This is a genomic window from Bacillus infantis (assembly GCF_050107595.1).
In the GTDB taxonomy this organism is placed as follows: Bacteria; Bacillota; Bacilli; order Bacillales; family Cytobacillaceae; genus Bacillus_AB; species Bacillus_AB infantis_C.
On record NZ_JBNILH010000006.1, the window covers coordinates 57,672 to 168,937 of the forward strand.

The following is a 111,266-nucleotide window of genomic DNA, read 5'->3' on the forward strand; positions in this document are numbered from 1 at the left end:
AGATTAGATGCTTGATTTTCACGGTTGTGAGATTTAGGAATAACAATCACACCGCGCTGAATCTGGTATTTTAACAAGACTTGTGCACCCGATTTATTATAGGCTTTACCTATTTCGTCCAAAACTTCTTTTTGATGGGCTTCGGCTTTCATTGGGCCCCAAGCAACAGGGGTAATGCCTTCGTCTTTTAATACGGCAAGCAGGTCTTTGTTAGGTTCTTTTAAGTTAATTTGTATTTGATTAACAGTCGGCTTCACTTTAGCGAATTCTTTCAATTCATCCAGATGATTTTTTCCGAAGTTTGAAACACCGATTGCTTTTAGTTTGCCTGCTTCGTAATATTCTTCAAAGACTTCCCAAGTGTTTTTCAGCTGTTCTTTGTCTTCAATAGGAAAGTGAATAAGAAACAGGTCGAGATAATCTGTTTGGAAGTTTTTCAGACTATTATCAATAGCTGCCCGGGTCGCATCCTTTGAAGAAATATATTCTTCACTGGCTGGAATTTTTGTCGTAATGAATAACTCTTCTCGAGGCACTGTGCTTTCTGCTAAAACTCTTCCGACAAGTTCCTCGTTTCGATACATGATGGCCGCGTCTATTGAACGGTACCCCAGCTCAACCGCTGATAAGAGTTCAGGAATTTCATTTGTTATCGTCCCGTTATAATCGTTATTTTCTTTTCCATAAGTATTTGTACCTGTACCTACAATAGGCATTTTTAAGCCATTATTAAGTGTTATGTATTCCATTTTTTAAAGCACTCCCTCTGCACTCTTACTTTATTTACATCATAACAAATTATAGAATTTTCAAAAAGAAATATGTAAGAAGGCATTATTTCTATTTAAATCAAAGTTTCCTCTAGCTGTCCTTTTGCCTTACTGCGAAGGTAATCACTAATTAAAATCCACCAGAAAGCCATAGACGGTTCAGAATTGAAAATCCCCATCCTTCAGTAGCAAAACTTCAGTTCCACCTTCTTTAATGCCCACTACTTTCATATCCTCGGAACCAAAGGTCACATTGACTGATAAAAGTGAAGTATTCAGACCCGCTGCCTTCAGCTCTTCCTCAGAACGGTTCATGCCATTTTGCAAATTGGAGGGAGAGGCATTTCCGATTCCAATATGACATGCCGTATTTTCATCAAACAAGGTATTGTAAAAAAGAGTATCCGCCTGAGCAAGAGGAGATTTATTAGAGACCAGGGCAATTTCCCCCAGATAATGTGAACCTTCATCTGTTTCGATGAGATTTTGTAACACTTCTTTTCCCTTTGCGGCATAATAGTCAGTGATCCGTCCATCTTTAAAAATCAGATAAAATTCATTGATGACACTTCCCCCATAGATAAGAGGTTTCGTACCGGCCAATTTGCCACTCACCTTATTTTTATGGGGCGCAGTAAATATTTCTTCCGTAGGAATGTTTGGAAAGAAAGGTATTCCATTTTTATCTGTGACGCCCCCACCAATATAAAGATGATTTTCAGGCAGACCAATTAATAAATCAGTTCCACGGCTATTTGTAAAATGCAGGGCTTCAAACTGGCTCTCATTTAGAAGCTTTTTGCGAGACTCGAACGCTCTATTATGGCTCTCCCAATCTTTTATTGGATTGTCCCCATCTGCCCGGGATCCTTTTAAAATTAATTCCCATAATGAATGTACAGCTTCTTCTTTACTTAGGCTGGGAAATACTGTGGTTGCCCATGCAGCGTACGGGACAGCCAGCAGACACCAGCGCACCTCGTGGGATCTAATTTTCGCATGATAATCCTTCAATTTGGTGCGAGTAGCTTTTTGGAAACGGCTGATCCTTTCTGGAGAAACCTCTTTAAAGACATCCAGGTTTTCAGAAATGATATGGATGTAGGCAGCACCCGCATCGTCCCACTCCTTAAAACGGGCAGCCTGCCAATCAGAAAAGTGATCAATGGCACTATCTGCTGCATGTAAGTAAAATTCTTTGGCAGACTGTTCATCTTTCCAATCTATATATACATTCGAAGCTCCTGCCTCATAGGCTGCCGTTTGGATCAGACGTGCAAACGCAGCATTTTGTATATCACTATGAATAATCAATAATTGATCTTTTTGCAGATTCACACCAGCCCGTACAGCCAGTTCTGCATACTTTTTTAACTGTGCTTCACTTATCAATTCATATATTCCTTTAGTCATTTAATATCTCCTCTGATGATTTTATGTATTTTTACTATAGTAAGCCGTGAGCCTGATCTGATTTCTAAACCCAGTCTTGGCCCATTAACTAATCATTTTTAAAATCTCCATAATCACCATTATAGGGATTAAAAAAATACCTCTCTTCTGTTCGTTCAGAATAAAAAATATAGACTTTCTCATTATTATACTTTCGGAAATGTGTATACACTAATGACTCTTGCTGCCTATCTTCTAAAGAACTTAGAGCTTCCCCTACTGTAAAATCGGGCTTAAATATAAATATCGATATTGGTATGATCAGTAAGATTACACAAGATATTGTTTCAGTCAAATTCTCAATTCTTTGTTCGGACCTTATAAAAAGGATGATATTAAAGATTATGATAAAGATTAAGCAGCCTGATACTTTACCAATCCACATAATATCTCCATATTTATCAACCATAAGTAAAATCCATATATATTCAAGTACACTAAAGAATAGAATACTAGAGAATATCAGTTTCCTTATCACTATTCAACACTCCATCTCGTGGAATTTGTTTGCTAAAATTAAGGAATTAGAAGTTACCTCCTACTTATTCCCTAAAATTTATAGGTATTACCCACCACATTCATTACCCATCCCTTCTAAATTGAATAACCCCATTTATGAGTTCTATTTTAGGGCTAAACTCTCCTGCCCTGTGTTTGTTATGTAATAAAAGCTGCCTCTTTTGGCAGCTGATTTTAAACAAGGAGGCCCCCGGGACAGACCCCATGGCCCAAAGCCTCAAAATGAGCCAAGGGACCTGACCCCTTGGCTCATTCCAATAGCTCTTTTCTCTTAAAGATTTGTATGGAGGAGATGAGAATGACGATGATAATAGCAATAGTTGTTATTAAGGCTGGAATGAAACTGGAATTCAGTTCTCCTGACAGCAAGACCTGTCCTGTGTGCTCAGTCATTGCGGCCGGATTCCATTTCATATACTTCCCCAGAAAGCTTGTAGCCGTCGAATTGGCAAAAACCACAATAATGGTAACAAAAGCGATACTGGCATTTCCTCTCATGACCGTACTAAAAAAAAGCGTTAATGTAACAACAAAAATTAACCATACGCTGTAGATTGCTGCACTTTGAACAACCTGCCCAAAAGCGACTGTTTCAATAAGTAAACTCGTATAATACCAGGAAGCTGCATATCCGATAAACAATGAAAAGAGTGTAATTGTAAATAACCCGGCCCATTTCGATAATATGTAAGAGGAATAAGGAACTGGTTTAATCATGATCATACCTGCTGCCCCGCTCTGTCTTTCTGCGGAAACAACACCCATGGCACTCAAAACAAGGATAAGGACGCCAAGCATTCCATAATTGGAGAGAACCGCCATTAATACTTCTGCCCCGGTTGGAACAGGCATTTCAAGGATTGTGCCTTCTGGAAGGCCGCCAAAAGTGTCTAAAATTTCCGGCATATAGTACGAGCTGACCGGCTGCATCACTCCCAGTAAAATAAAGACAATGGGAATCCACAAAAGTTTATAATTACGTGCCATTTCCATCATTTCTTTTCGATAAAGAACAGTCCAGTGAGTCATAGCTTCACCACCTTCATAAATAAATCCTCTAATGTTGTTTGAGAAACCTCGAACCTGCGGATTGGAAGTTTTCTGTCCACGATATCTTTCAATAATGTTTGCTTTCCATTTACCATATCGTTTAATACGATGCTGGCTTTATTGCCCTGGATGTTCACTTCAGATACAAAGCCATAATTTGCAATGCTCTTTAGCCAATCGGCAGCCTGTGATTCGAATTCAATTTGTAAAATAGGCTGCCGATACTCTGCCATTACACTTCCCAGGCTGCCTGATACCGCAATTTCCCCATCATGCATAATAAGAATGTCGTCACTTATTTCTTCTGCATCGTGAAGGACATGAGTTGAGAAGAGAATCGTGGTTTCCTCTTTAATCTCCCTCATCATGTCCAATACCTCCCGCCTCCCGAGTGGATCGAGTGCTGAAACAGGCTCATCTAAAATAAGTAATTTCGGCCGATGAATCATTGCCTGCGCCAATCCGAGGCGCTGCTTCATTCCGCCGGAATAACCCCTTATTTTTCTTTTCTTCGCATTTGTCAGACCCACTCGTTCGAGTAATTCTTCACTTCTTTTTTCTGCTTCTTTCCAATTCAGCTTTGCTAATTGCCCTGCGAAAACAAGAAATTCCTTTCCGCTCATCCAATTAAAGAAAGCAGGATATTGAGGTAAATAGCCAATAAACTGCCTTAAATCCTTTGCTTTTTCACCTTTAAAATCAATACTGCCTGAAGTCGGCTCCAGTAATCCCGATAGCATTTTTAATGTCGTTGTTTTTCCTGCTCCATTGGGTCCAAGTAATGAAACGCACCTGCCTTCTTCAATATGAAAATTGATTCCTTTAACAGCATTCGTGTTTCCGTATCTCTTCACTAAATCGTTTGCCTTTAATAAATCCATCAATCATTTCTCCTTCCCACAACAAAATAAAGCACTGGTCCTATTAAGTTGATCAAAAGAATAATAAGAATCCACAGCCACTTGGGTCCATTCGTTTTTTCTTCCCTAATACAAGAAACTAATGCGGCAATCATCAGAATTAGCTGTAAGACAAGAATTGGCGCAATCGCTCCCCATGGTATTGCATTTAACAGTTCATTCATTTTCTCTCCACCCAATTGTTTATTTACTTTTAAGACGATCATGTTCCTCTAATCGTTCACTCCCGAAAAAAAAAGAAATCCCAGGAATTTAATCCTGAGATGCTCCGTGTATCGAAACAAAATGATTTATTACATCCATCACTTTTAATTAGACTGAAACACCATAACCGGTCCATTCCAAAGATTGCTTTCCAATATTTCCTCTTGATATGAAGAGCCTTTTGTAAACTCAGAAATCACCTTTTTCCAAAAAGCATATGCAGGTTTATTTTCATAAGTTTGTTTCACTTCCCAAGCACCTTTAAACTGTTCGAATATAGAAAAAGCAACTTGCCTGCCAATGCCTCTACCTCTAAACTTTCGCAGGATGAAAAAGTCGCTTATTACGTTTGTTTCCTCGTTGCTTAGTTTTGTGAATTCTCCTGGTACATCAAGGATGACTAATACGAAACCTGCTATTTCTCCATCAACTTTAACTATAAACGGACGTCGGTAATCTTCCGTCCATTGATGATCCAAGTATTTATATGAATAAAGGCCATGCTGACTTAACACGCGGCCATCAAACTCACTGCTGTCATAACGATATAACTGAATCAAATTAGAAAGTACCGTTTTATCTTCATGAGGACAGAGCGATAAGGTTACGTTCATTTGGTGTCCTCCCCCAGAAAACCTGTTAAGCCACGGGGACAGGTCCCTTGGCCCAGTCTAAAAAAAGCCGAGGGACCTGTCCCCATGGTTTTACTTTGGTAAGGCCATTGTCAAAATCTATGTATTTGATATTTATAAGGCTAACACTTTCTACTTACTGCTACGATTGATAATCATCATAGGTTATTTCGTAGCTATATGAATTTCAATTTGTCCATTTGGGTAATACTTTTCAAAGTCATATGAATAGGCTCTTTTCAATTCTCCTTCACGGTCCCATATCTCTCTCCAGGCATTAAGTATCCCAATTTCATCTAATGTGTCCACTTCAAAAATTTCATATTTAGTTGTGTTTGGAATTTTAACACCTGGATTGTTATCACTGCTTTCTATGGCTGCACTTAATGTATAATCGCCTTTATAATCACTTTCGTAATCATAGTACAGGCCATACTTGACCTCTTCATGGTTCCTCAAAATACTTGATGCCTCTTTCCACATTTCTGATATCTTTTGCATAATAGCCTCATCTTTGAAATTATTCGTTCTGACACTCTTAATTATTGTTAAGTTCATTATATTTCCCCCTCTCATTCTACTTATTAACTTCTACAAAAATCCAATATTTACCTTCCCATAAAAAAACTGACACTTTTGAGAAATACAAAAAAGCCGCCTGGTTTGGCAGCGGTTTGGAACATAAATATACTGACTGTTATCCGAAGAATTCATCTTTAAGAATACTCATCCTAAGACGGTCAACAAATTTTCCATTTCTCAATCTATCCTGCCTCAGGATACCTTCTTCTTTATATCCTGCTCTACTATATGACTTAATCGCCTTGTCATTATCCACTTCTACCCTAAGCCAAATCTTATTTAGACCTAAATCATTAAAGCCCGCCTTCAGCATTTCCTGCATAGCTGCTAAACCGAAACCCTTATGCCAGTAATCTTTATCACCGATAGCTATCCCCAGCTCAGCGTGTTTATTCAATTGATCTATATTCTTTAAATCTACCCAGCCAATATGCTTTCCTTCTTCCGTCATAATCGCTCTTTGTTCATAGCCATTCGCTCGGTTCATACACATTTCAATCCACTTCTCTGTCTCTTCCCTGCTAAACGGCGGATATTTGCTTGGCATATTTAGATATTTTGTAACCTCTCTATCCAGACACCATTTATAACGGTCCTCAACATCATCAAGAGATAATTCCCTAAGTATTACTCTGGGTAACTGACGCCTTTCCAAACTCTCCAACTCCCATTAAAGACTTTATGTATATTTCTATTCTTTTAAAAGCTTTTCCTAATCTAAAATCTGACCCTTTTGTTAGCCACCTAAATTGGCAGCTGTAGTTAAGCAACATTCTACCGGTTCCAAATTCTATTAACTTCTTTCAGATCCCTTTTATTAAAAGTTAATTTGTAGACATCCGGCATATTAAGGTTTTTCCAAAAACTAAAGCCATATTTTTTATCAAAGTAATTCATAATCAGTACCATTATATTGCCATGTGTTCCTACTGCAATATTTTTACCCTCATATGTTTCTAATACCTTTAGTGTCGCCTTAACACCCCGTTTCTGGGCATTAATATTAGATTCTCCCCCTTCCCAAGAAAAAGAAGGTTCCTCCCAAACCCTCGCAATAGCTAAATTAAAATCCTCAACAGGGTTGGCAGATAAGTTTCGTTCCCTAAATCCATCCTCAATTATTACCTCCTGCCCTATAATCTTTGCGACTCCCTCAACCGTTTGAACCGCCCTCTTGTATGGACTGGAGATGACAATATCTATGTCTTCTTTTTCAAGAATGCCAGTGATTCTTTCTGCATCAGCAAAGCCTCTAATTGATAAAGGCCTTGCTAATTCGTCAGGTGTATAAGTGGAATGTGCGTGACGTACAAAGTACAAATTTGTTAGCAAGCTTGTCCATCCTCTCCTATATTAAGCCACAGGGACCTGTTCCTGTGGTTCTTCATTTACAAAGTTCAAACGTCCTAAACACTGCTTCTCCCAGTTCTTCATTAGAAGCACTTAGCAAAAGCTCTTCTGATACCCAGCCATTTCCGCTATAACAGTTGTATTGTTCGTCCCGAATTTTAGGTTCAAATTCGAAGCCTTTGTGCTGAACCAAAAAAACAATTTGATATAGATGCTTTTCAGTAAATTTCTTTTCACTCTTATCGCCAGTAATCCGTTTTATATCCACATTTTTCATATCTTCGATAGTATATTCATTGTTTATGATGATATCGAAACACTCTTTCAAACTGGCACCAACAATCATGGAACCTTCTGACTTATTGACCCTTTTATATTTCTTCAGCCCTCGTGATACACCGCTTTCGTCAACTCCAAATGGAACTAAAATCATATTATCATCAACTTTGTTTTTAAATATGCCAACACTATTATCCATTTGTTCACTTCCCCCAATTGACCATTATTCCTGATGTTGATACGCCAAGGGGATATGCCAAGGGGACAGGTCCCTCGGCTCAGCCTAAAAAGAGCCAAGGGACAAGCCCCTTGATTCATAAACGCAATGTCATTTTTCTGCTGATGATTTCCATTCCAAAATTCTCATAGAAAGAAATGGCCGTTTTGTTAAACTCCCAGACGTTCAGTTCTAAGGAAGGAGCATCTTTGTTTTTAGACCATTCCACACACGCTTCAAATAAGGTTTTCCCTACTCCTTTTCTTTGGCAGCTCCTCTTTATGCCAAAATCATTCATATAAGCAAATTTCCTTGGTACCATTGAGTCAAAAGGTGGAGATTCATTTAATTCCATAACCGCAAACCCCACTATTTCTTCAGAGATTTTTGCAATTAGTATTTCACAATTTGAATCTTCCAGCAATTCACGGTAGTAGCTTTCAGGCATAACCTGGTCAACCTTATTAAATATGTAAGGCAGTGCTTCTGAATGTTCATCCTGCCCCTCTTTAACTATTAAATTAATAGCGCAGTGGTCATCAATCTTTGCTGTATCGATTGAAATATTCATATATTGATCCTCCTTTTCAATAAAACATAATCTTTTAGGAGATATGGTAAGCCGCCTTGGCAACGATAATGCGCTTAACTACATTTGTACAAACCAAGTCCAAACAGGAAATAAACAATAGCCGCTAATGCTTTTCTTTTAGTTCTTCTATTTTCAATAACTAAGGCAGCACAAAGTATAGTGAAGAGAGCAAAGCCAACAAGTCTTAATTGCCCAGCAAGCGGCCCTGTTTTATGCAGGATCAATACAATAATTGCAATAATTGTCAAAGGTATATATACCTTGTTGTATGGTGACTTCATCTGTTTTCTCCTATTCAAATAATACCTTTGAAGTTTAATCTTCTAAGGCAAATTCCTCGCCTTCAAACCTGACCATTTTAACTTTTTCAAACTTTTCTTTGTCTATCTTGAATACAAAAGTCTTTGGAATTCCAATGTCGTTACAGGTAGTCTCTTTTTGCGCAGTTTCAATTATTAAATATTCTTTTGCGCTGTCCAACTCTAGTCTTTCAATTTCCTTAGGACAAGAGTTTTCCATTGTTTGTGCGATTAAAATAGACGATTTTTCAAAATCAACACTGGGAGGGTCTTTATCAAAGTTAAAGAACTTCCATAACTCAGCAAATTCTTTTTCACTGAATCCTACCTCAACAGCCATACTCAATTGTTCTGCAGATTGTGTTTGCTCATCGTGAATCAGGCTGCCATCTTCAAAGTCTGTTTTGCTGCATGACGCCATTAATAAAACAAGGATTAACATTATGACTGATACTATTTTTTTCAAATGGCAACTTCCTTTTTGATACTATTTCTCTAACTCTTATATCCCTTTTAAAAACAAGAGGCTGCATGGCTTTTAAAATAATCATGAACCTATGCATCACCTCCTTATTGTTTCTATCAATAGATTCTATTTTTATTCTCCATGTCCTTCTTTCGATATACTGTCCCTTTTTGGGTATAAGAAAAGCCGCCTGGTTTGGCAGCTAAACTCTAATTAAATTTTTTAAAATGATCTTTTTCTTCCCAGTCCCTAATAATTTTCAATCCATCTTCAGGTGAAACGGTTAATTGTCCATTGTTTTTAATGATTTCTGCATTAGCCCCTTCACCAAGCTGGATTTCTACAGTATAAGTATAATCAGCTGTCCCATCTTCATTTTTCTCCTGCTCTTTAATCTGAACATCGTTCACCTTAATAGATTTGTTTGTGCTAGACGCAATATCCGGTGCAATGCTGAAGACACGATTTGCATTCAGTTTCTCTAGTGCTTCTGTGCTCAACTATGGCTTTACTCGTTGAACTATTTTATCATTTGCGGGCGGATCAGAGGGCTCCTCAATTGTATATTGTTCCTTCTTATATACTTTCAGCAATTCTAAAACATCATCATCATTTATGGGATTTTTCGAGCAGCCAAACAGACCTAAAATAAAAACAAGCACAAAAAATTGAACTGCTTTCCTAATAAAAATCACCCTCCTCTTGGAGCCAGGGGGACAGGTCCCCTGGCCCAGTTTCAAAAAGAGCCAAGGTACCTGTCCCCCTGGCTCACCCTAATCCCCAAAAATCTGTCTGGTATAGTAAAAAAAACAATATAAGTATAAATATTAACTCACTGAGTGTTACTTTATAGGCATTGGGATTCTTTGCATACTTCTTTTCCATGACTGCTGTGACTGCTTGAGAAATGACGATAAAAACAGGAAGGAAAAACCACGGCTGTAAAAACCAATACCAGTCTGATGGGTCTCTTGTGATGTTTATCGCATATCCCACCAAAATGCTGGCCATTGACGTAAGCCTGATTGCCCAATCAATCTTCATATGTTTATCATTCACATGGTTATAAGAAAAGAATTTCTTACTCTCCACTTTAAACCATTTTCTCGCTAATATATTAAAGCTAAACAACAATGTTAGATTGATCGCTAAAAATAACGCTAGTCTCGCCCCAATGTCAGGTTCAACATCGTATACATACATAACAAAAACCGCCTATACTTTTGTATTTACACTTTAAATACTCAATGTATTTTTAATATTCTATACAATATACGGATAACTCGGTAAAATAGTTTCAAATTTTTCCCTTTTAAGCCAGGGGGACAGGTCCCCTGGCCCAGTTTCAAAAAGAGCCAAGGGACCTGTCCCCTTGGCTCTATATTTCGATTCTTTCACTTTTTTTAAGTACAGCCACAAACAAAACGGCCAGTGTCAGACAGCCAATTGAATATTGCAGAGGAGAGAGCGGATTTGATCCGACCATGATGGGATAGAAGTACCCGGGAAAGTTCTCAATGATTTTTGAAAGAAACCCGTTATGGGTCATTCCTTGGATACTGGCCAGGGCATTGGGGAAAAACAGCAGTGTGGCTGTTAAAATTCCATATACCGCACCACTGCGAAAATTATATAAGAATAACAGATAGCCTAATAAGAAATAGGTCATTACCAGGAGAAAGACATTCACAGAGAAGCCAGCCAGGAAAGAGAGCTCTAAATCACCGGATATTCCCAGCATTTTTGCCGCTTGAAACAGCACAATTCCTATCATTGCATAAAGGAAGCTTACCGAAAGTGCGATAATACCATTAGCGAAAACATAGTTTCTTCTGTTCTTCACTGAGTTATTAATCAAAGAGATCGTTTTGGCCGAGTAGTCTCTGTTGATAAAGTAAAGCGGCATTAAGACTGCCGCGAGCATGCCCAGCATACAGTAAAAATTAGAAACATGCTTGATGTTGAACGGAGTGCCCCCCTTAAGAATCACGAAAGCCATAATCATTGCAGGTACACACGCCCCCAGCAAACCAGCAGCCAGATAGCCATTTTTAAGCAGCTCTTTCAGGTTATAAACCACATATCTGTTAATACTGATGGTCATGATTTTCACCTCTGAATTTGTTCATATAGACACTGCGCAGGGTTTTCTTCTCCGCAGTAAAATCGGTCAGCCGGATGCCCAGGCGATTTATCATTTGAAAAATTTCAGCGTTTTCCGCAGCTGTTTCAAACTGAATATCTTTGTCGCCCGAATGGATTACCCTTCCGAAATGCTGCTCCGAAGTGAATTCGGCTAAATCATCCGGATTATCAAAGACTAGCCTGATCATACGCTGCTCTCCTTTTAAAAAGTTCTGTTCAGCAGCAATTGCGCCATCCTCTATGAATAAAACCCGTTCACAGACCGCTTCAACATCCTCAAGCTTATGGCTGGAAATCAGGATACCGACCTTTCGCTCATCAGCCATTTTTCTCAGCTGCTGCAAAACCTCAAAAGACGTTTCCACATCCATGCCATTAGTAGGTTCATCTAATACGATATAGCTTGGATTATTCAGCAGGCTTATGGCAATTCCCAGCTTCTGCCGCATTCCAAGTGAATATTCCTTTACCTTTTTATTCAAGACATCGAATAACTGCAGGTTCCGTAAAAGCTCCTCGTAATCGGTTAGCTCAAAAGTGTTTCCGTAAATTCCTGAAAAATAGGTTAAGTGGAAAATTCCTGTTTTATTGCTGAATAGTTTGGGTTCCTCTATTAAGTATCCTACCTGATGGTTGTCAGCAACTGATCCCTCATAGGTTCGAATAGTTTGCGCTATAATCCTCATCAGAGTGCTTTTTCCAGCGCCATTTCTGCCAACCAGACCGACGATTTCTCCAGGATTGAGCTCTAAAGAGAGATCGTGTAAGACTATTGAATTTCCATATTGCTTAGTTAGATTACTTATCAACATTGTCTAACCCTCCATCCTAAGCTGTCCTTCTCTCTTCGGCCTTTCCTTACGTGAAATCCTTTTTATATTGGAATGCCAAATAAATGCCGCAAGCCAGAACTGCCAAAGCATATTTAAATAGGAAAAATATATTCCACATATAGTCCTTCGGAAAGATCGTGTCACATATAATAATGGCCATCAGCATAAAGTAACTGCTTTTTAAAAAGATCTTATTGGTCCGTTCGTCGTCCTGCCCAATCTTCTTATAAAAAACATAAGCAAAAATGGCACTGCCTATGAGCAGTAAAAAACCGATGCCCACAAGGATATTCCAATTCCCGGAGGATTGTTCGGCCCATGTCTTCAAAGGATAAAAAATGGCGTTGGGGATATCTGATATAGACTTAATTTCCATTAGAATCATTTCCTTTCTCATAAGTGAAAATATCGTTTACATCAACCTTAAAAAATTCAGCAATACGAAAAGCCAGCAGCAGCGTGGGAACATAATTCCCTTTTTCCATTACGAAGATGGTTTGTTTAGAGACCCCGACTTGCTCAGCCAATTCTTGCTGAGACATCCTGGCAAGTACCCGGTATTCATAAACCTTGTTTGATATGGAGTCACCAAAATCTTTCTTCATGACCATCACCTCTTGAATAAAATATAAACCATTTTTATATAAAAGTAAAGTAAACTTATACTTTGTTTAATTATTTTTTAACTTAAGTTCGAGTTACTTTAACAATGCCAAGGGGACAGGTCCCCTGGCCCAGTCACAAAAAAGAGCCAAGGGACCTGTCCCCTTGGCTCAAATAACAAATTCAAATCCTGTTGGTTTGTGAAGCGGGAATTTGCATTCTTTAAAGTTGAACTTAATATTTGATAGGTTATCAGGTAAAGGAGGCGATACGGTGAATGGGTAAGAGTAATGTGTTCCTGATCCTCCTCCAAAGTTGTTCCGGCAGTCATATTCAACTGCATCACCTTCTATAGAAAGTTCAAAAAAGGGATAATCTTCATATCTTCTTGGATCTTCATCCATGCTTTCTTTATCAATAGTAAAATGAACGACACTTGCATTATTATATTGCCGTACAAATGCTACTGTATAAAATACGCCATCTTTTTCAAATGATTTTAAAACGGGTATGTTTTTAAGAAATTCTTCTGGTTCAACAACAGGTTTAAACACCTCTTCATTTAGAAAAGTGGAAAAAACACTATTTAGAAAATCCTCATAAAAGCCATATTTGCTGGACCACTCTGCAATCAGATCTTTAGTTGGAAAACCAGGGTCATTATTGGAGAGTTCCTGCCGTTGTCTTATCAAATGGCAAATCTGCTCATCAATACCTTCTAATTCTGGGCTGTAGTGCTGTGTTGGCGGTTCAAATGGCATACGCTTCAAGCTATCGCCTCCTGAGATAATAATCAATATAATTTTAACATAAAATGGTAAAATCAATCATCTATCCGCGTAACTCAAAACGATGTGGCTCCACCCCTCCCAAAAAGAAAAGCCGCCCAAATTCGGCAGCTAACCTAAATACCCGTTCGTATAGAAAATTCTATTTCGCTGAAAGCTCATCGCCTGTGACCCACTGGTGATTTTCCACTTTTTCTCCACCTGTTGCCGGCGTGAAATCAACCATATAAACAGTCGTACTTTCTGCTGAATCAATTACAGCTTTAGCACCCTTCATTCCTTCCATATGCTCCACGTCCAAAGTGACTTCTTCTCCCACTTTATAGGGAGAATCTCCAGCATCTTTTATATCCTCTTGGATAATCCACTTATGATTTTCCACCTTTTTTCCACCAGTTGTTGGTGCATAAGAAACGGCATAAACTGTAGTATCATAGGCACCGGAAATTTCTGCTTCAGCACCTTCCATTCCTTCCATATGGCCGGCTTCTAAAATAACTTTGCTTCCGACTGGATATTTGGGATCATTTGCTTCTTTTAACCCTTTAGGCACTTCTCCGGAATTAGAATGGTTCATTTCCGAATGCTCTGAATGGTCACTCTGTCCCTCTTCAGCTTTGTTATTATGATTCTCTGTGCTTGAATCATTGCCACAGCCGCTTAAGCCAATAACTGCAGCTAGGCTAAGAACACCAATTAGTTTTTTCTTCATTCCCATTCACTCCCCAATATTGTTAGATGTTTTTATTATACCCCCATATGGTATGAACAAATATAAGAATTAAGAATTATTTTTAAACAGAATTGTCCTGTCATTCATATAAAAAAAGCCGCCTGATTTGGCAGCTTAATACAAAAGAACTCATTCACAATTCATTTCAAACCCTTAAACCCATACTTTTCAAAAGTCTTCAAAGAAGTTTCATTTTGCAGATAATCGTAAAATATATGCGCTTCTTCAGGATGGTTACTATCCTTGATCACACCCATAGGATAAATAATGGGGGCATGGGCATCCTCTTCCGCAGTTGCTGCAATCTTTACCTTTTGCGAAACCATGGCATCTGTTTTGTAGACGATGCCTGCGTCAACATTGTTTGTTTCTACATATGTAAGGACCTGCCTGACATCCTTTGCATAAACAACTTGGCTTTTGATAGATTCCCATACATTTAAATATTCCAGAGTATCTTTGGCATATTGTCCTGCGGGCACAGCCTCCGGGGTGCCGATTGAGATTTTATCGGCCTTAGCCAGGTCTTCAAACGATTGAATCCTTTTTTTAGAATTCTTGGGCACGATCAGCACAAGGTCATTTCCGACCAGATCCAATCCATCGGCACTATCAATTACCCCATCCTCTACGAGATTATCGAATTTGTCTTCTGCTGCTGAGAAAAAGAGATCAACCGGTGCTCCTTGGGATATTTGCTGCTGGAGTGCCCCTGAACCCCCAAAGTTAAAATTGACTGTCACACTAGGCTGTTCTTTTTCAAAAGAAGCTTTTATATCATTTAAAGCATCTTGAAGGCTTGCCGCAGCAGAAACTGTCAATTCCTCTTTCTTCTCACCACCGCCCTCTTGTCCATCCTTAACTTCATTACCCGAACACCCTGCCATCACTGCAAGCAGCAGGACATAAAACAAAATAATAAATTGCTTTTTCATATATTTCTTCCTTTCCAACTAAACAAAACTATATATACATAAATATAACTATTTATGGCTGCAAAGGCCAAGGGGACAGGTCCCTCGGCCCAAAAAAGCCACGGGACCTGTTCCCTTGGTTCTTCCTTGGCAAAATTTGTGCTGAATTGAGAAATGAATAAGTATAATTATGATACAGTAAATTTAGTAACAAAGGATCCTAACAGCAGAAGAGGTGGTCTTTTGGTAAACGCTATAATAAGTATAACGTCTCTCATATTAATCAGTATTGGTATATTACACGTTTTTTGGGCATTTGGGGGTAAGTGGGGAGTAAATATGGTCCTTCCAACTAAGGATGATAGTCAGTTGCCAGTTTTAAAGCCAAGAATGGCAGGCACACTTTTTATCGGATTGCTTTGCTTTTTTGCATCTGTACTTTTATTGGTTCAAGCAGATTTAATCACCATCATCAAAATCTCCCCTCTTTCAAAATGGCTTTGTATAGCTGGTGGAACTGTATTCCTGCTGCGCGCTATTGGAGATGGCAGATATGTAGGCTTTTTCAAGAAAATCAAACATACTAGATTTGCAAAACAAGATACCGCCCTCTACTCACCAATTTGCGTATGGATCAGCCTTAGTTTTTTTCTGGCATCATTTGTTTAAAAAGGCCAGGGGGACAGGTCCCTCGGCCCAAAAGAGCCAAGGGACCTGTCCCCCTTGGCTCATTTTGCACAAATTATAAAACTATCAAGTGACATTTCATTATCACTGCTTTGATTCATCAGTTCATAATAGCTGTTGACTAAGGTCTGGACCATTTCAGGTGCTTTTAAGAATTCAGGCCGGATGCTGTTCGCAAAATCTTTTTCCCATTTGGCATCCTGCAGATAGAACGCATCAACAGTCAAATGATCCTCAACTGTAAATCCTGCCTCCTTCAGCAGCTCCTGGATACGGGATTTATGGAACAAATTCTGGATATTCCCCTCGTTGTCTATAAAACTGGAATATAAAGCGAGAATGGATGCAGCACAGAAATGGGCACGCTGGTCCATTTTTGTAAAATCCAGGTCCCACTCTGCAAAACATACCCTTTTTGCCAGCTGGCGCAGTCTGGTGAAAGTCCGGAGTAAATCCCCCGGATGCTTAAAGTACCAGGAGCAATGAGACAGAACTGCCACATCAAAAGGAGCCACCCCTGTAAAGCTATCAAGATCGGTTTCAAAGTGAAAAGAAATCCGGCCTCCTAAGGAGGATTTTTTAATTCTTTCTGCAGCTTGTTCCAAAGTGAACGGAGCTCCATAATCCGGACTGGCAACATCCATCGCCACAACAAATCCGTCATTCCCTACTGCATCTGCAAGAGCCGCCGTTGTGTCTCCTTGTCCGCAGCCTGCCTCGAGCACACGCATGCCTTCCTTGATCTGAAAGGCCGCAGCCAGATCAAGCCGGTGCTGCAGCTGGATCTGCTGTACAGTATCTTCTTCAAAGAGTTTATATTTCCTGATAAAGGATTGAGTCATTTCATTAGTCTCAAATTTTGTCATTCAGCTGCCTCCTAGAGGCCATGGGGACAGACCCCCCGGCCCAATTTCAAAAAAAAGCCACGGGGTCTGTCCCCTTGGTTCTACCCTTGGTTTTATAAAACGAGCCAAGGGGCCTGTCCCCTTGGCTCCCTTGGTTTTTTTAATAAATAGTTGGCACCATTCCTCCATCCATACGGATGGGGGAGCCTTTAAATGCATTTGCATAGGGACTGCATACAAATGCAGCTAGTCGACCTATTTCTATCGGTCTGATAAATCGCTGTAATTCAGATTGGGGCAGGTTTAAATTCATGAATTTTTTCTCTTTATCCGAGAAACTCATATCCTCATTTGGGTAGATCCCCTCAATTATTTGATGCACATTTTCAGAGAGTGTTGGCCCTGGCATGATGGTATTGACTGTGACTTCCGTACCTTTTGTTAATTTAGATAAGCTTTTAGATAATGATAATACCATTGATTTTGTCATACAATACTGCGGCATCTGTCCAGAAGGCATAACTGCTTCCTCGCTTGCAATAAAGATAACACGGCCAAAGCCATTGTTCAGCATTTTCGGTAAATAAAATTTAGATAATCCATTTGCGGCAAGAACATTAGTCCGAAAGTACTTTTCCCAAATCTCATCGTCGACATCTTCATATTCCATGATTTCGTATATACCCATATTGTTAACCAAAATATCAATATGGGGGTACTTTCTAAACAAGGCTTCTCTTTGATTGCGATCCACTATGTCGGCTGCTGCATTCCCGGGAGAGGTATCCGGAAAATCCAACTTCATTTCATTCACAACTCGTTCTACCTCTTCACCGCTTCTTCCATTGATCAGTACATTAACCCCTTCTTTGGCAAGTTCAATAGCAATTGCTTTTCCAATGCCTCTGGTGGAGCCTGTAACTAAAGCCGTTTTATTTTTTAGACCCATGTCCATTAATTTTCCCCCTGCTTGTAAATCGTGTTAAATAGAAAAGGTTAATGTATTGAGTTTGCCCCCATATGCTCATTACGCCAATTTGAAGGAGTATCTCCTTCCCAAAGGCGAAAGGCACGGTAGAACGCATTTTGATCTTCGTAGCCAACCAGGAATGCCACTTCTTTAATATCTAAAGAAGGGTTTGATAGGTATTTCCGCGCCTGATTGTGCCGAACTTCTGCCAGCAGATGATTGAACCTTGTACCTTCTTCCGTTAGCCGGCGCTGTAGGGTACGATCACTCATTCCCAGTTCGCTCGCGACAGTATGAATGTCGGGACGCCCATCTGCTAAGCTGCGTTCGATGATCCACTTAACCACTTCGGTGTTTGAGCGGCTGCGCTGCTCTTCGTTCAATGATTGATCCAATACAGGCGTCAAAGCTTCCAGCAATTCTAAGTTATACGAGATAAAAGGGAGGTCCAGATCTTTTCGATGCAGGGTTAAACGGTTCCTATCTGCTCCGATCCGGATACTGCAGCCGAAATAAGCTTCAAGCTCGTTTACGTTGCCCATTGGGTGCGAAAATTCAACGAATCCCGCAGTCAAAGGTTTACCTGTGCCTCTTCTCCCTAACTCTAGAAGAAATGATAATGTAATGCCTGCCAGCATCGGAGGACCAGTTTCCCCGGTATGCTGCCATTCCAAATCGATATGGCAATACTCGCCTTCCTCAGTGACTCGTAAGCTTTCGGGAGGACACAGCTGCTTATACCGGACCATTCGTTTTAGTGCCTCGCGGTAATCACGAGCATGGTAGGTCGCTAAAATCGCCGGTGGATAATGAGACGTTTCAAAGACTGTTGTAAGTTTGATGATTCCTTTCGCAATATCGTCAACCATGTCTGAATATGCCTGCCAGATTGCAAAATACTGAGCAGCAGTAACAACTGGTTCATTCAAAATAGTGAGCGGCACTCGTGCTTTTCGAACCACATCTTGTGCGGAAATCCCTAATTGCTGTAATCCAGCCCAAAACCCTGCCGGCATTTTTATTCGGGTAAGAGATGTCATAATCGTCCCTCCTTTAGCCATCTGCACATTTGCAAAATTCAAATACCGTTTCAGCTTGTTTAACAGAACAGATATTATATTACCATCCTTAACCTGTCCTGTGACTAGCCAATAGCGACATTCCACTTGCAAACCGCGTCAAATTTCAAACCTTTGATTAATATTGAATTCAAATTGAAAGTCCACTGGGACAGTGCCCTCGACCGCCTCAAAAAGAACCAAGGGACCTGTCCCCTTGGTTCTCCAAAAAAGGGCCAAGGGGTCTGTCCCCCTGGCCCTCCCCCTGGCCCTCGCTCGCTCCGCCCCGCCACAAAAAAGAGCCAAGGTACCTGTCCCCCTGGCTCAAACCTTAATATTACGCCCCTTCCACTTCACCGAATGGAATATGTTCACACGGATGAAGGAGTAGAGATAGATTCCTGCGAAGAACAGGAATAATATTGGGTAGAAAGGGAAGATTACCCATCTGAAGTTGCCGACCCTGCGGGCAAACCATGCTGTTTGGATACTATAGAGGATATACAATATTCCGCTGAATATCATGGCGGCAGGGTTCCATTCTGTAATGGAAGAGATCAATGCTCCGGCAGCGATGAAACTGCCAGCGATCCAGAAGATGACCATCAGCATGACGGCTGGATGAGTAGATTTGCTGCCGACGGCAAAGCTTTTGCACCAGCCCTCGATAAGGCTGCCCAAGCCTTCCGGGTACATGCGCAAGGAGATAATCCCTTTGCCGCCGAGGCAGCGGACCGGGAGATCATGCTCCAGAAATGCCTCTCCCAGTGCCAGGTCGTCCATGATGGCTCCCTCGATTTTTTTATGCCCTCCGCTCAAAAAGTAATCGTCCCGATTACAAAGAATGCATGGCCCGAATGAGCCGGCGGTTTTAAATTTCGACCCCCAGATTGTAAATAGATTCATCCCCGCCACGACAATGATGTTAAATACAACGGAGAGGTGTTCATACAAGCGCTCAACGGTATGAAAGGGCTGTAATGCCAATATGCCCCGTGCTCCCTTCCCCTGATAGAAATGCAGCAGATTTCTCAGTCCATCCGCACTGGTGAATCTCGTATCTGCGTCTAAAAATAACAACCAGTTTCCTTTAGCGTGTTCAGCACCCTGCCAGCAGGCGGATGATTTACCTGAGCCAGCATTCTGCAGAACCCTGGCACCATAGCTTTCCGCAACAGCCCTGGTATTGTCAGATGAATCGTCATCAATGACCAGAATTTCAAAATATCTGAAGCGCTGCTCCTGCAATGATTGGAGAAGCGGTGGAATCCTGCCTTCTTCATTTCTCGCAGGAATAATGATGGACAAAAACGGGAGACTCTCTTTAAGCCTGGAGGAGAAAACAGGGACCGGCAAAGACCAGAACATCATAATGCCAACGATAAATGCCAGAAATCCAACAGCAAGATTAATTGCTTCTGCAGCTGCCATACCTGCCTCCTTCCTCTGCGTGCCGGCACACAGCTTTTATGATCCCCTGCAAGTCCTTATTTCGCTGAGTAATCATACAGAATGCCTGTATCGTCCTGAATCAGTTCCTGTGCGGTGATCCTGGCGGAGAGCAGCACGATCGGGACACCGGCGCCGGGATGTGTGCTGCTTCCGGTAAAGTATAGATTTTCACAAGTGCTGGCCTTGCTTTGCGGACGATAGTGGTTGCTTTGTTTCAAAATGGGCTGCAAGCCGAACGTGGCACCATTATAGGCATTGAATTTCGACTCGAAATCCTGTGGTGTTGTATACGTTTCAGTGACAATCTCATTTTCGATATTTTCAAAGCCGCGGATTTTTTTCAACTCACTCAAGATGTAGCCTCGATAATATGAAATGGTTTCCTCGTCCCATTCATAGTCTGCTGTAGATTTGTCGGAGACGGGCATCAGGATATACAATCCATCCTTCCCCTCGGGTGCAAGGGAGGGATCCATTTTTGAAGCGATATATACATAAAAGGAGGCATTCTCCAGTTTCTTTCCGGAAAAAATGTCCTCCAGATTCTTATTAAGATTTTCGTTGAAAATAAAATTATGTACATGGTCGATTTCTTCATATTTGCGGTCCATGCCGAGATATAAAAGAAAACATGAACAAGAGTATTTCATGCTGTCGATTTTTTTATCGGTATATTTCCCTTTGGCGGCCGTGTCTTTCACCAGGTGCTTCATCGCATGCGGGAAGTCAGCATTGCAGACAACATAATCTGATGAAACCTTTTGGCCATCCACGATTATTCCGTCTGCCTGGCCATTTTGAATGGATATTTCCTGCACATCCCTGCCATAGTGAATGGTTCCTCCCAGTTCCCCGAAGAGCCTCTCCATGGCCAGGGCCATCGTATACATACCGCCTTTAATAAACCATACTCCATACAAAAATTGAATCATCGGGATCATGGTGTAAAAAGAAGGGCTTTTAAGAGGGGAAATGCCTATGTACAATGTTTGAAAACTGATCAGCTGTTTCAGCCGTTCATTCTTAATATATTTTCCTATGAACGTTTCGGCAGTGTCATATGGTTTCAGTTTCAAGGCTTTCTTCAGCATCGGGAGGTTATAAAAATCAGACCTTTTGCGGAATGGCCTTTGAAGAATATGATGCTTCGCGATGACAAAGCGCTTGTAAATTTCCTGCAGATACTGAAAAAAGCCTGCCGTGTCATCTTCGCTGATCGATTCAATCATCTTTGTCAATTTGGTAAGGTCTGATGAGATATCAAAAGGCTGGTCGGGAATATCACTGAAATAAGCCCGGTAAATCGGGTCCAGCTTTTCCATTGGAATATAATCATCCGGATCGCGGCCGCACAGTTCGAATATTTCCTGATATAAATCCGGCATCATGACGATGCTTGGCCCCAGATCAAATTTATAGCCATCCAGATCAATCCGGTTCATTTTGCCGCCGGGTGTCTGTCCTTTTTCATATATCTCCACCTGGTATCCTGCATGCTGCAGCCTTATGGCAGTGGCAAGCCCGGCTACACCCGCGCCGATGACAATAACTTTCTTACTCATGTAAATCCCTCATTTCCAAACAAAATTCCGCTTCATTTCTTAGCAAGCCTTGAAGCAATGGCAGTCATGCGCCCCCGATTGTAGCGCTGGACAACAATAATGGGAAGGTTGAAACCAAGGGCATACAGAATCATTGCCCAGCCCGCCCCTGCTGGATTCCACAAGAAGAACAGCGGGGCAGGCAGGATGGAAAGCCAATGTGTCAATTCAGCGCGCTTTGTTTCCGCAGCAAAGATTGCCAAGTCCCCCGGCCCAATGCCATGCAGCTCCTTTTTACTGTATCCTTTTTTGAGAAAAATGGTGCCATCTATAAGATAGCCTTTCCATGTTTTTACCCGGAATAAACGCTGCCACAATTCTCCGGATCTTTCCCAGGAGAAAATCTGAAACCAGAAGGTGTCTTTTAAAAACCAGGATAAAGGCAGCTTCAGGCAAATGGCCGAGATGGACAGGTGGAAAAATGTCCATGCAATCATATCCAAGACAATAATCCAATATAAAGGAAGCGAAACAATCATTACAGCAGCCATTTCCTTAACTTTTTCAAAGCTTTCATATTTTGGTCAGAATACGGCGGAAACTTACCTTGAAAGTGAATGTAATGATAGGTTTTGTATTCTGTTTTTTCATAACTGAAAGCCAGAAAGCCCGCTTTGCCGTGATAAGCACCGTATCCGCTTCTTCCAACCCCGCCGAATGCGATATGCGGACTCGCGGCATGGTGGATCACCTGATTGACGCTGATGGTTGGCGACCGCATATGCTCCTTGAACAGCTGAATGTCTTCCTTGTTCTTAGTGAATATATACCCCGTAAGTGCATCACGCTGAATGCTGCCGCTGGATAATAACGTCCTCATGTCTGTATAAGGAATGACAGGAAGGACCGGTCCGAAAATTTCTTCCTCCAGGATCGGGCTTCCAGGTTTTATATCCGTTACAACGGTCGGTGCAATGAACCGGTCGGCGCGATCATAGGACCCGCCATGCCGGACATCACCCTGTCCGATAAAATCAACCACCTTCTCAAAGTGTGAATCTGTACAGATTCGCCCATAATCACCGTTTGCCTGTGGATGCTCTCCGTAAAAAGCGGAGATTGAAGCGGAAATTTCATTCAGCGTTTTTTCAAAAATGGACTCCTGGATAAAAAGAGTGTCCGGTGCAATACAGGTTTGCCCCGCATTAAGGAACTTACCCCAGACAATTTCCCTGATGGCCTCTTTTGAAAGCCCTGATTCATCAATGATGCACGGATTTTTCCCGCCGAGTTCGAGTATTACCGGAGTGAGCTGTCTGGCTGCCTGCTCTGCCACAGCTTTTCCTGTCTGGCTGCTGCCTGTAAAAAAGATCAGGTCAAAAGGGGCTGCGGTCAGCAGGCTCGCGGTCTGAGCATCTCCAGTCACAACAAGCAGATGCTCGGGAGGAAAGGCATCATTGATGATTTCTTTCAGCAGCTCAGCAGTTGCCGGTGCATGTTCAGATGGTTTGATCACACTGCGGTTTCCTGCGGCGATTGCACCAATGGCAGGCATCAGGGTAAGCTGGAGCGGGTAATTCCACGAACCGATGATGAGGACACTCCCATATGGCTGCCGCTTTCTTTTAACCGCTTCCACATATCCCAACTTAAGATAGCGGGATCGGGATTCCCGGTTCCATTTCGCTATATGCTTGCATACATGATCGATCTCGTTCAATAAAACGGCAATCTCAGATGAAAAGGCTTCGAAAGCCGGTTTTCCCAAATCTGCATGAAGGGCCTTGATCAATGCCTCTTCATTCTCCACAAGCATGCTTTTCAGCTTCAAAAGCTGTTTTTTGCGCGCTTCAAGTGAGGGGCTCCCCTCCGAAAACAAGTCCTCCCTCTGCCTTTCCGGCAATGATTCCAGAGATTGTCTGTCATTGTCAGGCATGGGAAGAATCCCGCTGAACAATTTTCTTGCCTACGAGCTGGCCGCTTAAGGTGACCATAGGCATACCGCCGCCTGGATTCACGGTTCCGCCGACAAAATACAGATTGTTATAGCGTTCACTCTGTTTTGGGTGCTTGAATCCTTTATTTTTCTTGCGGTCTGATACTGTTCCATAGATGGCACCACGGTCAGAGCCATACATCCGCCTGATATCCTCTGGTGTCCATACATCCTTTGTGACGATATTTTCCCGCAGATCGTGCAGGCCCATTCTTTCCAGTTTAATCAGAACCCGCTCAGCGAATTGCTCATAGTCCTGCTGCGTAAAAGGCTTCTGATCCCGGATATATGGAATATGGGGCAGCACCTTAATATTTTCATGTCCGTCAGGTGCCTGCGAAGGATCTGTTTTATTGACGTTGACTAAATAAATGACAGGGTCTTCCGGCAGTTCATGCTTATGAAAGATCGATTGCATTTGCTGCTTCATATTTTCTGCGAAAAAGAAATTATGATGGCGCAGCTGCGGATAGCTCTTTTTCACGCCCAAATGCATGACGAGGCCGGAACTGGCCGGCTCGAATTTTTTCTTTAATTTTTTTACATAAGAACTGTCTTCCTCCAGCAATCGTTCATATACCGGTATGACTTCCATATTGGAAACAAAATAATCGGCGGTCAGTACGGTTCCGTCTTCCATAACGGCTCCTGTAATTTCGCCGTTCTTTTTTTCAAGCTTGACGATCTTCCTGCCGAGGTGGAACTTCACACCCACTTCTTCAGCCAGCTTCACCAGGCCGCCTGCCAGATTGTGCAGTCCGCCGGGTACATACCAGACTCCCTGGTCATGCTGCATATAGATCATCATATTCAAAACCGCCGGTGCATCATAAGGGGACGAACCTACATACTTGATAAAATAGGAAAGCATATCGCGGAACTGTTCATTGCTGATCCGCTTATCAATGGCTCCATGAACAGTAGAAAATAGATCAAAGTTCCTCAATGCAGTGAACAGACCCGTATGCTTCATGATTTCTCTCGTCGTATCAACGCCATGCTGGAAATAGGTTTTATCTGTCAGATCATAAATCCGTTTCGAATAGTTAAGCAGATTTTGATATTCCTGCATGTCCTTTTCACTCAAGGATGCGTTCTTCTCTTGCATTTCCTTCAGATCTTCATACAAGTCTATGACATTTCCATCAGGGAAAAAGGAACGCCACTGATGATCCAGCTTTTCAATCGGGACATAATCCTTCATGGATTTCCCGCTGGCAGCAAACAATTTTTCAAAAATCTGCGGCATCGTCAGGATGGATGGGCCCAGATCAAATCCAAAGCCATCCTGATCGAGCCTGTTCAGCTTTCCGCCAATATGTTCATTTTTCTCATATAAGGAGACATCGTATCCGGCCTGAGCAAGTGAAATGGCAGCCGACAGACCGCCGAGTCCGCCTCCGATGACTAGTACGGTTTTATTTTTCAACTGTTAATGCATCTCCTTCCCGCAAATCAAAAACTCTTTTAACTGCAGCATTGATCTGGGCCATTTTTTCTTTTGTGACATAATTCCGTCTGGTCAGGCATTGATATCCATTGTTCCGTACAGCATCAAGTATGCCCCTGTAAACGTGGGCAGACAGATAGACGGGTATCCGGCTGTCTGCATCCAGCAGTTCTATGCTGAGTAAAAATTCGTTATATAAGGCTTCGGCACGTGTAGCAAGCTTCTCCCATAAGCTGATGAACTGTTCATTGATTAAGCCTTTATGTAAATCATTCTGTGTATATTGAAAATGATTCATTTCTTCTCCGGGCAGATAGATGCGTTTTTTCTCATGGTAATCCTCGCCAACATCACGCAGAATATTGGTTATTTGCATGGCCACGCCAAGACTTATTACAGTTGGATGCAAATTTGCTGCAGGTTTTGAAGCGATTATAGGCAGAAGCATTAAACCGACAGAACCGGCTACATAGTAGCTGTATCTTTCCAGTTCCTTCATTGTGTTCGGGGTGGTAAATGATAAATCCATGGATTGACCGGTCAGCTGGTCATAAAATGGGCTGATATCCATTTCATATGTATTGAATACATGTCTGAGCGCGCGCCATAACGGTTTGTCCAATTCAGCATGATCTTTGAACAAGTCCAGTTCTTTCTTTAATTGTCTCAGCAGCTGTACTTTCTTCTTGGATGAATGTTTTCCATCTGCACATTCATCTGCGGTCCTGCAAAAAGCATAGATGGCATATACGGCATTTGCTTTTTCACGGGGCAGCTGTGAAAAGGCGTAATAAAAGCTTTTGGAATGTTTTTTTATGATTCTTTCACAATAATCAAAATCCGCTTGCCTTTGCTCTTTGTCCATATTCATCTCCTTTGGATCTGTTTTCAAGATCAGTGAAATATGTTAACCGCCGATTTCCCTTTTTCCGCTGATGCGTCTGCACCCTTAAAATTATTTTATACCCTGATATTTCCCTGCAAAAACTTGAATGTGCTGAAGAACACATTAAGGTGAGATGCTTATTTCAATATGATTCAGCCGCCGCTTTGATTTTCCGTGCGATCAGCTCCCAAGCTTCTTCTGCCCTTTCTTTTGGGCCATTATGAGTAAAAGCATGTCTGCAGTCCCGGAACAGCTCCTCTTGAACGTTCACCCCGGCTGCTTTTAACTTCTCAGCATAACATTCGGCTTCCGGCCTGAAAGCATCGTACTCCGCTATGAGAATAAGGGCAGGAGCCAAACGGCCGCTCACCTCAGCACGGACAGGGGAAGCGTGGGGATGCTCTGCTTGTTCTTTGCCAGGTACATAGCACATGTTTAAAAAATGGGCCGCCTGCGGATATCTGGCACGCCATTTATCCGGTTCCGGTTTCTCTGCATGCGGGGTAACAAAATCCAGCATTGGGCAGGACAGCACTTGGAGGATCGGCTGGCTGTCCCCTCTTTCTTCCATGCTGAGACAGAGGGCTGCCGCTAGATTTGCCCCTGAACTTTGTCCTCCAACCATGATCTTGTCCGCATCGATATTTAAATCCCCGGCGTTTTTCTTTATCCATTGCATCACTTCATAGCATTGTTCAATCGGCTTCGGAAAAGGGTATTCCGGTGCTTTTGCATAATCCACATTAATAACAGCACATTTTGCCTGATTGGCCAGGTAGCGGCAATAAGGATCATCCATCTCTTTTTCATTCATGATGAACGCTCCGCCATGGAAGTTGATATAGACAGGAAAGCTTTCCTGCTCTGATTCCAGAGGATAATATATAGAAATGCCGGCAGGCTGAACAGAGGTTTCTACCAGCACATCTTTTTTCATTTTTACCTGCTGCTGGGGAATCATAGGTTTCTTTTTCGCTTGATTAGGAAGAAGCCGCAGCATTTTTGCAACCATAACAGTGAACATAAGGATAACCTCACTTTTTAACATTTTAGCTGGAATGATATGCATTTATACCTGATTGCTCCAGCAGTGGTATTGATTATAAATCCACCGGTTTTTCCGGATCTCTTTTTCATTTTTCTTCATTCCCGTTTTTGCTTCCGGATAATAGTAAGTACTATTTTTCTATAAAACTATTCCACGAAAAGAAGCATAACCCTGCCTTGGAGTTACGCCTGTTATTTGTGTGATTGAAGGAAACCTTTTCATCTAATAAATGATTGCACGAAATAATTTTGAACCAGTAAGAAAATCCCCCATGCTGCGATCCCCATTATAATTGCCAAAGGCAGCTGGATTGCATGTTTGAAGGCAGCATAAATGACAAGCAGCATGATGATTGTGGCAGGGAGGCCAGACAGAACACCCAGAGTGAATCGAGTGACATTCTGTGCAGATTCCCCCTGGACAGACAGCCAGATGATACTCAGCAGACTGACCAGCGGCAAGGCCGCGATCATGCCTCCATAGACCGGGAACCTCCTTGCCAATTCCGTGATGATGCCAATAATTGCTGCAGAGCTTAAAATTTTTATGAACATATACATTTATTTGGATGCCTCACTCAGCAGCTTAAACGCATTGAAAATCTGCTGCCTTTCTTCTGCAGACAGTTTTTCGAATGCTGCCCTCAGTTTTTCCCCGTCCAGTTCTGTATTCTTTTTAAGCATCCTCTTGCCTGATTCTGTGAGGTGCAAATACACCTTTCGCTGGTCCTTTTCGTCCCGCTCTTTATAAAGCCATCCGCCCGCTGTCAGCTTTTTCACATGCTCCGAAGCTGTATTATGTGAAATGGACAGCAGCGAAGCAATATCGCGGATCATGACGGATTGTCTTTTATCTACCATTTGCAGAATGCGTACGCTTTGGTGAGAAATGGGCTCTTGCTGTTCAGGGTGAAGATGGAAATATATATCGGTAAAATATTCATTGATTTGATCAATCATCTTATTCCCCCAATTTAAATCGTTATAGACGATTATATCGTATATAACGATATAATAACACAGAAAAATACCTGACTGCCATGCAATCAGGTTCCCTAAACTATCTTACAGCTGTCCGGGCCGGTTCAAAAAACTCTTCATAAAGCGCTTTGACAGCCCTACTTTCATCATTTTCTTTTACACCGAACATCATGCTCACCTCAGATGAGCCCTGGTTGATCATCTCTATATTTACCTTCGCTGCAGCCAGCGCCTTTGAAGCCCTGGCCATCGTGCCTACATTATGCCTCATCCCTTCGCCGACAACCATAATGAGGGCAAGATCGTGTTCAATGACCACTTCGTCTGCCTCCAGCTCTTCCTTGATCCTTGCCGCTATTTGTTCCTCAGCAGCTTGATCAAATTGGTGCTGCCTTAGAATAATGGAAAGATCATCGATGCCTGAAGGAGTATGTTCATAGGACAAGCCAAAATCCTCGAGGATCTGCAGGATTTTGCGGCCAAAGCCGATTTCCCGGTTCATTAGATATTTGCTTACATAGATACTGCAGAATCCTTTATCACTGGCAATTCCGATGACCGGCCCGTTTGTATTGTCCCTTTCTCCCACAATCCTGGTGCCGGGGGCCTCCGGATTATTGGTATTTTTCACATTAACGGTGATGCCAGCCTTGTAAGCCGGTATCAGCGCTTCATCGTGGAATACAGAAAACCCTGCATAAGACAGCTCCCGCATTTCCCTATATGTAAGCTCCCTGATTTCCTTCGGCGAACTTACCGTGTGGGGATTCACCGAATAGACAGCATCCACATCGGTGAAATTTTCATAAAGCTCCGCTTCAATGCCATTTGCCAATATCGATCCGGTAATATCCGAACCGCTCCTTGAAAAAGTAAGAACATCGCCTTGCTTGCTGTAGCCAAAAAAGCCGGGAAAAATAATGATGCCTTTGCGCTCCCGCAATGACTTTAAATGGAAGTAGGCCTCAGGAAGCGCCCTTGCATTGCCGGGTTCATCCGTCACATAAAGCCCGGCCTCCCCCGGATTGACGTATGCCGCTTCAACTCCCCTATAGGTGAAATATTCGGCTATCAATCTCGCATTCAAATCCTCGCCGCATGCCTTTACTTTTTCAAGGAAGTATTCCGGCCGCTCTTTGCCGGAGGCCATTGTATCCAGGAGCCGGCCTCTGACTTCTTCTTCTGCATCTGCCCCAAGGCCCAGCTCTGCTGCGATCCGGCTGTACCGTTCAACAATCTTTTCCAGCTTCGGAGGCACCCCCTTATTCTCAAGGGCATATATCCCGCAGTCAATCAGCATATCTGTCACTTTCTCATCCTCCGGAAATCGCTTGCCCGGAGCTGATACAACAATGATTTTACGGCTCTCATCGGCTGCTGCAATCTCAAAGACCTTTTCGACTGCACGGCCGGAAGCAAGAGAAGAACCGCCAAACTTAACAACCTTCATTTTTACATCTCCCATAGCTGCAGTTTCCCTGCTAAAATTTAACTCTTATTATCACGCTTTAAAGCAGAAAAATCAATAGTTTTTCCTTTTGGAAAATACAAATGTTTTTTAAGGACGGACAAAAGTATGATTAGCGTTAGGGATTGCGTGAATGCAGGTATGTGCTGCACAGATTCCGATGGCGGGATACATCCCACTCCCTTTTTACCGCTGATTATGTACTCAGAACACTCCCGACATACATGACTTCCTCTTTTCCGCACCACTCATGTACCCCAAAACGCTCCCAGGATACATGACTTCCTCTTCTCCGCAGCACTCATGTACCCCAAAACGCTCCCGGGATACATGACTTCCTCTTTTCCGCACCACTCATGCACTTCAGAACACTCCCAAGATACATGACTTCCTCTTTTCCGCACCACTCATGTACCCCAAAACGCTCCCGGGATACATGACTTCCTCTTTTCCGCACCACTCATGCACTTCAGAACACTCCCGAGATACATGACATCCTCTTTTCCGCACCACTCATGTACTCCAAAACGCTCCCGGGAAACATGACTCCCTCTTCTCCACATCAATCAATTACTCCAGAGCCGATCCCGCCATACATACCTTGCCCTTCCCTCATCCTTTCATATACTTATTGCCGCCCCAGCACACCCCTTACACAAAAAAGGCCCCGGCAAAAAGCCAGAGCCTGATTCCCACTTATTTTACTAACTCTATTTAATCCAGCCCTTCGCTTTTGCCTGATTGACGGCTTCAATCCGGTTGGCGGCCCCAAGCTTGCCAATGATTTCGGACATATAGTTTCGGACTGTTCCGTGCGATAAATACAGCTGTGAGGCAATCTGGGCCATTGTATGCCCTGCGGCAGCCGATTCAAGTATTTCGGTTTCCCTTGGGGTGAGCGGGCTTTTTTCCTCCCACATGGCAAGGGAAAGCTCCGGTGAAATCATTCTGTTGCCGGCATGCACCCGGCGGACTGCCTCTGCCAGGTCCCTGCTCGGGGTATCTTTGAGCAGATAGCCGCCCACTCCAGCTGCAATCGCACGCTGGAAATAGCCTGGCCGCGCAAATGTAGTGAGAATGATCACCCTGCAGGATGAACCGGAATCCTTCAGCGCCTCTGCCACCTCCAGCCCGGTCATCAGCGGCATTTCAATATCTACGATTAATACATCAGGCTGGTGCTTTTCGACGAGCTCCAGGGTTTCCCTGCCATTTTCCCCCTGTGCAGCCACTTCAATATCTTCCTCCAGCTCCAAAAGAGAGGCGAGTGCGCCTAGCAGCAGGCGCTGGTCCTCACCCAGTACAATCCTGATCATTTGCCATCTCCCCCTTTAAAATCCTTCCCTGATGACCAGCGGGATGCTCATCATTACATCCGTTCCTTTTCCTGGTGCCGAACTGATCTTGAGGCTCCCTTCTACAAGCTGGAGCCTTTCCTTCATCCCCGCAAGCCCATTTCCCGATTGCCTGGCGATCTTAGATATATCAAACCCTACTCCATTATCCCGGAGAGAGAGCTGAATTCTTTCCTCTGTTTCAGCTGCGGACAGTACACATCTGGCTGCCCTGCTGTATTTGACCATGTTGGTGATTGATTCGCGCACACACATAGCCAGAATCCTCTCCTGGAGCGGTGTCATTCCAGCCAGTGAAGGATGTGTTTCATAGATGAATTCTATGCCGGCAGCCGCACAAAGCGTCTGCGCATGCCCGATTTCCTCTTCAAGCCGGACAAGATTCATATCAGAAACAAGGTCACGCATCTCCTTCAAAGCTGTTCTCGCCGTCTGCTGGATTTCCATTGCTTCCTTCTCCGTCCTGATTGGGTCCTTGGAGGCCAGCCGGGCTGTGAGCTCGCTTTTCAGTGCGATCAAGGAAAGGGTGTGGCCGAGTGTATCATGAAGCTCCCTCGCAATCCTCTGCCTTTCCTCCTGCTGTGCCAGGCGCTCGATCTGCATATTGGCCACCTGCAGCTGCTCTGACATATCTTTGTATTTTGCAGAAGCTTTTACAACAAAAGGCAGGATGGTTCCCCCGAATAAGGGCGGGCTTATACCGGAGAGCATGAGAGGCTCGAGGTAAAGGCCCGATTGGACCATGACAGCTGCACTGGCTGCACCAAAGCATGCACACATGATATATATCGTTTTCAGCGGCAGCCTGACCAGATGATTGAGCACCAGAAAGATGAGATACAGATACAGAGGATTATAGAAAAAGCTGAATAACAGCGTCATGCCGACCATCAATGCAATGATGAGAGTTTCATAATTTCTGGACCAGTACAGATGCCTGTAAAAAAAGAGGTAGGCCAGCAGCAGGAAAAAGCCCGCTTCCCTCTTAAGCGGGGCTTCCCCAAGCATGAAATATACAGGCAGTGCAAAGTTGGCCAGATAGATATACGGCGGCCAGCCTTCCGAGGCAGGAAATAACTTTTTCCAGTAAGGATTCACTTATACCGCATCCCGTTTCTTTAGAATATAGCTTGATAGTACCATAAATAAAACCGTGCAGGCGCCAAGATAGAAAATATTTTCCAATGAGATGAGATTGCCTGACAGCACTTCCCATGCCCCATTTGCATAATGGTAGGATGGCAGCCATTTGCCGATGCTCTGCAGCCATTCCGGCAGTGCTTCCAATGGCATCCACAGCCCGCCGGCAATCGCGAGCCCCATTAGCAGGACATTTGAAATCGCAATTGCAGCATCCGCGTTCCGCATCGTGCCGACAAGGGCGCCCAGTGCCAGGAACGGGAGGCTTCCGCACAGCAGCCATATTGTACAGGCGGCCCACTGCAGGGGAGTAAGATGAAGGTCATAAACAATAGCTGCCAGCGGGAAAAGCAGCAGGATGATGAGCAGATGGATCAGCATCTGCGAGGCAACTTTGGCGCTGATCCAGGTGAAGTGGGACAAAGGTGTAAGCTGAAGCTGGCGGATCCACCCTTCCTTCCTTTCAAAAGCAAGGCGGATGCCAAACTGGGAAGTCGCCGTCCCTATCAGTGAAAAAGCGGTCATGGACATAAGTGAGTATGCCCCCCATGAAGTGTCCGCTATTTCCTTATCCGCGCCATTCAAGCTGGTGAACAGAAAGTAAAACACAAATGGCATCAAAAGGGAAAACAGCGGGAAAAATGGACTCCTGATGATCCGGAGGCTCTCTGCCTTCCATTGGGAAATAAACATCTGCATATTTTACGCACCTTCCTTATTTTCTGAATGCTGATCCTGTATGTCTGTCAGCTGCCTGAAAGCGGCTTCCAGGCTGCCTGAGGATACCTGGACATCCCTGATTTCCCAGCCTGATGAAATAATGTTCCGCAATAATTCATCCGTTTCCCTTGCATAAAGAGAATAAGCATTTCCGCTTTTCTCCGCCCTCTCGACGCCCGGCAGTCCATTCAGGAGATTCAGGTCCAGCTCCTGGGAAGAGCGGAAGGAAACAGTCCTTGATGACACCCTTGCCTTAAGTGCCTCCGGAGTCCCGGAAGCAATCAGCTTCCCTTCTGCCATCACACAGATCTGGTCAGAAACAGCATCCGCCTCTTCCAGGTAGTGGGTAGTCAGGAAAATCGTTTTCCCGTCATTTGCAAGAGTACTGATCACCTCCCAAAAGCGGAATCTTGACTCCACATCCATCCCGACAGTCGGTTCATCCAGTATAATCAGACTGGGATTGCCTGCGAGTGCCTGCGCGAATGCAAGCCGCCTCCGCTGACCCCCTGAAAGAGCAGTGGCCTTCCTTTTTTCTTCCTTATGCAGCCCTGAAAGATCCAGCAGCCTTTCATACGATAAGGGATTTTTATAATAGCTGCGGAAAAGCTGGAGGATCTCGCCTGTACGCAAGCCGTCTGCAGGCTTTGTTTCCTGGAGCAGGGCCCCCGTCATTTCCCTGAGCTCCTTGCTCTTCGGCTCCCGCCCGAATATTTCAATCTTGCCTGAGGTAGGCTTGAGCATATTCAGCATCAGCCCCACCGCGGTGGTCTTTCCGGCTCCGTTCGGCCCCAGGAGCGCAGTAACCTCCCCCGCATTGACCTTCAAATTCAATCCATCAAGCGCCCTGAAAGAACCATATGCCTTCACCACATTTTCAAAAACAACTGCCTGCTGCATACTCATCAGCTCCGTCTCTATTAATTAATTTCATTGTAAAACTTTCCAGCCGTACTCATTAGTACCTCATGTCATCAAAATCATATGACAAATGTCATTTGGTACCTGGTATGCGAAAAGGACACTTTGGCCCATTCTGTCCACGGATGGTACCTGGTACCCTAAAAAGACACTTTCACCCTATCTGTCCACGAACGGTACCTGGTACGCTAAAAACAAAAGCCTGCTGCAAATTTTTCTATTAATTTCAAAAATTTTCTATATAATAGATGTTGGAAGAAGAGTGCTGCAGGCTTTTGCAGTGCTATAATTTATTCGACTAACTGGAGGCGATTTGGATTGGCTTATGAAGATGATGTTTTATTAGATAAAGGCACTAATAATGCGCCGAAAAAGAAGGAAGAACGGAAAGAAGGGGAACCGACTGCCGCTTTTAAAGGCGCTTCATGGGCGGCTCTGCTTGTCGGAGTGGCAGCCTATCTGATCGGGCTGTTTAATGCTGACACCATGCAGCTGAACGAAAAAGGATATTATTTCGCTGTCCTGATCTTTGGGCTCTACTCAGCAGTCTCTTTGCAAAAGGCGGTTAGAGACAAGGAAGAGGGAATACCGGTTACCGGCATCTATTATGGACTGAGCTGGTTCGCACTTATTGTTGCCGTTTTATTAATTGCTATCGGCTTGTACAATGCAGGAAGCATTATCCTGAGCGAAAAAGGTTTTTATGCCATGTCATTTGTACTCAGCATCTTTGCTGCCATTACAGTCCAGAAGAATATCCGGGATACACAGCAGGCAAAAGACAGGGATTGAAGCAGCAGCAAAAGCACGCAGCTTCTGAACAGACCATGACATTAATCCTGCTGAAAAAACGCAAAAAGACTGGCCAGTAATAATCCTGGCCAGTCTTTTATTTAGTGAAATACAAACTCCCCTATGCACGAACCATCTGCTCATACTGGAGCTTTCTAAGCTCAAACAAAGTAATCGGATCGCGGTAAGCCTCCGGATTTTCCTTCATTTTGCTGAGGGCCACCCCGTTCGCTTCAATGATGTTCAGGGTTTCCTCAACTGTCATATTGAGCACACTGAATGGATTGCGGAAGAAAATTTTAATATCCCTCTCCAGTGCTTTTTCGAACAGTTCAAACTGCTGCATGAACTTGCTGACGATGCTGTCGACGCTTTCGCTGTAATCCTCATTTTCGAGGAATTGCTTATACTTATTGTATAGCATGCCTTTGTTCTGAGGGATTGCGCCAAACAGCTTTCCGGCGCTCTTCAGCAGGAATTGCGAAGGAGTGAAGCGCAATAGGATATTCACCTTCTCCATCCTTACCCCGCTTGTCATCCTGTCGGCATCCCTCCGCCAGTCATCCAGCACTTTGAAATCGCACTCAAGCCTGATTTTCTCTTCTCCATATAATTCATTGAATCCTTCGCCCATTTCATACAGATAAGCCTGGCTGTGATTGAACTCTTCTGTTGTGAGGGCAATCCACTTCTGGATGCTGCCATAGAATTCAGGCAGGACGGAGTTTTCCAGATACTGCTGGACACGCTCGTTCATTGCTTCGTTCAGCTCCAGATGGATTTTCCGGAAGTCGCTTTCCTCTGTGACCAGCTCGGAAGTGCCCCGGAGGATTCCCGGGATTTCTTCTTCAAGCTTCGTCTTCATCCGGTCTTTGATGGACTGGTAGGATTTTGTAATCGTCCTTATCTTTTCTTCTTCAATATCGCTGAGCTGGTTGATGGCGCCATTCAGCTTTGTGACCATCTCTTCGTTCCAGCGGATATCCTCTTGGAGCGAGTTTTCCACCTCCACCCGCTTTTCAAGCAGATAGCTTAAGGCGCGCTGGATGTAGCTGAGCACACTTTGTGTCCGGACCTCATACCAGTCGCGGCTCAAGGTGTCATCGAAAAATCCGGCCAAATCTGCCAGCTGCTCCCGGCTTCCGTAATGGGAGGAAAAAGCGAATACTTTTCCTTCCGGGAAATACGACTGGATTTGTGAGGTTAACTCGTCGACCAGCCTTTCCGCCTCATGCTGATCATGAATCCTGTCCACCTTGTTCAGCAGGAAGTGCACCTGCTTGGAAGGGACGCTTCCGCGGATTTTTTCCAGGAGCAGAAGGTCCTCCTCTACAAGGCCTTCAGCTGCATTGATAACATATAAAATCCTGTCTGCAAGCGGGAGATAGTGAGCCAGTTCTCCACTTGCACGGCCGCTTCCTTTAGCTCCCGGCGTGTCAATGAGCGCAATCCTGTTTTCCTGCAGGAATGGGACAGGGACGCGGCAATCAAAGGCAACCCTTTCTCCTTCAAGGGCAGCGGCCGCCTCATTTTCCTGATATTGCGGGAGATCTTTCATCATGATCAGCCCGCTGTCGGTGACCTCACTGAAGGCTGCGTCTTCCCCTGCCTTGAACATGCTGATGGAAGCTGTGTCCTCTCCCAGAACCGGCTTGCCCAGCACATAATTAATGAAGGCGGACTTTCCGCTTCCAGGCCTGCCGGCAAGAAGGACATGACTGTTATCAAGGTCGAGGAGCTCCTCAACCATCCATTCCAGCCTCTGGCCAAGCGGAATATCATTTTTAATGGCCCACTTCTTAATATCCACAAACAATTTGTAGCTGTCTTCCAGCCCTCCGTTGTAAAGGCTTGAGCGGCCGATTAGATTTTCTGCATCCGCAACAGCACCAGGCTCGATACCGGCAAATAGCTTATTCCAGGCAAGCAATGCGGCGGAAGCGTGCACCGCGTTGGCGGAATCTGTAATCCTGACCCAGTTCACGAGCAGCTCAGGAACGAGCGGAGTCAATTCCTTCACATAATAATTGCTTGTGATAAGCTGCAGGTACGTCTCCCTGTACATAGCGGACAGTTCATGCCATGCATAAGAGCGGTCTGCTTCAAGCTCCAGCATCATCCCATTGAAATCCTTAAGCCATTGGTGGCTGCTGCTTTGATTCTGATAATGCTGCCATAGGGAGACAGACAGCTTTTCAAACCTTGATTCATCTTTATAAAAGACCGTTTTCAGCGCTTCAAGGAAATAAACAGGCTCAAGTTTCCTTGCCGCCCCTTGATCAATATAGCCGTTCAGGACCTCAAACCATTTGAGCGAGCTGGTGCGGACACCTTCATTGACGGCAAGTTCAATGGCATTGCCCCAATCCTGGTGCTTTTCGAAAAACACTCTTGCAAGCTCTGTTACATCCGGATAATCCGGATTGAGGAGGACAGCTTCTTTGATTGTCTGCACAGCCTTGTCAAGCTTGCCCTGATGGACATATAAGGAAAACAGCTGGAGCAGGACCTCTGTCTGGAGTACAAGGGATTCTGTCCCGATGCTTTTATAGATTTCCTCGGCTGTTGCATGCAGCTCCAGCTCCATATAGGCGTCAGCCGTATTTTTTTTGGCCCACTCCCCTAGTTCGTTATGTATGTTTTCCCATTTGAAAATGGCAGATTCATAGTCTTTATGGTGGAAATAGATTTCACCCTGTGCGAACCTGATGACCGAGAGCTCCGGTATTTCTTTTTTCTGTTCAAGGAAATATGCCTCGCCGAGCACCTGTGCAGGCTGCTCGCCGCTCCGGCCTTCCATGAACATCCCGTAATATGATTTATCGATTAATTGTTGTTCTATCGTCATCGTTATCCCCTTATGTAAATAGATTGACCTACTATATGCTAAAGAGATTCCTTTTATTCTGCACTCTCTATCCTTGTATTCTAGCAAAGAATGGAATGCAACAAATTTCATTTTACTTTCATTTTTGATACAGAAATGTTTCCTTCTGTAATAATTCTAACAGCAACCTTCAGATATGGAAAAATTTACGCAGCCTCTTCTTTCTGCACTGCCTGAAACAGCCTGAATCAAGCAAAACCCGCCTTGAAAGAAGGCGGGTTCGCGCTGATGCTGGATGGAAGCCCTTAGCGGGAGCCTCTTCTCAGGTTGTTTTGTTCATCTGTTGTATAGACGGTTTGCTCCCCGGAAAATGATGGGCTGCCTGCCGTGCCTTCCGCTTCCTCTTCGCTCTCGATCCGGCCTGCGCCATACCACTCATCCGCACCGGTCTCCGCGTTGGCAAACGCAGAATCTGCATTTACAGCCAGGAGAATCTTGTCATTATCCATATCTGCTGCATATGACTCTACATTTTCCTCAGCAATTCCGTACTTTGTCAGCCTTTCATGGGATTCGCCAAAGTCGCCGTCCAGCGAGAACGCTTCTTTCAGTTTATCCCAGAACGATTCATCGTCATGCTCTTCCGGAGCTGAGCCGGCCGTCTTTTCTACATCTGCATTTGTGTACGCATCAAGAGTGTAAATATCCTGCCGCTTCGAAATGACAGCCAGGTCCTTTGAATCATAGCCCTTGGCAGTAAGGTCCCTGATCGCCTCGATTGTTTCATCTATTGAACTGTATACACCGATAATATCGCGTTTCATCATTATGCCTCCTATATGAAAATCATATATAGGCTGTTTACCCTTTACTGATGCAGGCAAAACGCAGGCATAATCAAGACAGCTTGCGGATGAATGCGACCTTCAAATAATTCCCTTCCTTGAACTCACTGATTGTCCGGAAATCCTTTGGCAGGGAGAATTCCTCCAGCAGCTTGTACTTTCCGCCGCTTTCCTTAAAGGCTGCTTCTATAAATCCTTTGAACTTGCCCATATCAAATGTGCTGCAGTTGGTGGAAGCGACGATGATGCCGTCCTTTTCCGTGATCGCAATCGCTTCCTTCAGCAGGTTCTTATAATCCTTGCTTGCACTGAAGGTATGCTTCTTGGAGCGGGCAAAGCTCGGCGGATCAAGAATCACCATATCAAACAGAAGCTTTTTCCTTACGGCATATTTAAAATAATGGAAGACATCCTCTACAATGATATCCTGTGCCTCATAGTCGATCCCGTTGATGCTGAACTGTTCAATCGTTTTGCTTTTGCTCCTGTTCGCAAGATCCACACTTGTTGTTTTCACTGCCCCGCCTTTGGCTGCAAAAATGGAGAAGGCTCCTGTATAGGAGAACGTATTGAGGACAGTCCTGCCTTTCGCATATACATCCCTGATCGTCCTCCTGACATCGCGCTGATCAAGGAACACGCCGGTCATCGCCCCATCATTCAGGTAGATGGCAAAGTTTTCGCCGTTTTCTTTGACGATGAGCGGGAACTCTCCACGCTCTCCTTCAACAAAGTCATCATCCTCCATATATGAGCCTTTCACATCAAAGCGTTTCTTTTCATAGATTCCTTTAAAATCGGCCAGGTTTCTTAAAGACTGGAGGATTTCCTCTTTAAACCGGTATATGCCTTCACTGTACCATGTCAGCAGATAATAGCCGGCAAAATAATCAATTGTCAGCCCGCCGATTCCATCGCCCTCTCCATTGAAGACGCGAAATGCGGTCGTATCAGAGCTGTTGAAGAATGCCTCCCGGTGCTTAAAAGCCTTCTGCAGCTTACTCTCAAAAAAATCCTGGTCGATCTCTTCCTGTTCATTGCGCGTCAGGATCCAGCCGCAGCCTTTGTTCTGCAAGCCATAATAGCCTTTGCCAATAAATTTGTTCCTGCTGTCTGCCAGTCGGAAGATTGTCCCCTCCTCCTTCAGATCAGCAAGATTCTCTATTCTATCCTTATAAACAAGGGGAAGCCCTTTTCTATACTCTTCATCAGAACGCGCCTTCAGACGCAGTTTTATTTCCTGTGCCATATTATCACCCTTCTATATCCTGAGATCAGCTGGCCTGTTCGCCAGCTGTATCTTTCGCTTGTTCTATTTTATCATTCCAGCACCTGGAGAAGCCAATTGCTGAGAAGATCTAAAGAAACAAGGCTGTATAACTTCCGCAGCAATTCAGCCCAGCAAAAAAAGACCAGGGAAGCTTCCCCGGCCTTATACGGCTGCTGCCTGTTTCTTTATGCTGTTTTTCCGCCTCCGTCCTTCAGCCATGATCATGGCGATGGCGATCAGCAGGAAGATACTCGAGATCTGGAACAGCCTGCCTGTTTCCACGTACTGTGCTATGACGCCAAATACCAGTCCGCTCAAGCCGATGCCAAGGTCGATGGCTGAAAAGAACATGCCATTGGCAACACCCCGGCGGTTTGGCGGCGTAAGGGATAATGTCCACGACTGAAGCGTCGGAATCAGCGATCCGAAGCCGATCCCGAACAGAACTCCGGCGGCTGCAATCAAAACACTAGAATGGGCAAAGGACAGCACCCACATCCCGGCGAACGTAATGAGTGTACAGAATAGGACGAGCCCTCTCGGCCCATTTCTGTCAAACCACTTTCCAGCCGCCGGGCGCGATGCCGATGCCAGGACGGCATTGAACAGGTAGAAAAGGAAGATCTGCTCTATCCCCCGCTCTTCACCAAAAATGACAATGAAAGTGACAATGGATCCATATCCGAAGGTGACGATGACCGTGATAAGTGCCGGATACCAGCTCGATTTTTCAATCAGCGACCCTAAATAGGAAAAAGCTAAATCCTCTTTTTTCGCTTCCTTCACCGACTGGGGCGTCCTGTAGCTGACAAGCGCCAGGAGTATGATGCTGATGATGCCAAGACCGGCCGATATATAGACCAGATTCTCGAAGGTCGTAACCTGGAATAAATATATGCCCAGGCTTGGTGCAATGATCATCCCGAGAGTTACAGACAATCCATAATAGCCCATCCCCTCGCCGAGGCGGGAGTTCGGAACAACATCGACCGCTGCTGTCCCGTTGACAGTCGTCGACCAGCCCCAGGCAAGCCCGTGCACCAGCCTGAAGAGAAGAAACATAACAACCGCGCTGGAAAGCGGGTAGACCAGCGTGATCAGCAGCAGGGCGGCTGCACCGGCCAGGACGAGGAGCTTTCTTGCCCTGTACTCCAGCATATAGCCAATAAAAGGCCTGCACAGGATTGCGCCCGCAGAGAATAAAGTTGTGACCAGGCCGATTTCCAAGCCGGAGGCGCCTATCGATTTTATGTATGGCGGCATTGTCGGAATCAGCATTTGGAAAGACATAAAAACAAACAAATTCCCTGCCATCAGCATGACGAAAGATTTCGTCCAAAGTTTTTCTTTTTGTTCACTCAAGCGGCCCAGCCTCCTTTTCAAAAAAAAATCTATTTCTAAAACCTTTTGTTGGACTTTCCTTTTTCCGGCATATAGCTCAAAGCAAATACTCTATTTAAAATATATTTCGATTCACTAAATGTTAACACAGTTATTTAATTTATAGCAATGCTGTATTGTACCCTGTTTCCATAAAAAAAAGGAGGCCGGGGCCCCCATTCTTAATGATATTTTTTTATAAAAGCCAAGGTCTCATCAATGATCAGCTGCTGATCATTATCCAGCGTGGCAACATGATAGCTGTTTTCCATTGTAATCAGTTTTTTGTCTTTGCTTGAGATATGGTCAAGGATGAGCCGGGAATTATCAGGCGGGACAACGTGGTCTTCGCTGGAGACAAAAATCAATGCCGGACACTGTATGTCAGCCAGCCCTCCTTTTACCAGCTCCATTAACTGGACAATTTCGCCGATGGATTTGACCGGGGTCTTTTCATAGGCCAGCTCTTTTACATCAGCCTTCTTTATATCTGAGCCGATGGCATCGAGGAAGCGGACGTCCTGCAGGCCTGCTGCCCCTTCCATATCCGAAATCTCTACGGCTGCATTGATTGGGATGATGGCCTTGATTTCGGGATGCTTCTCAGCCATATAAAGCGTCAGTGTCCCTCCCATGGATAATCCCGTGACAAAAATATCATCGCACCGTTCCTTCAGCCATTGGAAGCCTTCTTCAATGCTTGCAATCCAGTCGCTGTACTGTGTTTGCTCCATTTCCTCATAATGGGTGCCATGGCCTTTAAGCCTTGGGCCGCAGACCGTATAGCCCGCTTTTGCATAAGCCTCCCCGAGCGGCCTCATGCTTTGGGTCGAGCCTGTAAAACCATGCGAAACCAGGATGCCTGTCCTGCCGCCTTCAAAATAAAACGGTTCTGCTCCGTTTAGTACTGGATAGTTATCCGCCATTTCTCTCCCTCCTCTTTCTCACTTTACAAAGGTTCGACTTCCTATGCTTTAAACCCTGCCGCTCCCGGAAAAAAGCCCGTTTTTGCCTATACACACAGATTTTATTTCCCGTATAGTACTGCCTGCATAGAATACAATAAGGAGAGCATTTGAGTTGGAGGCGGAGAACAGAAATGGATGACTTTAATTTTACAAAGCTATTTGCCAATGCAGAAAGCTTTTTTCATAAAAAGGGGCAGCGGGAGATCCAATTCCCTAAGGGCAGCCCCATCAACAAGGTGCACCGGTCTTCCCAAATCGTTGGGAACAGCCACAATATGCAGCAGTTCCTGTCCAAATATCTGGGCATAAAAAAATAACCTGCATACGCAAGTTACAAGAGACCTTATGGCTTGTCCATCTAAAAAACAATCAGGCCGGAATCAGCGGACCTTTTCCGGGATCCTAATATGCCGCTTGCCGCCCGTGAATCGGGCGTTTTTTATTTCAGCCCTGTCAAACGCCTGCAGCCGGCTCCCGTTGGACCAGCCTTGCCGATTCATCAGGCTTTGGCAGCGAAAAGTCCTTTCACGATGGAGCTTTTCCTTGATATCGATGCTCCGCGCGGATATTGGATATCCTGCTGGTCTGCTTTTTTATTATAATTGGCAGCATCTTTAAATAACCGATCAAAATCAAAAATGTCTTCCTCGCCACTTGGCTTCTGGACTTTTAACACATGCTTTTTGGCTGACATTTTTAACCACCTCTTTACTATAAGTTTACCTCATTAGGGCTAAAGATTCAATCTTTCCCGAAGCTTTGTAAGCCCCAAGTTCTCCCATGCCCGTTTATGGAGCTCCGAAACAAGGGAAGTAATGCCTGCGACCAGATAGCCGTCATTTTCATTGAATTCAGATCTGTAGCTTGAAACGCAAATAACATAGTCGACGACTTCTGTACCGCTTGTATAAATATTTTCCTCTTCTGAGGTGGTATAAACCAGATAATTTTTATCATGGATAACTTCCGGATTTTCCTTGTTGATCGGAATCCCTGTTTTGTATAAGTCCACAAGCTCGAGCGACCTCTTTACAGCCGAAGGAAATGATGCCTGGTGAAATTCGGCAAGCGTCATCACCTCAAAGGTGAGGTGTTCATCCCATTCACTCAAATAGAATTCCTGCATTTTGGCAAGTGCAAAATCGAGCGCATCGTGGAATCTTGGATGCTCTGAATCAAAGCTCGTTTTCAGTACATTTTTGTTTTCTTCCTTCATTAGATACGTCAGGAATTTAAACTTTCTCATCTGGTCATCAATGATGGATATAACTTCCTTTTGGCTCTGGTCCAGGTCAAACTCCAGATTTCCGAGCTTGAAGCGGATGATCCTCCTTGATGCGGAAGGCACCAAAAGCCAAAGCAGCAGCCATAAAAGCAGGTAGAAAAGATATTCAAAAATGACCTGGAATTTTGGCGACTCAGCAATAGGCTTAATAATCAGGCTCGTGACCGTATCCTGTGCAGCGGTCTGGCCTCCTGCATCCGGCTGGCCCGTGCCATCCGGCAGCTGTGCAGCATGATATAAACTGATAGCCGCAAACAATATGATGATCCCTACTCCCGTCCAATACACAATCGCAGACCATTTCCTAACCTTATCTTCAATGACAGGCAGATCTTTAACCATCATCCTTTCCATTTCCATCCCCCTTTAGCCTGTTCGTCATTCAGCAATGTTGGAGGTTCATGGTGTGATTGAAAGATTCGGAAACGATATTTTGTTTGTGATTAAGAAAAGCGCAAGCGCCTTGCTCACCCCCGACAAGCACAAGATGATTCTCCCGGAAAGGCGTTCTTTGCCTTTATGGGAGAATTGGCTTGTGACCTCGAGGGGGCAGGCGCTGGAGCTAGACAGTGATCAAAGCCGAAAAATATATACTTTCTTCTGCTGTATAAAAACCATATGATCCATTATATTACCTTAACAGTTTATCATACCAGAAGATTTTCTCCCCTAGTTCTTTCGCTTCAATTCAGGCAGCAGCCTGGCTCAAGGCCAATGAAGATGGGTACATAAAGCTATTATATGCAGCAGCAGGCCTGCAGGCAGCTTTGCCCAGAATTTTTTTCCCGCTCAGCCCTTCCTCTTTCCTGATTTTGCTTACCTGCTCCTTGTTTTTATCCTTCTTAATGAGTAGTATTAAGTTCATGGCATATCTTTTCAGATTCCATTAGACTATAAGTGAACGTGCCCAGAGAATTACTCGTTTTTTTAAAATGCTCTTGTAACTGCATGTTGATTTTGGGCTCATTTCAGCTGTGCTGAAACGCGTGTGAAACAGGGTTTCACACACATGAGCCCAAAATCAACACCAATGGACAGCACAACTATTTTAAAAAAGGGCTTTTTTAATAAAAATGTTTGGTCGCCGATTGAGCTTCAGGCAAAAAAATTCTATAATTTCCTAAAGTATATAAAAGAAAGGCTGATACTGGTTTGGAACAAAACTCATCCAATTTTATTCGAACGATCATTAAGGAGGACCTGGAATCCGGAAAAAGGAATGAAGTCGTGACCCGCTTCCCTCCAGAGCCAAATGGATATCTACATATCGGACATGCTAAGTCCATCATCATTAACTTCGGACTAGCCGACGATTTTAACGGCAAAACCAATCTGCGCTTTGATGACACAAATCCGCTGAAAGAAGACCAGGAGTATGTGGATGCCATTAAAGAGGATGTAAAATGGCTGGGATATGAATGGGACGAGCTTCACTTTGCTTCGGATTATTTTGAAGAAATGTATGAGCGTGCAGTCCTTCTGATTAAGAAAGATCTTGCCTATGTTGATGACCTGAATGCAGATGAAATCAGGGAATACCGCGGCACGCTGACAGAACCCGGTAAGGACAGCCCGTACCGCAGCCGTTCTGTCGAAGAAAACCTGGATCTGTTCAAGCGCATGCGTGCAGGAGAATTCCAGAATGGCGAAAAGGTGCTCAGGGCAAAAATCGACATGAGCTCGCCCAATATCAACCTGAGGGACCCGGTCATTTACCGTGTATCACATGCCCATCACCATAACACAGGCGACAAATGGTGCATTTATCCAATGTATGCATTCGCCCATCCGATCGAAGATGCCATTGAAGGGGTCACCCATTCTCTGTGCACAACAGAATTTGAAGATCAAAGACCTCTTTACAACTGGATCATTGAAGCTTGTGAAATGGAAAGCAAGCCGCAGCAGATTGAGTTCGGGCGCCTGAATCTGATCAATACAGTCATGAGTAAAAGAAAGCTGAAGCAGCTCGTTGATGAAGGTTATGTGGATGGCTGGGATGATCCGCGCATGCCGACCGTTTCAGGTCTGAGAAGAAAAGGCTTTACACCTGGCGCTATCCGTGAATTTGTTGAAGCGACAGGTGTCTCAAAAGGGTCCGGAGCCGTTGATACTGCGATGCTTGAGCATTTTGTCCGTGAAGACCTTAAGCTGTCATCCCCCCGTACAATGGGGATTCTGAAGCCGCTGAAGGTTGTAATCACCAATTATCCTGAAGGGCAGACAGAAATGCTTGAAGCGGAAATAAATCCTGAGAATCCAGAAATGGGCAGCCGCCAGATTCCGTTTTCAAGAGAAATTTATATCGAGCAGGATGATTTCATGGAAGATCCGCCAAAGAAATATTTCCGCCTCTTCCCAGGAAATGAAGTGCGCCTGAAGCATGCATACTTCATCAAGTGTGAAGATGTCATCAAGGATGAAAACGGCGAAATCATTGAAATCCACTGCACATACGACCCGGAAACCAAGAGCGGCACCGGCTTTACCGGACGGAAGGTAAAAGGAACCATTCACTGGGTCGAGGCGTCCCAGGCAGTTCCGGCCGAATTCCGCCTGTATGAGCCGCTGATCCTTGACGAAGAATTGAACAGCGAAGAAAATGAAGGCAAGACCTTCCTTGATCATGTAAATGAAAATTCTCTTGAAATTGTCAATGGCTTCATTGAACCTAACATGAAGGATGTCAAGCCTCAGGATAAGTTCCAGTTCTTCCGCCACGGCTACTTCAATGTCGATCCTAAGCATACAGCAGAAGATCACATTGTATTCAACCGGATCGTTTCGCTGAAGAGCTCATTTAAACTATAAAAGCATAGCCGCCCGCCACGGGTTGCTACATTGAGAGAGGAGAGCGGCCGCTGAGCCGTTCTCTTTTTTAACAATATTTTCAAGGGATTGTCTTTTTAGCAAAAAATACGATACAGTTAAAGCAGAGGTGAGTATATTGAACGAGAAAACACCATCTGCATCAAGCATAAGATGGTTCAGCCTGGCCCTGCAGGCCTTGCTTATTATGGCAGACAATGAAGGTCTTTGCCCAAGTGCAAGGCTCGCGGACAAAATCGGTTCAGAATCAGGGTTTCTTCGGAAAATTTTGCGGAATTTGGTCAAGGAAGGCCTTGTCCAGGCAAAGGAAGGCAGAGACGGCGGCTATTTCCTCGCCAAGGCGCCAGAGGATATCAGGCTTTCTGATGTATATGCCGGGATGCGCGCTGAGCCATTTTCAAAAGGTTTCCTGGATGTCAGCAGCAAAGAGTGCTTTGAACCATGCACCCGAAGTGCCTTATCCGGCCTGAAAAATGAAATGGAGCAATGGATCCTGAACGGATTAGAAGAAAAGACCCTTAGAGACCTGATGGGAAAAAAATAAAGGAAACGGGACATCATTATGTTTCGTTTCCTTTTTCTATATGTCCCGCAGCGGCGTTAATGAGATCCGGGTAATATAAATACCATAAGGATGGAGTCGATCAGTATGAACCACAGGAAAATATAGAAAAGTCTCCGCTGCGTAAAATACAAGCGGACCAGCATGAAGTAAGCAAAGCCTGCTGCAAAAACAAAAGACAGAAACTCCTCCAGCTTTTCTCCCTTCAGGACCAGCTTGTCGTCATAATACAGCCGCAGCTCTTCATTTAATGAAATTGGTACAGTATAAATGCTGACCAGCAGGCCAAGCAGCATGAGGCCCCCTGCAATGTTGAGAAGTTTTTGCACAGATATTGTTTTATCAGCTTTCAGCACCTGCTCTGAAGCCGGCTTATAATCAACCTGCAAAGCCATCCCTCCCTTTATAACTTCTACGGGCCGGGAAGCAATTGGTTTCAGCTTTCCGGATCAGGCAGGTGATCCTTATGCTATTCATAAGACTTTTCGCAAATAGAAGGCTCTCCCCTCTTTCCTCCCTTCCAAGCATATTATGTCTAACATTGTAATGAAAAAATAAACTGTGTTTGACAAAAGAACAGTAAAACCATATACTGTTCTTGTAATAACCACAGTTAAAAGGAGCTGGCATATATGAGTAATAATACAATGAGCAAAGAAGAATATTTAAATAAAGTAAAAGATCTTGACCAAACCACTGAAGCGCCAAAGGAGCTGGAAGATACAGATTTCTTCACGGTGGCAAAAGAGCGCCGCTCTGTCCGCCAGTATGATGCTGACTATATTATGGAAGACAGCGAAATTCGTGAAATCCTCGAAGCTGCCATCCTGGCACCGTCTTCTTCCAACCTCCAGCCTTGGAGATTCCTTGTGATTAAGGATCAGGAAGCGAAAAAAGAGCTGCTGCCAATCGCCAACAACCAGCAGCAGATCACAGATGCTTCTGTCGTCGTTGCAGTACTTGCTGATATAGATGCCTATAAGAAGGCAGGAGAAATTTACGGGGGCCTAGTAAAGATGGGCCGCATGACGGAAGAAATCAAAGATTCCTATGTAGCATCCATCATGAAAACCTATGGCGGTTTCTCTGATGAGAGGGCGCTTAAGACTGCCATGATCGACGGCGGACTTGTCTCCATGCAGCTGATGCTGGCAGCAAAAGCAAAAGGCTATGACACAGTTCCTATGGGCGGCTATGACGAAGGGCAATTTACAGAAGCCTTTAATGTGCCGGAAAACTTTAAGCCAGTAATGCTTATTTCCTTAGGGAAAGGCAAAAAGGCTGGCTTTGAGAAAAATCGCCTGCCTCTGGATGATGTTTTAAACTGGAACAAATTCTAATTAACTTGCCCGGGCCTGGATGCCCGGGTATTTTTGCGGCTTGATTCATGAGGATATAACGGGAGTTGTTTATCACTAGTTGATTAGTTTTATTATCTAAAAGGACATCTTATAAACAGACAGCCGGCAAAGCGGCAGAACAGGCAGGACCCTGCTCCTGAATTACCGCTCCATTAATGATTCATTTATCCTGGTTTCAGGTAAAAAAATATAGGGTAAACTCACAATTGTTTCCAAATAAAGAAAGAGGAGTAGATATATGGCAAAAGTGCCTGGTACTTTTTTATTATATCCCCAAAATTTTTTGACAATCTTAATTCAATTTTAGTATGATGGTTTTTGTACTAAAGGAGGCAGAAAAATGACAGCTTTTGATAAACAGAAAATTGTGAATAGTGTGCCGCAGAAAGGATTTTTCGGCCACCCTAAGGGCTTGTTCACGCTCTTCTTCACAGAGTTCTGGGAACGCTTCTCCTACTACGGGATGAAAGCTATCCTGCTATACTATATGTATTATGAAGTTTCAAAGGGCGGACTTGGGATCGATGAGACGACAGCCGCTTCTGTAATGGCCGTGTACGGCTCACTCGTATATATGTCCGGGGTAATCGGAGGATGGATTGCCGACCGTATACTCGGAACTGCCAGAACCGTATTCTACGGCGGTGTTCTGATCATGCTTGGACATATTGCCCTTGCATTCCCTGGAGGCATTACAGCCCTGTTCATTTCCATGGCATTGATTGTCATTGGTACAGGTCTATTAAAGCCTAACGTATCAAGCGTTGTCGGCGACCTTTACAGCAAAGAAGATGTCCGCCGTGATTCCGGTTTCTCCATTTTTTATATGGGAATCAACGCTGGTGCTTTTATTGCACCGTTAATTGTCGGAACAATCGGTGAAAAGTATAACTTCCATTGGGGCTTCGGGATTGCAGCAATCGGTATGCTGGTTGGATTGATCACTTATCTTGCTACAAGAAAGAAAAACCTTGGGCTTGCAGGCAGCTATGTACCAAACCCGCTGCTCCCTGAAGAGCGCAAAAAAGTATTCGGCCGCATTGCCATTGCCGCAGTTATTATTGCTATTATTGCTTTTATCAGTATTTCCACCGGGTTCTTAACGATTAACCGCTTCACGGTACTGATCAGTATCCTCGGGATTGCCATTCCGACCGCATACTTTATTGTGATGTACCGCAGTCCGAAAACAACTTCAGATGAGCGGTCAAGAATTATCGCCTACATCCCGCTGTTTATTGCATCGGTTATGTTCTGGGCGATCCAGGAACAGGGTTCCATCATCCTTGCCCAATATGCGGACAAGCGTACTGACCTGGACTTTGCAGGCATCCACCTGCAGGCATCATGGTTCCAGTCCCTTAATCCATTGTTCATCATCGCACTCGCACCATTGTTTGCGTGGCTTTGGGTTAAGCTGGGAAACAGGCAGCCATCAACGCCTAAGAAGTTCTCACTTGGCTTAATTTTCGCGGGCTTGTCTTTCCTTGTCCTGATTATCCCTGCTTATATGAGCGGCGGGGAATCATTAGTTAATCCATTATGGCTTGTACTGAGCTTCTTCCTTGTCGTTATCGGTGAGCTGTGCCTGTCCCCTGTAGGGCTGTCAGCCACAACAAAGCTTGCGCCGGCGGCTTTCTCGGCTCAGACAATGAGCTTATGGTTCTTGTCCAATGCAGCAGCACAGGCGGTAAATGCTCAGCTTGTTAAGCTGTATGATCCTAATAATGAGATTATGTATTTTGGTACGCTTGGACTTTTGGCTGTCGTTTTAGGCGGCGTCCTGATTTTCATGTCACCTTCTATTCAGAGATTGATGAAGGGTATTAAATAAAAAACAAAGGCAGTGCATTTTTGAATGCACTGCCTTTGTTTTGCTTATAAATGTAGTCTGCTGATTTCCATTCAAGGCACTTCGCTTTCCGCGGGGTGTCGCCTTAGCCTCCTCAAGCTCCGCGCTGTGGGGTCTCAACATTTCCGCTGCAATTCCGCAGGAGTCTCCGTGTCTTGCACTCCAATCAACAGGGTTTGCAGTACCCATTCTAGTTTATGCAGTTCTTTGAATGGAGTCTGCTGATTTCCGTTCCAGGCACTTCGCTTTCCGCGGGGCGACGCTGAGCCTCCTCACCGCTGCGCGTCTGCGGGGTCTCAGCCTTGCCGCTAATTCCCGCAGGAGTCTTCGTGCCTTCCACTCCAATCAGCAGGGTTTAATAATTTGTTTGGCTGACCCCTTTAGTACCCTTGCTCTTAGACAAGGTTTCAGACTCTCCCCTTCAATGCATTCAAATATTCCACATGCTTCCGGTCTGTGTCGAGGACAGTCTCGACCAGTCGGCGGCTTTCTGGGTCGAGGTCGCCTCTTACGTTTTCTTCGGACATTTGAATGGCATAATAGTCTTCGCCGGTAAGGGTTTTATCGACTATTGCACCCTGGCTGTCCGGCAGGAAGAAACTGCTGATATAGCCTTGGATGGAACCGGCAATGCCTTCGTCGTCAGCAGGTACAGCCCCTAGGTTCTGGATTCTTTCCGCTATCAGGGCTGCATTATGTTTATGCTCCTGCTGCATCCTCTGGAATTCCGCTCTAACACCTTCATCTTCAAGCTTTTCAATGAAATGCTCATAGGCATGGATGCCCATGTACATCCCTTTCAGGAACTTGTTCAGCTCCTTGGCAACTGAGTGATTGTCCACCTTGCTTCCTCCATTTTCCGTTTCTGACAAAAATGTCATCTTCAGCCTAATATTGTAAGCTTAAGCTATGGCTGGCATACATCATTTCTCATATAGTTAGCTTAGAAAAAGAAAATTCAGGAGGAATTCCGCCATGCTTCTTCGTGCAAAGGGAATCAGGAAAACATATGGAACTAAGAATAACTTATTTAATGCTCTTGAGCATATTGATCTTGAGGTTGACAGAGGGGAATTTACAGGCATAATGGGGCCTTCCGGTGCCGGGAAATCAACACTGCTTAATATTCTGGCTTCAATCGACAGCCCCTCAGCAGGCAGTATCCATATTAAAAATCAGGATATCCTGCGGATGGAGGAGGAAGAGCTGTCCCGTTTCCGGAGAGAGCAGCTCGGCTTCATTTTCCAGGATTTTAACCTGCTGGATACTTTGAATGTAAGAGAAAATATCGCCCTTCCCCTTGCTTTATCAGGAATGGCATTTAATCAGATTGACGCAAGGATTCAAAAGCTTGCCGAATGGTTTGAGATTGAAAGGATATTAGAGCAGTACCCAAGAGAAATTTCAGGCGGGCAAAAGCAGCGGACCGCTGCTGCACGGGCGCTTATTGCGAACCCTTCCCTTCTTCTGGCCGATGAGCCTACAGGCTCCCTTGACTCCAAGTCCGCATTCGGCCTGCTCCAGGCGCTCCAGAAGCTGAATGCTGAACAGCAGGCAACCATCTTAATGGTCACGCATGATCCGCTTGCAGCCAGCTTTTGCAGCAGAGTGCTTTTTATCAAGGATGGGCATATCTTTACAGAAATCCGCAAAGGTGAGTCTGATAGAAAACAATTCTTCCAGCAGATAATCGATATTCTTGCTGCTTTGGGAGGCGGAGGCCGCCATGACGTTATTTGAGCTTGCCAGACGCAGTTTTAAAGGCAACAGGAGCCAATACCTGCTGTATTTTTACCCTATGGTTTTCAGTATTCTCATTTACTTTACATTTGTATCTCTGCAGTATAATCAGAGCCTGTCGTCATCCGTGACAGCGCTGGGCAAGCTTGAACCCGCCTTTGCTGCGGCTTCCGTTATGCTGCTGGCTTTCGCTGCTGTTTTTATATGGTATTCAAACGCCTACTTTATGAAAAAAAGGAAAAAGGAAATTGCCCTTTACGCCTTATATGGACTTAAAAAGAAACAGATCGGCAGGCTGCTCTTCCTGGAGCAGATGATGATAGGCGTGCTTGCCCTGTCTTCAGGCATTTTATCAGGTATGCTGATGTCTAAATTCTTTGCCATGCTGCTCATCAAAGTAATGGGCCTTTCCACTATCACCGGTTTTGCTTTTTCCGGGGCTGCCATCCTGCAGACCATTGCTGTCTTCTCATTGATCATCTTGCTCACTTCAATTTATAATTACAGGCTTGTGTACAAGCATACATTGCTCGAGCTGTTTCAAGCTGAAAAGAAAGCCGAAAAACAGCCCAAGGGCTCTGCCCTGGGCGCTGCGCTCTCATTGCTGCTGGCTGGTTCAGGCTACTTTCTTCTTTTGCAGCCCTCAAGCTCCGATATTTGGAAAGACTTTGGCTTCTTGGCTATCTTAGTATCTCTGGGAGCAATCGCTCTTGGAACCTACTTATTTTTAAACTGTTTTATTGTTACTCTGCTAAAACGTCTTAAAGCCATTCAGAGGATCTATTATAAAGGCATCAATTTAATCAGCCTTTCCCATTTATTATTCAGAATCAAAGGAAATATTTTGGCGCTGACCATCATTTCCCTGCTCAGCACCTTTACCTTGTTCACAATCGGAACCGCTGGCAGCCTTTATTACAATATGAATGCACTTGCTAATAAGAATTATCCGCTCAGCCTTCTGTACACCGTTCAGAATGAAGAACAGAAAGAGCATGTTTTGGAGATGATCAGAGAAAATCAAGAAAACCCCATCCAATTTGCCGTGGAAATCCCTTACCTTGCTGTTAATGCAGATTTGTCTGCAACAGGCAGGTTTCCCGATGACTATCCGGCTTTGCTCATTCCCGAGGCTGCTTATAAAACACTCGCGGCAGAACTCGGCCATAGTATCCATGGAATACCCGGTGAAAACGGGGCTATTGCCTTCTATGACGGAAACCTGAAGCAGGATGAATATCCTTATACAGGAAAAAATATGGTGCTGCCTGGTGGACAGGACATCCGCTTTTCTTCATACGAAAGTAAATCACTCCTTAACCAGGGCTTGTATTCCTTCCCCGTGGTGATAACCGATAAACTCTATAATGAGCTAAGGGCGGATTACCCTGAAAACATTTTACAGGCGGTCAGCTGGAAAAATGATAAGCATTCCGAAACAATCGCAAACCAGATTCAAGCCTATTATTACAGCGAAATGCCGAATCTTGATACAGCCTTATTTTCGACCTTCTTCCATGAGCATGAAAAGCTGATGCAGATATATGGGATCCTTATATTCATAAGCAGCTTTCTCGGATTGACATTCCTCCTGGCAACCGGCAGCATGCTTCACTACAAACAGCTGTCAGAGGCTGTTTCCGACCAGGAAAGGTATAGTGTCCTAAAGAAAATTGGAATGGGCAGAAAACAGATCAATGCCGCCATTCTCAAGCAGCTGTTCCTTATTTTCGCTCTCCCGCTCCTGGGAGCTGTTCTGCACAGTTCTGTCATTATGCTGGCATTGACGCGGTTTCTGAAAATAGACACACTGATCCCTTTCATTTTTACGGCGGCTTTGTATGCACTGATTTACTTTGTTTATTATTTCACCACAGCAAGAACCTATAGCCGGATCGTTAACTAATACTAAAAAAAGCAGCCAGTAAAAGGGCTGCTTTTATTGCATTTCTATATACCGGTCCTTCAGCTCAGGGAAAAGAATTTCGAACGAGCTGTACTGACCTCTTTCTGAGCGGCAGACAAGCTTATGCCCAAGTTTCCCGGCCAATTCATTGGCAAGATACAGCCCCATTCCTGTAGAAGCAGCCATCTGCCTGCCGTTTTTCCCTGTAAACCCTTTTTCAAAGACACGGGGAATATCCTCCTGGGGTATACCGATCCCGTTATCACAAATCGTAAGTTTCCGCTCGGCAGGCTGGATAGATATACTGATCATGCCCCCGGTTCCGGTATACTTCAGTGCATTGCCGATGATCTGACTGACGATAAACAACAATGCTTTCCTGTCTGTTAAAACAGTAAATGGCTCAAGTGACAGCTCCAGCCTGGTCTTTTTAGATAGAAACAGCTTCATATGCTGCTTGGCGGCATCCTTGATTGTCTGCTGGATATCGATCTCCTGGATCAAGTAATCTTTATTAAATTGGCTCATGCGGGATACATAAAGCGCCTGCTCGGCAAAATGCTCTATCTTGTGCATTTCCTCTGCCAGGCTATCAATATCTCCATCTGTTTCAAAATGCATCCTGCTTACAGATATCGGTGTTTTTATCTCATGGAACCATAGTGCCATATACTCGAGCCAGTCCTTTTGATTCCTTGCCAGGATATCTTCTCTTTCGTGCTGGTTCATATACTGGCTCCGGAAAAGCTGCAAAATCAAGCGTTCTTCCTGAGACATGCCCCGCCATTCACCAGGAAGGCTGTCCTGCTCAACCGCAGGCGCCAAATGATTATAAAACTTCCTCTTGGAAATATAGCCGGCTGCCAGATGTACAGCTATCACAATAAGAGAAATGGCTGCCATATAGAGCAGACTGGAGAGGCGGAGGGCTGAACCGGGTTCAAGCCAGACGATAATCCAATTGAAAGCTAGCATAGTGCAGATGGACGCCAACAGCCTCCTCTGATCCAGCAGATACTTCCCCCAGTTCATAGAAGCATATACCCCAATCCTTTTTTCGTAGAAATCCTGTCCTTCAATCCTGCTGATTCAAGCTTTTTCCGCAATCGCCCTACATTGACGGTCAAAGTATTATCATCTATGAATTGCTCATCCTGCCAAAGCGCCCGCATGATTTCATCACGGGAAATAATCTGTTCAGGCTTTTTCATCAGCGTATATAATATCAGGAACTCATTCTTGGTCAAAGAAACCTCCGTCCCCGCATACATAAATGCCGCAGTTCCCATATTAAGCGATATACCGCCTGCTGTTATAATGTCTGTTTCCTCTCCCTTCCCCCTGCCGGCTCTTCTTAGAACCGCATTGATTTTAGCAACCAGCACTTCCAGCGAAAAAGGCTTCTGGATATAATCATCGCCCCCCATATTCATTGCCATGATAATATCCATATTCTGCGAGCGAGAGGAAATGAAAATAACAGGCACATCGGACATCTCTCTTATTCTCCCGCACCAATAATAGCCATCCCTCTCAGGAAGATTGATATCAAGCAGAATCAGATCAGGGCTGCAGGCGCTGAATTGTTCTTCTATCATGGTGAAATCCTCGACTGGCAGCACTGAAAATCCCCAGTTTTTCAAAAATTGCCCGATAAGCCCTCTCATTTTGCTGTCATCTTCAATAATCATGATTTTCTGCATAAAATAATCCTTTTCTATTTTTATTTCAAACTATTTCTGTCAACGAAGTAAAAATTTTACTTAAACTATATTTACAATCTATATAGTTAAATATTACTATTGAAATGGTATATACTTCAATAAGGATAAAGAACTGAAGGATGTGTGGAATGTGGAAGTTTTCGTGGGCAGACAGCCAATCTTTGATATCCATCAGGAACTGTTTGGTTATGAGCTATTGAATAGAACGGGCAAGGAAAATGTTTATCTGCAAACTGATGGGGATATGGCCACTCTGGAGGTTTTAAAAAACAGCTTCCTTAGTATTGGCATGGATAAGCTCGCGGACGGAAAAAAATGCTTCATTAACTTCACCGAGAAACTAATTCTGAACGATATTCCAACCTATTTTGATAAGGAAGCCATAGCAATAGAAATTCTTGAAGATATCATTCCCAGCAGAGAAATACTGCAGGCATGCGCAAAGCTTAAACAGCTGGGGTACACAATTGTTTTGGATGACTTTGTTCTAAAAGATGAGAATAAAGCACTCCTCGAATATGCTAATATCATAAAAGTTGATATAATTAAATCAAACATCCAGGATATAGGAAAGATACTCAGGGAGCTGCCCCATAAAGACGTTAAGCTTTTGGCGGAAAAGGTAGAAACCAGAGAGGATTTCACTATAGCGAAGTCTCTTGGCTTCACTTTGTTCCAAGGTTATTTCTTTAGCAAGCCGGTAGTAATCAATGCCAAGGATGTTTCCTCAACTTTGATTAATCAGCAGCATCTATATCTTTTAAATAAAATTGACGACCCTGAGCCGGATATCGATGAAATCGCCGAGCTTGTTGAAAATGACTTTTCCCTTACCTACAAAATTCTGCGCATTGTAAACAGCGCAGCTTATCATATGAGAAATAAAATCAATTCAATCAAACAGGCCATTATGGTGCTGGGACTTTACGAGCTTCGCAAGTGGGTGCTTTTGATGGCCATTTCAGATTATAAGTCAGCTAAAGATAATGAAACAATTAAGCTTTCAATGTGCAGAGCCAAATTTGCAGAATCCATTGGAAAGCTGATCCAGCGGAATATTTCGGAGTATTTCCTGCTTGGCTTATTTTCTTTATTAGATACAATTTTAGAGCGGCCAATGGAGGAAATTCTTGTAGAGCTGCCACTGACTCCTGCCATGCAGGAAGCCCTGCTGGGGCATAAAAACGAATTTACTCTGGTCTTAGATTTGTTGTCATCTTTAGAAAGAGGCATTTCTATCACTGAACTGAGCAGCATTCTCAATATTCCTGAAGACGAAATATATAGCCAATACGTGGAAGCCATAGGCTGGGCTGATAGTTTAAACCGCTCTATCAATGCATAAGCAAGTTTTATTTGGGGGAATCACAGATGTCCAGCAGCTATACCATTACTAAAAAAAAGAAACGGGACAAAAATCAATATATCCTTGGTATTTCCTTTATTCTTCTGTTGGGATCATTCTTTATACCGCTGGTAGTGCTGCTCCCTCTTCAGCAGGCCCTTTATCATCCATTCGGATACTGGTTCCTGGAGCCGCCGAGATCAGCCTATTTTATTTTCACCGGCTCTCTCATTTTATTGAGCCTCAGCCTGCTCATGATGATTTCCGGCTTGGCAAAAAATAAATTTGCCAAGGGATTGATTGCTGCGGGCATATTTGTAAGCATCCTGCTGTCAGTCTTAAGTGTAGACCATTATCACTATATGAACGGAAATGGCATTTATATCAATCCCTTTTTCGGCTTTGGCGAAAAGGAATTTCTGTGGGCCGATGTAAAGGAAGCGAAGCAGATTGCAGTCGAAGAAAAAAATGGACTTAAGGATAAAAATCTGACATTTGTTTTTAAAGACGGAGAACAGTACAGCTTCCTCATTACAGAAACCGTACGAAAGGCTTATCCGATTTTTAATGTGAAGCTCCAGGAAAAGGGCATCCAGGTAACCAGGGAGTTCCCGGAATAACTGCAGACAAAAAGGAGCTCCGGCATTGGGGCTCCTTTTTGCTATCAGCCCAGCAGCTGTTCTATGTCCGCTTCCATCTCGAACGGATCTGTCGTAGCCTCAAACCTTTGTATTACATTTCCCTCTGCATCTATCAAAAACTTCGTGAAATTCCACTTAATTGAGTCGCCGAACAAGTATTCAGGATGCTTTTCCTTTAGAAGAGGAATGAGGATTTTTGCAACCGGATGATTCGTATTGAATCCTTCGAAAGGCTTCTGTGCAGTCAGGTAATTGAATAAAGGATGAGCATTTCCGTCGCGTACATCCATTTTTTGAAACATCGGGAACGATACACCATAGCGGAGCTCACAAAACGATTGGACTTCCTCATCGCTCCCCGGCTCCTGGCTGTCAAACTGATTGCATGGGAATCCCAATATTATCAGCCCTTTTTCTTTATAGCGGTCGTATAATTTCTGCAGATCCTGATATTGAAAAGTGAAGCCGCACTGGCTTGCTGTATTGACAATCAGCATTACCTTCCCCCTGTATTCCTCCAGAGAGATTTGTCTCCCGTTCATGGCCGGAGCTGAAAATTGATAAACACTCACTGTAATTCCCCCATCTATCTGTATAGTCATTATGTAATGGTTCTTTGTAACTATAAAGAACATACCCTTGTTTCGAAAGTTTAAACTCTCTGGAGCACTTTTTTTCTATATTTTTAACAAGGCGGGTTACTAAATGCCTGATTTCGGGTAAAAAAAGGCAGTTTCCTAGTAAATACTGTAAAATCTCTAAAGAGGAGGGCAGAGAAATGAAAAGAAAAATACATATCCTTGCAAGCTTACTGGCTCTATGCTTCCTGGTTCTGTCAGCTTGCAGCGGGGAAGAAGAAAAAGCTTCTGGTGAAAAGAAAAATGATGCTCCCCAGGAAGAGGCCAGGGAGCAGGAAACAGCTTCTGATGAAAAGATACCAGAGGCAGCGGAAGATATTGAAGGCATGGTTGTCCAGAAGCCCGGAAAGATACTTGAAGGCAAATTGGAGCCCGAGGTGGAGGTTGCGGATTTATGGGATTCCAAAAAATACACCAGCTTTAATGAGCAGACACTCCAGCCTGCAGCAGAGAAAGAAATGGAAGCATATTTTTCTGAGCACAAGGATTTATCCGGCAAGCAGGTATATGACTATCTCGTCTATCAGCTGGGTTCAGGTTTATATCATTCCTATTATGAGGACCTTGTTTCTTTTGAGCATGGTCATGAGATGCCGGAACTCCCTGATGGGGAAGATGAGATACAGCAGGCAAAAGAACAAAAGTCCAATGTCGTCATCCTGATGGATGCAAGCGGAAGCATGAAAGCTGACGTCAGCGGCGGCAATAAGATGATAGTGGCCAAAGAAGCGATTAAGGAATTTACCAGTTCCCTTGAAGATGATGCCAGCGTTTCCTTAATGGCGTATGGACATATAGGGACAGGGAGCGATGAAGATAAAGCTGAATCCTGCAGCCGCATTGAGGAGGTATTTCCTTTAGGGGCCTATGAGAAGACTGCCTTTAATCAATCTATGGATTCTTTTGAGGCAAGCGGCTGGACCCCTCTTGCAGGAGCGATTGACAAGGCAAGGGAGCTTTTGTCCGCTTATAACAGCACGGATTATAAAAACACCATCTATATTGTCAGCGATGGGGTTGAGACTTGTGACGGAGACCCTGTAGAAGCAGCGCGAAAGCTGCAGGGCAGCAATATTGAGGCAAAGGTCAATATCATCGGCTTTGATGTTGATGACGAAGGGCAAAAACAGCTAAAGGAGGTTGCTGAAGCTGGCGGCGGAACTTATGCAACCGTAAAGAATAAAGACGAGCTGGAGGACCAGGTGCTGAAAAAATGGAAGCCGAGTCTGGGCCAGATATTCTCCCAGCTGGGAATACCATTGCATGAGACGGTAGACCAGAAAGAAAGGCTCCTTGATATATCCAATCCGATCAGATTGGCCTCCGATAGGGAAAAATACAGAATTGAAAATGGCGTTTCCTTCCTGAGGAGTGAAGAGCTGATCACACCGGAGGCGGCAGAAGAAGCAGCGGAACTGGCGGAAACCAGGCATGAAATCCGCGACTCACATTTCAAGGAATTATACGAGCAGAAAGAAGAAGAAGCACAAAAGGCAAGAGATGATATCAACAGCCAAGTAGAAGCCTGGAAAGATAAATGGTATGAGGTATTAAAGAACGAAAACTAATGTGAAAAGGCCCCGGACATTGCCGGGGCCCTTTCGTTTTCCTATTAAAAATCAAAGTTATCCGGGTCTGGCCCAACACGCAGATTTTGGTTCAGTGAACTGATCTGCTCCATTTCATCGCCAGATAGCTCAAAATCAAATATGGCACTATTGGCGGCTATCCTGTTCTCCTTGGTGGATTTAGGGATTGTAATGACACCATTCTGCAGATCCCAGCGCAGGATGACCTGAGCTGCAGATTTTCCATGCTTTTCAGCAATGCTAATAATGATTTCATTGTCCAATAGCTGCCCCTGCATAAGCGGGCTCCACGCCTCAAGCTGGATTCCATTTTCCCGGCAGAATGCTTTTACTTCCTGCTGGGTAAGGCGCGGATGGTATTCTACCTGATTGATCACCGGCTTGACCTCAGCATCCTTCAACAAGTCCTTCAGGTGATGTACCTGGAAGTTGCTCACGCCGATAGCTCTTACTTTTTTTTCTTTATAAAGGGTTTCAAGCGCCCGCCATGCATCTTTATATTTCCCTTCCACCGGCCAATGGATAAGGTACAGATCCAGATATTCAAGACCAAGCTTCTGCAGGCTTGTTTTATACGCCTCGATTGTTGATTCAAAGCCTAAATCGCTGTTCCACACCTTTGAAGTGATAAAAAGGTCCTCACGGGATATGCCTGCTTCTGCAATTCCCTCTCTGATTCCCTGTCCGACACCCTCTTCATTTCCATAGATAGCTGCCGTGTCTATGCTCCGGTAACCAAGCTTGATTGCTGATTTTATGGCGTTAACAAGCTCCGGCCCTTCTTCTACTTTAAATACGCCCAATCCCATCCATGGCATTTCCACACCGTTATTCAGGACTGTTTTATCTTGAATGCTTTTAATCATTATTATTCCTCCTTAATTTTCAGGAACTGCTTTAAGCAGCTCCCCCATTGATCGTTTTTGTTTTCCTGTCCTGGTTTTCCAGCTTCATGCTCCAGCCTGTAAGAATGACAGCGCCAAGCACCATGCTGGCACCAATCCACGGTGTATGGATCAGCCCGATAGAGTCTGTGACGATGCCTCCCAAGTAAGAGCCAATCGCAATTCCGGCGTTGAAGGCGGCAATATTAATAGCAGAAGCAACATCCACCGCTCCAGGGACAAACCGTTCTGCCAGCATGACCACATATACCTGCAGCCCTGGGACGTTCATGAATGCAAACAGCCCCATCAGCAGGATGACAATCAAGCCTGCCGTCTTATAGGGTGCTGCAAATGTGAGCAGCAGCAGCACCACGGCCTGAATGATGAACATATAAAAGAGTGCCCTGATCGGATTTTTGTTCGCCAGCCGGCCGCCGGCCATATTTCCTATCGCAATGGCAATTCCATATAAAAGCAAAATGGCAGCCACTGTACCAGCTTTAAAGCCGGTCACTTCCTGCAGCAGCGGTGACAGATACGTAAATACAACGAATGTGCCGCCGTACCCAAGCGCAGTAATAATAAAAACCAGCAGCAGCCTGCCGTTCGTAATCAGTTTGATTTGATCGGCAAATGCAGCTTTAGACCCTTTTGAAAGATTTTTTGGTACAAGGACGCTGTTGGCAATAAAGGCAATGACGCCAATCACGACAATGGCCACAAAAGCAAATCTCCAGCCAAACTGCTGGCCGAGGAATGTCCCAAACGGAACACCTGTTACTGTGGCAACAGTCAGGCCTGTAAACATGATTGAAATGGCGCTTGCCCTCTTATCCTTCGGCACTAAATCGGCGGCAATGGTAGAGCCGATGGACATGAACACCCCGTGGCTCAAGGCCGAAATAATCCGCGCGGCAAGGAGAATACCTATGCTGCCTGATGATGCAGCAATGATATTCCCTGCAATGAATACCACCATGATCCAAAGCAAAAGTGATTTGCGGGACATTTTAGCTGCGATCGAGGTAAGGACAGGCGCTCCGAACATGACTCCCAGTGCATATATAGAAACAGTCAGTCCTGCTGTGGTGACGGGAATATTCAAATCTTCCGCGATCATCGGCAGCAGCCCGACTGAAATGAATTCAGTTGTTCCGATTGCAAACGCACTGACTGCAAGCGCAAGCAGCGGAAGCAAACTTGTTTTGCCAGTTGGCATATTTTTCTCCTCCTATTCCTATCTATGAAAATTTTATGAGTATAGCAATTTCCTGCCGGCAAATGCTATTATGGGATATAGCATTTCTTTTGAAAAGTACGTACTTTATAGTGCTATAGGAACTGAAAAGTTCTGTAGGCACTTTTTGGTTCCTATGAAACAGGAGTGATCATGATGGAGAAAAAGAAATATAATATATCGGTGGAAGCCACCCTTGAAGTAATCGGCGGCAAATGGAAGACTGTGATTCTCTGCCACCTGACCCACGGGAAGAAAAGGACGAGCGAGCTGAAGAGGCTCATGCCAAATATCACACAGAAAATGCTCACCCAGCAGCTTCGCGAGCTTGAAGAGGACGGTGTCATCAACAGGATTGTATACAATCAGGTTCCTCCCAAAGTCGAATACGAGCTCAGCGACTACGGCAAATCACTGGAAAGCATTCTTGACGCACTATGCGCCTGGGGAGAACGGCATATCACCAAAGTCTATGGCGATAAATTTTCCGTTCTGGAAGAAAGCGTACTGAACGATAAATTGAAGTAGAAATGCGGAAGCGGCTTGCCCAGAGCCGACAAGCATAAGACGCGCTAGAATAAAAGGCGTTCTTTGCCTTTAATTCTAGCGTGGCTTATGACTCGAGGCTCTAGCCGCTGGAGCTGGACAATGAAATGCGGAGGGCGCTTGCACAGCCCCGACAAGCATAAGACGCTTCAGGATAGAAGGCGTTCTTTGCCTTCAATCCTGAAGTGGCTTATGACTCGAGGGGCTAGCGCCCGGAGCTGGACAAATAGAAAAGCGGAGGGCGCTTGCTCATATAAGGAACCCAGGTAAAGACACCTCGTCCCCCTCCTGGCCCGCACCCCCGCGGGCCTTCTTTATTATTGTGCCTCTTTATATATTTTTTTAATTTTATTGTTGACTCTCACGCTGCGTAATACTTTAAAGTAATTGTTGAAGGGAGGCCGGAAACATGGCCATGAAGGTAAAAGAAGCCGCCGAGCTGGCTGGCATCAGTGTGCGCACACTGCATCATTATGATGAAATTGGACTCCTCGTCCCCGATGAGCTCTCAGAGGCAGGCTACCGGCTGTACTCCGATGAAAATCTGCAAACGCTGCAGCAGATCCTCTTTTTCAAAGAGCTCGGCTTCCCTTTGAAGAAAATTAAAGAAATTATCTGCAGCCCTTCGTTTGACCAGCAGAAGGCTTTCGAGCTGCACCGGGAAATGCTGCTTGAAAAGCGCAGCCGCCTGGATAAGATGATTGCATCTCTGGATAAAACGATCAGGCATGCAAAAGGAGAGATACACATGTCTAATAAAGAAAGATTTGAAGGCTTTGACTTCAGTTCCAACCCATATGAGCAGGAAGCCCGTGAACGCTGGGGAAACGAAGCTGTGGATGCTTCCAATAGTAAAATTGCCAAAATGACAAAGGAAGAACAGAAAAAACTGGGAGATTCCATGAACGGGATTTACCGGCGTCTCGCGGAAGTGCGCCATTTGGCCCCTGACTCGGACGAAGCCCAGGAGGCCATTGAAGAATGGTATGTATTCCTGAACAAAATAGGCAGCTATTCTTTGGACGCCTTTAAGGGGCTCGGACAAATGTATGTCGATGATGAACGTTTCACCAGAAATATCGATCAATTCGGTGATGGCCTCGCCAGCTTTATGCGCGACAGCATGATGGTCTACGCAGACAAAAATAAATAAAGAGAAAACCCAAGCCCTTCTGCGGCTTGGGTTTTCCTTATTGTAAACTTTTAATGAACTCCTTAAAGTCTTCCCCTGTTACAGGCCTGCTGAAGTAGTATCCCTGGCCAACCGGGCAATTGTTTTTCAGCAGGAACTCTGCCTGTTCTTTATGTTCAATGCCTTCAGCGACTACACTGAAATTCAAATTTAACCCCATATCGATTATGGCCTTCACAAGCGATCCGTTTTGGGCAGGATCCAGTATATCGTCTACGAACGACTTATCAATCTTAATGGTGTCGATCGGCAGGTGCTTCAAATAGCTCAATGAAGAATAGCCTTTTCCGAAATCATCAATGGAAAGCCTGATGCCAATCTTTTTTAATTCATTCAGGGCTACAGTCGCCTTTTCGATATTCTGCATGATGCTTTCTGTTATCTCCAGCTCCAGGCAGCCGGGCTCAATATCGCAGGAAGACAGTACCGATTTTACAAACATGATGAATTCAGGATCTTCAAGCTGCCGGACTGATATATTGACTGCTATCGGCACCGATCCGGCTCCCTCCTCTTTCCAGCGGTTATGCTGTTCGCATGCTGTCCGCAGGATCCATTTTCCCAACGGCACGATCAGGCCGGTCTCTTCTGCCAGCGGTATGAATTCCCCGGGAGGAACAAGCCCCCCATCCGGACGCTGCCAGCGCACGAGCGCCTCCGTCCCTTTCAGCTTCCCCGTCTTCAAATCTATCTGCGGCTGGTAATGAAGCAGAAGCTCTCCGCGGTCAAGCGCTTTGCGCAATCCATTCTCCAAGGCCATTTTCCGGGAGGCCAGCCCCTCAAGGGAAGATGTGTAAAATTGAAAATTATTCTTTCCTCTTTCCTTAGCCAAATACATGGCTGTATCCGCATGCTTGATCAGCGTTTCCTGATCAGTGCCATGCTCAGGATAAAGACTGATGCCTATGCTGGGAGTAATAAAAAACTCTTCCCCTTCAAGGATGAAAGGCTTGTTAAACTGATCGATGATTGCCCTAGCTGCCCCTTCTATCTGGTGCTTTTCCTTTTCTTCAAAAAGAATGATGAACTCATCACCGCCCTGCCTGGCTACAAGCCCGAGGCTCCCTACAGTGTCTTCCAGGCGGATCCCCGCCTTCTTTAGGAGCAGATCGCCAGTAGAATGGCCTTTTGTATCATTGATAATTTTAAAGCGGTCCAAGTCCAGGAATAAAACCGCCGCTTTCTCTTTTCCGCTGTTCAAAATATCCTGCAGCCGCCTCATGATTTCATTCCGGTTCGGCAGGCCTGTCAATGTGTCATAAAAGGCCATATACTCCATGGTCCTTTCAGACTTTTTCCGTTCAGTAATATCCCGGCCAATGACCTGGACGGCTTCTCTGCCGCCGTACCGGATCGGCATGGAGGAAACTTCCACATCAACAAGGACGCCATCAAGCCTTTTCGCCTGCACCTCAAAACGCCTCTTCCCAGCCATATCGCTGTCTGCTGCCAGCAGTGTATTATAAATTTCAAAGGTCGCCTCTTTATTGACAAAGTTAATAATAGGCTTCCCAAGAAGCTGTTCTTTACTGGAGGCGCCGATCAGCCGGCATCCTGCTTCATTAATATAAACAATGACATTCCCGGAAATAACCCCGATAAAATCAGGAGACAGCTCGACAAGGCCCCTGTACCGGTCTTCACTTTCTTTTCTGTCGGTTATATCAAACAGGACGCTCGAAAATTCAATCAGCCTGCCCTTTTTATCGAGGACGGGAATTCCTCTGTCCTGTATCCACCGGATTCCCCCTTCAGGGCGGATGATCCGGTATATGCTTACAACCGGTTCTCCCTGTTCAACTCTTTGTTCCCGTTCTTTCAGGACTGATACATCATTCGGATGGATGACTTTTCTCCATAAATCATGATCATTATAAAACGATTCCCGCGGAAAGCCATACAGCTTTTCAATTCCGGAGGTGATCATCAGCCTGCCGCTCTTCATATTATGATGCCAGATGGCGACGTCCAGGGTATCAAAGATATTGTTAAGCCTTTGATTGCTTTTTCTCAGCTCGGCTGTCGTTTTCCGGATGCCTTTTTGAATAAAAATGAAGAACAATACAATCAAGAGCCCTACGCTGATCACTGTATGGATCAATTCGAACACCCACAAGTTCCGTGGAGGAAAATAATAGGCAAGGGCTGTTTTAATAGCTTCATCTACTAAAAATATGAAACATAATATAATAATCCATACCAGTATGGAATAATTCCTGGCGAAAAATCTCATTGTGGCAAGCTCCTATGTATAGGCTATCAAAAGGGAAAATCCGTTATTTTTACTATTATCCCATAATTAATGGATAAACAACAAAAAAAATCGGGCTCATTTCCAAATTGAAAAAGAGGGGCCCGATCTCGGAAATATAAATATATTCTTTCTTCTATTCATTCTGTTTTATAACACCGCTTCCCAGTTTTCTGATGTAAGGGCCTGAAAACGCTCTACATCTTTATTATCCAAAGCTTTGTCTATCTCTTCATATCGTTTTGCTTCAAGCCACTCGCCCTGCACTTTTTCAATCACTTCGTTCACTGCATCTGTGTATTCTGTTGTTTCCTGAGACAGAATCTTTCTTGTCTTCCAGCTGTCTTTATCCGCTAAGTCATGGATGGATGATAAATACTGATCCTGGTTGAATTGGTTCGGTTTGTACTCGGAATTCATATCGTTCCTGCCTCCTGTTTTTATAGGATAATATCATTCAATTGTGTTAGTACTTATTTATTACCCGAATTTCCTGAAAAATAACGGGTCAATCGGTCTTATGTCTTTATTTCACTTAAAAAGCCCGTATCATCAACCTGTTTTCAGATTTTATTTCAGCCTTTATTTCGTATATTATAAAGATGATGTACTGTTAAAAGGAGATATTATGATCAGAACGATTGCGGTAACGAAGAATCAGGAAATTAAAAGCAACTGGGATATCCCCAGGCTGCTGGAAGAGGATATTCTCTGGTATTGGGCAGATTTCAGCAACCCTTCCGATGCAGAAATCGAGCTGCTGAGAAAGCCGCTGAACTTCCACCCCCTGGCCATTGAGGACTGCATCCATGTGCTTCAGCGGCCAAAACTGGACTATTATGAAGACTATGCATTTTTTGTTACACACAGCGTCAATCCGGATACGATCGACCGTGAAGAGGTTAATTTCTTCCTCGGGCAAAATTATGTGATTACTTTCCATCACCAGCCTTCCACTGAAATAGAAGAAGTCAGGGAAAGGCTCAGGCTGTCCCATTCGCCTGATAAGTGGGAGCCGCTCTTGGTTCTATACCATATTCTTGATAAAATTGTGGACAACTACTTTCCGCTCGTCTACCAGCTGGAGGACACGCTGAATGATATTGACGAAAATTCAAAGGACAGGCCGATGGAGCTTTTGCTGGAAGATCTCTTTGATGCCAGGCACGATCTTTTGGCCCTGAGGCACACTGTCGCCCCGATGAGGGATCTTATCTACAGGATGCTGAACTCCCAGCGTCTCGCAGGCTTCCAGGAAAAAATCAAATATTTTTCCGACATCCATGACCATCTCCTGAAGCTTGCCGAGATGATTGAAGAGAACCGGGAGCTCACCACCGATATCAGGGACAGCTACATATCATTGAATGCCCACCAGACAAACAGAGTCATGAAAGTGCTGACGGTCATCACGACCATTTTCATGCCACTCACCTTCATCGCCGGGATATATGGAATGAATTTTGAGCATATGCCAGAGCTCAAATGGGATAGCGGCTATTTTGCCACCCTGCTGGTCATGCTCACTATCGGGCTTGCCATGTTTGCCTGGTTCAAGAAAAAAGGCTGGTTCAAGTAGAAAATAAAGATTGGAGGATGATCATCCATGTTCAAAACGATACCACCCGGAGATTTTTTCACCTTTGCAGATGAAAATGACTATGCGGCTAAATTAAGGGAGTGGGGATTGATTACTGCCTCCGCCAAAAACGCTAAGCAGGATTTCTCTTATAAACGCGGGGCAGCCGCTTATACTGTCGCCATAAAAGGATTTTTGCAGACAGGAAACCACGAAACCGCTGTAGTGGCGTTTTCCAATGACGCGCTTCACTGCGTCCATCCTGCCTACTTAAAAGAAATGCAGAGTTCTTCCTTTGGCAAAGCCAGTTCCCTTGAAACGGGAGATTCTCCGCAAGATACCGGGCTTCCAGAGGCAGGAGAGCCGGCGAAGGCTCCGGCACAGGCGGCGGAGGACAAAAAGCCGGCAGAGAAGAAACAGAGAAAAGCTCCCGCCCTTGACCTTCCGTCAGATAAGGTGCCTTTTGAGGCAGCAATTAAGGAATTCACTACAAAATATAATCATTTTAATGAAACGGATGAAGAAATCATCGTCTTTGAGCAGGTGCGGATTACAGGAGAAAACCCGCTCGAAGTTGGCGAAGCCTGGTGCAGCTACAGCAAAACACTGAAAAAAGCAGAGCTGACCGAAGGAAACAAGCTCACCTTCGAAGCTAAAATCGTCGACCGGAAGCTGAATAAGGATGTGCGTTATAAGATCAATAATCCTTCTAAGATTAAGAAGCAGGAGGATTAAGGACGGCAGCTGTTTCAGTTGTAAAATTAGTTTCTCTCTACAGGGTTTCGTTTTGGATGAGGCTGCTAATTTCCGTTCCAGGCACTTCGCTTTCCGCGGGGCGGCGCTGAGCCTCCTCGTCGCTGCCGCTCCTGCGGGGTCTCAGCTTTGCCGCTGCAATCCCGCAGGAGTCTGCGTGCCTTGCACTCCAGTTAGCAGGGTTTTTTAAACTTTTTGGGCAGGTTTGCAGTCAAAAGCAGATTCCTATTATCCACTGTTTATCAAGCAGGCATTTATTTTATTTTCCTAAAATAGGGGAGCACGGGAGACTTCTTCTGTTCTCTCTTTTATTTATTTCAGGAAGGCACTGCTCAAGATGCATGGACGGATCTCCCCACCATATTCGTCCATTTCACCAGCAGAATCCACCTGCTTCTCAGCTTTGCTTCATCGCAATCCAGTTAGTGCATAGTATGGATATAGCCGGATATTATTTTCTTCCTTCAACTCTCCTTTCCTTCACTCGCTGCATTAGCTCACCGTTTCCTCCAGCAAAGATAGGGAAAACATCTAATATCAATTCTAAATAGGAGGATTTTCAATGCATAAAAAAAGACTGTTGCTACCGGTATCACTGGCCTTTGCCATATCTGCAGCAGGCTGTTCCGGTACGGATGATGCCGGTTCTCCTGCTCCGGAAGATTCCCAGCAGGAACAAACTACAGTGCCTGACGATCATAATTCAGAAACCGGTACAGATGAAAATGAAGCCGAAGCCGATGGGACAGCAGAAAACAGCACAGAAGAAGATAACAGCCAGTCTGGCAGCACCCAGACAGCAGAGGATGTCATCGGGAAGGTAAAAGAGCAGCTGAAGATGAAGAATGCTATCCTGCCCGCTTCATTTCCTCTGAAGGAAGGCACCCATCTTTCAGCCTCAATCGAGGAGGATAAGACAGATTCCTATCAGGTCACCTTCTATCAGACGAATGAAATGGTGCCTGTCAACGACCCTTCATTAACACCTGATGGAAGCGCCCCTGTTGTCGCAGTCTTTAAGGCACATAACAAAACGGCAGCTGACATTGACCAGGAGTTGTTTCCGCCAATGTCGGTTGATGAAGAAATACCGGCAGAAATGGCTATTGATCTTGGCCATGGCATTAAGGGCATGGCCGAGGGAGCTGCAGGCCACAAATACTTGAGCTGGAAAGAGGGCAATTGGATCCTCCAGATCAGGTCAGTCTCAGAAGATCAAATGGATGATCAGGCAATTGCCCGCCAGATGGTTGATTATCTTGAATCCCATTACCTCCCTGCACCACATGATGATGGCCGCATCAAGGTTCATTACAGGCAAGGCGGCAATGAGGTCGAAAATGATATTTACTGGGAAGATGGAGAAAGAATCTACGAGCTTCAAACACAGAAAGTGCCGCTTGAAGCTTTGGAAATGGCTGTTAGTACAAAATAAAGCAAACAGGCCGGAATCCATTGTTCCGGCCATTTTTATGGTGCGGCAAGCTCAACCTTTAGCCGGTCCGGGTCCTCGAAAAATACTGCATAATGGCCCTCTCCGCCGGCATAGGGGTATCTGTCCTCGTAAAGAAGACTGACCCCCTTTTTCTTTAGCTGTTGTGCCATCCGGTCGACCTGGATGCGGGAATCGGCGTGAAAGGCAATATGATTGAGGCCCGTTCCCGAGCGGTGATAAGGGATATGAAGATATTTTTCCTCTGTCTGCACAAATACAATATAGGCCTCATCCAGCCTCCAGCTTCGTCCCTTCTCCCATTCCTGAAAAGGTTCATAGCCAAGCTCTTCTAAAAACCAGCCCCAGAATCCAATGGTCTTCTGCAAATCAGATACGTTGATTTCAATATGATGGATATGTCCAGGCATACTCCTACCCCCTTTTTAATCTATACATTTCATTCTACCAAAGGCCCCCTTTGAGTGGACGCTCTTTTATGCAGGCACCACCTTTGAATGCTCCGGCAAAGTGAATTATACTGATGGCAGCAGGGTGTGGAGGCACAGCCTGAATTTTTCATAAAAAGAGAGGAAGATCTTAATGGATAAATGGAATGGATTCATTCAGGGCTGGCTCGGCCACAGGAACGCGCTGATCGAACTGCTCGGCACATTTGAAGAAGGGCAGCAGAATTTCAAAGCATGGGAGCAGGGGATGTCTGTTTCTGAGCTGACTGTACATATAACCGGTTCAATGGAGATGTTCGTGCAGACAGTAAAGAGCGGCGAATTCACACCGCCTCCTGAGTATCCGGCCATTGAAACATTGGAGCAGCTAAAAGCGCTAGTCCAGGAGGAAACTTCTAAAACAAAAGCAGCACTTGAAGAGCTGACACAGGACCAGCTCGGGAAAACAGTCGATTTCTATGGCATGACCATGCCCGGGATCGTTCTCCTTGAAAATGCCAAAGACCATGAAATTCATCATAAAGGACAACTGTTTACATACGCCCGCCTTGCAGGCATCGAGAAGCTGCCTTTCTTTGTGAGCAGATAAATAAGAAAAGCAGACTCTCCACCATGGAAAGCCTGCTTTTCTTATTTATTCACCCAAATCAACGTTATGGTACACTCGCTGGACATCTTCCAGATCCTCAAGGGCATCGACCAGCTTTTCAAACTGGGCAAGATCCTCTTCAGATAAGGAAAGTTCATTCTGGGCAAGCATCGTCTGCTCTGCAACTGTAAATTCCTCTACCCCGGCAGCCTTTAAAGCCTCCTGGACGGCATGGAATTGATCTGGCTCGGCATAAACGATGACGGTATCCTCTTCTTCAAGGATATCACGTGCATCGACATCTGCTTCCATCAGGATTTCCAGCACTTCATCAGCTGATTTGCCTTCCAGTCCGAAAACAGCCGTTGCATCAAACATATATGCTACAGAGCCGCTGACACCCATGTTCCCGCCATTTTTTCCGAATGCCGCGCGGACATTGGACGCGGTTCTGTTCACATTATTGGTGAGTGCATCCACGATGACCATGGAACCGCTCGGCCCAAAGCCTTCATAGCGGAGGTTGTCATAGCTCTCTTCTCCGCCGCCCTTCGCTTTATCAATCGCACGGTCGATGATGACTCTTGGCACATTATAGGTTTTGGCGCGCTCGAGCACAAACTTAAGAGCCTGATTGGATTCCGGATCCGGCTCCCCCTGCTTTGCCGCTACATATATTTCCAGTGCGAATTTAGAGTACACACGGCTTGTATTTGCATCCTTGGATGCCTTTTTTTCTTTGATATTATTCCATTTACGGCCCATCTGTTCCACTCTCTTTCACTTATATCTGATCTATGGCTGCATGGAAAAAACGATTCCATGCCTGCAGAAAATATTAAGTCTCACCCACTATTATACATGAAACAGGGCAGCTATTTCGAGTTAAATGAATATGTGAAAAATCATATGACAGCTTTATATTGATGCCCTTCAAGCCATGCTGAAAAGAGACTTCTAATGGAGGGGCAGCAGGCTGTCCCTTTTTAAGCCAGGCGTTTTTCAGTCAGCATGGGTCCTTAAGTAGTCAGCAGCTTTTCCTGGATCAGTTGTTCTCAGGACCGGCTTTTCAAAGCTAAAAACAATAAAATAGGGGGCCTGCCGGACTTCCAGGTCAGAATATAATCGCTGAACTGTATCCAGATTTCTAAAGTTCACACGCTTGGCGCCAGCTTGATAAACATCCTCAGTAACGCCCAGGTCTGACTGGTCGTTTTCTCTTATAGCCAGGACCGTAAATTCACCTGCTTCTTCAGCCAGCAGTTCCTGGTATTCAGTCTCCTCTTCAACATTCAGGCTTAATGTATATTCTGCCTGTCCCTCTTCTTCCCATTTTGCCTTGATTCTCACCGTTACGGGGCCAGGCTGGTTGGAGAGAGTATACGATCCATCTGTTACCGGCTTTTTTCGGTCATTTCCATAAATCGTGTCTATCACAAAGTAATCAGGCTCATTCCTTGTCCCGAATTTTACCGCAATTTCAGAGCGTGGTTTTACTTCTGTCATAGAAGCTGCATTCGCCCTTTTCACTGCCTGCGTCTCACCATTCCAGGTATATCCGCGGAGATCTGCATCTACCTTCTCCCCGTTAACCATTACCACCGGACTTGGAGGATGCTTCTCATTTGAGATTTTAACAGCATCCATCAGCAGCATAATGGCCAGTGCTGCAAGAATTCCTATCCCTATTACCAGCTTTTTCTTTTTCGGCACGAAACACACCTCTTAATCTATTCTTGTACTAATGAGCAGTTTACCATATTAAGGGGCTTAATATGGGTGACTTTTTTACCGGAAGGTTCCGTGTGAATTATTTTCCCAATGTATAAGGAGCCAGAATATCTCTCACCTTGTTGACAAAGCTTTGCCCTGCTCCCCAATCAAAGCTGATCAGGCTTTCCGCACTTCCCGCAGAAATGCATCTCACTTTGTTGTCTCCTCTAAGGTTTTCCATGATAACCGTCAGTGCCGCTCTTCCTCCCGTCCGGAAGTAGTACTTCTCAAACACAAGGACACAAAGCTCGGCATCTTCCGCAGGCGTATGGTACTCTTCATGAATTTTATCTCTGTTCAATGTACCAGATTCCAGCAGCTTCATTGCGCATTCAAAAGGAGTTATAGAAGTCTTGATTTCTGATAAGTGATTCATAGCGTTCCCTCCTGTCTGCCTGTATTACGAACTGAAGAGGGAAAAGGTTCCAGCCATTGGAAAAGAGGATCCGTTCAGGTCCCCTGGTTTTCCCAACTATAGTAATCCGGATCAGCTTTCAAATTCCTTTATATACCCGATTTCTTCAACTATTTGCTGCCCTTGCTCACCCTGCATCCATTCCAGGAACGGAGTGATGTTTTCCTTGGGATTGGATTTAAGTGTAATGGCGTACAGGGAGGCGGTGAATGGATATTCCCCAGAGGCAATATTTTCCGGGCTCGGATCCACACCATCTATCGCCAATAGTCTGATGTCTGTGCTTCCATTCATTCCTGTGGCGAAGAAGCGAAAGGAAAATCCGATAGAATTATCATAATTCCGGTAATCCGCAACCTGCTCAATAATGCCGCCCATGCCCTCAGGGACCTCTTCCTTCAACGGTTCCATGATTGGTGTATCACCCATGATTTTTTCCAGGAGCGTCTGGCTTCCTGAATTTTTTGGCCGCTGAAACGCAATGATTTTGCCGCTGCTTCCGCCAACCTCCGACCAGTTTTTTATTTTTCCTGAATAAATGTCTTTTACCTGTTCAACAGTAAGGCTTTTAATGCTATTTTCCGGGTTGGCAAAGAATACGAATGCCTCTTTTCCAATTGGGGTCATCACCAGTTCCTTCCCTGCATCTTCTGCCATATTCCGCTGCTCAGCGGAGGGCTCAGCACCGAAGTAAATATCCGCCTCTCCCGACAGGAGGCGCTCATAGGCGTAGATGGTGTTAGTGAAGCTCACCACTTCCTTTTCCAGAGAAGCTTCCCGGACGTTTTTATAAACTGCATTCGCAAAGGCTGAATATACAGGGAATGCCGCTTCTGCTCCATCCAGCACAGGCATGGAATCAGCATCCGAAATGGAAAAATCAGCTCCTCCCTCTAGTTTCGGAAGCCGGTTGTTCGTATTGGTTATATCATAGGGTGTCAAATCTGTGCTTGAGTAGCCGCCAGCATAGTCGAAACCATAAGAAGGGAGGACGGTTCTGCTCCGCTCCCAATGGATGAAAGCTCCGCTGCCTATTGAGAGCGCGAATACTATAGATAGAATGATAGCCTTCTTTCTGGGAATCATCTGAATGGCATTCTTCCTCTTAATCATTGAAACTGCAATAGGCATCAGGAACGGCATCTCAAATGCAAGCGGTGCCCATAAGAAGGTCCGCCCTTCGCCCATGAGGGAGGAGATGATGAATATTGGGGCAAAGGGAATATGAAGGATAGCATAAAACAGCCAGGATTCGTGGCCGGAAAACCCTCCTGTCAGTATCATAAAAACCGCCCAGATGACTGCTGTATATACGAGCGGTCCACAGGCAAGAAGCCAATCGTTCTCGTTTAGCTTCCTGCTTTTAAATGTACCAATCAGCAGTCCGCCTGCCGCCAGAACGATAATCTGCAGGAGAAAGGCATAGTCCGGCCAGGCCCCCAGGAAAAGGAAAGACAGCATAGATAGAAGGAACGGGGCAATCCCAAAATACAGAATCCATTTACCAGGCATTCCAGCACTTCCTTTATTTTAAAATTAGTGTAATTTTACACTTTTAACTAAATTTTTACAATAACAAATAAAGATGAACAGCAAAAAAACTCAGCTTCATGCTGAGCTTCTTTGCTTAAACCGATTTAGTTTAACCTTTTAAAATCGAGAGGGATCACCTATGCCAGACCGGCTGCCGCCAACTGAATAAAAGATGATCAAACAGCCTGTTTTTATTTTGCAAGCTCATAAATAGCCCGTGCATAGATGGCTGCCGCCTTCACCAGATCATCCACTTCAATGTATTCGTCTTTCTGGTGGGCAGTCATCTCTTTCCCAGGGAAGCAGGCGCCAAAAGCGACCCCTTTTTTCATGAACCTGGCGTAGGTGGCTCCGCCTGTTGACAAAAGAACCGGCTCTTCCCCGGTCTCTTCCTGATATGCCTTTTGAAGGGCTTCAATCACAGGGTGCCCCGGGGCCACGTAATGGGGCTGTGACTCTCTGTATTCATCCAGGTCAAACCCCTGTGACTCAGCCGCTTCCGCCAGCCTGTTTTTCAGGTCTTCATAATCGGAGGAAACCGGACAGCGGATATTCAGCTGTACAAAGCTTTCACCAGCCTGGTCAAAGGAGATGATGCCCGGATTGACTGTCAGCGGACCGGATACATCATCTTTGTATGAAATGCCAAGCCTGTGGCCATAAAAATCTCCATGGAGAAGCTTTAAGAAGGAAAGGAATTCCGCTCCTGTCTGCTGCACATCCAAATCCGCCAGGAAAACGGCAAGCAGGGTCCCGGCATTCACACCTTTGAAAGGCTCCATCCCATGGGCTGCAGTTCCATACAGATTGAAAGTAGCGACATCATCAGTTATGGCAACATCTCCGCGGACGCCGTTTACATCACAGAAAAGGATAAAGTCTTTTTCCAGCTGTCCGGCATCAGGCCCGGCCACACTGGCAGAAGCACTTTCAGGCACCATATTAATGCGGCTGCCCGATTGGAAGGACAGCAGTGACAAGAGCCTATCCTGCCCCTGTTCTTTCCTGCCGGTCCCAATTGCCAGTTTGGCATTCATCTGCCCCTTTTCAGCATTAATAATCGGAAAAACCGCATCAGGAGCAAAGCCTTCCTCCGGCATAAGCTCTGCTTCTGCATAATGGCGCATGCAGCTCATCCCGCTCTCCTCATCTGTCCCGAAAATGATCCGGACATTTTTCCTTAACTCAAGCCCTAGTTCCCGGATCATTCTCAATCCATAAAAAGCGGCAAGTGTCGGACCTTTGTCATCTATGCTTCCCCGCGCATACAGCCTGCCGTCCCTCACCTCAGGCTCAAATGGCGGTGTTGTCCATTCGCCGGGGGCCGGAACGACATCCACATGGCAAAGAATGCCGATTGTTCCCTCTCCGCCGCCTTCCAGCTCAGCATGTCCGGCCATACCATCCACATTTTTCACCGTAAAACCTGCTTCTTCAGAAAGCTTCAGCATATATTCAAGTGCTTCGCCAATTTTATCCCCCATCGGCCTTTCTTCAGTTGCCGTGGATAAATCTTTGATGCTGGCAATTTTTAATATTCCAATCAAATCCTTCATCAGATCATTTTTCCGTACCTCTGCTTCCCTTTGCCAATCAATCATTTTCTATTGCCTCCCGGTTCTGATAATAAGCGGCGCAAATCAGGCCAAAATAGGTGGGCGCTTCGAAAGAGAGCAGCCTGCTGTCCCGTTCCTCCTGCGGGATGGCCCCTGCCAGGATAAGTGTCTGCCAGATCCCGTCCGGCTTTGCATTCTCCACAAGCTCCGGATCGAACAGCGCAAGATCTTCCAGCCTCCCGGACTCTATCAATTCTGCAGTACGGCGGTCCAATTCCTCCGCAGCCGGATGATAGCCATATGGCCCTTCGCTGTCATGAGTATGAGACCAGTCACAGCTGGCGATCAGGCCGGCTTTTCTCCCTGATTCCCCGGCTGCTTTTCTAATTGCCTTGCCGAAAGCGATATGCTGTTCATAGGTTATTTCCCTTGAAGGAGTGATGACCACAACCGGCACCTCAGGCATAAATCGCAATGGTACGATTGCACCCCAATCGAGGGGAAGGCAGGATAGCGGGCCGGCACTTGTTCCGTAATTGATTCCGGCTGCAGGAAGCCCTCCCGCTTCGGCCTCCGCAAGGATAGAGGAAGCAAGCATCAGATCGGTTTTTCTCTCCATTCGGAAAGAAGCTTCATTCTCCTCCGCTTCCCCCTCCAGCCTTTCAGATACAGCCACTGAGAACTGTCCATTGATGCGTGTGCCATGGGGTGTCAGAACAATCAGGCTGTCAGGACGGGCTTCATCCATCAAAGCCCCGAGCCTCTCCATACTCTTTCTTGTCTTTTCCATGCGGTCCGGCTTTTCACCTTGCAGTTCAGGTATGATTTCTCCTCCATGCGGAGTGATGCAGGCAAATACAAACGGGTTCATCAGTCTCTTCCCTTCGTGTGATCTATTTTTCATTAGGACATCTGTTACTCTGAAGCGAAACTATATTCAGGCAAGACACCTGCTGCTTCTTTGCACTCATCTCCTTTTCACATGTATTCTTATATTAAAACTAACCCAGCTGCAATTTTCTGTCTATTCTTTTCCTATTTTGCACCTCCCTCCTTTCCTCTGGATGCAATAAGGTTAGCAGCATGTCCGGACGGGAATAATACAATGGCCCAGCAGGCTCAAAGAAATAGAGGTGATCCGTAAATGCTATTTTTGGATAAGCAGCATGATCCTTGCCGCAATAAAGAACTGATAGATAAGTTTAGCCAGGGACTTGATACTAAAAGGCTTACCGAGGACACAGACAGGCTGTTTAACGAGAGAAGAACCCCTTCCGGCCCGGGCCACAGCGGAAAAACGCCTGATTACGGCAAAGGGTTTTTCAAGAAATTGATCAAAGCGGCAGAAAACCTGGTCCTGACCGCAGACCGGAAAAATGAAGAGACCGATAGTACAATTGTGGATGAATCCGGCATTGCCGCCCCTCTCTGGAAAAAGAAGCTTGACCAGGAATATACCCGGCTATTCCAGGCCTTAGAAAAAGAGGTTTGCGTTAAAGAATGCGGAGCAGCTGGAGATGGGATAACCGATGATACAGAAGCCTTCAGGCGCGCCATCGGCAGAGGCAAGGCTAAAGTGAGCATTCCGGCCGGCACCTATCTGGTGTCGGGCATTCAGCTCCCTTCATGGACTATCCTGCAGGGAGAAGGGAAAGGCCTGACAGTCATTAAGCTCCTTGACCAGTCTCCTAAGGCGGCAAGGCTGGTGACCAATTCAAATCATTGGAAGGGAAACCATCATATCCTTGTCGAGAACCTGAGCCTGGACTGGAACGTCGAAAGGCTCGGCAATGAGACTAAAACAAGCACCTGGGGAAACCACTCCAGCTGTCTTACGTATGCAAACATCAGGTATGGATGGGTGAAAAATGTAGAAGCCATCAATCCCGGCCTTCACTGTTTCGATATTTCGTCCACTCTCTATAACTACTCAGGAGATGGCTACCGCGCACGCGGAGGCAGCCGCTATGTCTGGCTGGACAAGCTGAACGGCTATGGATTTGGAGATGACGGGATTACCACCCATCACAGCGATAATATCCTGATCTCCAACTGCCATATGTGCGATCCAAGCGGCCGCACCCACAAAAAAGGCTTCTCTAATTCAAACGGCATTGAAGTCGATGATGGCTCAAGAAACGTCTGGCTCGTCAATAACTCATCAGCACGATGCTTCGGCGGGGTGGAGATCAAGGCACACCATAACTCTTCAGCAGCCTCTGATGTCCAGATCATCGGCCACCTTTCAGTCAATGATAACCGCTCCTTTAACTTCCGCCACATCGGCCACCATAAAGCCGGCGATCCGGAATCGCGGACCGCCCGCAATATCAGGGCAACAAAGATAGTGAGCATACATCCAGTGCATACAGACCTTTATGCCGGCTCTGAACCCAGGGGATTGGTTGTATCAGCTTATAAAAATGTTGTGATCAACCAATTCACGCTGATAGGCGACCCTGAATATGACTATGCCGGCAACCCAATCATTGCCATCCAGTACAGAGCGAGGAATGTCGTTCTGAACCGCCTGGCCATTCAGGGCTTTAAACAAGCAGGAGTGGATATTAAAGTGTTCGGCGGAGCTCAGCGGGCTGATCATGTAGAGATCAGCAAAACCTCCATCCAAGGGTCTGCAAAGCAGGGAATCCAGATTGGCGAAGGCATCCGGCATGTCAGCGTTTCGGAGGTACGGGCAGAAGGAGAGAACGGCAGGTTCGGTCTGGCTGATAACAGTGAACATGCCAGTATTGAAGATGTGCACGCAGAAGGCTACAAAACCCCTGTAACTGTAGGAGGCAAAAAGCACGGGATGGCATAAAGCAGCAAATAAATCTTTCAGGGTTATTATTTGCAGGAACCGCATAAAGCTGAATCCAAAGCCCCTCTCCATCCGTAGAGTAGACAGCGAACAAAAAAGGAGTGGTTTTTATGTGGTTCCTCGCAGGTATACAGGTATTTGTTATTGTGCTTTTTTCTATTCTCGGATGGGCCATCCGCTATAAAAAGAACTACTGGCTCATTTCTGGTTTTGCCGGACGTCCCGCAGCAGAACAGGAGGAACTCATTCAGAATAAAATGCCCCAGAAAACGGGCGGCCTCCTGCTGGCGACGGCAATAGGGATGCTTATCCTTCTTCCACTTGCCTTTACGGGCTTCACATATGCAATGGAAGTCCAAATTGGCTTTATGCTTCTTTTCCTCCTCGGCGGCAGCATCTATTTGTCCAAGTTTGAAATTCCCCGCAAAAGAAAAAGAATGTATTGGTTCACCAGCATCCTCTCCTTCGTCGTGATTGGATTCATCAGCGGCCTTACCTATCTCGGCTATCAAAAGCCGGATCTCGCAATCACAGAAGATACGTTTGAAATAACAGGCATGTATGGGGATGAATGGCCAATTGAGAGTATTACGAAACTAGAACTGCTTGAGGAAATGCCGGAGGTTACCTGGAAGGAAAACGGCTTTGGCCTGTCAACCCTTGCAAAAGGCCGATTTACGGTAAAAGGCTATGGAAGCAGCCTTCTCTTTATCCACAAAGAAGCCCCCTATATTTATATTGAAATGGGAAGAAAACATATCTTCATCAATGGGGAGAACGAAGAACAGACTTTAAAATGGCATGAACAGCTGGCAAACAGTTTCGAGTAAATGCTGCCGGCTTTTTCTCAGAACAATGGCCGCAGGTTCCGGATTCTTCTCCGAACCTGCGGCCATTGCCTTTTCCTTTCCTTATCCAAACTCCTGGACAAGGAACAGCATAGCAAGGAGCCCGAGTACAAAAGCATAAGTTGGAATTTTCTCTTCCTTCCTTTCATTGCTGTCAGGGATCAGCTCTTTAAAGATCACGAAAAGCATAGCCCCGGCCGCAAAGCTCAGGCCATATGGAACAAGGCCATCCACCTTTGATGCCAGAAAGTAGCCGATCGTCCCGGTAACAATTTCGACCGCTCCCGTAAGAGCGGCAATCAGGAGGGATTTAATTCTTGAGATATTTTCTGAGAGTAAATAAATGGCGACCAGGAACCCCTCGGGGGCATTCTGCAGACCGATAGCCAAAGCAATGATCGTTCCGAGATTATCTTCGCCCGATCCGTAGCTCACCCCCACCGAAAGGCCTTCCGGCAAATTATGAAGCATGATTGCAATGACGATGATAAGCGTTTTTCTGTCGATGCCTGGATTAAAGCGTATGTCGCCGGCATCCAGCTCCGAAACCTTTGAATTCACATAGTTCAGTACAATTGTACCGGCAAGCATCCCTATTGAGAGCACCAGTAAATTAGAGGCCTTAAGTGCCTCTGGGATAAGGCTGAAAGCTGTCGCTGCCATCATGACCCCTGAAGCAAATCCCAGCAGGATGCACTTCAATTTCCCGTTAATTTTATCTAAAAACAGGATTGGAACAGCGCCCAATCCTGTTGCCATTGCAGATAGTATAATGCCAATGATAGAATTGTCCATTTCAGCCCTTGCCTTTCCTCACCAATGTCCGCTGCTCCTTTACTTCCCCCGGGTCGATTATTTCTCACCAGCACCGGAAATGATGGCTGCAGCAATCGATAATCCTTCTGAAATTCCCTTTACATAAGCTTCCTTTTCTTTGCTCCCCTTTTCGATAGCCAGCTTGATCTGTTTATCTTCATAGAGCTTTTTCTCATCTTCCAGAAGTTTGATGATCTGGTCGGTCCCTTTACCGTCCATGCTGCTCAGCTCCATTTCATGTTGGATGTTGGCCATATATTTCCCTGGATTACAGCTATTTTATTGAATCAGTATGAAGCAATTTTTTCAGGATTTTACCAATCATTACCCGCTTGCCACCCTTTTAAGCATGATTATTTTTGGTATTAATTCCCTTGCTCACAGGAAAATATTTGGGTTTATGCCCGGGCTGGCCAGGCTAAGTAATGGATATACCAACACCACAGAAGGAGGATGAACAATGGAACATGTTAAAGCACTTATCATTAAATTTGTTATGATTGCTGTTGTATTAGGCATCATTCTAACCGGCTTTTTCGATATCAGTTTCACAGATTCCCTGCTCATTAGTGTGGTTCTGACCATTTTGGCTTATATTGCCGGCGACCTGTTAGTCTTCCGTACAACAGGAGACCGTTCAGACCAGGGAAGAAGAAACCTGATTGCCACTATTTCAGACGCGGTGCTCGCATTCCTGGTTATTTGGTTTATGGGCAATAACCTTGTTGCCAATGACAGTGACATCATCACCGCTTCCATCATTAGCGCAGTCGTCATTGCAGCTGGAGAATGGTTCTTCCATAAGTACCTGGACAGCCATGTATTCGGTGAAAAGCATAGAACAGATGCCTATTAATTAAAGGCTGTGTGAAACAAAGCCTCATACGAATAAGCCCTAAAATTAGGATATTAACCTAAAAAGAGTCCCGGGATTATCTCCCGGGACATTCTTATATGCTTAGGCAGCCCTATTTGAAATACTTGCTGTCAATGGCCGACAGGGATTCCTCGGCATAATAGAAGTTTGGTATATTCATTTTATCCGGCATCGACAGCTCACCTGCTTTCTCTTCAATATATTGCAGCCACTCCTGCTCAAGCTCCCTGCTGTTTTTGCCGTATACTTCATACAGCTTTTTCTCCAGATTGTTCTGGTTATAGATTTTCTCAAACCTCTCTAAACCATATACATCTATAAGATAGGTGACAAATGATCCTGCTTCTGTGTAAGAAATCCACTGCAGGGCAAGATAGCCTTCTTCTTTGAAGGACGGACGGAAAAACTGGTCATCAGTATCTTCACTTATCAACCTTTCCAAAGGGACTCTTTTATCCTGGGAAGCTAAATAATTCACCACTTTGTGTGCAGGGTATCCTGTTTTTCCATATTGGTTTTCCATATGGACCGCATAGCCCTCCTGCGTGAAATAGCCCCGGTCTGAACCAAAATCGCTGCCATAGCCGAGCAGACTGTGGGTAAGCTCATGCACCAGGGGATGCTGATTGTTCCTGATTCCATATAAGACGACTTCATCCTTGAACCCCCAGGAGGCATCAAATCCATCTTCCAGATAAATAGTGATCCTTTTAGCCGGCTCATAATCTGTAAGAATGGAATCTCTCACCTTATTATAGGCATCAGACAACTCTAATTTAAATTGTTCTTTCTTCTTTTCTGTTATGCCTGCATTATCTATAATCTTGAAGGTCATTCCATCCTTTGTTTTGACTATATCTGTTCCGGTTTGCGGAGAAGCTGGTGCTTCAGCAGCTTTTCCTTTTGATTCCAGCCTGGCTTCCTCATAGCCTTCCGCTTCTTTGTCAGAGCAGCCTGCGGCCAAAAAGCAAGCACCTAAACAAAAAGCAATTATCCTCTTCATGTAATGGCCATTCTTATTCACCAGCATACACCTCTTGCCTGCCTATGTATTTTTTTTCAGAATTCTATTCACTATCAATGGAAGCTCTTTTAAACTATCCACCTTATAATCTGCAGGTGGTTCATCCCAATGCGGATCTATTTTCCAAACAGCCTCCATTCCACAGCTTTTGGCCGCTTCTGCATCGTTAACCGGATGGTCTCCGACAAACACACTCTCATGCGGAGAAACGCAGAGCCTGTCCATCGCTCTGTGAAAAATTTGAGGATCCGGCTTGCTGATGCCTTCACGCTCCGAAATCAGAATCACTTCAAAATATTCCTCAATTTGAAGAGCCTGGATGCTCGCCATTTGGAAATCCCATCTGCCATTCGAAATAATCCCCAGCTTAAGCTGCATATCTCTCAGAGCAGACAAACATTCAGTTAAATAAGGAAACGGTACACAGCTTTGGTGGAAATGATCAAGATAATCCCTTAATAGATCTTCAGCCGCAATCCCTTGAAAAGTAAATTCCGCTTCCATCTGCTGATAGACTTTATCTTTCCAGACATATCCCCTTGCATCCAGTTCTTTGAATCTATTCGTGAACACAGCTTGCGGGATATGGCTGAGTTTACTGTAATATCTCTGATACTGCTGAATTGAAAATTCTTTGATAGAAGCTTCCCGGTCCAGCAGGGTCCCATCCAGGTCAAAGAAAACTGCTTTCATTACAGCTCCTCCCGATTACTTCGTTTCCCCCATTTTACATCCCTTTCTCCTAAATGGATATATTTTCCTTGTTAAATTAAATAAAGCTGCCTGGTCAGCAGCTTTCTCACGACTATAATATCTCCGCCCAGCCTTTGTTAAGTATATATACACCAAAGCAGGCATAAATCAACACAGCAATAAAGAGGATCCAGTAACCCTTTGTATCCGGCCTGATTGGCGCGCGGTAAGCTCTCGGAATAAAAAACTCGCCCACAAATCCCATTAAGCGGAGGAAAATCCAATAAAGGGAATAAGAGTCCCAATAATCCCAGCCATTGCGGAAGGCGATGAAGCCCACCAAATCCTTTAAAAGAACTTCAGCGGAAAATACTAGAGTGATGCTGATAAAAAAGAAAGGAAAAGTGTTTTTTTCAGGTCTGTATCTTATCAATAATAACGCCAGGAAACTGAAGCTTACGGCTGCTGCCGGCAGGACTTCTTTCATAGGCAGAGCATAGCGGTAAAAGCCCATCCGGAAAAACAATACACATAATAGACCGGCAGATATACTGCTCAATATAAACATGATGCCATAGCGGAGAATGCTATATCTTATTAAATACAGGCTGCCTGCACCGGTGGCAATCAGGACGGTCCATAAAATGGCATAATGGACTGCTGTCTGGCTCATATAAATGCTCCTGCCGTCTTGTGTCTTAATAGCAATTATTGTCCCGCACTATCCTGATATCATACCTGCATCTACCCCATTTCCTGTGAAGCAGCAGTCTCTCACATGTCAGGAATTCAAAAAAGTCAGCTGGACAGTAAGGGCTTTCTTTATGATTAGACAGCCTCTGACGCTAGGATAGTGCCAGATGACAATATACCAAATCTTATATTTTTTCAGAAAAATCTGTTGTTTTTATGCATAAAAGTGTTAAAATGTTTCATATTCCAAAAGCAATCAACAGGAGGAGAACAATAATGGCTACTTTTTTTGGGGCACTAGTCCTGCTTGTACTCGGCTACGTTTTTTATTCTAAATTTGTGGAACGCGTATTCATCATTAATGACAGCACTCCGACACCCGCATACACGAAAAGGGACAATCTCGATTATGTACCGATGAGCTGGTGGAAGGGAAACCTGATCCAGCTTCTGAATATAGCAGGCCTCGGGCCCATCTACGGCGCTGTGGCTGGAGCTTTGTACGGACCAGTAGCATTTATTTGGATAGTGATAGGGACGATTTTTGCAGGAGGCGTGCATGATTATTTTTCAGGCATGATGTCCCTCCGCCATCAGGGGGAGCAGTACCCTTCCCTTGTCGGCCGTTACCTCGGACAAACCGTTAAAACCATTATCAGCGTCGTTTCGCTTGTATTGATGGTGCTGGTGGCAGCCGCCTTCACCGCCGGCCCCGCCCAGCTGATCGCCCAGCTGACACCTCTCAGCTTTACGGTCTCGCTGCTGATTATTTTTGCCTATTTCCTGCTGGCAACCATCCTGCCGATCAACCGCGTTATCGGGAAGATTTATCCGCTCCTCGGCGGCATCCTGCTTTTCATGGCATTAGCAATCGGTATTTCATTGCTTTTTTCCGATAAAAGCATTCCCAACCTGACATTGGAGAACCTTCATCCAGGGGATCTGCCGATCTGGCCGCTATTGATGGTCACTATTTCATGCGGGGCCATTTCAGGGTTTCACTGTACGCAAAGCCCGATTGTCGCCTGTACGATGAAAAAAGAATCAGACGGCCGCAAAATCTTTTATGGCGCGATGGTTACTGAAGGCGTCATCGCCCTTATCTGGGCAGCAGCCGGCATGACCTTTTTCAATGGAACAGCCGGCCTTGGTGAGGCGCTCGCAGCAGGAGGCCCATCCGGAGTCGTAAATGAAATCTCTACCTCCCTTCTTGGGACACTCGGCGGAATTCTTGCCATCCTTGGCGTCATCATTCTGCCAATCACAACAGGAGATACGGCCCTGCGCTCTTCCCGTATGATCCTGACAGAAATCTTTGCCAAGTTCTTTAATATGGAAAGCAAAATCAAGATCCTGCTAGTGACCGTGCTGGTAGCAGTGCCGGCCCTTTTCCTGGCAACCATTGACTATACCTTCCTCTGGAGATATGTAGGCTGGACCAATCAGGTGGTTGCTACCGTCATGCTGTGGACAGGCACTGTATACCTTCTGAAAAACAGCCGCTTTCACTGGATCTGCGGGGTGCCGGCCCTGTTCATGACAAGCGTTGTCTGCACCTATATCTTCTACGCACCTGAAGGATTAGGGATGGATTACAGGCTTTCCATGATCATCGGTTTCTCGCTGGCGGCAGTTGTTCTCGCCTGGTATATCAGCCAGATTTTCAAATATCGCCAGCTTCGGGTGAACAGTAAGGATTTCCGAGCGGCATAAACTAAAAGGGCTTCGGCCCTTTTTTTGTTTACCCTATTTATTTTTTCAACCGTTATAAGAGAACTGCAGACACTAGGGTATATCCTTCCTGGGGGGAATAGAGTCCAACAATTATAGGTTTTGTGCTCATAGTTGGCCTTCAATATTTTTAAGGTTTTTATATGTAATTTTTTCCAAGTTAAACTATAATAATTTGTATACTAATTTAGTAGAAAGGCAGGCACCAGTGATGAAACAGCCCTTCCTTACTCTGGTTACTCTCATACTCATGTCTGCAGTTCTATCAGGATGTGAAAAAGAGTTAGAGGAAGCCCCTAAGCCGGTTATCTCATCCTTCAAGAACGATGGCGGAAACCAGAAGTTCAACATAGTCCATGCACAGTACCTCTATGAAGATTATCTTGAAAAGCTTGAGCAGACACCCCGCAAGGAACGGCAGGCACTTTATGAAGAAAAAATTCTTAAGCCTATCGAAAAGGAATGTTTTACAGACCTTGATTACCCTCATATGGCAAAGGAAATCCAGGATTATCAGGTGAACAAATTTCCAGGCACCCTTAAAAAAGTAATAAAATCAATGAACAAAGAGCACTTGGACTCCCTTATTAAAGAAGCACTCGAAAAATCTTCTGAAATCCTCCCTTCCACTAAAGACATCAATGTGTGCGTTTTTCCGACAGACAACTCATTCCATGGAACGATGGTGACCACCGGCTCAGGCAGGATTAATTTTTATTATAGTGATTACAATTCCTCTGATAACATGATCAAAAGCACAATTGCCCATGAATACCATCACAGCGCATGGACAGAGCAGCATTTTACAAATTCTCATCAGTATACAGTTTTGGACAACCTTGTATTTGAAGGAAAAGCTGTCATGTTTGAAGAAACAGTATATCCTGGAATGACCAATATCCCCCTCGATACGAAGGCAGCTCCAGTTTTCTGGAACAAGGTGAGAGACGACCTTAACAAGACTGACTTAAACAGATCACTTGAAGTGCTTCATGGCGGCGGCCCGCTTCCCAGCAATTACGGCTACAGCGAAGGATACAAAATCGTGAAAGCCTATATAGAAGAAACAGGCAGCACCGTCGAAGAGTGGACGGCCGCTTCGCCTGATGAGATATTCAAAATAGGCAGGTACATGGAAAGATATTATCCAAAGGAGGAAGCTGAATCATGAAGGATTATAAAGCAGCAGCATATTCAGAAGCTGCTGCCATCATTAAAGAGCTCGGCCTGCTGCCGCTTGCTCCCCTAATCCCGGGATACCCAGCGCTGAATACTATTACGGAGCCTGAAAGCTGGCATGCTGGAGGTGATTCCGATCCTTGGACATGGCGGACCCGGTTTGCGGGGGAAGGCATTGCCGCTTACGGAAAATTCATCAGTAAAAAGGCAGTGTTCATTTCAAAAGACCTGGTTCCCTTATTTCTCGCTGTTCTGGGAAAAAACGATGTGACTGAAGAAAGATATCATAAGGGGGAGTTTTCAAAAGAAGCGCTGACCCTGTTCAGTCTAATCAGTGCAGAAGAAGGGATTGACACGCGCCTTTTGCGGAAAAAAGCTAACCTGCTTGGCAAAGAGCACAAAAAGGCTTTTGATCAAGGCCTGCAGGAACTGCAGGGAAGCATGGATATTGTCATATCCGGGATAAAGGAAAAACAAAATGAAGCCGGGGAAACAAACGGCTGGAACAGCACCTCCTATGAAACGATGGAAGGGTGGCTGGAGAAAAACGGGATTGAGCGCCTCTCTATCAGCAAAGAGGAAGCCAAAGAAAAACTATTGCAGCATTTCTGCCTTATCTGCAATGACGAAGGGATGAAGAAAATCTCAAAAATATTAAGCTAGAATGGGGAAAAAACCGAAAACTGATGCAGTTTCCGGCTTTTTTTTGCGGATATATCCGGCTGAGGCTGTGAGTTAGCCTTTTGTTAGATATACAGCGGCTGAATTTAAGGGTTAGAATCAGAGCGATGCTTGAATTTACCGATTGAAGGATTAATTCACTTAAAACCGGTGTTTTTTTGATTATTTCCTGACTTTTTTTAATCATTTCCCGCCTTTTTCTACCGAATCGGCAAAATCGCACGCAACAGCCCTTCTTTTCTCTCTCACCAGCCCCTGCTGGCACCGCCCCCGCCGGATGAGCCGCCCCCGCCGCCGCGTGGTCCGCCTCCGCCGCCTCTTCCTCCGCCCCGCGAAATGACAGAAAGCAGCAGATAGGTCAATGTACCGCCAAAAAACATAAAATCCAGCACGATGACTCCGACGATGATGATAAATAATAGCCAGGAAGGAATGCCTGTGCCCTGCTCTCCTGCAGGCTGTGCTGCACCCTGGCCTTGGCCATACTCGGCTGCTGCTTCGCCGGCAAGCGTTTTATAAGTGTCAAGGACACCCTGTCCCGGCTGCCCGGCCTGGAGCAGGGGAAACGTCACTTCATCAAGTATCCTTCCGGCTTTGCCGTCAGGTATCCTGCCCTCCAGCCCATAGCCGACCTCAATCCGGGCTTTTTCTTCCTTCATGGCAAGAACAAGCAGGACGCCATTATTCTCTTCGGCACTGCCGATAGCATATTGCCGGAATGCCTGGTTTGCGTACTGCTCAATTGGCCGCCCCCCGGTCGTTTCTACTGTCAGGACTGCAACCTGGGCAGTGGTCCGATCTTCAAGGGAGCGCCCGAGGGTCCGTATTTCATTTTCCTGTTCCGGGCTTAAGACATCTGCAAAATCCTGGACATATATATCCCCGGACGGGGCGGGAATTCCGTTTTCTTCAGCGTTTGCTGCGCCTGCAGAGATGAACAGCAGGAGAAGCGCCAGAACAAGAGGGAATGCCCGATGCCGGATCATTACTCATTGCCCCCAAAATCAACTTCAGGCGCTTCTGCCGCAGCAGGGTCTGCCCGGAAGTATTCTTTCTCATCAAATCCGGTCACTTTGGCAACAATGACGCCGGGAAAATTTTGAACCTTTTTATTATATCTTGCCACCTGCTCATTATAATCCTGGCGTGCCACCGATATGCGGTTTTCCGTTCCGGCAAGTTCATCCATCAGCTGCGTAAATTGCTTGTCCGCCTTCAGATTCGGGTAGTTTTCAACCACAACGAGCAGCCTGCTCAATGCATTCGAAAGCTCGGTATTGGCCGTCGCTTCTTCTTCTGGTGTTCTTGCTCCTGCCAGTCTCGCCCTGGCATCAGAGATGGATTGGATGACTTCCTTTTCGTGAGCCGCATACCCTTTGACTGTATTTACGAGGTTCGGGATCAAGTCCAGCCTTCGCTGCAGCTGGTTCTCGATCTGCGAATACGCTTTGTCTACATCTTCTTCTGCATTTACAAATCCATTATAGCTGGACCCCAGCATCATAAAAATAATAATTAAGGCCACAATTGCAATCGCTATTCCTGCAAAACCCTTTTTCAAGTTGTCCACTCCCAATTCATTGGTGATTTAGTCTGTCTTGAACATTATTTTTCCTTCTTTTCCTGAAAGCTAAACTTTCCAGAAGGGAATGAAGAATGGCATTTTTAGGATAAAGCCTTCCGTTCTCATATAAAAAAAAGAAGCAGCCCTTTTACAGGACCGCTTCCTCATATCTCTTTTGATGAAAATGGCAGCAATAATTTAATGCCGCGCTTATTGAAAGGGAGAAACTTCATATCGGTGATAAGATGGCTCGCATAGGCGGCCATGCAGGTCTTAAACACCCCTTCTGTCCCAAGGGAGAGATCAAGCTGATAGGCAATCACTCCGAAGAAAATCAGGCCTGCCGCTGAGTGGGTGTAGGTCCTGTGGGAGACGAACGAGGCTGCAATGATGTATATACCCAAAAGCAAAAGCCAGCTTTCCTGAAGGGATAAACCGCCGGCCGCCATCCCGATCCCCGTAACGGTCAGCATCCTCCTCTTTGTGATGAAGGATGCCAGGATCACAATGGCTGCACCAGCCCCCATTCCGAGCCAGCGCTCCTTGCTTCCTCCTTCTAGGAAGCTGTACAAGCACATCAAAAGCCCAATCGTCTGGGCAATCGAGCGGATCGCTTTATGGGATATTGTAATTTTATTGCTGAGCTTGCCGTCGATATCGGCATCCGGCAAGAGGGCTGAGGCTGTGCCGATCCCCACGAGTAAAAGAGTTTCCGCCGGGCTTGATTGCACGGCATTGGCTGCCATAAATCCAATGACGGCCCCGACTGTCATATGCGCTGTTCCGTTCATGCTGTCATCCTGTCTATTTTTATATATTAATCATTATACTAGCATAATAGAACATATGATTGCATGGGGAATTAGTCTTTTTCAGGAAAAATATAACTTCATTTTTGATAAATAAATTTACAGCTTTCATTCTTTTAACGTATATTTAGAATAGTATAATTATGGCCGGGCCAGACATCGCAGCTTCTATTTCCCACCTCCCTCGGCTGAATATTTCAAAAGGAGGAGGACATGACAATGCTAAAAGATACCCGAACCGGGCTAGTGGTTTCAAGGAAATTCGATGCACCGCGCGAGCTTGTATTCAAAGCATGGACAGAAGCAGAGCACCTCAAGAACTGGTGGGGCCCCAAAGGATATGCCATGAAGGTCACCATGCTGGAACTCCATCCAAAAGGAATGTTCCACTATAGCCAGAAGTCTCCCGAAGGCTATGAAATATGGGGGCGGTTCATATATGATGAAATCTCCCCTCCCGATAAACTTATATTCATCAACTCTTTTTCAGATGAAGAAGGCAGTGCAGTCCGCGCTCCTTTTAATTCAGTATGGCCCCTTGAAGTGGTCAACCAAGTAACCTTCATCAGTTCGGAAAATAAAACCGAGATAGAGCTGCTGGCATCCCCCCTTAATCCTGATATTCAAGAGCAGCAAAGCTTTGAAGCTGCATTGGATGGTTTACACCAGGAATATTCCAGCACCTTCAGCCAGCTGGATGAATATTTGAATATGATAAAATAACCGGCAGGCTCCCCATTCACATTAATGGGGAGTTTTTTCGTTCCTGCAGACGATATATTGCCGGGATTCAAAAGTTTCTATTAAAGAAACTAAAGCCCAGTGTTTAACCGCCTGAAAATAGTGAAAAATAATACAAGACAAATGCAGGTATACAAAGGAGCAGATGCTGATGGCAATGAACGGGCAGATTCCTCATGATAAAAGTCTTGATAACAGCCTTACTTTAATGAAGGAAGGCTATGAATTTATTCTTAACAGAAAAGAACGGTACGGAACAGAGCTTTTTGAGGCCCGCCTGCTTGGGCAAAAAGTGATATGCATGAGCGGACAAGAAGCGGCCCGGCTATTCTATGATACAGACCGTTTTCAAAGAAATGGGGCCGCTCCCAAACGGATACAAAAAACATTGTTTGGCGAAAATGCCATCCAGACGATGGACGGGGACGCGCATATCCACAGGAAGCTCTTGTTCATGTCCCTGATGACCTCTCCCCATCAAAAAAGGCTTGCCGGTATGGTCATGAATGAATGGAAGGCAGCGGCCGCCAAATGGGAGGAAGCCGGAAGTGAGGTTGTCCTGTTAGATGAAGCCAAGGTCATTCTGTGCCGGACTGCCTGCGCATGGGCGGGTGTTCCGCTGAAGCCGGAGGAAGAAAAGGATAGAGCGGAAGAATTTGCCGATATGGTTGACGCCTTCGGGGCGGTCGGCCCGCGCCATTGGAAAGGCAGGCATGCGAGGAGCAGCTCAGAAGACTGGATACGGAGTATCATTGAGGATGTTAGAGATGGGCGGCTGGCCGCAGAAGAAGGTTCTGCGCTGTATGAAATGGCTTTTCATAAAAAACTTGATGGAACTCTTCTGGACTCCCAGATGGCAGCTGTCGAACTCATCAATGTTCTCCGCCCGATTGTTGCCATTTCGACATTCATTGCTTTTTCTGCCCTGGCGCTTCACGGCCATCCCCGTTATAAGGAGATGCTGCAGACTGGCAGCGGCCGCGAGCTTGAGATGTTTGTCCAGGAAGTACGGCGCTTCTACCCTTTCGGTCCGTTCCTTGGTGCAATTGTACGCAAAGATTTCGTCTGGAATGGTGCAGCATTCAAAGAAGGGATGCTTGTCCTTCTAGATATTTACGGAACCAATCATGATCCGGGACTTTGGGAGCAGCCGTTTGAATTCCGGCCTGAGAGGTTCGAAGAATGGGACGGCAGCCTGTTTGATTTAATCCCTCAAGGCGGCGGCGATGCCTCGAAAGGGCACCGGTGTCCGGGAGAAGGCATAACGATTGAGGTTATGAAAGCAAGCCTTGACTTCCTCGTGAATGAAATCGACTATTCGGTTCCAGAGGATCAGGAGATGAGCTTCAGCCTATCCAGGATGCCGACATTTCCAGAGAGCGGCTTTATCATGAGCAATATCAGAAGGAAATGACCGTTAAAGAGGACACCGCCCTTTATAGGACTGGTGTCCTTTTCTTTCCACACAAAAAAGGCACTCAAAATGAGTGCCCGTTCTTCGCGTATTAGCCTTTAACTACGTTAGAAGCTTGAGGTCCGCGCTGACCTTCTTCGATGTCGAATGTTACTTCTTGACCTTCGTCAAGAGTTTTGAAACCTTCGCCTTGGATAGCTGAGAAGTGAACGAATACATCTTGACCTTCTGAAGTTTCGATGAATCCGAATCCTTTTTCTGCGTTAAACCATTTAACTTTACCTGTAGCCATGTTTGTTGCCTCCTTGCGTGTAAACACACATTGTATTACTATTCTTGCTCAAAGTTATCAAGGCGAAAAGTATCAAAACTGTTCTTTCCTTATATACCGAACAAAAATAATTTCACTTTATGATAACAGATTAATAATGGATAAGCAAATGTATTCCTTAAAAAAATGAAAACGGAAACAATCCGATAAATCTCGACAATTTTCTTTTGTGCCAGGCACCATAGATGGACAAATGTCCATCTGCCTTGCCTGACCCCCTTCTGTTTAGGTTGGGAAAATCATGAAATATTTATTATTTTTATGTTCTGAATTTTTAAATTGCTATATAATTAGTAAATAGGTTTGTGGCAATTACGCTGTTTGACTTTTTTATATAACAATCGAAGGGGTCCAAATACCAATTATGCTAAAGGCGCGATTATTTATCTTTTTGATTTTTTTCACTTCACTTGCAGTTGCTTCCCAGTCGGAATGGATTGTTCCTGACTGGAATGTGTATCTCCTGGCCCTTGCTTTTTATTGGATCTTTTCCAGTTCTTATTTTCACCTGGGGATACATAGCAAGCTGGGCAGCTCGACCATTGACTACGGCATCACATACAGCCTTTCAATTGGGCTTTTTGCCGGGCCGGTGGGACTGCTGGTGTTTGAAACTCTCTATCGTTGTACTGTCTATATTACAAAAATCAAAACAAAAACAGCAGATCCTGATGAATTTGTCCACACTTTTTACAATATCGGCGCTTTTACACTGAATAACAGCATTGCTTACTTTATCTTTCAATCTCTGTATCCCCGGATGGAAGACATCCCATTCGGCTTCTGGCTGCTGATGCTGCTTCTTATTACAGTTACAGCCGCTCTGTCCGATCTTTATTTGATTATCATCTTCTCGTTCTTAGGAGAAATCAATACGCGCAGGGAGGCAATCGATTTTATAAAAAGCAGAAGTGTCCTTGATATGGGGAAAATCGCTTTCACAAACGGGTTCCTCCTTCTTTTCCTCCAGGATGGAAAGTGGGACATGCTGCTTGGCCTGTTCCTGCTGAATTATCTTGTAAGCCGGTCTTTTCTGTCCAAGTCCCAAAGCGCGCAGCATAAATATGAGCGCGATAAATTTGAGCAGATGGCCTATACTGATTTCCTTACCGGCGTCCATAACCGCGCCTTCATGGACCAGAAAATGAAGGAACTGGACCAGGCGCAGGAAACAGTTGGGATCATAGTGGCCGATATAGACAAATTCAAGCAGATCAATGATTCTTATAACCATGCAGTAGGCGACTGCGTCATCAGGCATTTTGCTGACAGCCTGAAAGGGGTGCTGTCTGAGGAAGATGTCCTAATCCGGAGCGGCGGGGAGGAATTCACTCTTTTCCTCCGCGGGAGGGACTTTAATCAATGCAGCCTGCTGATTGAGGAAATCACCCGGGGGCTGACGGAAAGACCGGCTGAGGCGGACTTCCACGGAAGGAAGATCAAGATCGGCTATACAGCTTCTTTCGGCCTTTATTATGGAAAGGTAAACGCTGAAACCCCAATGGAAAAAGCCTATATCCTGGCAGATCAGCTGCTTTTTCAGGCAAAAGAGCTTGGCAGGAACCGGGTTTCGGCCAAGAACGATTTAGTCAGCCTCGAAGCTATAGGGTCTTAGCAAACACAGAAGAAAGCAGCGGAATCATTTTCCGCTGCTTTCCTATTATACTAGCTGACGCTCCCAAAAGCGGTGCCGGGCAACTGCCTGGATGAAATCCTGTGCAAAGCTTTCCGCTCCTTCACCAAGAATGACTCCTGCAGCATTGTTTTTTTCACTGTTTTGCAGCCAGCTCCTGCCTTCATGTGTCGCTCCGATCGGCTTGAAATGGGAGAAGGCTTCATTGATGAAGTATACCGCATCCTGCTGAAATTTCTTTGTCTCACCCTTGCCTCCTACAGCATATAAAGCATCAACCAGGACTGATTCTGTTGTCAGGAAGGTATCTTCGACTTCAAGCTCGCTTCCATCAGAGCCTTTAATCGTCCCAAGCCTGTCGCTGATGATCACAGGCATGATGCCTTCCGCTTTCAAGGCTTCCAGCACCTTTACAGCCTCCCCGTCAAAACCATCGGCAGCAATGACGCCCACCTTGCGTGTCGCAGGAAGCTTCTTTGTGTTTTCCTGGCTGAGTGCCGGCGAAGACTTCGTTACAGAAGAACCGCCCTCTTTAGGAGGGACTGCCCCGATGTTTTTCGCAAACTCTTTCGTCATTTCCAAATCGACATTGGCGAACATATCCACAATCTGCTGCTGGATCGACTTATTCTTCACTTTGCCGAGCTCAAAGCTGAATGCATCAATAATATGCTGCTTTTCCGGACCGCTCATGCTGTTCCAGAACAGCTTGGCCTGTGAAAAGTGGTCTTTGAAGCTGTCGCTTCTGGCTCTGACCTTTCGCCCCTCGACCTTTTCCTGGTAATGGGCATACCCGCCCTCTGCCTCTGAAGCAGGAGAAGGGGTATTATTCGCGATTGAATTATTATGATAGCTCACCGGCCCTTTATTAATGGTCTGCCTGTGAAACCCATCGCGCTGATTATTATGGAAAGGACAAACCGGGCGGTTAATCGGTATCTCGTGAAAATTCGGCCCGCCAAGGCGAAGAAGCTGTGTGTCTGTATAGGAGAACAGACGCCCCTGAAGCAGCGGATCATTGGTGAAATCTATGCCCGGCACCACATGGCCGGGGTGGAAAGCGACCTGCTCAGTTTCAGCAAAGACATTGTCTACATTCCGGTTGAGCGTCATTTTTCCAATGATCTGGACAGGTACGTCTTCTTCAGGCCAGAGTTTCGTCGGATCAAGAATATCAAAATCAAAGGCGAATTCGTCTTCCTCTTTTATCACCTGGATCCCAAGCTCGAATTCCGGATAATTGCCCTGCTCAATGGACTCCCAAAGATCCCTGCGGTTAAAGTCAGGATCCTTCCCGGCGATCTTCTGCGCCTCGTCCCAGACAAGGGAATGAACGCCAAGCACCGGCTTCCAGTGGAACTTAACAAAATGTGAAACTCCCTCTTCATTCACAAGGCGGAATGTATGGACGCCGAACCCTTCCATCATGCGGAAGCTTCTTGGAAGGGCCCTGTCTGACATCGCCCACAAAACCATATGGGCAGATTCCTGGTTGTTTGCGATAAAGTCCCAAAAGGTGTCATGTGCAGAGGCTGCCTGCGGCATTTCTGTATGAGGCTCAGGCTTCACTGCATGCACAAAATCGGGGAATTTGATCGCATCCTGGATGAAAAAGACAGGCATATTATTGCCTACCAGGTCATAATTGCCTTCTTCTGTATAAAATTTTGTCGAAAACCCGCGTACATCCCTGACAGTCTCAGCTGATCCGCGGAAGCCGACGACCGTTGAGAATCTTACAAACACAGGGGTTTTCACAGCAGGGTCCTGCAGGAACTTTGCCTTTGTATACTTTTTCATCGATTCATATACCTGGAATTCCCCATGCGCTGCAAAGCCGCGTGCATGGACGACCCGCTCCGGGATCCGTTCGTGGTCAAAATGAGTCATCTTTTCCCGGAAATGAAAATCCTCCAGCAAGGTTGGCCCCCGGACACCGGCCTTAAGGGAAAACTCATCCTCCGAAACTTTTAGTCCCTGATTGGTTGTCAGCTTTTCCCCCCGGTCATCTGTCCGGAATTGCTCGAGCTGTTCGTTTTTACTGGATTCATTTACATTGCGGTTATCTTTCATTCAGTCTCCTCCTCATATAGAATGGCTCATGCTGACTGGCAGCTATGTACAAGTCTTTTACCCATTCCCAGAAGAAGAAGGAGCTAAACAGAGGAGATCATGCTAATTGTTTCAATTTTTTGAACAACCTTTTTCAGTCTGGATACGGAATGACAACAGCCCGGCACACTTTTTCATAAAATTCAATCGGTCCCGCTCCGCCGATTATTGCATATTCATAGCCGATTTCTTTCATATTCTTGAGACAGGCATGGAGAAGGGCACTTCCTATTCCTTTTTCCCGAATGCCTTTAGCAACTCCCATTGGCCCAAAATAACCCTTTTTTCCCTTATAAGAATCAAACACAGCAAACCCGATCAGCTCTCCCTCCCCACTGAACGCTATATAAACTGGCGGTTCCTCCTGCTGCATTCCAGCTTCGGCCGTTTGGGCCCATTCAGCCGAAAAATTGTCTTCTGTAAATTCAGCAAGTATCTCTCTATCCTTTTGCCCGGCTCTCCTGACTGTGGAGTACAGCTTGTCAGGCGGTGAGTACGATGCCAGGTGTACAGCTAAATCTCTGGCAGCTGCCCCGATTGCAAGCATCTGCTGTTTATTTTTCTCCCCTGTCAGTTCAGCAAGAGAATCACAGGAAAGCAGCGCCTTCAGGAGATGGCCTTCATTAAGGATCATCTGGCCGTATCTCTTCATAAAGCCAGCCGCCGCTTCCATCACGTTCATGGTTTCCTCAGATATTTGCGCCGGAAATCCCTCTGGAAAATCCCCTCCCTCTCCATTTTTGGCCGCAGCTGAGCGGAGACTGCTTATATCTAAACGGCACTTGTTCGCCATTTCCGCAAATGCTCCAGTATTTTCAAGCAGGCAGCCGGCCAGCAGATGCTCCGGCTGGATAAACTGGCAGCCAGTCTCCTTTCGTTCTCTTTCTGCCAGATGGATGATTCTTTTCAGGCGGTCTGTCATTCTCATTTTTCTTAGCTCCTTCTGTTTTTGAAAATAGGGAACTTTTTTCCATCTTCTTCGTATTAGTTAGTAAAGCAAGGGGCAAAAATTTTAGACATAGAGAGGACGGAAAACTATGTGGCTTGACCTTTTTTTTATCATCTTGTTCCTCATCGGATGCTATTACCTGCTGCAGCTCCGGCTTCGTATAAAAAAAGCGGCCGATCTGTCGGGACAAGCTTTATTCCCCCGCACGCAGGAAGAATACTCAGGCATCCTGCTTCCAGGTGAATGGAAGCAAATGCAGCCGATCACAAAAAATACTAAATCCTATCAGTATATAAAATGGGGAACGTTATGTGCCTTTTTCCTCATGGCATGCTTTCTCCTGCTCCTGCTTATAACAGATTGGTTTGACCCCGCCTTCTTGAATGCAGCTTATATATTCTTTGCCATTGCAAGCTTCATCCGCCAGCCGCAAAATTTATTTATCATGAAGGACGGCATTATTTTGCACGGAAGGTTTTACAGCCAGAGCGAAATCCGCTCTTTTGAAACAGAGAAAATTGTCCGTTGGCATCCCCTTTACGGGCTGGACTCGCGCGCAGACAATGGCTATCAATTAAAGTTCCAGGTGAAGAATCGTTTGTTTCAGCCAGGTCTCATTGCTGTGCCGGACAAAAAGCACTTAACAGCAATAGAAAATCTGCTTGAAAATTTAGGGATAGAAAGAACAGGGGCAAGTGGATATAAAAGTAAAAAGGAATCCTCCAGCAGGGCATAAGCTGAAGGATTGTTTATGGCTTCTGTCACCGGGTACTCTTTTTCCAAGACAACACTGCTCCAAACAGGCAGGCACCGGCTATAAAAGTCAGAGGTAATATCCAGGGGGAAGGTGCCGGGCCAAATGCTGCCGAGGCCGGTGCTGAGGCTGCTTCATGCCAGTCCTTGCCGATATCAGGTTCATAGTTTTTGGTTTGTATATAGCCGCTAACCACAGAATAAGCCGCATACATCAGATGGCATGAGGCTGATAGGATACATGCTTTAAGAGCCAGTTTCATCGTTTTGTCTCTCCTATTCTTAATTTTCCTGCTGTAAAAATGCTGGGTTAAAGTCCTTCCATCCATACACACAGAGCTCGAGCTCCCGGCCGCTGCCGATTTTCACTGTGATAGCATCCTTCAGCAGCCTTGCACCTGTATATTCATAAAAGCTGCAGGCGTCATTTTCTTTCAAAACCTTGACGATAGCAGAACCGATTCCCTCTTTTTGAAAAGCATGAAAAAGCTCATGCAGGAGTGCCTTCCCAAGGCCGGTTCCCTGATGCTCTTCAAGTACATAAAGACAGGTGACATTCCCTTTGAAGCCCTCATACTCGCCTGTTTCCTCTTGGCTTTTGTCTGTAAAGCCAACTATACTGCCATTTTTCTCTGCCACAAGTACGATGTTCCCGGGTATCGCTATATTCCTGTGCCACAGCTCTGTCCTTTTTTCCACGGAAAGAGCTGCAAGATATTCATCATCAATAATGCCTTTATAAGCAGTCCTCCACGTTTCCACATGGACTTTGGCGATTCCTTCTGCATCCTGGTCCTCCGCTCTCCTGATCTTCAATCTTGTCCCTCCCGTCTCCTAGGATTCTGGATATGTGTCCCTTAGAAATTGTATCGATTGGAAAATCAGCTCCCTTAAGACCTCTTCATCCACATCCGCCAGCTTATTGATGTACACACAGGCCTTGCCGGAAGTATGCTTGCCGAATCTCTCAAGCAGCTCTCCCCTTTGGCTGTCCCCTGTGGCAAAATAGAGGCTGATCTTTGCCTTCCTCGGAGAAAAGCCGACAAGCGGTGCGTCCCCTTCATGCCCGGTCTTATATTTATAATGATAAGATCCAAATCCGATTATGCTGTCTCCCCACATCTTCGCCTTGAATCCGCTTGTTTCTTCAAAAATCTCAATCAGTCTGTATGCATCCTGCCGTTTCTTCGGGCTATCTACATTTTCGATGAATTCTTCTACACTTTTATCGTTTTCCTTCGTCTTCTGCTCGTACATCATTTCCCTCCTTAAGTTCAATTTGCTTAGTGTACATTTCTACAGGAAGGGCTGATCTCCTTCCTGCAGACGGCCTTTTTTATAAGAAGCAAAAAGCCCCGCCGTCTGCCGGCAGGGCTTTTCCTTTCCATCATTCAGTTTTTTCGCTGGAATCGGAGTCTTGTTTCTTTTCAGCTTTATAGGCTTTCTTGAAATCACTGCTGTAGTTTACTTCCTGGGTATCGGATAGCCCGTTGTTCTGTTCTGTGTTGAACCCTTTGTATGGTGCCTTTTTGTCTGCCATTTCAGCATTCTCCTTTCCAATTTATATTCATTATCCTTTTACCCTCTGGACATTCCTGCAAACGGAAAGTTTAGAAGCCCCCTATAATTAGGTAAACAGGGAATAGAGGTGATGCAGAATGACATTGAAAAAGATAGGAACGCTTCCCGAATTGGTGAAGGCGGCGGAACATGCGGACGATTCCCGTTTATACATCAGCCAGGAGGAATCCTCTCATCCAGGTGCTGTTCTTGGAGATGAAGACAGTCCAAGCGGCTCCTCGATGGCTCTGGAGCTTAGTCTCCTTCTCCAAACTGGCTCAGAACAGCTTTACTACAGCAATAAATACGATGAAGAGGAGCTTTACGAAGCCGATCTTGGTTTCCTGGAAGGATTAAAGAAAAATACAGATTACACTCTCCTCTCCCCCTCAGACTTCAGAAAAAGGCTGGACCGGGCTGAATAAAAGGCTCAAAACAGCTGGTTTAGCGGTTATGACAGGATCATAGCCGTTATTTTCCGAAGTATTTGTGAAATATTTCACAAAATAGTCATAGAGTTTGTGATATATTTCACATTTATAATATATAATAAAAGTATCTTAAATAACTGCCTCGCAGGATATAACCATAAATATGACTCTTATAATTGAAGGGAGAAATTCAGGATGAAAACGAACAAAGTGAACAGGGTTATTGTAATCGGGACTGGAGCTGTGGGCTGCAGCTATGCATATTCAATGGTCAACCAGGGTGCTGCAGAAGAAATTGTCCTGATTGATGTAAACGAAGCTAAGGCCGAAGGTGAAGCAATGGACCTTAATCACGGGATGCCTTTTGCCCCTTCCCCAGTCAGGCTGTGGAACGGGACTTATGACGACTGCAGGGAAGCGGATCTTGTTGTCATTACTGCAGGCTTGCCCCAAAAGCCTGGTGAAACCAGGCTTGACCTTGTAGCGAAGAACACCGGCATTTTCAAGACCATTGTCAAACAGATTATGGCGAGCGGCTTTGACGGCATTATCCTGGTCGCAACAAATCCTGTTGATATCCTGACATATGTGACGTGGAAGGAATCCGGCCTCCCTAAAGAAAGAGTCATCGGATCCGGTACCGTGCTTGATTCAGCCAGACTGCGCTTTAAGCTGGGCGAGTATTTTAATGTAGATACAAGAAATGTCCACGCAGCCATCATCGGGGAACACGGAGATACGGAATTCCCTGTCTGGAGCCATAGCAGCATTGGAATTGAACCCCTTGGCAGCTTTATGGAGCGCAAAGAAGACGCGAAACCGGATTGTCTCGAAAAAATATTCGTCAATGTACGTGATGCAGCCTACGATATTATCCAAAGAAAAGGTGCGACCTATTATGCTATCGGAATGTCGTTGGCCAGGATTACAAAAGCAATCCTCCATAACGAAAATTGCATCCTGACTATTTCTGCTTATTTGGACGGCGAATATGGAGAAAAGGATCTTTATATAGGTGTTCCCGCAATCATCAACCGGGAAGGCATCCGTGAAATAATCGAAATCGATCTGAATGAGAAAGAAAAAGAGCAGTTCAGCCACTCTGCGAAAGTATTAAAGGAGATTATGGCCAATACACTTTAATATCAGAAAGGAGCCGGCTGAACCATGCTGCCGGCTCTTTTCTGCTTTAGAGGCATTCAATCTACTCTTCCCCTTTCTTCATCTCCTTTAGCAATTCAATCATTTCTTGATTTTGTTTTACTGACTTCCGCAGATTTACCTCAATGGAAAATAGTGTGATAACAGCGGTAAGCACAATAAATATGATCATCGTATGACTCCTTCCCATACATCTGTCCGAATATCCTTTATTTACCACATGATAACTCATTCTTAATACAAGACTTTGCAAATAATAGACCATATCATTACATATAAAGGAGGCCACAGTATGGACAGCGAAATGGGCAAGAAGATAAGCACCCTTGATTGGGAGGTGCTTCATCAATCCTTGGATGAGGATGGATTTGTAAAGTTAGGAACCCTCCTATCCCCTGCACAATGCGATTCTTTCATCAGTATGTATGAAGATGAAAGCCTTTATAGAAGCACCATCAATATGGAGCGCTACCGCTTTGGGATAGGTGAATACAAATATTTTGCGGATCCGCTTCCCCCTCTTTTGCAGGAGCTCCGCACAGCTTTTTACCCTGAGCTTGCGAAAGCTGCCAACCGCTGGCTTGTCATGCTTGGCAAACAGCCTGCCTATCCCGGCACCTTGGAGGAATTTCTTGAAGAGTGCAGGCAGCATGGCCAGGAACGGACAACCCCGCTTATCCTGAGATATGAGCAGGAGGGCTACAACTGCCTGCACCAGGATCTGTACGGTGATGTGTTTTTTCCTTTCCAGGTATTATTCACATTGAGCAGAAGGGGGCAGGACTACACCGGCGGTGAATCCCTTCTCGTAGAACAGCGGCCAAGGGCCCAAAGCCGGGGGCATGTGATAACGCTCGAGCAGGGCGAGGCATTGATTTTCCCAACGAGCAGCAGGCCGGTCCAGGGAAAAAGAGGCTATTACAAGAACACTGTCCGGCACGGTGTCAGTACACTCTCCTCCGGTACCAGGTATGGATTGGGACTCATCTTCCATAATGCAAAATAAGGATGATTAGAATGAAAGCTAATATAGCTTATAAAATACCTAGAACGATTTTGACAAAAGGCACCGGTTTCCTTTCCGGCTACAGCCACTCGCTTAACCCTTATACAGGCTGTGCCTTCGGCTGTTCCTACTGCTACGTGAGGGAAATGCCGGTCTCCATCTTCCGCAGCGAAGAATGGGGCAGCTGGGTCGACGTGAAGCAGGGTGCGGCAGAACTGCTGGACAAAGAAATAACAAGAGCCAAAAAGAAAGGGCCAGTGACCATTTTCATGTCTTCCAGCACAGACCCTTATCAGCCGGCTGAGCATTCAGAAAGAATTACCCGCTCCCTGCTTGAAGCTATGGAAGAAAATCAGCCGGACTTCTTGTTTGTCCAAACAAGAAGCCCCCTTGCTGCAAGGGATGCGGATCTGTTTCAAAAGCTTGGAGAAAAGGTGCGGATCAGCATGACAGTGGAAACGGACAGCGAGAGCATAAGAAAGCATTTCACGCCTTCAGCCCCGCCGATTCCGGCAAGGCTGAAGGCCCTGCGGGAGCTGAAGGAAGCAGGAATACCTGTCCAGGCAACCATTGCCCCTTTGCTCCCCAGCAGTGAGAGGTTCCCGGAATTGCTTCTCCCCATTGTAAACAGGATCTGCATTGATGATTATTTTATGGGAGATGGAAGCGGAGGACGAAGAACGGAAAAGATCGGCATCCCTTCTCTTTACGAAGAACTGAACCTAAATGAATGGTATAACAGGACCGCTTATAGAAAGGTATATAAAAGATTTACAGACGTATTTCCCCCCGAACAGGTTTTGATCAGCAAGGAGGGCTTCCTTCCGGGATAAGGTTTCCAGCCCCTGCTGACCCCCGAAAACATTTGCGATCTGTCCCTAAAAGATTGCCCCAATCTCTGCTAACCTTAGCTGTGAAAATAGACGGATGGAGGGCTTTCTATGGGTCTGGAAATGAGAAAAGAATGCCAAAGATGCAATTCTGCTTTGGGGTTGATTGATACAGCTTTTATATGCGTATATGAATGCACTTTTTGCCGGGATTGCACGGAGGAGATGGATAATATTTGCCCGAACTGCGGCGGCGAGCTTGTTAGGAGGCCCAGACAGACTGCTGCTGGATGACGATCGCTGTTTTGCCGGCTTGGATAGCGTTCTTCAAGCCGGTTTTCAGGCATTTGGCTGCTGAAAAAGAGGGCAGCAGGCGGTCGATACGGCTAATTTGGTTAATTGGCCTGATAATCTACCAGCTTTGCCGGTTATTCTACCAACTTTGCAGGTTATTCTACCAATTCGGAGCATAATCTACCAACTTCATACGTTATTCTGCCAACTGCCTCTTTTTAATCCTTCCCCTCCAAAAACTCCTGTGCCTCTTCCACCTCATTTGTTTCCAGCGCAAGCTTTTTCATCACGCCTCCCCCGGTCTCAAAAATGAATATGACCGGAGTCTCTTCTAAAGAATACTTCGGAAATTCTTTACGGGCCTCCTCAGGATCTGCAATATACCGGAGCTCGCCAACCAGCCCGCCATTGCCGGCAAAATCGCTGAATGCTCCGCTCAGTTTCTCATCTCCCCCGATGATCACGACCTGATAACTTCCCGGGTGTTGGCCGGATGCACTGCAGGCTCCAGCCAGACCGGCAGCAGCCGCCAGAAAAAGAAACAGGACTATTCTCTTCATATTTTGCTTCACTCCTTTTTGACAGGTTTTAGCAGGATTATTTTACGGACCATGGAATAGTTATAAGAAATTAAAGGTGAGGAGAAATCTTTTATGAAATATAAAAAAGAGAAACTGGTTCTTGCCGGTATAGTGATCATTTTCCTGCTGCTTCATTCAACCCCTCATCTTGCTCTCAGGACCCATGTTTTTATAAGCGGCTATCCTGGTGCTGCTTTGACTTCAGGAATTATCGACGATGACTATCATAACAAAGCAGATTCCGAGAAATTTTCCAGGCTAAATGGCAAAGCTTATACACTTACAGAACCTCCTATTGAAAAAGCAACTGCCGGGCAGTTAAGAAACTATCTCGTCAGGAAATTCGGCTTCCTGTATTTTGCTGAGTATTATGGTGAAGCTTAAATGCCCTTCCTCATTAGAACGATGAAAAAGGCAGACTCCGCAGCCTGCCCTTTTCTTATGCTTTAAAATGCTGAACTACGATGCCTTTCCCGTCCCGGGCTTCAATTTCCGCGTATGCTCCGTTAATCAAAGTGACCTGTGGAGGAACATGGCCGCAGTCAATATCATAGATGACCGGCACCTTGAGCTCAGATGAAAGCTCTCTGTATACATCCTCTGCAGTATACCCGCCAACTGCTGTGTTGGCGCTGCTGCGCCCGAACATGATTCCCGCACAGTCTTCAAACCAGCCTGCCAGCTTCATATGGACCAAGGTCCTCCGCAGATCGGTTGTTGTCATTTCACAGTTCTCAAAATACCAGACAATAGGATCGCCGCCAAGGTGCTCCCGCTGAAATTCACGGACACGGCCATAAGGGGTGCCGATCAGATGCCTGATAACATCAATGCATCCGCCAAGCAGCCTGCCTTCCATCCTCTCCGGACTGCCGGATATGGTTTTCCAGCTCGTTGATTCTGTTAAATGGAATACATATGGTGAAGGATTATCATGCTGCCATTCTTTCTGATAGTGGCGGGAGGATTCCTGTTTGACCGATCCGCCCTCCCTGGTTTTCAAAACATCCAGCCACCTGGCCGTTGTCTCATCCATTTGCTCGCCGCGCAAGTCGGCAAGATTGGTTCCATGGGCCGTCGCCATCCCTGTCATCAAAGTGGCGGCCAATAGCAGCAAACTTGTATCTGAATAGCCTAATATCCACTTTTCTTTCATTCCGGCGAAATCGACTTTATCCAATATTTCTACTAAAAGCTCCCCGCCCCACGGAGGGATAATTAAGTCTACTTCGCTGTCTAGCATCATTTTATTAAATTCATTCGCTCTAACCGGTGCCGGGGCCGACTTTGCTTTTTCCTGTGTCCACAGAGTGTCCCCGCATTTCACACGGAATCCCCTTGATTCCATACGGCTGCAGGCGGAGCGGATCATGTCATGAAGCTCTTCCGGCACCCCTGACGATGTTGCTGTGACGCCAATTACGGCCTCTTCCCTTAAAATCGGATATCTGATCATGTCTTCATTCCCTTTCTAAAGCTGCATGTGCATCACATACTGTTCGCCCTTTTTTCCGGTGATACGCAGTCCATGGTCAATGAAACCAGCCTTTTTATAGACATGCTGGGCCGCATGATTGCTGTGATTGACGCCAAGGACAATTTCATTTTTGCCAGGAAAATGCTTTCTTACAAAGTCAGGCAGGATCCTCAATGATTCACCCGCAATTCCTTTCCCCTGATAATCAGAGCTGACTGAGTAGGCGCGAAGCAGAATCGCCCGTTCATTCGGGCTGTATTTAATGGCCCCGCCTTCGCCATGAAGGACAAAGAAGCCGGCTATATCTTCTCCATATTGAATGATAACAGGATGCCGGTCATCCTCCTGCAGGCAGGCCTCAATCGCCGGAATCGGCATTGAGGTAAAGGCAAGCTGCTCTTCCGGGAGCTGATAGCTCTTGAGCCGCTCTTCATCTTCGTTTTTGTACAATTTCAGGGAAACCATTTTCTTCACTGCTGTATGTTCCATTAAAAGCCACCTTCTATCTTTCAGGCCCTGATGCCGCTAATTACCATAGGCATCCAGCCTTTCATTAAAGAACGTATATTCGATTATGCAGGCTCTTATTCCTGCCTAGTTCTAAATATTTTTCAAAAGCAAGAGACTCGACGTAAAATATATTACAAATGCTGCAGATAAATGGGGGGCATTCAAGAGGAACTATTTAAGAGCAATTTCTATCTTTCGCGCCCAACCATGAAAGAACTTGACCTTCCGGGGCCTGCTTAAAGGAATCTACATGACAGGTTGAAAAATAAGCGGAGAAATTCCTCCTAATTTCTAAAAAACCCTAAAAACAGCTTGAATAGACGGAGAAATTCCGCCTATCGACTCAAAAAACATGAAAATGGGTAACTTCGCTCCGCGTAACCGGAAAATTTCCGCTTATTAACCCCACCCGTGCCATATTCAGCAGCTTAATCGGAAAATCTCCGCTTATTTTAAGGCTTGAACTTCCTGTTTTTTAAAACCATTCCTTTACTAACCTGCCCAGTTGGAATCTTAACTCCGAGAAGCACCTTACCTTTCAAATAATTCATGTACCTTTTCATTCTCTTTATTAAGTATATTGAGTCCCATAATTTCCCGGAATGAAGCTATTCCCAAATGCTTTTTTTACTTTTATTTCTAAATAAAAACATGAGAATGCCACCTATTGTGAAATATATGAAAGCCCATAATCCGTCAACTATATCGTATCCAATTAAAAGTACTGTACTTGTAGTCATAAGCACACCGATCCACCTAAATATAAATCTAATCATTTTTTACTCTGCCTCCAGATCCTCCACAAATGCCGTATCTCTTTATTTTGTTTATATGTAGATAATAGCTATAAAAGTTATGTTAAAAAATAAAGACAGGCATATTTTAAAGCTAGCAATCTATTGACAGGAAATGTGAAGTTTTGCCACCTATAAAGGATTTCTAAATTTTATAATTTCTTATGAATTCGGTCTAACTATTTTATTACTCATAAAGTAAACTCATTAAATTTACATTTTTAATACCCCTTATTTCAAGAATACGCCTTGAAGTGACACAAATAATACAAATAAAAAAGCAATGATGCTAATCCATCCCGTCACTTTTCGTTCCTTCTGAAATTCTTCTAAACCCATTACGAGCATCATTAAACTCAGAAAAAATAACATATATGATTGAAACTCAAAATCTCCAGTAATTAATCCATATCCTGCGATACTGGCACTGATTACTGCAAAAATCACTCTTAAAATCATTAACAATTAAAACACCCCATAATAACCTTTTATGCAAACCTGCAGGGCTTCAATAGCCCGGAGAATTAACATCAATATATCCCGCTTCCCATCAATGGCTGCCTTCATGCCCGGGGAATGTGATGCTTGTTATAACTGAATTTTTATTTCCATACCATTCATAAGCAATGTCATAGGTTCTGCCCACTTCGATCAGATTCCAGACATTTTCGTCCTCAACCATCAGCTTTTGCCCATCAAGGAGAATATAAAATTCTGTGCCCTCTTTTCCTTTATCCTCAACTGCCGCCGCTTCTGCTTCTCCTGTATGTATGATGAAATGGTTTCCGGCAAGCAGGATGAAGATGATCAGAATAGCAGCTGCAGCCATCATTCTAAACCTTTTCATTTGAAACCCTCCCATATCTTTCTTTAATATACGTGCAGAGCTCAGGAAAGGTTTCAGCCTGTACATCCAATCTGGAACCTTCTCCTTTTTTAAAATACAATGAAAGATATTCCCAGCCAGCAGGAGGATCTTTTATGAAAAAAATCATTAAGCTTGCCCTTATCCCTTTTTTAGCAGTTATCCTGGCAGGCGGCGCTGGATTTTACATATGGTCCCAGGCAACATATAAACCGTCTGAAGAAATCTTTGAATTAGTCGGCGAAGAAGATATCCATCATGAGATGGATTGGATTGTGTTTGATCCGGGTGAAGTGAGGAAAGCAGGCATCATCATTTACCCTGGAGCCAAGGTGGAGCCGGAGGCGTACAGCTATTTGGGCAAGGAGCTTGCTGAGAATGGGTACCTGGTGCTGGTGCCGGAAATGCGCCTGAATTTCTCCATCCTCGAAGGAAATAAAGCAGAAGAATTGATCGCACATTATCCTGAAATTGAGAGCTGGTATATTGGAGGGCATTCTCTCGGAGGAGTTTCCGCTGCTTCTTATGCGTTTAACCATCAGGACCTGATTGATGGAGTCATCCTGCTCGGTTCCTATCCTGGCAGCGGAACTGACTTTTCAGGTTCATCGATATCAATGCTCTCGATTTATGCGGAAAAAGATGGACTGACCACCCCGGGGAAGATTGAGGAAACGAGGCACCTATTATCTGATGATGCAGTGCTGTATGAAATAGAAGGTGGCAACCATGCACAATTCGGCATGTATGGTCCCCAAAAAGGAGACAATCCCGCTGCCATTCCGCCTCAAAGACAGCAGGATTTATTAATAGAAAAAATCTTGCGGTGGCTTGAAGCCAATTCCTGATCAGGATTAATATTTCTGCCCAAACAAAAAGGGCCTCAATTGGCCCTTATATCTTTTCCTTCATCTGTCTAAGCTCTTCCTCAAGCAATGAGAGCCGCCTGTTGATGCTGTCTATCTGGGTTTGAACATCACCATTGGATGTTTGGCCTGCATTGTCTCCGCTTACTTTTTCTGCTGCCGTTTTAATTACTTTCGTGAGGTCATCTTTATTGAACTTCAATTCTAATCCCCCTCGCCTGTTTTTTGGGGATATTCCCGGACAGTTGCTTTATCAAACACATCAGGCTGTTTTGGTATAGGAATTCTTCTTAAATTACGCCTTGTTCCTTCAGCACCTGCCTGATCATTCCCTTATGGCTGTCCGGATCGAACCGGGAATTATTCACCACAGCCTTTTTCAGATCAAGCTGCTCCATTGTGTCCAGCTCCAGCTGCTTCCTTGCCTCCAGCACCTTCAGCGTTCCCTCCAGGCCTTTCCATCCGCGGCTGAGTCCGTACCCTTGACCAGTATAATATTCGGTGAATCCCTTGGACCACTCTATCGGCCTGTCCTTCACAGCCCTCCTGAAAGCTGACTTTAAATCATCCTGCTCCAGATAGATCAGAAGCGGATCAAGTTCTTTAATTGTTTCTCCAAGGCGCTTAACATAAGCCATTATTTCATTTTCCGGCTCGTTGTACTTGATCATCCCTATGGTCAAGGGATTCTGGATGAAGCAGCATTCAAATATGTACACCGCATTCCCATTGGCTGCTTCTTCTGCAAAGCTGCGCCAGCTGGGCTCCATCAGTTCCATATACAGCTTCATCGGCAGTTCGTAAATATCAGTCCGGAAAATAGAATCCAACTGAGCTTCAGGAAATGCATCAGGATATTTCCGTTTCATCTTTTCATATTGAACTAGATAATAGCCATCCTTTTTAATTGTAAATTGTTTAATAAGCTGTGCCTGGCCGCCTGCTTCCTTCATCAGTTTCTCCATCTCTTCTTCCGCTGCATAAGCGACTCCATCATAGTCGGCAGGATGATCGAGATTCCCTTCCAGGAATAATCGGGCCTCCACCCCTGCCTCATCGAGTATCTTTTTTATATACCGGGCAGTTGTTGACTTTCCGAATCCAGGAAGCCCCTCAACGAGTATTAGTTTGGTTTTCATTCTTTTGCACCTCTGTAATCTTGGGATAAACTTTTGCTTTCTCCTAATTCGCCGCCAGCTGGCGTATTTCCTTTTTCAGTAGGCCTTTGGGATCAGGTTGATTTTCCCGTTATTGGAAAACCTATTTTTATATCATCAATAAGAGGGTAAAAAAATGCAGTCATCTTTCGTTATATTTTTCATTATTGCAGGGTTCTTCCTTGGAGTCTGGAGAAGCTTTCCACAATACTACAGCACGCTCTTGTTCTGGATCATTGCCAATCTTGTTTATGAGCTTCTCCTGTATAATTATCGGGTCTGGGAATTCAGGCCTGTTTGGATTGATCATTTATTATTGCCTACTCACAATTCCATTTCGATGGCGATCTCTTTTATTATCTACCCTTTCGTCATGCCTGTTTTCCTCGGCCGTCTTCCAGAAAAGCTGAAGGGCCAGGCTGGCTGGATTCTGCTTTGGTCCATACTGTTTACGGGTGTGGAACTTATCGCCTTTTTAAATGACAGCATCAGCCATCATCATGGCTGGTCCTTCCGCTGGTCCTTTCTGTTCAATATTGTGACGTTCACACTTCTGATTGCCCATTATCGCAAGCCGTGGATCGCGTGGCTCCTTGGCGGGATTTTTATAGCAGCTCTCTATCTTATATTTGATGTTCCGACTCCCTATTAAGGAAAACGGTATGCAGTTTAGTTTATTAAATGTCATGCGGAGGTTATAGTATACATACAGACTATAACGATAAGCGGTGAAAAAATGACAAACGAGTACAGCCATTTAAAGCTCGAAAATCAGCTTTGCTTCCTTCTTTATGCTGCTTCAAGAGAGATGACCAAGCAGTATAAACCACTTTTAGATAAGCTTGAAGTCACTTATCCTCAATATCTTGTCCTTCTCCTTCTTTGGGAAAAGAAAAGCCTGACCGTAAAAAAACTGGGGGAGCTTCTCTACCTCGATTCCGGCACCCTTACACCCATGCTGAAGAGAATGGAGCAGCAGGGCCTCCTGACCAGGGAGAGATCTGCTGAGGATCAGCGGTCTGTATTTGTGACACTGACAGAAAAAGGAGTATCTCTTCAGGAACAGGCAGAATCCATCCCTGGGAAGATTTTCGAAATGAGCGGCGCAAACGAAGAGGAGTACAATTCGCTGAAAACCTCCCTTCTGCAGCTTTTACAGATCCTTCATCATAAACATGAGCAATAAAAAAAGGATGCCAGCCAAGCGGGCATCCTTTTTATTTTACTGAACAACTTCAAGCTGAACCTCAATATTCCCATTCACAGCTTTTGAATATGGGCAGACACCGTGGGCTTTCTCTACCAGTTCATTCAGGAGGCTATCCTCTATGCCTGTTCCTTTCACCTGCAGAACAACCCCCAGCTTAAAGCCTTGATCGCTTTCGTCTTTTAAAAGGCTGACATTTGCAGTCACTTCCGATCGGAAAGAAAGCCTTTCTTTCCTTGCAACCATCTGCAGCGCACTGTCAAAGCAGGCTGCATACCCTGCGGCAAACAGCTGCTCAGGATTCGTTGCTTCAGGTACTTCCTTTTTCCTTGGAGTTCCTGGCATGGCTACATCCAATGCCAAATTCCCTTCTGCAGATGAAACTCGGCCTTCTCGTCCGCCAATTGCTGTTACTGTTGATGTGAATAATGGTTTTGTCATGTGAATCACTCCTATTTATTAATTGCGCGCAATTTAATTTTATAAAATCAATTAAAAAACAGCAATGTTTTTGCTCAACAATAAAAACCACAGCAGCAGCTGTGGTTTTGGATTGGAATTAATCCGCATATCTCTTAACAAGTACGTATTGGATGATAGGATACGTAATATAAGCAATGCACAAAGCGATAAACAGTGTGTAATTCTCTCCCCTGCTCACAAGGAAGAAGTCGATGATCCATAAAAGCAGAAGTGCAGCAATTACAACATAATAGCTGATCCTGGCGCTGTTTTTAATGATCTGCCTGCCCATCTCATCCTTCTGGACTTCCTTCCTTGCCCCCCAGGTCATGAACTGAACCCAGCCGGTCAGCAGGGCGATGATTACGAGGAGCTCGGCTGACCCTATGGAGGCATCCTCGATTTTCATATAGCTGATGAAGGTTCCCCCAAAATAAAGTGTTGCCGCTATCAGAAACACCAGTGCTGCTATTTCTTTTCCTTTCATTTCTCATTCCCCCTGCTCCTAAAATGGAATAGCTGATCCACTGTCATGCCAAGGGACTCTGCCAGCTGAAAGGCAAGAGCAAGGCTGGGATCATATTTGTTGTTCTCGATTGCATTAATCGTCTGTCGCGAAACGCCGCATGCTTTAGCCAGCTCTTCCTGGGAAAGTCCGCTGCTTTTTCTCACATCTTTGATTTGATTTTCCATTCACACCACTCTGCCGTAATTTTGTCAAACGTGTTTTACATTTATAGAATAACATGACAGTATTTTACATG

The 111,266-nt window shown here is 45.1% G+C and carries 125 protein-coding genes (1 of these 125 only partly in view); 37 read left to right on the forward strand and 88 right to left on the reverse strand.

Annotation, left to right across the window (positions count from 1 at the left end):
- The 22 genes from ACQCVH_RS13665 to modA all read right to left on the reverse strand — a co-directional run.
- Positions 1-749: the 5' portion of an aldo/keto reductase gene (locus ACQCVH_RS13665; RefSeq protein ID WP_426836215.1), read on the reverse strand. Its footprint begins 58 nt before the window's first position; only the first 749 of its 807 coding nucleotides appear in the window; it begins with the start codon at positions 747-749; the stop codon falls past the left edge of the window.
- 180 nt (positions 750-929) lie between these two features.
- Complete coding sequence (locus ACQCVH_RS13670) at positions 930-2,183, reverse strand: aminopeptidase (protein ID WP_426836216.1); 1,254 nt, start codon at positions 2,181-2,183, stop codon at positions 930-932.
- Positions 2,184-2,990: 807 nt separating this feature from the next.
- Positions 2,991-3,770 (reverse strand): ABC transporter permease, encoded by a 780-nt coding sequence (locus tag ACQCVH_RS13675; protein ID WP_426836217.1) that lies wholly within the window; start codon positions 3,768-3,770, stop codon positions 2,991-2,993.
- Entirely contained in the window at positions 3,767-4,672 is a 906-nt protein-coding gene (locus ACQCVH_RS13680) for an ABC transporter ATP-binding protein (protein ID WP_426836218.1), read from the reverse strand. Before ACQCVH_RS13680 ends, ACQCVH_RS13675 begins: the two co-directional genes overlap by 4 nt.
- Entirely contained in the window at positions 4,672-4,875 is a 204-nt protein-coding gene (locus ACQCVH_RS13685) for a PLDc N-terminal domain-containing protein (protein ID WP_426836219.1), read from the reverse strand. Before ACQCVH_RS13685 ends, ACQCVH_RS13680 begins: the two co-directional genes overlap by 1 nt.
- A 144-nt stretch (positions 4,876-5,019) precedes the next feature.
- Complete coding sequence (locus tag ACQCVH_RS13690) at positions 5,020-5,529, reverse strand: GNAT family N-acetyltransferase (protein WP_426836220.1); 510 nt, start codon at positions 5,527-5,529, stop codon at positions 5,020-5,022.
- Positions 5,530-5,712: 183 nt separating this feature from the next.
- Positions 5,713-6,105 carry a GyrI-like domain-containing protein gene (locus ACQCVH_RS13695; RefSeq protein WP_426836221.1) on the reverse strand — a complete coding sequence of 131 codons (393 nt, stop codon included), beginning with the start codon at positions 6,103-6,105 and terminating at the stop codon, positions 5,713-5,715.
- Between the two features lie 139 nt (positions 6,106-6,244).
- Positions 6,245-6,793 carry a GNAT family N-acetyltransferase gene (locus tag ACQCVH_RS13700; RefSeq protein ID WP_426836222.1) on the reverse strand — a complete coding sequence of 183 codons (549 nt, stop codon included), beginning with the start codon at positions 6,791-6,793 and terminating at the stop codon, positions 6,245-6,247.
- A 110-nt stretch (positions 6,794-6,903) separates the two neighbouring features.
- Positions 6,904-7,461 carry a histidine phosphatase family protein gene (locus ACQCVH_RS13705; RefSeq protein ID WP_426836223.1) on the reverse strand — a complete coding sequence of 186 codons (558 nt, stop codon included), beginning with the start codon at positions 7,459-7,461 and terminating at the stop codon, positions 6,904-6,906.
- Between the two features lie 52 nt (positions 7,462-7,513).
- On the reverse strand, positions 7,514-7,957 hold the full coding sequence (locus tag ACQCVH_RS13710) for a hypothetical protein (RefSeq protein ID WP_426836224.1): 444 nt from the start codon (positions 7,955-7,957) through the stop codon (positions 7,514-7,516).
- Positions 7,958-8,072: 115 nt separating this feature from the next.
- A complete protein-coding gene (locus tag ACQCVH_RS13715; protein ID WP_426836225.1) occupies positions 8,073-8,546 on the reverse strand; it encodes a GNAT family N-acetyltransferase in 474 nt (157 codons plus the stop codon).
- 74 nt (positions 8,547-8,620) lie between these two features.
- The gene (locus ACQCVH_RS13720) at positions 8,621-8,848 is read right to left on the reverse strand and encodes a hypothetical protein (protein WP_426836226.1); all 228 of its coding nucleotides are present in this window, start codon (positions 8,846-8,848) and stop codon (positions 8,621-8,623) included.
- Between the two features lie 34 nt (positions 8,849-8,882).
- Positions 8,883-9,332 carry a hypothetical protein gene (locus tag ACQCVH_RS13725; protein WP_426836227.1) on the reverse strand — a complete coding sequence of 150 codons (450 nt, stop codon included), beginning with the start codon at positions 9,330-9,332 and terminating at the stop codon, positions 8,883-8,885.
- Positions 9,333-9,541: 209 nt separating this feature from the next.
- Complete coding sequence (locus ACQCVH_RS13730; protein ID WP_426836228.1) at positions 9,542-9,832, reverse strand: hypothetical protein; 291 nt, start codon at positions 9,830-9,832, stop codon at positions 9,542-9,544.
- A 268-nt stretch (positions 9,833-10,100) separates the two neighbouring features.
- Positions 10,101-10,535: a DUF4181 domain-containing protein gene (locus ACQCVH_RS13735; protein WP_426836229.1), complete on the reverse strand. Its 435-nt coding sequence runs from the start codon at positions 10,533-10,535 to the stop codon at positions 10,101-10,103.
- A gap of 175 nt (positions 10,536-10,710) precedes the next feature.
- On the reverse strand, positions 10,711-11,436 hold the full coding sequence (locus ACQCVH_RS13740; RefSeq protein ID WP_426836230.1) for an ABC transporter permease: 726 nt from the start codon (positions 11,434-11,436) through the stop codon (positions 10,711-10,713).
- Complete coding sequence (locus ACQCVH_RS13745; protein ID WP_426836231.1) at positions 11,420-12,289, reverse strand: ABC transporter ATP-binding protein; 870 nt, start codon at positions 12,287-12,289, stop codon at positions 11,420-11,422. The genes ACQCVH_RS13740 and ACQCVH_RS13745 overlap by 17 nt, the downstream gene beginning before the upstream one ends.
- Positions 12,290-12,335: 46 nt before the next feature.
- The gene (locus tag ACQCVH_RS13750) at positions 12,336-12,686 is read right to left on the reverse strand and encodes a DUF2178 domain-containing protein (RefSeq protein WP_426836232.1); all 351 of its coding nucleotides are present in this window, start codon (positions 12,684-12,686) and stop codon (positions 12,336-12,338) included.
- Positions 12,676-12,915 carry a helix-turn-helix transcriptional regulator gene (locus ACQCVH_RS13755; protein ID WP_022543327.1) on the reverse strand — a complete coding sequence of 80 codons (240 nt, stop codon included), beginning with the start codon at positions 12,913-12,915 and terminating at the stop codon, positions 12,676-12,678. Before ACQCVH_RS13755 ends, ACQCVH_RS13750 begins: the two co-directional genes overlap by 11 nt.
- A gap of 168 nt (positions 12,916-13,083) precedes the next feature.
- A complete protein-coding gene (locus ACQCVH_RS13760) occupies positions 13,084-13,674 on the reverse strand; it encodes a hypothetical protein (protein ID WP_426836462.1) in 591 nt (196 codons plus the stop codon).
- A 169-nt stretch (positions 13,675-13,843) separates the two neighbouring features.
- Positions 13,844-14,419, reverse strand: a complete 576-nt coding sequence (locus tag ACQCVH_RS13765) for a YdhK family protein (protein ID WP_426836233.1) — start codon at positions 14,417-14,419, stop codon at positions 13,844-13,846.
- 155 nt (positions 14,420-14,574) lie between these two features.
- Positions 14,575-15,369 (reverse strand): molybdate ABC transporter substrate-binding protein, encoded by a 795-nt coding sequence (gene modA, locus ACQCVH_RS13770; RefSeq protein WP_426836234.1) that lies wholly within the window; start codon positions 15,367-15,369, stop codon positions 14,575-14,577.
- Positions 15,370-15,522: 153 nt separating this feature from the next.
- On the opposite strand from modA, the gene ACQCVH_RS13775 reads away from it, so the two are divergent.
- Complete coding sequence (locus tag ACQCVH_RS13775) at positions 15,523-16,017, forward strand: DUF3995 domain-containing protein (protein ID WP_426836235.1); 495 nt, start codon at positions 15,523-15,525, stop codon at positions 16,015-16,017.
- Between the two features lie 59 nt (positions 16,018-16,076).
- Here the strand turns inward: ACQCVH_RS13775 and ACQCVH_RS13780 are convergent, their stop codons facing one another.
- The 17 genes from ACQCVH_RS13780 to ACQCVH_RS13860 form a co-directional block, all read right to left on the reverse strand.
- Positions 16,077-16,901 (reverse strand): class I SAM-dependent methyltransferase, encoded by an 825-nt coding sequence (locus tag ACQCVH_RS13780; protein ID WP_426836236.1) that lies wholly within the window; start codon positions 16,899-16,901, stop codon positions 16,077-16,079.
- Positions 16,902-17,040: 139 nt separating this feature from the next.
- Positions 17,041-17,835: an SDR family NAD(P)-dependent oxidoreductase gene (locus ACQCVH_RS13785; protein WP_426836237.1), complete on the reverse strand. Its 795-nt coding sequence runs from the start codon at positions 17,833-17,835 to the stop codon at positions 17,041-17,043.
- A 41-nt stretch (positions 17,836-17,876) separates the two neighbouring features.
- The gene (locus ACQCVH_RS13790) at positions 17,877-18,890 is read right to left on the reverse strand and encodes a helix-turn-helix transcriptional regulator (protein ID WP_426836238.1); all 1,014 of its coding nucleotides are present in this window, start codon (positions 18,888-18,890) and stop codon (positions 17,877-17,879) included.
- A gap of 342 nt (positions 18,891-19,232) precedes the next feature.
- Positions 19,233-20,339: a glycosyltransferase gene (locus tag ACQCVH_RS13795; RefSeq protein ID WP_426836239.1), complete on the reverse strand. Its 1,107-nt coding sequence runs from the start codon at positions 20,337-20,339 to the stop codon at positions 19,233-19,235.
- A 56-nt stretch (positions 20,340-20,395) separates the two neighbouring features.
- Positions 20,396-21,922, reverse strand: coding sequence for a phytoene desaturase family protein (locus ACQCVH_RS13800; RefSeq protein ID WP_426836240.1), 1,527 nt, complete (start codon positions 21,920-21,922; stop codon positions 20,396-20,398).
- 32 nt (positions 21,923-21,954) lie between these two features.
- On the reverse strand, positions 21,955-22,452 hold the full coding sequence (locus tag ACQCVH_RS13805) for a glycosyl-4,4'-diaponeurosporenoate acyltransferase CrtO family protein (protein ID WP_426836241.1): 498 nt from the start codon (positions 22,450-22,452) through the stop codon (positions 21,955-21,957).
- Entirely contained in the window at positions 22,440-23,837 is a 1,398-nt protein-coding gene (locus ACQCVH_RS13810) for an aldehyde dehydrogenase family protein (protein ID WP_426836242.1), read from the reverse strand. The genes ACQCVH_RS13805 and ACQCVH_RS13810 overlap by 13 nt, the downstream gene beginning before the upstream one ends.
- Positions 23,830-25,326 (reverse strand): phytoene desaturase family protein, encoded by a 1,497-nt coding sequence (locus ACQCVH_RS13815; RefSeq protein WP_224905870.1) that lies wholly within the window; start codon positions 25,324-25,326, stop codon positions 23,830-23,832. The genes ACQCVH_RS13810 and ACQCVH_RS13815 overlap by 8 nt, the downstream gene beginning before the upstream one ends.
- On the reverse strand, positions 25,316-26,212 hold the full coding sequence (locus ACQCVH_RS13820; protein WP_426836243.1) for a phytoene/squalene synthase family protein: 897 nt from the start codon (positions 26,210-26,212) through the stop codon (positions 25,316-25,318). Before ACQCVH_RS13820 ends, ACQCVH_RS13815 begins: the two co-directional genes overlap by 11 nt.
- A 163-nt stretch (positions 26,213-26,375) precedes the next feature.
- Positions 26,376-27,257: an alpha/beta hydrolase gene (locus ACQCVH_RS13825; RefSeq protein WP_426836244.1), complete on the reverse strand. Its 882-nt coding sequence runs from the start codon at positions 27,255-27,257 to the stop codon at positions 26,376-26,378.
- A 242-nt stretch (positions 27,258-27,499) separates the two neighbouring features.
- A complete protein-coding gene (locus ACQCVH_RS13830) occupies positions 27,500-27,841 on the reverse strand; it encodes a DUF3147 family protein (protein WP_426836245.1) in 342 nt (113 codons plus the stop codon).
- Positions 27,842-28,240 carry a MarR family winged helix-turn-helix transcriptional regulator gene (locus tag ACQCVH_RS13835; protein WP_426836246.1) on the reverse strand — a complete coding sequence of 133 codons (399 nt, stop codon included), beginning with the start codon at positions 28,238-28,240 and terminating at the stop codon, positions 27,842-27,844.
- A gap of 100 nt (positions 28,241-28,340) precedes the next feature.
- Positions 28,341-29,711 (reverse strand): aspartate kinase, encoded by a 1,371-nt coding sequence (locus ACQCVH_RS13840; RefSeq protein WP_426836247.1) that lies wholly within the window; start codon positions 29,709-29,711, stop codon positions 28,341-28,343.
- A gap of 728 nt (positions 29,712-30,439) precedes the next feature.
- Positions 30,440-31,045 (reverse strand): response regulator, encoded by a 606-nt coding sequence (locus ACQCVH_RS13845; protein WP_426836248.1) that lies wholly within the window; start codon positions 31,043-31,045, stop codon positions 30,440-30,442.
- A 15-nt stretch (positions 31,046-31,060) separates the two neighbouring features.
- On the reverse strand, positions 31,061-32,182 hold the full coding sequence (locus ACQCVH_RS13850; protein ID WP_426836249.1) for a sensor histidine kinase: 1,122 nt from the start codon (positions 32,180-32,182) through the stop codon (positions 31,061-31,063).
- Positions 32,183-32,923 (reverse strand): ABC transporter permease, encoded by a 741-nt coding sequence (locus ACQCVH_RS13855; RefSeq protein WP_426836250.1) that lies wholly within the window; start codon positions 32,921-32,923, stop codon positions 32,183-32,185.
- Positions 32,924-32,926: 3 nt separating this feature from the next.
- On the reverse strand, positions 32,927-33,850 hold the full coding sequence (locus ACQCVH_RS13860) for an ABC transporter ATP-binding protein (RefSeq protein WP_426836251.1): 924 nt from the start codon (positions 33,848-33,850) through the stop codon (positions 32,927-32,929).
- 333 nt (positions 33,851-34,183) lie between these two features.
- Here ACQCVH_RS13860 and yiaA point away from each other — a divergent pair, with 333 nt between their 5' ends.
- Complete coding sequence (gene yiaA, locus ACQCVH_RS13865; protein WP_426836253.1) at positions 34,184-34,657, forward strand: inner membrane protein YiaA; 474 nt, start codon at positions 34,184-34,186, stop codon at positions 34,655-34,657.
- A 121-nt stretch (positions 34,658-34,778) separates the two neighbouring features.
- Here yiaA and ACQCVH_RS13870 read toward each other — a convergent pair whose 3' ends face one another.
- The 5 genes from ACQCVH_RS13870 to ACQCVH_RS13890 form a co-directional block, all read right to left on the reverse strand.
- Positions 34,779-37,505, reverse strand: a complete 2,727-nt coding sequence (locus tag ACQCVH_RS13870) for a GTP-binding protein (protein ID WP_426836254.1) — start codon at positions 37,503-37,505, stop codon at positions 34,779-34,781.
- 284 nt (positions 37,506-37,789) lie between these two features.
- The gene (locus tag ACQCVH_RS13875; protein ID WP_426836255.1) at positions 37,790-38,311 is read right to left on the reverse strand and encodes a YflT domain-containing protein; all 522 of its coding nucleotides are present in this window, start codon (positions 38,309-38,311) and stop codon (positions 37,790-37,792) included.
- A gap of 70 nt (positions 38,312-38,381) precedes the next feature.
- Positions 38,382-39,578: a class I SAM-dependent rRNA methyltransferase gene (locus ACQCVH_RS13880; RefSeq protein ID WP_426836256.1), complete on the reverse strand. Its 1,197-nt coding sequence runs from the start codon at positions 39,576-39,578 to the stop codon at positions 38,382-38,384.
- A 183-nt stretch (positions 39,579-39,761) separates the two neighbouring features.
- A complete protein-coding gene (locus ACQCVH_RS13885; protein ID WP_426836463.1) occupies positions 39,762-40,919 on the reverse strand; it encodes an MFS transporter in 1,158 nt (385 codons plus the stop codon).
- Between the two features lie 242 nt (positions 40,920-41,161).
- Entirely contained in the window at positions 41,162-41,905 is a 744-nt protein-coding gene (locus ACQCVH_RS13890) for an alpha/beta hydrolase (RefSeq protein ID WP_426836257.1), read from the reverse strand.
- A gap of 173 nt (positions 41,906-42,078) precedes the next feature.
- Here ACQCVH_RS13890 and ACQCVH_RS13895 point away from each other — a divergent pair, with 173 nt between their 5' ends.
- Positions 42,079-42,264 carry a hypothetical protein gene (locus tag ACQCVH_RS13895; protein WP_426836258.1) on the forward strand — a complete coding sequence of 62 codons (186 nt, stop codon included), beginning with the start codon at positions 42,079-42,081 and terminating at the stop codon, positions 42,262-42,264.
- A 182-nt stretch (positions 42,265-42,446) separates the two neighbouring features.
- Here ACQCVH_RS13895 and ACQCVH_RS13900 read toward each other — a convergent pair whose 3' ends face one another.
- From ACQCVH_RS13900 to ACQCVH_RS13910, 3 genes are all read right to left on the reverse strand, one after another.
- Complete coding sequence (locus ACQCVH_RS13900) at positions 42,447-42,641, reverse strand: hypothetical protein (protein ID WP_009792341.1); 195 nt, start codon at positions 42,639-42,641, stop codon at positions 42,447-42,449.
- 39 nt (positions 42,642-42,680) lie between these two features.
- Entirely contained in the window at positions 42,681-43,586 is a 906-nt protein-coding gene (locus ACQCVH_RS13905; RefSeq protein WP_426836259.1) for a hypothetical protein, read from the reverse strand.
- A 334-nt stretch (positions 43,587-43,920) separates the two neighbouring features.
- Entirely contained in the window at positions 43,921-44,097 is a 177-nt protein-coding gene (locus tag ACQCVH_RS13910) for a hypothetical protein (protein WP_426836260.1), read from the reverse strand.
- A 287-nt stretch (positions 44,098-44,384) separates the two neighbouring features.
- Here ACQCVH_RS13910 and ACQCVH_RS13915 point away from each other — a divergent pair, with 287 nt between their 5' ends.
- Both ACQCVH_RS13915 and ACQCVH_RS13920 read left to right on the forward strand, forming a co-directional pair.
- Entirely contained in the window at positions 44,385-46,043 is a 1,659-nt protein-coding gene (locus ACQCVH_RS13915; protein WP_426836261.1) for a glutamine--tRNA ligase/YqeY domain fusion protein, read from the forward strand.
- A 127-nt stretch (positions 46,044-46,170) separates the two neighbouring features.
- On the forward strand, positions 46,171-46,605 hold the full coding sequence (locus tag ACQCVH_RS13920) for an RrF2 family transcriptional regulator (RefSeq protein WP_426836262.1): 435 nt from the start codon (positions 46,171-46,173) through the stop codon (positions 46,603-46,605).
- 56 nt (positions 46,606-46,661) lie between these two features.
- Here the strand turns inward: ACQCVH_RS13920 and ACQCVH_RS13925 are convergent, their stop codons facing one another.
- Entirely contained in the window at positions 46,662-47,012 is a 351-nt protein-coding gene (locus tag ACQCVH_RS13925; RefSeq protein ID WP_426836263.1) for a hypothetical protein, read from the reverse strand.
- Positions 47,013-47,255: 243 nt separating this feature from the next.
- On the opposite strand from ACQCVH_RS13925, the gene ACQCVH_RS13930 reads away from it, so the two are divergent.
- Positions 47,256-47,963: a nitroreductase family protein gene (locus tag ACQCVH_RS13930; RefSeq protein WP_426836264.1), complete on the forward strand. Its 708-nt coding sequence runs from the start codon at positions 47,256-47,258 to the stop codon at positions 47,961-47,963.
- A gap of 361 nt (positions 47,964-48,324) precedes the next feature.
- Positions 48,325-49,818 (forward strand): peptide MFS transporter, encoded by a 1,494-nt coding sequence (locus ACQCVH_RS13935; protein WP_426836265.1) that lies wholly within the window; start codon positions 48,325-48,327, stop codon positions 49,816-49,818.
- Between the two features lie 425 nt (positions 49,819-50,243).
- On the opposite strand, the gene ACQCVH_RS13940 is transcribed toward ACQCVH_RS13935, so the two are convergent.
- Entirely contained in the window at positions 50,244-50,678 is a 435-nt protein-coding gene (locus tag ACQCVH_RS13940; protein ID WP_426836266.1) for a DUF2383 domain-containing protein, read from the reverse strand.
- 133 nt (positions 50,679-50,811) lie between these two features.
- Here ACQCVH_RS13940 and ACQCVH_RS13945 point away from each other — a divergent pair, with 133 nt between their 5' ends.
- Positions 50,812-51,576: an ABC transporter ATP-binding protein gene (locus ACQCVH_RS13945; RefSeq protein ID WP_426836267.1), complete on the forward strand. Its 765-nt coding sequence runs from the start codon at positions 50,812-50,814 to the stop codon at positions 51,574-51,576.
- Entirely contained in the window at positions 51,563-53,482 is a 1,920-nt protein-coding gene (locus tag ACQCVH_RS13950) for an ABC transporter permease (RefSeq protein WP_426836268.1), read from the forward strand. Before ACQCVH_RS13945 ends, ACQCVH_RS13950 begins: the two co-directional genes overlap by 14 nt.
- Positions 53,483-53,515: 33 nt before the next feature.
- Here the strand turns inward: ACQCVH_RS13950 and ACQCVH_RS13955 are convergent, their stop codons facing one another.
- Together ACQCVH_RS13955 and ACQCVH_RS13960 are read right to left on the reverse strand one after the other, a co-directional pair.
- Positions 53,516-54,514 carry a sensor histidine kinase gene (locus tag ACQCVH_RS13955; RefSeq protein WP_426836269.1) on the reverse strand — a complete coding sequence of 333 codons (999 nt, stop codon included), beginning with the start codon at positions 54,512-54,514 and terminating at the stop codon, positions 53,516-53,518.
- Complete coding sequence (locus ACQCVH_RS13960) at positions 54,511-55,185, reverse strand: response regulator transcription factor (protein WP_426836270.1); 675 nt, start codon at positions 55,183-55,185, stop codon at positions 54,511-54,513. The genes ACQCVH_RS13955 and ACQCVH_RS13960 overlap by 4 nt, the downstream gene beginning before the upstream one ends.
- A 151-nt stretch (positions 55,186-55,336) precedes the next feature.
- On the opposite strand from ACQCVH_RS13960, the gene ACQCVH_RS13965 reads away from it, so the two are divergent.
- Complete coding sequence (locus ACQCVH_RS13965; RefSeq protein ID WP_426836271.1) at positions 55,337-56,551, forward strand: EAL and HDOD domain-containing protein; 1,215 nt, start codon at positions 55,337-55,339, stop codon at positions 56,549-56,551.
- A 26-nt stretch (positions 56,552-56,577) separates the two neighbouring features.
- The gene (locus ACQCVH_RS13970; RefSeq protein ID WP_426836272.1) at positions 56,578-57,171 is read left to right on the forward strand and encodes a hypothetical protein; all 594 of its coding nucleotides are present in this window, start codon (positions 56,578-56,580) and stop codon (positions 57,169-57,171) included.
- A gap of 44 nt (positions 57,172-57,215) precedes the next feature.
- Here the strand turns inward: ACQCVH_RS13970 and ACQCVH_RS13975 are convergent, their stop codons facing one another.
- Positions 57,216-57,764 carry a glutathione peroxidase gene (locus ACQCVH_RS13975; protein ID WP_426836273.1) on the reverse strand — a complete coding sequence of 183 codons (549 nt, stop codon included), beginning with the start codon at positions 57,762-57,764 and terminating at the stop codon, positions 57,216-57,218.
- A gap of 206 nt (positions 57,765-57,970) precedes the next feature.
- Here ACQCVH_RS13975 and ACQCVH_RS13980 point away from each other — a divergent pair, with 206 nt between their 5' ends.
- Positions 57,971-59,398 (forward strand): vWA domain-containing protein, encoded by a 1,428-nt coding sequence (locus ACQCVH_RS13980; protein ID WP_426836274.1) that lies wholly within the window; start codon positions 57,971-57,973, stop codon positions 59,396-59,398.
- Between the two features lie 44 nt (positions 59,399-59,442).
- Here ACQCVH_RS13980 and ACQCVH_RS13985 read toward each other — a convergent pair whose 3' ends face one another.
- Positions 59,443-60,282: an aldo/keto reductase gene (locus ACQCVH_RS13985; protein WP_426836464.1), complete on the reverse strand. Its 840-nt coding sequence runs from the start codon at positions 60,280-60,282 to the stop codon at positions 59,443-59,445.
- A gap of 34 nt (positions 60,283-60,316) precedes the next feature.
- Entirely contained in the window at positions 60,317-61,525 is a 1,209-nt protein-coding gene (locus tag ACQCVH_RS13990; RefSeq protein ID WP_426836275.1) for an MFS transporter, read from the reverse strand.
- A 174-nt stretch (positions 61,526-61,699) separates the two neighbouring features.
- Here ACQCVH_RS13990 and ACQCVH_RS13995 point away from each other — a divergent pair, with 174 nt between their 5' ends.
- Together ACQCVH_RS13995 and ACQCVH_RS14000 are read left to right on the forward strand one after the other, a co-directional pair.
- Positions 61,700-62,071, forward strand: a complete 372-nt coding sequence (locus ACQCVH_RS13995; RefSeq protein ID WP_022543312.1) for a winged helix-turn-helix transcriptional regulator — start codon at positions 61,700-61,702, stop codon at positions 62,069-62,071.
- Positions 62,072-62,498: 427 nt separating this feature from the next.
- Positions 62,499-63,242: a MerR family transcriptional regulator gene (locus ACQCVH_RS14000; RefSeq protein ID WP_426836276.1), complete on the forward strand. Its 744-nt coding sequence runs from the start codon at positions 62,499-62,501 to the stop codon at positions 63,240-63,242.
- Positions 63,243-63,279: 37 nt separating this feature from the next.
- Here ACQCVH_RS14000 and ACQCVH_RS14005 read toward each other — a convergent pair whose 3' ends face one another.
- The gene (locus ACQCVH_RS14005; RefSeq protein ID WP_426836277.1) at positions 63,280-65,514 is read right to left on the reverse strand and encodes a putative bifunctional diguanylate cyclase/phosphodiesterase; all 2,235 of its coding nucleotides are present in this window, start codon (positions 65,512-65,514) and stop codon (positions 63,280-63,282) included.
- 168 nt (positions 65,515-65,682) lie between these two features.
- The gene (locus ACQCVH_RS14010; RefSeq protein ID WP_426836278.1) at positions 65,683-65,952 is read right to left on the reverse strand and encodes an IDEAL domain-containing protein; all 270 of its coding nucleotides are present in this window, start codon (positions 65,950-65,952) and stop codon (positions 65,683-65,685) included.
- 208 nt (positions 65,953-66,160) lie between these two features.
- On the opposite strand from ACQCVH_RS14010, the gene corA reads away from it, so the two are divergent.
- The 3 genes from corA to ACQCVH_RS14025 all read left to right on the forward strand — a co-directional run bounded on the left by corA (position 66,161) and on the right by ACQCVH_RS14025 (position 69,299).
- Positions 66,161-67,111 carry a magnesium/cobalt transporter CorA gene (gene corA / locus ACQCVH_RS14015; protein WP_426836279.1) on the forward strand — a complete coding sequence of 317 codons (951 nt, stop codon included), beginning with the start codon at positions 66,161-66,163 and terminating at the stop codon, positions 67,109-67,111.
- Positions 67,112-67,138: 27 nt separating this feature from the next.
- On the forward strand, positions 67,139-67,846 hold the full coding sequence (locus ACQCVH_RS14020; protein ID WP_426836280.1) for a hypothetical protein: 708 nt from the start codon (positions 67,139-67,141) through the stop codon (positions 67,844-67,846).
- 580 nt (positions 67,847-68,426) lie between these two features.
- Positions 68,427-69,299 (forward strand): hypothetical protein, encoded by an 873-nt coding sequence (locus ACQCVH_RS14025; protein WP_426836281.1) that lies wholly within the window; start codon positions 68,427-68,429, stop codon positions 69,297-69,299.
- A gap of 35 nt (positions 69,300-69,334) precedes the next feature.
- On the opposite strand, the gene ACQCVH_RS14030 is transcribed toward ACQCVH_RS14025, so the two are convergent.
- Positions 69,335-69,727, reverse strand: coding sequence for a VOC family protein (locus ACQCVH_RS14030; protein WP_426836282.1), 393 nt, complete (start codon positions 69,725-69,727; stop codon positions 69,335-69,337).
- A gap of 172 nt (positions 69,728-69,899) precedes the next feature.
- Between ACQCVH_RS14030 and ACQCVH_RS14035 the strand changes: the two genes are divergently transcribed.
- On the forward strand, positions 69,900-70,355 hold the full coding sequence (locus ACQCVH_RS14035; protein ID WP_426836283.1) for a DinB family protein: 456 nt from the start codon (positions 69,900-69,902) through the stop codon (positions 70,353-70,355).
- 45 nt (positions 70,356-70,400) lie between these two features.
- Here the strand turns inward: ACQCVH_RS14035 and ACQCVH_RS14040 are convergent, their stop codons facing one another.
- The 6 genes from ACQCVH_RS14040 to ACQCVH_RS14065 all read right to left on the reverse strand — a co-directional run bounded on the left by ACQCVH_RS14040 (position 70,401) and on the right by ACQCVH_RS14065 (position 76,536).
- Positions 70,401-71,120 carry a YebC/PmpR family DNA-binding transcriptional regulator gene (locus ACQCVH_RS14040; RefSeq protein ID WP_426836284.1) on the reverse strand — a complete coding sequence of 240 codons (720 nt, stop codon included), beginning with the start codon at positions 71,118-71,120 and terminating at the stop codon, positions 70,401-70,403.
- A 237-nt stretch (positions 71,121-71,357) separates the two neighbouring features.
- The gene (locus tag ACQCVH_RS14045) at positions 71,358-72,068 is read right to left on the reverse strand and encodes a hypothetical protein (RefSeq protein ID WP_426836285.1); all 711 of its coding nucleotides are present in this window, start codon (positions 72,066-72,068) and stop codon (positions 71,358-71,360) included.
- A gap of 97 nt (positions 72,069-72,165) precedes the next feature.
- Positions 72,166-72,504, reverse strand: coding sequence for a DUF6054 family protein (locus ACQCVH_RS14050; protein ID WP_426836286.1), 339 nt, complete (start codon positions 72,502-72,504; stop codon positions 72,166-72,168).
- A 111-nt stretch (positions 72,505-72,615) separates the two neighbouring features.
- Positions 72,616-74,055, reverse strand: a complete 1,440-nt coding sequence (locus ACQCVH_RS14055) for a PstS family phosphate ABC transporter substrate-binding protein (RefSeq protein ID WP_426836287.1) — start codon at positions 74,053-74,055, stop codon at positions 72,616-72,618.
- Positions 74,056-74,267: 212 nt separating this feature from the next.
- Positions 74,268-75,677 (reverse strand): dipeptidase PepV, encoded by a 1,410-nt coding sequence (gene pepV / locus ACQCVH_RS14060; protein ID WP_426836288.1) that lies wholly within the window; start codon positions 75,675-75,677, stop codon positions 74,268-74,270.
- Positions 75,670-76,536, reverse strand: a complete 867-nt coding sequence (locus tag ACQCVH_RS14065; protein ID WP_426836289.1) for a DODA-type extradiol aromatic ring-opening family dioxygenase — start codon at positions 76,534-76,536, stop codon at positions 75,670-75,672. Before ACQCVH_RS14065 ends, pepV begins: the two co-directional genes overlap by 8 nt.
- A gap of 240 nt (positions 76,537-76,776) precedes the next feature.
- Between ACQCVH_RS14065 and ACQCVH_RS14070 the strand changes: the two genes are divergently transcribed.
- Together ACQCVH_RS14070 and ACQCVH_RS14075 are read left to right on the forward strand one after the other, a co-directional pair.
- Positions 76,777-78,453 carry a glycosyl hydrolase family 28-related protein gene (locus ACQCVH_RS14070; protein ID WP_426836290.1) on the forward strand — a complete coding sequence of 559 codons (1,677 nt, stop codon included), beginning with the start codon at positions 76,777-76,779 and terminating at the stop codon, positions 78,451-78,453.
- Between the two features lie 110 nt (positions 78,454-78,563).
- Entirely contained in the window at positions 78,564-79,283 is a 720-nt protein-coding gene (locus ACQCVH_RS14075; protein WP_426836291.1) for a DUF3784 domain-containing protein, read from the forward strand.
- Between the two features lie 81 nt (positions 79,284-79,364).
- On the opposite strand, the gene ACQCVH_RS14080 is transcribed toward ACQCVH_RS14075, so the two are convergent.
- Both ACQCVH_RS14080 and ACQCVH_RS14085 read right to left on the reverse strand, forming a co-directional pair.
- Positions 79,365-80,096, reverse strand: coding sequence for a ZIP family metal transporter (locus ACQCVH_RS14080; RefSeq protein WP_426836292.1), 732 nt, complete (start codon positions 80,094-80,096; stop codon positions 79,365-79,367).
- A 57-nt stretch (positions 80,097-80,153) separates the two neighbouring features.
- On the reverse strand, positions 80,154-80,372 hold the full coding sequence (locus ACQCVH_RS14085) for a hypothetical protein (RefSeq protein ID WP_009792375.1): 219 nt from the start codon (positions 80,370-80,372) through the stop codon (positions 80,154-80,156).
- A gap of 205 nt (positions 80,373-80,577) precedes the next feature.
- Between ACQCVH_RS14085 and ACQCVH_RS14090 the strand changes: the two genes are divergently transcribed.
- Positions 80,578-80,973, forward strand: coding sequence for a YndM family protein (locus ACQCVH_RS14090; RefSeq protein ID WP_426836293.1), 396 nt, complete (start codon positions 80,578-80,580; stop codon positions 80,971-80,973).
- A 112-nt stretch (positions 80,974-81,085) separates the two neighbouring features.
- Here the strand turns inward: ACQCVH_RS14090 and ACQCVH_RS14095 are convergent, their stop codons facing one another.
- From ACQCVH_RS14095 to ACQCVH_RS14105, 3 genes are all read right to left on the reverse strand, one after another.
- Positions 81,086-81,958 carry a gluzincin family metallopeptidase gene (locus ACQCVH_RS14095; protein ID WP_426836294.1) on the reverse strand — a complete coding sequence of 291 codons (873 nt, stop codon included), beginning with the start codon at positions 81,956-81,958 and terminating at the stop codon, positions 81,086-81,088.
- 81 nt (positions 81,959-82,039) lie between these two features.
- Positions 82,040-82,711: an HAD family hydrolase gene (locus ACQCVH_RS14100; protein WP_426836295.1), complete on the reverse strand. Its 672-nt coding sequence runs from the start codon at positions 82,709-82,711 to the stop codon at positions 82,040-82,042.
- Between the two features lie 112 nt (positions 82,712-82,823).
- The gene (locus ACQCVH_RS14105; RefSeq protein ID WP_426836296.1) at positions 82,824-83,384 is read right to left on the reverse strand and encodes a hypothetical protein; all 561 of its coding nucleotides are present in this window, start codon (positions 83,382-83,384) and stop codon (positions 82,824-82,826) included.
- A 296-nt stretch (positions 83,385-83,680) separates the two neighbouring features.
- Between ACQCVH_RS14105 and ACQCVH_RS14110 the strand changes: the two genes are divergently transcribed.
- From ACQCVH_RS14110 to ACQCVH_RS14120, 3 genes are all read left to right on the forward strand, one after another.
- On the forward strand, positions 83,681-85,117 hold the full coding sequence (locus ACQCVH_RS14110; protein ID WP_426836297.1) for a carbon starvation CstA family protein: 1,437 nt from the start codon (positions 83,681-83,683) through the stop codon (positions 85,115-85,117).
- A 229-nt stretch (positions 85,118-85,346) separates the two neighbouring features.
- Complete coding sequence (locus ACQCVH_RS14115) at positions 85,347-86,306, forward strand: DUF2268 domain-containing putative Zn-dependent protease (RefSeq protein WP_426836298.1); 960 nt, start codon at positions 85,347-85,349, stop codon at positions 86,304-86,306.
- Positions 86,303-86,977 (forward strand): AlkZ-related protein, encoded by a 675-nt coding sequence (locus ACQCVH_RS14120; protein ID WP_426836299.1) that lies wholly within the window; start codon positions 86,303-86,305, stop codon positions 86,975-86,977. Before ACQCVH_RS14115 ends, ACQCVH_RS14120 begins: the two co-directional genes overlap by 4 nt.
- A gap of 263 nt (positions 86,978-87,240) precedes the next feature.
- Here ACQCVH_RS14120 and ACQCVH_RS14125 read toward each other — a convergent pair whose 3' ends face one another.
- From ACQCVH_RS14125 to ACQCVH_RS14135, 3 genes are all read right to left on the reverse strand, one after another.
- Positions 87,241-87,981: a TPM domain-containing protein gene (locus ACQCVH_RS14125; protein ID WP_426836300.1), complete on the reverse strand. Its 741-nt coding sequence runs from the start codon at positions 87,979-87,981 to the stop codon at positions 87,241-87,243.
- Positions 87,981-88,499 (reverse strand): LemA family protein, encoded by a 519-nt coding sequence (locus ACQCVH_RS14130; RefSeq protein ID WP_426836465.1) that lies wholly within the window; start codon positions 88,497-88,499, stop codon positions 87,981-87,983. Before ACQCVH_RS14130 ends, ACQCVH_RS14125 begins: the two co-directional genes overlap by 1 nt.
- Positions 88,500-88,723: 224 nt before the next feature.
- Entirely contained in the window at positions 88,724-89,350 is a 627-nt protein-coding gene (locus ACQCVH_RS14135) for a metal-dependent hydrolase (RefSeq protein WP_426836301.1), read from the reverse strand.
- A 231-nt stretch (positions 89,351-89,581) separates the two neighbouring features.
- Between ACQCVH_RS14135 and ACQCVH_RS14140 the strand changes: the two genes are divergently transcribed.
- Both ACQCVH_RS14140 and cypC read left to right on the forward strand, forming a co-directional pair.
- Complete coding sequence (locus ACQCVH_RS14140; protein WP_426836302.1) at positions 89,582-90,091, forward strand: SRPBCC family protein; 510 nt, start codon at positions 89,582-89,584, stop codon at positions 90,089-90,091.
- A gap of 175 nt (positions 90,092-90,266) precedes the next feature.
- Entirely contained in the window at positions 90,267-91,523 is a 1,257-nt protein-coding gene (gene cypC / locus ACQCVH_RS14145; RefSeq protein ID WP_426836466.1) for a CYP152 family fatty-acid peroxygenase CypC, read from the forward strand.
- 91 nt (positions 91,524-91,614) lie between these two features.
- Here the strand turns inward: cypC and ACQCVH_RS14150 are convergent, their stop codons facing one another.
- Positions 91,615-91,815, reverse strand: coding sequence for a cold-shock protein (locus ACQCVH_RS14150; RefSeq protein ID WP_426836303.1), 201 nt, complete (start codon positions 91,813-91,815; stop codon positions 91,615-91,617).
- Positions 91,816-92,218: 403 nt separating this feature from the next.
- Between ACQCVH_RS14150 and ACQCVH_RS14155 the strand changes: the two genes are divergently transcribed.
- Complete coding sequence (locus tag ACQCVH_RS14155) at positions 92,219-93,469, forward strand: GGDEF domain-containing protein (RefSeq protein WP_426836304.1); 1,251 nt, start codon at positions 92,219-92,221, stop codon at positions 93,467-93,469.
- A 45-nt stretch (positions 93,470-93,514) separates the two neighbouring features.
- Here the strand turns inward: ACQCVH_RS14155 and ACQCVH_RS14160 are convergent, their stop codons facing one another.
- Both ACQCVH_RS14160 and ACQCVH_RS14165 read right to left on the reverse strand, forming a co-directional pair.
- On the reverse strand, positions 93,515-95,560 hold the full coding sequence (locus ACQCVH_RS14160; RefSeq protein WP_426836305.1) for a catalase: 2,046 nt from the start codon (positions 95,558-95,560) through the stop codon (positions 93,515-93,517).
- 133 nt (positions 95,561-95,693) lie between these two features.
- Positions 95,694-96,527, reverse strand: a complete 834-nt coding sequence (locus ACQCVH_RS14165; RefSeq protein ID WP_426836306.1) for a GNAT family N-acetyltransferase — start codon at positions 96,525-96,527, stop codon at positions 95,694-95,696.
- 109 nt (positions 96,528-96,636) lie between these two features.
- On the opposite strand from ACQCVH_RS14165, the gene ACQCVH_RS14170 reads away from it, so the two are divergent.
- Positions 96,637-97,284, forward strand: a complete 648-nt coding sequence (locus ACQCVH_RS14170; protein ID WP_426836307.1) for a hypothetical protein — start codon at positions 96,637-96,639, stop codon at positions 97,282-97,284.
- 299 nt (positions 97,285-97,583) lie between these two features.
- Here ACQCVH_RS14170 and ACQCVH_RS14175 read toward each other — a convergent pair whose 3' ends face one another.
- The 3 genes from ACQCVH_RS14175 to ACQCVH_RS14185 all read right to left on the reverse strand — a co-directional run bounded on the left by ACQCVH_RS14175 (position 97,584) and on the right by ACQCVH_RS14185 (position 98,841).
- Positions 97,584-98,117, reverse strand: a complete 534-nt coding sequence (locus ACQCVH_RS14175) for a GNAT family N-acetyltransferase (RefSeq protein WP_426836308.1) — start codon at positions 98,115-98,117, stop codon at positions 97,584-97,586.
- A gap of 18 nt (positions 98,118-98,135) precedes the next feature.
- The gene (locus ACQCVH_RS14180; RefSeq protein ID WP_426836467.1) at positions 98,136-98,558 is read right to left on the reverse strand and encodes a DUF1801 domain-containing protein; all 423 of its coding nucleotides are present in this window, start codon (positions 98,556-98,558) and stop codon (positions 98,136-98,138) included.
- Positions 98,559-98,688: 130 nt separating this feature from the next.
- Positions 98,689-98,841, reverse strand: coding sequence for a YfhE family protein (locus tag ACQCVH_RS14185; protein ID WP_426836309.1), 153 nt, complete (start codon positions 98,839-98,841; stop codon positions 98,689-98,691).
- A gap of 118 nt (positions 98,842-98,959) precedes the next feature.
- Here ACQCVH_RS14185 and ACQCVH_RS14190 point away from each other — a divergent pair, with 118 nt between their 5' ends.
- Both ACQCVH_RS14190 and ACQCVH_RS14195 read left to right on the forward strand, forming a co-directional pair.
- Positions 98,960-99,286: a hypothetical protein gene (locus tag ACQCVH_RS14190; protein ID WP_426836310.1), complete on the forward strand. Its 327-nt coding sequence runs from the start codon at positions 98,960-98,962 to the stop codon at positions 99,284-99,286.
- A 201-nt stretch (positions 99,287-99,487) separates the two neighbouring features.
- Entirely contained in the window at positions 99,488-100,435 is a 948-nt protein-coding gene (locus ACQCVH_RS14195) for an L-lactate dehydrogenase (RefSeq protein WP_426836311.1), read from the forward strand.
- A 61-nt stretch (positions 100,436-100,496) separates the two neighbouring features.
- Here ACQCVH_RS14195 and ACQCVH_RS14200 read toward each other — a convergent pair whose 3' ends face one another.
- Entirely contained in the window at positions 100,497-100,625 is a 129-nt protein-coding gene (locus ACQCVH_RS14200; protein ID WP_426836312.1) for a YrzO family protein, read from the reverse strand.
- Positions 100,626-100,745: 120 nt separating this feature from the next.
- On the opposite strand from ACQCVH_RS14200, the gene ACQCVH_RS14205 reads away from it, so the two are divergent.
- From ACQCVH_RS14205 to ACQCVH_RS14215, 3 genes are all read left to right on the forward strand, one after another.
- Positions 100,746-101,459, forward strand: a complete 714-nt coding sequence (locus ACQCVH_RS14205) for a 2OG-Fe(II) oxygenase (protein ID WP_426836313.1) — start codon at positions 100,746-100,748, stop codon at positions 101,457-101,459.
- 11 nt (positions 101,460-101,470) lie between these two features.
- Entirely contained in the window at positions 101,471-102,292 is an 822-nt protein-coding gene (locus ACQCVH_RS14210) for an SPL family radical SAM protein (RefSeq protein WP_426836314.1), read from the forward strand.
- A 108-nt stretch (positions 102,293-102,400) separates the two neighbouring features.
- Complete coding sequence (locus ACQCVH_RS14215; protein ID WP_426836315.1) at positions 102,401-102,583, forward strand: DUF1272 domain-containing protein; 183 nt, start codon at positions 102,401-102,403, stop codon at positions 102,581-102,583.
- A 218-nt stretch (positions 102,584-102,801) separates the two neighbouring features.
- Here the strand turns inward: ACQCVH_RS14215 and ACQCVH_RS14220 are convergent, their stop codons facing one another.
- Complete coding sequence (locus ACQCVH_RS14220) at positions 102,802-103,143, reverse strand: hypothetical protein (protein ID WP_426836316.1); 342 nt, start codon at positions 103,141-103,143, stop codon at positions 102,802-102,804.
- A gap of 93 nt (positions 103,144-103,236) precedes the next feature.
- Between ACQCVH_RS14220 and ACQCVH_RS14225 the strand changes: the two genes are divergently transcribed.
- On the forward strand, positions 103,237-103,548 hold the full coding sequence (locus ACQCVH_RS14225) for a hypothetical protein (RefSeq protein WP_426836317.1): 312 nt from the start codon (positions 103,237-103,239) through the stop codon (positions 103,546-103,548).
- Between the two features lie 55 nt (positions 103,549-103,603).
- Here the strand turns inward: ACQCVH_RS14225 and ACQCVH_RS14230 are convergent, their stop codons facing one another.
- From ACQCVH_RS14230 to ACQCVH_RS14245, 4 genes are all read right to left on the reverse strand, one after another.
- Positions 103,604-104,620 (reverse strand): S66 family peptidase, encoded by a 1,017-nt coding sequence (locus ACQCVH_RS14230; protein ID WP_426836318.1) that lies wholly within the window; start codon positions 104,618-104,620, stop codon positions 103,604-103,606.
- A 15-nt stretch (positions 104,621-104,635) separates the two neighbouring features.
- Positions 104,636-105,130, reverse strand: coding sequence for a GNAT family N-acetyltransferase (locus ACQCVH_RS14235; protein ID WP_426836319.1), 495 nt, complete (start codon positions 105,128-105,130; stop codon positions 104,636-104,638).
- Positions 105,131-106,176: 1,046 nt separating this feature from the next.
- Positions 106,177-106,404, reverse strand: coding sequence for a YczI family protein (locus ACQCVH_RS14240; protein ID WP_426836468.1), 228 nt, complete (start codon positions 106,402-106,404; stop codon positions 106,177-106,179).
- Positions 106,405-106,495: 91 nt separating this feature from the next.
- On the reverse strand, positions 106,496-106,792 hold the full coding sequence (locus ACQCVH_RS14245; RefSeq protein ID WP_426836320.1) for a hypothetical protein: 297 nt from the start codon (positions 106,790-106,792) through the stop codon (positions 106,496-106,498).
- 134 nt (positions 106,793-106,926) lie between these two features.
- Between ACQCVH_RS14245 and ACQCVH_RS14250 the strand changes: the two genes are divergently transcribed.
- Complete coding sequence (locus ACQCVH_RS14250) at positions 106,927-107,658, forward strand: alpha/beta hydrolase (RefSeq protein ID WP_426836321.1); 732 nt, start codon at positions 106,927-106,929, stop codon at positions 107,656-107,658.
- Between the two features lie 46 nt (positions 107,659-107,704).
- On the opposite strand, the gene ACQCVH_RS14255 is transcribed toward ACQCVH_RS14250, so the two are convergent.
- Both ACQCVH_RS14255 and ACQCVH_RS14260 read right to left on the reverse strand, forming a co-directional pair.
- Positions 107,705-107,878 (reverse strand): hypothetical protein, encoded by a 174-nt coding sequence (locus ACQCVH_RS14255; protein WP_426836322.1) that lies wholly within the window; start codon positions 107,876-107,878, stop codon positions 107,705-107,707.
- Positions 107,879-107,966: 88 nt separating this feature from the next.
- Complete coding sequence (locus ACQCVH_RS14260; protein WP_426836323.1) at positions 107,967-108,815, reverse strand: P-loop NTPase family protein; 849 nt, start codon at positions 108,813-108,815, stop codon at positions 107,967-107,969.
- Positions 108,816-108,969: 154 nt separating this feature from the next.
- On the opposite strand from ACQCVH_RS14260, the gene ACQCVH_RS14265 reads away from it, so the two are divergent.
- Complete coding sequence (locus tag ACQCVH_RS14265) at positions 108,970-109,485, forward strand: CBO0543 family protein (RefSeq protein ID WP_426836324.1); 516 nt, start codon at positions 108,970-108,972, stop codon at positions 109,483-109,485.
- A gap of 84 nt (positions 109,486-109,569) precedes the next feature.
- Positions 109,570-110,019: a MarR family winged helix-turn-helix transcriptional regulator gene (locus tag ACQCVH_RS14270; protein WP_426836325.1), complete on the forward strand. Its 450-nt coding sequence runs from the start codon at positions 109,570-109,572 to the stop codon at positions 110,017-110,019.
- A 36-nt stretch (positions 110,020-110,055) separates the two neighbouring features.
- Here the strand turns inward: ACQCVH_RS14270 and ACQCVH_RS14275 are convergent, their stop codons facing one another.
- The 3 genes from ACQCVH_RS14275 to ACQCVH_RS14285 all read right to left on the reverse strand — a co-directional run bounded on the left by ACQCVH_RS14275 (position 110,056) and on the right by ACQCVH_RS14285 (position 111,195).
- A complete protein-coding gene (locus tag ACQCVH_RS14275; protein WP_426836326.1) occupies positions 110,056-110,481 on the reverse strand; it encodes an organic hydroperoxide resistance protein in 426 nt (141 codons plus the stop codon).
- A 118-nt stretch (positions 110,482-110,599) separates the two neighbouring features.
- Entirely contained in the window at positions 110,600-110,989 is a 390-nt protein-coding gene (locus ACQCVH_RS14280; protein WP_426836327.1) for a hypothetical protein, read from the reverse strand.
- Positions 110,986-111,195: a helix-turn-helix transcriptional regulator gene (locus ACQCVH_RS14285; RefSeq protein ID WP_426836328.1), complete on the reverse strand. Its 210-nt coding sequence runs from the start codon at positions 111,193-111,195 to the stop codon at positions 110,986-110,988. Before ACQCVH_RS14285 ends, ACQCVH_RS14280 begins: the two co-directional genes overlap by 4 nt.
- Positions 111,196-111,266 lie beyond the last annotated feature (71 nt).

Bases quoted from the DNA above. Each gene is read 5' to 3' on its own strand.
- ACQCVH_RS13670 (WP_426836216.1), bottom strand. From the start codon at position 2,183: ATGACTAAAGGAATATATGAATTGATAAGTGAAGCACAGTTAAAAAAG.
- ACQCVH_RS13675 (WP_426836217.1), bottom strand. From the start codon at position 3,770: ATGACTCACTGGACTGTTCTTTATCGAAAAGAAATGATGGAAATGGCA.
- ACQCVH_RS13680 (WP_426836218.1), bottom strand. From the start codon at position 4,672: ATGGATTTATTAAAGGCAAACGATTTAGTGAAGAGATACGGAAACACG.
- ACQCVH_RS13685 (WP_426836219.1), bottom strand. From the start codon at position 4,875: ATGAATGAACTGTTAAATGCAATACCATGGGGAGCGATTGCGCCAATT.
- ACQCVH_RS13690 (WP_426836220.1), bottom strand. From the start codon at position 5,529: ATGAACGTAACCTTATCGCTCTGTCCTCATGAAGATAAAACGGTACTT.
- ACQCVH_RS13695 (WP_426836221.1), bottom strand. From the start codon at position 6,105: ATGAACTTAACAATAATTAAGAGTGTCAGAACGAATAATTTCAAAGAT.
- ACQCVH_RS13710 (WP_426836224.1), bottom strand. From the start codon at position 7,957: ATGGATAATAGTGTTGGCATATTTAAAAACAAAGTTGATGATAATATG.
- ACQCVH_RS13715 (WP_426836225.1), bottom strand. From the start codon at position 8,546: ATGAATATTTCAATCGATACAGCAAAGATTGATGACCACTGCGCTATT.
- ACQCVH_RS13720 (WP_426836226.1), bottom strand. From the start codon at position 8,848: ATGAAGTCACCATACAACAAGGTATATATACCTTTGACAATTATTGCA.
- ACQCVH_RS13735 (WP_426836229.1), bottom strand. From the start codon at position 10,535: ATGTATGTATACGATGTTGAACCTGACATTGGGGCGAGACTAGCGTTA.
- ACQCVH_RS13740 (WP_426836230.1), bottom strand. From the start codon at position 11,436: ATGACCATCAGTATTAACAGATATGTGGTTTATAACCTGAAAGAGCTG.
- ACQCVH_RS13745 (WP_426836231.1), bottom strand. From the start codon at position 12,289: ATGTTGATAAGTAATCTAACTAAGCAATATGGAAATTCAATAGTCTTA.
- ACQCVH_RS13750 (WP_426836232.1), bottom strand. From the start codon at position 12,686: ATGGAAATTAAGTCTATATCAGATATCCCCAACGCCATTTTTTATCCT.
- ACQCVH_RS13755 (WP_022543327.1), bottom strand. From the start codon at position 12,915: ATGAAGAAAGATTTTGGTGACTCCATATCAAACAAGGTTTATGAATAC.
- ACQCVH_RS13760 (WP_426836462.1), bottom strand. From the start codon at position 13,674: ATGCCATTTGAACCGCCAACACAGCACTACAGCCCAGAATTAGAAGGT.
- ACQCVH_RS13765 (WP_426836233.1), bottom strand. From the start codon at position 14,419: ATGGGAATGAAGAAAAAACTAATTGGTGTTCTTAGCCTAGCTGCAGTT.
- modA (WP_426836234.1), bottom strand. From the start codon at position 15,369: ATGAAAAAGCAATTTATTATTTTGTTTTATGTCCTGCTGCTTGCAGTG.
- ACQCVH_RS13775 (WP_426836235.1), top strand. From the start codon at position 15,523: ATGAATAAGTATAATTATGATACAGTAAATTTAGTAACAAAGGATCCT.
- ACQCVH_RS13780 (WP_426836236.1), bottom strand. From the start codon at position 16,901: ATGACAAAATTTGAGACTAATGAAATGACTCAATCCTTTATCAGGAAA.
- ACQCVH_RS13785 (WP_426836237.1), bottom strand. From the start codon at position 17,835: ATGGACATGGGTCTAAAAAATAAAACGGCTTTAGTTACAGGCTCCACC.
- ACQCVH_RS13790 (WP_426836238.1), bottom strand. From the start codon at position 18,890: ATGACATCTCTTACCCGAATAAAAATGCCGGCAGGGTTTTGGGCTGGA.
- ACQCVH_RS13795 (WP_426836239.1), bottom strand. From the start codon at position 20,339: ATGGCAGCTGCAGAAGCAATTAATCTTGCTGTTGGATTTCTGGCATTT.
- ACQCVH_RS13800 (WP_426836240.1), bottom strand. From the start codon at position 21,922: ATGAGTAAGAAAGTTATTGTCATCGGCGCGGGTGTAGCCGGGCTTGCC.
- ACQCVH_RS13805 (WP_426836241.1), bottom strand. From the start codon at position 22,452: ATGGCTGCTGTAATGATTGTTTCGCTTCCTTTATATTGGATTATTGTC.
- ACQCVH_RS13810 (WP_426836242.1), bottom strand. From the start codon at position 23,837: ATGCCTGACAATGACAGACAATCTCTGGAATCATTGCCGGAAAGGCAG.
- ACQCVH_RS13820 (WP_426836243.1), bottom strand. From the start codon at position 26,212: ATGGACAAAGAGCAAAGGCAAGCGGATTTTGATTATTGTGAAAGAATC.
- ACQCVH_RS13825 (WP_426836244.1), bottom strand. From the start codon at position 27,257: ATGTTCACTGTTATGGTTGCAAAAATGCTGCGGCTTCTTCCTAATCAA.
- ACQCVH_RS13830 (WP_426836245.1), bottom strand. From the start codon at position 27,841: ATGTATATGTTCATAAAAATTTTAAGCTCTGCAGCAATTATTGGCATC.
- ACQCVH_RS13835 (WP_426836246.1), bottom strand. From the start codon at position 28,240: ATGATTGATCAAATCAATGAATATTTTACCGATATATATTTCCATCTT.
- ACQCVH_RS13840 (WP_426836247.1), bottom strand. From the start codon at position 29,711: ATGAAGGTTGTTAAGTTTGGCGGTTCTTCTCTTGCTTCCGGCCGTGCA.
- ACQCVH_RS13845 (WP_426836248.1), bottom strand. From the start codon at position 31,045: ATGATCAGGATTGTACTGGGTGAGGACCAGCGCCTGCTGCTAGGCGCA.
- ACQCVH_RS13855 (WP_426836250.1), bottom strand. From the start codon at position 32,923: ATGCAGATGTTTATTTCCCAATGGAAGGCAGAGAGCCTCCGGATCATC.
- ACQCVH_RS13860 (WP_426836251.1), bottom strand. From the start codon at position 33,850: ATGAGTATGCAGCAGGCAGTTGTTTTTGAAAATGTGGTGAAGGCATAT.
- ACQCVH_RS13870 (WP_426836254.1), bottom strand. From the start codon at position 37,505: ATGACGATAGAACAACAATTAATCGATAAATCATATTACGGGATGTTC.
- ACQCVH_RS13875 (WP_426836255.1), bottom strand. From the start codon at position 38,311: ATGATGAAACGCGATATTATCGGTGTATACAGTTCAATAGATGAAACA.
- ACQCVH_RS13880 (WP_426836256.1), bottom strand. From the start codon at position 39,578: ATGGCACAGGAAATAAAACTGCGTCTGAAGGCGCGTTCTGATGAAGAG.
- ACQCVH_RS13885 (WP_426836463.1), bottom strand. From the start codon at position 40,919: ATGCTGATGGCAGGGAATTTGTTTGTTTTTATGTCTTTCCAAATGCTG.
- ACQCVH_RS13890 (WP_426836257.1), bottom strand. From the start codon at position 41,905: ATGGCGGATAACTATCCAGTACTAAACGGAGCAGAACCGTTTTATTTT.
- ACQCVH_RS13895 (WP_426836258.1), top strand. From the start codon at position 42,079: ATGGATGACTTTAATTTTACAAAGCTATTTGCCAATGCAGAAAGCTTT.
- ACQCVH_RS13900 (WP_009792341.1), bottom strand. From the start codon at position 42,641: ATGTCAGCCAAAAAGCATGTGTTAAAAGTCCAGAAGCCAAGTGGCGAG.
- ACQCVH_RS13905 (WP_426836259.1), bottom strand. From the start codon at position 43,586: ATGGAAAGGATGATGGTTAAAGATCTGCCTGTCATTGAAGATAAGGTT.
- ACQCVH_RS13910 (WP_426836260.1), bottom strand. From the start codon at position 44,097: ATGAACTTAATACTACTCATTAAGAAGGATAAAAACAAGGAGCAGGTA.
- ACQCVH_RS13930 (WP_426836264.1), top strand. From the start codon at position 47,256: ATGAGTAATAATACAATGAGCAAAGAAGAATATTTAAATAAAGTAAAA.
- ACQCVH_RS13935 (WP_426836265.1), top strand. From the start codon at position 48,325: ATGACAGCTTTTGATAAACAGAAAATTGTGAATAGTGTGCCGCAGAAA.
- ACQCVH_RS13945 (WP_426836267.1), top strand. From the start codon at position 50,812: ATGCTTCTTCGTGCAAAGGGAATCAGGAAAACATATGGAACTAAGAAT.
- ACQCVH_RS13950 (WP_426836268.1), top strand. From the start codon at position 51,563: ATGACGTTATTTGAGCTTGCCAGACGCAGTTTTAAAGGCAACAGGAGC.
- ACQCVH_RS13955 (WP_426836269.1), bottom strand. From the start codon at position 54,514: ATGAACTGGGGGAAGTATCTGCTGGATCAGAGGAGGCTGTTGGCGTCC.
- ACQCVH_RS13960 (WP_426836270.1), bottom strand. From the start codon at position 55,185: ATGCAGAAAATCATGATTATTGAAGATGACAGCAAAATGAGAGGGCTT.
- ACQCVH_RS13970 (WP_426836272.1), top strand. From the start codon at position 56,578: ATGTCCAGCAGCTATACCATTACTAAAAAAAAGAAACGGGACAAAAAT.
- ACQCVH_RS13980 (WP_426836274.1), top strand. From the start codon at position 57,971: ATGAAAAGAAAAATACATATCCTTGCAAGCTTACTGGCTCTATGCTTC.
- ACQCVH_RS13990 (WP_426836275.1), bottom strand. From the start codon at position 61,525: ATGCCAACTGGCAAAACAAGTTTGCTTCCGCTGCTTGCGCTTGCAGTC.
- ACQCVH_RS13995 (WP_022543312.1), top strand. From the start codon at position 61,700: ATGGAGAAAAAGAAATATAATATATCGGTGGAAGCCACCCTTGAAGTA.
- ACQCVH_RS14000 (WP_426836276.1), top strand. From the start codon at position 62,499: ATGGCCATGAAGGTAAAAGAAGCCGCCGAGCTGGCTGGCATCAGTGTG.
- ACQCVH_RS14005 (WP_426836277.1), bottom strand. From the start codon at position 65,514: ATGAGATTTTTCGCCAGGAATTATTCCATACTGGTATGGATTATTATA.
- ACQCVH_RS14010 (WP_426836278.1), bottom strand. From the start codon at position 65,952: ATGAATTCCGAGTACAAACCGAACCAATTCAACCAGGATCAGTATTTA.
- corA (WP_426836279.1), top strand. From the start codon at position 66,161: ATGATCAGAACGATTGCGGTAACGAAGAATCAGGAAATTAAAAGCAAC.
- ACQCVH_RS14020 (WP_426836280.1), top strand. From the start codon at position 67,139: ATGTTCAAAACGATACCACCCGGAGATTTTTTCACCTTTGCAGATGAA.
- ACQCVH_RS14025 (WP_426836281.1), top strand. From the start codon at position 68,427: ATGCATAAAAAAAGACTGTTGCTACCGGTATCACTGGCCTTTGCCATA.
- ACQCVH_RS14030 (WP_426836282.1), bottom strand. From the start codon at position 69,727: ATGCCTGGACATATCCATCATATTGAAATCAACGTATCTGATTTGCAG.
- ACQCVH_RS14035 (WP_426836283.1), top strand. From the start codon at position 69,900: ATGGATAAATGGAATGGATTCATTCAGGGCTGGCTCGGCCACAGGAAC.
- ACQCVH_RS14040 (WP_426836284.1), bottom strand. From the start codon at position 71,120: ATGGGCCGTAAATGGAATAATATCAAAGAAAAAAAGGCATCCAAGGAT.
- ACQCVH_RS14050 (WP_426836286.1), bottom strand. From the start codon at position 72,504: ATGAATCACTTATCAGAAATCAAGACTTCTATAACTCCTTTTGAATGC.
- ACQCVH_RS14055 (WP_426836287.1), bottom strand. From the start codon at position 74,055: ATGCCTGGTAAATGGATTCTGTATTTTGGGATTGCCCCGTTCCTTCTA.
- pepV (WP_426836288.1), bottom strand. From the start codon at position 75,677: ATGATTGATTGGCAAAGGGAAGCAGAGGTACGGAAAAATGATCTGATG.
- ACQCVH_RS14065 (WP_426836289.1), bottom strand. From the start codon at position 76,536: ATGAAAAATAGATCACACGAAGGGAAGAGACTGATGAACCCGTTTGTA.
- ACQCVH_RS14070 (WP_426836290.1), top strand. From the start codon at position 76,777: ATGCTATTTTTGGATAAGCAGCATGATCCTTGCCGCAATAAAGAACTG.
- ACQCVH_RS14075 (WP_426836291.1), top strand. From the start codon at position 78,564: ATGTGGTTCCTCGCAGGTATACAGGTATTTGTTATTGTGCTTTTTTCT.
- ACQCVH_RS14080 (WP_426836292.1), bottom strand. From the start codon at position 80,096: ATGGACAATTCTATCATTGGCATTATACTATCTGCAATGGCAACAGGA.
- ACQCVH_RS14085 (WP_009792375.1), bottom strand. From the start codon at position 80,372: ATGGCCAACATCCAACATGAAATGGAGCTGAGCAGCATGGACGGTAAA.
- ACQCVH_RS14090 (WP_426836293.1), top strand. From the start codon at position 80,578: ATGGAACATGTTAAAGCACTTATCATTAAATTTGTTATGATTGCTGTT.
- ACQCVH_RS14100 (WP_426836295.1), bottom strand. From the start codon at position 82,711: ATGAAAGCAGTTTTCTTTGACCTGGATGGGACCCTGCTGGACCGGGAA.
- ACQCVH_RS14105 (WP_426836296.1), bottom strand. From the start codon at position 83,384: ATGAGCCAGACAGCAGTCCATTATGCCATTTTATGGACCGTCCTGATT.
- ACQCVH_RS14110 (WP_426836297.1), top strand. From the start codon at position 83,681: ATGGCTACTTTTTTTGGGGCACTAGTCCTGCTTGTACTCGGCTACGTT.
- ACQCVH_RS14115 (WP_426836298.1), top strand. From the start codon at position 85,347: ATGAAACAGCCCTTCCTTACTCTGGTTACTCTCATACTCATGTCTGCA.
- ACQCVH_RS14120 (WP_426836299.1), top strand. From the start codon at position 86,303: ATGAAGGATTATAAAGCAGCAGCATATTCAGAAGCTGCTGCCATCATT.
- ACQCVH_RS14125 (WP_426836300.1), bottom strand. From the start codon at position 87,981: ATGATCCGGCATCGGGCATTCCCTCTTGTTCTGGCGCTTCTCCTGCTG.
- ACQCVH_RS14130 (WP_426836465.1), bottom strand. From the start codon at position 88,499: ATGATGCTGGGGTCCAGCTATAATGGATTTGTAAATGCAGAAGAAGAT.
- ACQCVH_RS14135 (WP_426836301.1), bottom strand. From the start codon at position 89,350: ATGAACGGAACAGCGCATATGACAGTCGGGGCCGTCATTGGATTTATG.
- ACQCVH_RS14140 (WP_426836302.1), top strand. From the start codon at position 89,582: ATGACAATGCTAAAAGATACCCGAACCGGGCTAGTGGTTTCAAGGAAA.
- cypC (WP_426836466.1), top strand. From the start codon at position 90,267: ATGAACGGGCAGATTCCTCATGATAAAAGTCTTGATAACAGCCTTACT.
- ACQCVH_RS14150 (WP_426836303.1), bottom strand. From the start codon at position 91,815: ATGGCTACAGGTAAAGTTAAATGGTTTAACGCAGAAAAAGGATTCGGA.
- ACQCVH_RS14155 (WP_426836304.1), top strand. From the start codon at position 92,219: ATGCTAAAGGCGCGATTATTTATCTTTTTGATTTTTTTCACTTCACTT.
- ACQCVH_RS14160 (WP_426836305.1), bottom strand. From the start codon at position 95,560: ATGAAAGATAACCGCAATGTAAATGAATCCAGTAAAAACGAACAGCTC.
- ACQCVH_RS14165 (WP_426836306.1), bottom strand. From the start codon at position 96,527: ATGAGAATGACAGACCGCCTGAAAAGAATCATCCATCTGGCAGAAAGA.
- ACQCVH_RS14170 (WP_426836307.1), top strand. From the start codon at position 96,637: ATGTGGCTTGACCTTTTTTTTATCATCTTGTTCCTCATCGGATGCTAT.
- ACQCVH_RS14180 (WP_426836467.1), bottom strand. From the start codon at position 98,558: ATGTACGAGCAGAAGACGAAGGAAAACGATAAAAGTGTAGAAGAATTC.
- ACQCVH_RS14185 (WP_426836309.1), bottom strand. From the start codon at position 98,841: ATGGCAGACAAAAAGGCACCATACAAAGGGTTCAACACAGAACAGAAC.
- ACQCVH_RS14190 (WP_426836310.1), top strand. From the start codon at position 98,960: ATGACATTGAAAAAGATAGGAACGCTTCCCGAATTGGTGAAGGCGGCG.
- ACQCVH_RS14195 (WP_426836311.1), top strand. From the start codon at position 99,488: ATGAAAACGAACAAAGTGAACAGGGTTATTGTAATCGGGACTGGAGCT.
- ACQCVH_RS14200 (WP_426836312.1), bottom strand. From the start codon at position 100,625: ATGATCATATTTATTGTGCTTACCGCTGTTATCACACTATTTTCCATT.
- ACQCVH_RS14205 (WP_426836313.1), top strand. From the start codon at position 100,746: ATGGACAGCGAAATGGGCAAGAAGATAAGCACCCTTGATTGGGAGGTG.
- ACQCVH_RS14210 (WP_426836314.1), top strand. From the start codon at position 101,471: ATGAAAGCTAATATAGCTTATAAAATACCTAGAACGATTTTGACAAAA.
- ACQCVH_RS14215 (WP_426836315.1), top strand. From the start codon at position 102,401: ATGGGTCTGGAAATGAGAAAAGAATGCCAAAGATGCAATTCTGCTTTG.
- ACQCVH_RS14220 (WP_426836316.1), bottom strand. From the start codon at position 103,143: ATGAAGAGAATAGTCCTGTTTCTTTTTCTGGCGGCTGCTGCCGGTCTG.
- ACQCVH_RS14225 (WP_426836317.1), top strand. From the start codon at position 103,237: ATGAAATATAAAAAAGAGAAACTGGTTCTTGCCGGTATAGTGATCATT.
- ACQCVH_RS14230 (WP_426836318.1), bottom strand. From the start codon at position 104,620: ATGATCAGATATCCGATTTTAAGGGAAGAGGCCGTAATTGGCGTCACA.
- ACQCVH_RS14235 (WP_426836319.1), bottom strand. From the start codon at position 105,130: ATGGAACATACAGCAGTGAAGAAAATGGTTTCCCTGAAATTGTACAAA.
- ACQCVH_RS14240 (WP_426836468.1), bottom strand. From the start codon at position 106,404: ATGATTTTAAGAGTGATTTTTGCAGTAATCAGTGCCAGTATCGCAGGA.
- ACQCVH_RS14245 (WP_426836320.1), bottom strand. From the start codon at position 106,792: ATGAAAAGGTTTAGAATGATGGCTGCAGCTGCTATTCTGATCATCTTC.
- ACQCVH_RS14250 (WP_426836321.1), top strand. From the start codon at position 106,927: ATGAAAAAAATCATTAAGCTTGCCCTTATCCCTTTTTTAGCAGTTATC.
- ACQCVH_RS14260 (WP_426836323.1), bottom strand. From the start codon at position 108,815: ATGAAAACCAAACTAATACTCGTTGAGGGGCTTCCTGGATTCGGAAAG.
- ACQCVH_RS14265 (WP_426836324.1), top strand. From the start codon at position 108,970: ATGCAGTCATCTTTCGTTATATTTTTCATTATTGCAGGGTTCTTCCTT.
- ACQCVH_RS14270 (WP_426836325.1), top strand. From the start codon at position 109,570: ATGACAAACGAGTACAGCCATTTAAAGCTCGAAAATCAGCTTTGCTTC.
- ACQCVH_RS14275 (WP_426836326.1), bottom strand. From the start codon at position 110,481: ATGACAAAACCATTATTCACATCAACAGTAACAGCAATTGGCGGACGA.
- ACQCVH_RS14280 (WP_426836327.1), bottom strand. From the start codon at position 110,989: ATGAAAGGAAAAGAAATAGCAGCACTGGTGTTTCTGATAGCGGCAACA.
- ACQCVH_RS14285 (WP_426836328.1), bottom strand. From the start codon at position 111,195: ATGGAAAATCAAATCAAAGATGTGAGAAAAAGCAGCGGACTTTCCCAG.